This window comes from Melaminivora jejuensis, assembly GCF_017811175.1.
Lineage (GTDB): Bacteria > Pseudomonadota > Gammaproteobacteria > Burkholderiales > Burkholderiaceae_C > Melaminivora > Melaminivora jejuensis.
Genome location: NZ_JACWIJ010000002.1, coordinates 1644573 through 1757910, shown reverse-complemented (window position 1 = coordinate 1757910; position 113338 = coordinate 1644573). Strand labels below are relative to the sequence as shown.

The following is a 113338-nucleotide window of genomic DNA, read 5'->3' as shown; positions in this document are numbered from 1 at the left end:
ATGCTGGCCATGGGCCGGGCGCTGATGAGCCAGCCCAAGGTGCTGCTGCTCGACGAGCCATCGATGGGCCTGTCGCCCATCATGGTGGACAAGATCTTCGAGGTGGTGCGCGATGTCTATGCCCTGGGGTAACCATCGTGCTGGTCGAGCAGAACGCCAGCCGCGCGCTGGCCATTGCCGACCGGGGCTACGTCATGGAGTCGGGCCTGATCACCATGAGCGGCGGCGGCCAGGAACTGCTGAGCGATCCACGCGTGCGTGCCGCCTACCTGGGCGAGTGAGGCGGGGCAGGGGGCGTGGCGGGCCGGACATAAAGCTACCGTATTGATAGCTGCCAGCGCTTGCCTGGAAAGGGCAAAATGGCAATTCGACTTAATTTCTTGAAATTGCCATGCAATTCCTGCATACCCTGCCCATACCACTGCAGACCGTCGGATTGTTGCTGCTTAGCAACATCTTCATGACTTTTGCCTGGTACGGGCATCTGCGTAATCTGGCGGCTGCGCCCTGGTACATGGCGGCTGTGGCCAGTTGGGGCATTGCGCTGTTCGAATACCTGCTGCAGGTGCCGGCCAACCGCATCGGCCACACGCTGTGGAGCGTGGGGCAGTTGAAGATTGTCCAGGAGGTCATCACTTTGTCGGTTTTCGTGCCGTTTGCCGCGCTGTACCTGGGCGAGCCGCTCAAGTGGGATTACCTGTGGGCCGGCCTGTGCCTGGTCGGGGCGGTGTATTTCATCTTCCGCGGCGGCTGAAGAGCCGGGCGGCGCGCGGTTAAACTCGCGCCCACTCAGCCGCCACGCTCTGCACGACAAAGGCCTGCCAGCGCCTGTTCTATCCTGCAAGCCCGCACTTCCCGAACCACCCCTCCAGGAGCCCTCATGCTGTTTGGCAAGCTGTTGCCGCGCGAAGGCAATTTCTTCGACATGTTCAACCAACATGCCGAGCGCATCGTCGAAGCCGCCCGCGCCTTCTCGCAGCTGGTGGCCAACTACGGCGACGCGCACCTGCGCGACCGCTACAACCTGGATGTGGACAATGCCGAGCGTGCCGCCGACCGGGTCACGCACGAGGTCAACCGCACGCTGCACAAGACCTTCATCACGCCCATCGACCGCGAGCAGATCCACTCGCTGATCAACACCATGGACGATGTGGCCGACCTGCTGCAGGACGCCGCCGAGACCATGGCGCTGTACGACATCCACCACATGACCGAGGAGATCACGCGCCTGACGGATCTGAGCCTCAAGTGCTGCGAGCGCGTGCAAGATGCAGTGAAGATGCTGCCGCGCATCGCCGATCCGGCCGTGGCCGAGGCGGCACTCAAGACCTGCGAGGAGATCGACCGCCTGGAGGGCGACGCCGACCGGGTGCTGCGCAGCGCTATGAGCAAACTGTTTCGCGAGGAGGTCGATGTGCGCGAGCTGATCAAGCTCAAGGCCATCTATGAGCTGCTCGAGAGCGTGACCGACCGCTGCGAGGACGTGGCCAACCACATCGAGGGCATCATCCTCGAGAACTCCTGAGCCCGGGCGCGGCCACTGCCGGCTGACAGGCTCCATCCATCATGGAAACCATGCAAACCGCCCTGTGGGTCGTCGCGCTGCTGGTGGCGCTGGCCATCGTGTTCGACTTCATGAACGGGTTCCACGACGCCGCCAACTCGATTGCCACCGTGGTCTCCACGGGCGTGCTCAAGCCCACCCAGGCAGTGGTCTTCGCGGCGTTCTTCAACTTCGTCGCCATCTTCGTGTTCCACCTGAGCGTGGCGGCCACCATCGGCAAAGGCATCGTCGATCCGGGCGTGGTGGACACGCACGTCATCTTCGGCGCGCTGGTGGGAGCGATCACCTGGAACGTCATCACCTGGTACTACGGTATTCCCAGCAGCAGCTCGCACGCGCTGATCGGCGGCATCGTGGGCGCGGTGATCGCCAAGGCCGGCGCTGGCGCGCTGGTGGCCAGCGGCATCCTCAAGACCGTGGCCTTCATCTTCATCTCGCCGCTGCTGGGCTTCTTGCTCGGTTCGCTGATGATGGTGGCGGTGGCCTGGATCTTCCGGCGCGCGCGCCCCAACCGTATCGACAAGTGGTTTCGCCGGCTGCAACTGGTCTCCGCCGGTGCCTACAGCCTGGGCCACGGCGGCAACGACGCGCAAAAGACCATCGGCATCATCTGGCTGCTGCTCATCGCCACCGGCTACGCCTCGGCCAGCGACAGCGCGCCGCCCACCTGGGTCATCATCTCGTGCTACGCCGCCATCGGCCTGGGCACCATGTTCGGCGGCTGGCGCATCGTCAAGACCATGGGCCAGAAGATCACCAAGCTCAAGCCCGTGGGCGGCTTTTGTGCCGAGACGGGCGGCGCCATGACGCTGTTCATCGCCACCGCCCTGGGCATCCCCGTCTCCACCACGCACACCATCACCGGCGCCATCGTCGGCGTCGGCTCGACGCAGCGCGCCAGCGCCGTGCGCTGGGGTGTGGCCGGCAACATCGTCTGGGCGTGGATCCTGACCATCCCGGCCAGCGCCTTCGTGGCGGCCATCGCCTACTGGATCAGCCTGCAGCTTTATTGAATTGCTACGCTTTCAATAGCTATCAGCGCTTGCCCTACAAGGGTTTGAGGCTGATTTCACTGTGAAATCTTGCGCGCTTCCTCGATCTGGTACTCGAAATAGCGCTGGAAGCTGAAGGCCAGGCTGGCCATCAGCACGGCGGTGCCGATCATCAGCGACAGGGCGATGGCAAACACCGTGATCCAGCCGGTGCGCCCCGGCACGGCGTCCGGTGCGGCCTGCGGGTTGAAGCGCGCATTCCAGCGCTCGGGCGTCATCAATCCGTACAGGATGGCGCGCAGCGCGCAGCCGGCGATGGTGAAGCCCAGCAGCGGGATCAGCAGCCAGCTCAGATGGTCGTCCAGGCCCCACTGCTGCACGCGCTGGATGCCATAGACGCCCAGCGCCGTGGGCAGCGGCAGCAGCCAGCCCAGCGTGTCGCCCAGGCCGTGCAGGTAAAAGCGGTGCAGGCCCAGCGGGCCTCCCAGAAAGGCCAGCCAGGCGGCCAGGGTCTTGTTTTTCATGGGGCTGCATTATTGGCCGGGTCGCGCCCGGGCCAGGTGGGCAGGAGGTCGTGCGGTGCGTGTCCGGTCTCTTGCGTGATCCAGCCCAACGCCCAACGCATATAATCGCGGGCTTTGCTGCGTGTCGCTGGCCGGGTGGCCAGTCGCGTGTCTCAAGCGCGGCAAGAACTGCAGTCCATCAATTGTTGCGGGCTGCTTCCACCCGAAGGATTCAACATGGTCGTGATTCGACTCTCGCGCGGCGGCTCCAAGGGCCGTCCCTTCTTCAACATCGTCGTGGCCGACAAGCGCGTGCGCCGCGATGGCCGTTTCATCGAGCGCCTGGGTTTCTACAACCCTTCCGCCAAGGGCGGCGAGGAAGCGCTGCGTATCGCCCAGGATCGCCTGACCTACTGGAAGGGCGTGGGCGCCCAGGCTTCTCCCACCGTGGAGCGCCTGATCAAGCAGGCCGCTAAGCAGCAACCTGCTGCCGCTGCTGCGCCTGCCGCCGAAGCTGCCGCCTGATAGCGACAGCGGCGCCTTGCGCCTGACGCACTGGGGCGAGTCCCGCTGGCATTGGCTGGCGGGCTCGCCTTTTTTGCGTGGCCCTCGCCCTTTTCATTGTTTACCTCTTGCGTCCGCTGCCGACCATGCCCAACCTGCCTGCACTGCCCGCCGCCGAACTGCCTGCCGATGCCGTCGAGCTAGGCCGCATTGCCGACGCCTGGGGCGTCAAGGGCTGGTTCAAGGTCGTGCCGCACAGCAACGACCCGGAGGCCCTGCTGGGCGTGCGCACCTGGTACCTGCAGCCGGCGCAGCGCGGCGCCAAGAGCTTTTTCCAGGGCACGCTGGAGCTGGCCATCCGCCAGGCGCGCGTGCATTCGGATGCCATCGTCGCCTGGGCGCATGGCGTGGCGGATCGCGACGCTGCCGAGGCGCTGCGCGGCGCGCGCATCTTCGTGCCGCGCTCGGCCTTTCCGGCGGTGGGCGAGGATGAGTACTACTGGGTCGATCTGATCGGCCTGGAAGTGGTGAACCGCGAGGGCGTGGCGCTGGGCCGCGTGCGCGAGTTACTGCCCGCCGGGCCGCAGACCACGCTGGTGCTGGCGCACGAGCACGAGGGCAAGACGCTTGAGCGCCTGATCCCGTTCGTATCAGCCTTCGTCGATCAGGTGGATGTCGCCGGCGGGCGCATCACCGTGGACTGGCAGCCCGATTTCTGAAGCCCGGCCATGCGCTTTGATGTCATCACGCTGTTTCCAGACCTGTTCGTCCCGTTTCTGACTTGCGGCGTGACGCGGCGCGCCTATGAGAGCGGGCAGGTCGAGGTGCGCCTGTGGAGCCTGCGCGAGTACGCCGAGGGCAACTACCGCCGGGTGGACGACCGGCCTTTTGGCGGCGGCCCTGGCATGGTCATGCTGGCCGAACCCCTGGCGCGCTGCCTGGCGGCCATCCGTGCCGAGCGGGCCGAGGCTGCCGAGGCGCAGGCCCCGCTGGTGCTGTTCTCGCCCATCGGCCAGCGGCTCGATCACGCCGGCGTACAGCGCTGGAGCGACAGCCCGGCGGGCGCCATCTTGCTGTGCGGGCGCTACGAGGGCCTGGATCAGCGCTTCATCGACCGGCATGTCGAGGTGCAGATCAGTCTGGGCGACTTCGTGCTCTCGGGCGGCGAGATTGCCGCCATGGCACTGCTCGATGCCGTGGCGCGGCTGCAGCCCGGTGTGCTGCACGATGCGGGCAGCCACCAGCTCGACAGCTTCAACCCGCAACTCGATGGCCTGCTGGACTGCCCGCACTACACCCGGCCCGAGGTTTGGGCGGGCGCGGGCGTGCCGGCGCCGCTGCTGTCGGGCCACCACGCGCAGATCGAGCGCTGGCGACGCGAGCAGCGCCTGGCCACCACGCAGCAGCATCGGCCCGATCTGCTGCAGGCGGCGCGCGAGGGCGGTCGGCTCACGCGCCAGGACGAGGCCTTTCTGGCGCAGCAGGGCCAGCAGCAGCCGTGAGGGCCAGCCTGCCGCGCTGGTGACCCTTGCTATAATGGCGGGCTTTCGATCCTCTGGCCGGCCGCTGCGCGCAGAGCATGGCAAAAACCATGACAGGCCCAGCCCACAGGCGCCAATCGGGGCGCCGTATGCCAATCCTGGCGCGGACAAGATCGCATTGAAGAGCAACCATGAATCTGATCCAGACTCTTGAGCAGGAAGAAATTGCCCGCTTGAACAAGACCATCCCCGAATTTGCGCCCGGCGACACCGTGATCGTCAGCGTGAACGTGGTCGAAGGAGCCCGCAAGCGTGTCCAGGCCTACGAAGGCGTGGTCATCGCCAAGCGCAATCGTGGCCTCAACAGCGGCTTCACGGTGCGCAAGATCTCCAACGGCGAGGGCGTGGAGCGCACGTTCCAGACCTACAGCCCGTTGATCGCCGGCATCGAAGTCAAGCGCCGTGGCGATGTGCGCCGCGCCAAGCTGTACTACCTGCGTGGCCGCAGCGGCAAGTCGGCCCGCATCAAGGAAAAGCTGCCCTCGCGCGTCAAGCTCAGCCAGCCGGCCGCACCGGCAGCAGCCACCGCTGCATAAGCAGCCTGAACTGCGCCGACCAGAGGCCACCCGGGCGCGACAGCGCCGGGCGCCAAAAACCGCTACAGTGCCCCGGCGCCTGTGGCGGTTTTTTTTGGTCTGGCTTCTGGATGGAGCCGGCACCTCGAAGGCCCGGATCGTGAACACGCTTCTGGTGCCATGCCGCAGCGCTCCTGAACGCCAACTCCCGCCCTGCCATGCCGCCGCTGCCTCCCAGCCTGCCCATCTTCGATCCACGCACCGTGCCGGTGGTCGGCGTCGATGCCCATTTGCCGCGCGTGGCGACTGCTGCCCAGCAGCCCGATGCCCTGCGCCAGCGCTTTGCCGCGCCGCCGCCCTGGACGCCGGAGATCCGCCGCGAGCCGAAATTCGCCGATCGCGCCCCGGCGCAGGCCGCCGTGCTGGTGCCCATCGTGCTGCACGAGCGCCCCACGGTGCTGCTGACCGAGCGCACGGCCAACCTGTCCACGCACTCGGGCCAGGTGGCCTTCCCCGGTGGGCGCTCCGACCCCGAAGACCGCGACGCCGCCGCCACCGCGCTGCGCGAGGCGCAGGAAGAGGTCGGTCTGCCACCCGAGCGCGTCGAGGTGCTGGGCCAGCTGTCCACCTACATCACCGGTACGGCCTTCATCGTCACGCCGGTGGTGGCGCTGGTGCAGCCGGGGGCGGCGCTGACCCCCAATCCGGATGAGGTGGCCGATGTCTTCGAGGTGCCGCTGGACTATCTGCTCGACCCGGCGCACCACCAGCGCCACCTGCTGCAGTGGCAGGGCCAGCAGCGCGAATGGTTTGCCATGCCCTACCAGGATGGCGAGCACATGCGCTTCATCTGGGGCGCCACCGCCGGGATGCTGCGCAACCTGTACCGCTTCATGCTGGCCTGAGGGTGTGGCGGGCAGCACAGGCTGCGCCGCTATCATTGCCCGCCATGAGTTTCTTCGCCATCTTGTTCGCCCTGCTGATCGAGCAGGCCCGGCCACTGGCGCGCAGCAACCCCATGCACGCCGGCCTGCGGGCCTGGGCGCTGTCGGTCAACCGCAATTTCGACACCGGCAGCCCGGCGTTGGCCTGGCTGGCGTGGTGCCTGGGGGTGCTGGTGCCGCCGCTGGCCGTGCTGGCTGTGCACTGGCTGCTGCAGCACTTCATCGGCTGGCCGCTGGCGCTGGTGTGGAACGTGGCGGTGCTCTACATCACCCTGGGCTTTCGCCAGTTCAGCCATCACTTCACCGGCATCCGCGATGCGCTGGAGGTGGGCGATGCCGGCGCGGCGCGCGCCAGGCTGGCGCAGTGGAAGCAGGTGGATGCCAGCGAACTGCCGCGCAGCGAGGTGGTGCGCCACGTTATCGAGTATTCGGTCATCGCCGCGCACCGGCATGTCTTCGGCGTGCTGGCCTGGTATTCGGTCTGCGCGGCGCTGGGCCTGGGGCCGGCGGGGGCGGTGCTGTACCGGCTGGCCGAGTTCATGGCGCGCTACTGGGCGCCGCGCACCGCCACGGCGCATCCGGCCAGCAGCGCCCTGCAAGGCGTCGCCGCACAAGCCTGGATGGTCATCGACTGGCTGCCGGCACGCCTGACGGCGCTGTGCTTTGCCGTGGTCGGCAGCTTCGAGGAGGCCATCGACGGCTGGCGCTTCCATGCCCAGCGTTTTCCCAGCGACAACGACGGCGTGGTGCTGGCCGCCACCGCCGGCGCCATCAACGTGCGCCTGGGCGGCGAGGCGCTGCGCAGCACGCACGCCGAGGCCTATGTCACGCCCGGCTACGAGGCCGGCGCCCACCTGGGCGACAGCGGCAGCACGCCGGGGCGTGAGCCCGAGGTCGGCCACCTGCGCAGCGTGGTCGGCCTGGTCTGGCGCTCGGTGGTGGTGTGGATGCTGCTGCTGGCGCTGCTCACCCTGGCGCGTCTGCTAGGTTGAATTTTGCTCCTATTTATATAGCTGTCAGCGCTTGTGCAGCAAGGGTTTGAGCCGGATTTGATACAAATTTTGGGCAAAAATCAGTGCCCGATCAATATCGGCTGCGGCTCAGCTCCTCGAACAACTCGCCATAGATGCGGTGGCGCTGTGGGCTGATGGCGCTGGCGTCGCGCGCCTCGCTGACCTGGGCCATGACGGCGCAGCCCGGCTCGTGCAGGTGCGTGCAGTTGTAGAAGCGGCATTCGCCCGCGTGCGCGGCGATATCAGGCATGTGGCGCGCCAGGTCGGCAGCGGCCAGGTGGCGCAGGCCGAATTCCTGGAAGCCCGGCGAGTCGATCAGCGCGCTGCTGCGCCCTTCGTCCAGCCAGTACAGCTGGGTGCTGGTGGTGGTGTGCCGGCCCGAGTTCAGCGCCTGCGAGATCTCGCCCGTCTGCGCCCGGGCGTGCGGCACCAGCAGGTTGACCAGGGTGCTCTTGCCGGCGCCCGAGGGGCCGAGCACCAGCGTGGTCTTGCCGGCCAGCAGGGGCCGCAGCACGTCGCGATCCACTTCGCCCGATTGGGTCAGCGACAGCGGCAGCACGCGGTAGTGATGCGCCGTATCTTGCTCGCCACCCATGTGCCGGTAGGGCCACAGCCGCTCCCAGGCGCGCGCAAAGGGTTCGACCAGATCACTCTTGTTGAGGGCGATCAGCGCCGGGATGCCGGCTGCCTCGCAGGCGATCAGCGCGCGCGTGAGCTGGCTTTCCGAAAACACCGGCTCGGCAGCCACCAGCACCAGCACCTGATCCAGATTGGCGGCGAAGGACTTGGTGCGCACTTCGTCCTGGCGGTAAAACAGATTGCGCCGGGGCCGCACGCGCTCGATGGTGCCCTCGTCGCCCTGGCCCGGCGCGGCGGCACGCCACAGCACCCGGTCGCCGACGACGGCCTGCGACTTCTTGCCACGCGGGTGGCAGATGCGGCGCTGGCCGTCATCCGTCTCGACCACGCAGTGCCGGCCATGGCTGGCCACGACCAGACCTTCGCGCTCGCTCATGCAGCGCTGCCGGGTGGGTTGCCGGTGGGCGAGAGTAGGGCGTCGATGCGTGCGGCGCAGTCCATGTCAGTGGCCGAGATGCCGCCCACGTCGTGCGTGTTCAGGCGCACCGTGCAGCGGGCGTACTGCACCAGCAGGTCGGGGTGGTGATCCTGCACATGGGCGATGAAGGCCACGGCGTTCACGAAGGCCATGGTCTCGTGGTAGTTGGCGAAGGTGTAGGCCTTCTCGATGGCCACATCGGCACCGTCGCCCGACAGGCGCCAGCCCGGCAGCAGGCCGAGCTGGGCGACGATTTCAGTGGGGTTCAGGGCGCGGCGGCCCTCGCGCGACCAGTCTTTCCTGGGCAGCATGGAGGTGGTAGTCATGGTGTGGCGGCCTGGGGCAGGGCGGTGGATGGGGAGCAGGGCGGCGAGGCGGCAGGCAGGCGCGCCAGGCGCTCCGCCGCCGGCGGGTGGGAGTAGTAAAAGCGCGCGTACACCGGGTCGGGCGTGAGCGTCGAGGCATTGTCCTGGTACAGCCTGAGCAGCGCCGAGGCCAGTTGCCCGCCGTCGGCCTGGGCGCAGGCATAGGCGTCGGCCTGGAACTCGTGGCGGCGCGACAGCTGCGCCATCAGCGGTGTCAGAAAGGTGGTGAACACGGGCGCTGCCAGCAGGAACAGCAGCAGCGCCAGGGCGTCGTTGGGCGCCGTGCCGTCCAGCGTCAGATTGGGCTGCACGCCCAGGCCGGTATAGAACCAGCCGCGCGTGGACAGCCAGCCCAGCAAGGCAAAGCCCGCCAGGCTGAGCGCGAACACGCCGACCAGCCGGCGCGCAATGTGCCGGTGGTGGAAGTGCCCCAGCTCGTGCGCCAGCACGGCCTCGACCTCACCCGCCGAGAGCTGGCGCAGCAGCGTGTCGTAGAAGACCACGCGCTTGGCTGCGCCAAAGCCGGTGAAATAGGCGTTGGCGTGGGCGCTGCGCCGGCTGCCGTCCATGACGAACAAGCCCTTGGCCGCAAAGCCGCAGCGCTGCATCAGTGCCGTCACGCGCGCCTTGAGGTCTTCGTCGGCCAGCGGCTGGAACTTGTTGAATAGCGGCGCGATGAACAGCGGATACACCACCATCAGCAGCAGGTTGAAGGCCATCCAGGCGCCCCAGACCCACAGCCACCACAGCGGCCCGGTGGCGTGCATCAGCCACAGCACCAGCGCGGCCAGCGGCAGTCCGATAAGGGCGCCCAGCAGCGTGGAGCGCAGCAGATCGGCCAGCCACAGGCGCGGCGTCATCTGGTTGAAGCCAAAGCGCTGTTCCAGCCTGAAGGTCTGCTGCCACTGCCAGGGCAGGTCGAGCACGCCGCCGATCAGGGCAAAGGCCGCCAGCAGGGCCAATTGCTGCACCATGCCGCCGCCCAGCGCGGCCAGCAGCGCCTGGTTGAGGGCGTCCAGCCCGCCCAGCAGAGTCCAGCCGAGCAGCACGGCGGCGCCCCATGCAATGTGCAGCAGGCCAAAGCGCGTGCGCGCCAGAGTGTAGTCGGCGGCTTTCTGATGCGCGGCCAGCATGATGCGCTCGGCAAAGGCGGTGGGCACGGCACTGCGGTGCCGGGCGACGTGGCGCATCTGGCGCAGAGCCAGCCAGAATTTCAGCAGCAGGCCCAGCACCAGGGCGGCGGCAAAGGCACAGGTCAGCAGCAGGGAGGGCGAGAGCAGCGAGGGCGAGGCAGGCATGAGTGGGCAAGTTTAGGGCCGAGCCTGGCCCGGCAGCCCGCATGGGAGAAAATTCCCCGATGACTGAAGCTGCAACCCCTGCCCCCACCACCCTGGCCAGATCCGACCTGAACCTGGTCTGGCTGGACTGTGAAATGTCCGGCCTGGATCCGGAAAAAGAGCGCCTGCTGGAGATCGCCGTGGTCGTCACCGGCCCGCAGCTCACCCCGCGCATCGAAGGCCCGGTGCTGGTCATCCACCAAAGCGACGATGTCCTGAACGGCATGGACGCCTGGAACCGTGGCACGCATGGCAGGAGCGGCCTGATCGACAAGGTGCGTGCCTCCAGCCTCACCGAGGCCCAGGCCGAGACCGAACTGCTGGCCTTCCTGAAGCGCTACGTGCCCAAGGGCAAGGCGCTGATGTGCGGCAACAGCATCGGCCAGGATCGGCGCTTCCTGGTGCGCTACATGCCCCGGCTGGAGGCGTTTTTCCACTACCGCAACCTGGATGTGAGCACGCTCAAGGAGCTGGCCCGGCGCTGGAAGCCCGAGGCCTACGCCAGCTTCAAGAAGGCGCAGAAACACACGGCGCTGGCCGATGTGCATGAATCCATCGACGAGCTGGCGCACTACCGCACGCATTTTTTTGCCGAGCCGCCAGCGGCGGGATAATCCACGCCGGCCTGTACCCAGGCCGCCTCGGGCCGCCGGCGGCAGGCGCCATGTTGCTGCCATCCGCGCGGCTGTTCACCGCACGACACCAACGGAGACAGACAACGTGCCTTCTTCCATCTCGCTCAAGAAATCCACCCTCGTGGCAGTTGCCGCACTGGCCTGCGCTACCGGCGCACTGGCCCAGGAGCAGGTCGTCAAGATCGGCCACAGCGGCCCGCTGTCCGGCCCCAACACCTTTGCCGGGCGCGACAACGACAACGGCGTGCGCCTGGCCGTCGAGGAGCTGAACGCACGCAAGATCAACGTGGGCGGCAAGACGCTGAAGTTCGAAGTCGTCTCCGAGGACGACCAGTGCGACGCCAAGGCCGGCGTGGCCGTGGCGCAGAAGTTCGCCGACACCGGCGTGCGCTACGTCATGGGGCCGTACTGCTCGGGGGTGACCATTCCCGCCTCGCGCGAGTACGACAAGGCCGGCATCATGGTCTCCACCGTGGGCACCAACCCCAAGATCACCGAGGCCGGCTACAAGAATCTGTTTCGCATCGTCGCTAGCGACGTGCAGGCCGGCGCCAACATGGCCGCCTATGCCGCCAAGGATCTGAAGGCCAAGAAGGTTGCCGTGATCGACGACCGCACGGCCTTCGGCCAGGGCCTAGCCGACGAGTTCGCCAAGGAGGCGCAAAAGCTCGGTCTGACCGTGGTGGGGCGCGAGTTCACGACCGACAAGGCCACCGATTTCATGGCCATTCTCACCAACATCAAGGCCAAGCAGCCCGAGGCCATCTTCTACGGCGGCTACGCCCCGCAGGCCGCGCCCATGGCGCGCCAGATCAAGCAGCTGGGCATCCATGCCAAGCTGCTGGGCGGCGACACCCTGTGCAGCCCCGAGATGCCCAAGCTGGGCGGCGACGCGGTCGATGGCGTGGTCTATTGCGCCTATGCCGGGATGCTGATGGACAGCGACCCGGCGGCCAAGGCCTTCCAGGACAAGTTCAAGCAGCGCTACAACCAGGCGCCCGACGTCTATGGCCCGTTCTACTACGACCAGGTCATGAATATCGGTGAGGCCATGCAGAAGGCCGGCTCCACCGACCCCTCCAAGGTCGGCGCCTACCTGCACAAGAACACCTACAAGGGCGTGATGGGCGAGTACGCCTATGACGACAAGGGCAACCGCGTCAAGGCGCCGGTGGTGGTCATGACGTTCGAGGGCGGCAAGGCCAAGCCCCTGGCCAGCTACTGAGCCTTCCGGGCTGTCTTGACCCTGCCCGATCTGCGGGAAAACCCGGATCGTGGCATAATGCGCGGCTGCATTGCCTGTGGGCAGTGCAGTTTTTTTGCGCATCTCCCTTCATTCATCGGGCCTTGCACGCCGAACGCTCTTGCTTTCATGCAGCGCGGCGCATCCTGCAAACCAATCGCCCGCCCGGGCCGTCCGCTACGGCCCCGGTTTCGTTTGATGGTTGATGTTTCCTAACCATCGACGAGGCCCCCGCGGGTAGCGCCTGCGGCGCTCGTTGCCTGAGAAAACTCATGACTGACCAACTGCCTGTGCAGGGCCAAGCTGCGCCTGCCGATACGACTTTGCCTTTTGTTGCTGACCAGGCTGCTGCGAGCGCTGCAACCGATGTGGCCGCCATCGCCACCGCTGCGCCTGCCGCCGTGCAAACCCCCCAAAACCCTCCAGTCCAACCCGAACTGCCCGAGGGCTTCGTCCGCCTGGGCCTGGCGTCCGAGCTGGTGCAGGCCGTGCGCGACCTGGGCTACACCCAGCCGACCGCCGTGCAGGACAAGGCCATCCCCCTGGCCATGGGCGCTGGCGAGGAGGCTGGCCACTTCATCGACCTGATGGTCTCCAGCCAGACCGGCAGCGGCAAGACTGCCGCCTTCCTGCTGCCCGTGCTGCACACGCTGCTGCAGCAGCAGGCCGAGGCTGAGGCAGCCGCCCGCGCCGAGTACGAGCGCGCCGCTGCCGAGGCCTCCGCCCGCGGCGAAGCGACGCCCAAGCGCCCCAAGCGCAAGAACCCTACCCATCCGCGCAACTTCAAGGCGGCCACGCCCGGTGCGCTGATCCTGTGCCCGACGCGCGAGCTGGCGCAGCAGGTGGCGCACGACGCCATCGAGCTGGTGCGCCACTGCAAGGGCCTGCGCATCGCCAACGTGGTCGGCGGAATGCCCTACCAGGTGCAGATCGCCCGGCTGCAGAACGCCAATCTGGTCGTGGCCACGCCCGGGCGCCTGCTGGATCTGCAGCGCTCCATGCAGATCAAGCTCGACCAGGTGCAGTTCCTGGTGGTCGATGAGGCCGACCGGATGCTGGATCTGGGCTTTGCCGACGACTTGGCCGAGATCAACGACCTCACGGCTGCACGCAAGCAGACCATGATGTTCTCGGCCACGTTCGCCCCGCGCATCCAGCAACTGGCCATGCGCGTCATGCACGATGGCGGCGCCAGCGTCAAGAAGGTGCAGATCGACACGCCGCAGGAAAAGCACTCCAGCATCAAGCAGGTGCTGTACTGGGCCGACAACGCCGAGCACAAGCGCAAATTGCTCGATCACTGGCTGCGCGATGCCAGCATCGACCAGGCCATCGTCTTTGCCAGCACGCAGATCGAATGCGACGGCCTGGCCGGCGAGCTGCAGCAGGCGGGCTTTTCCGCCGTGGCGCTGCACGGTGCCCTGAGCCAGGGCCTGCGCAACCGCCGCCTGATGGCGCTGCGTAACGGCCAGGTGCAGATCCTGGTGGCCACCGATGTGGCGGCGCGCGGCATCGACGTGCCGACCATCACCCACGTCTTCAACTACGGCCTGCCCATGAAGGCCGAGGACTACACGCACCGCATCGGCCGCACCGGCCGCGCCGGTCGCCAGGGCCTGGCCATCACTTTTGCCGAGTTCCGCGACCGCCGGCGCATCTTCGACATCGAAGGCTACAGTCGCCAGCCGTTCAAGGCCGAGGTCGTGGCCGGCCTGGAGCCGACGCAGCGCTTCCCGCAAGGCGGCGGCGGGCGCGGCGGCGACTTCGGCGGCCATCGCGCTGGCCGCGAGGGGGGTGGCCGCGGCCGTGGCGGCGAGCGTTTTGGCCGGGGCAATGGCCACGGCGGCGGCGCGCGCTTCAACAATGATCGCCATGACCGCTTCGGTGGCCCTGGGCAGGAGCGCCAGGAGCGCTTCGAGCCGCGCCACGACTCACGTTTTGATCCGCGCTTCGACAGCGCCCGCAGCCCGATGCGTGCCGGCGAAGGCTTTGGCCCCGGACCGCGCCGCGACGATGCCGGCTATGGCCGCAAGAGCGGCTTTGGCGAGCCGCGCGAGCGCAGCGCCGGCCCGGGCCGGGGCGACTTCAACCGTCCGGGCAAGCCTGCCTTTGCCAAGCCACAAGGCGCTGGCCGCCCCTACGCAGCGCCGCGCGCAAGCGAGGGCCACCGCCGCAGCGAGCGCGCAGGCCGTTGAGCCAAGTGCGCCGCTGACCGCTGCCGCCGCTGAGCGGCAGCCCTGGCACAAAGCCGGCCTGCACTCTTGCAGGGCCGGCTTTTTTCATGCCCTGCGCAGGCTGGCGGCCCGGATAATGGCGCCCTTGCAGGGCTCCCCTGCACAGAGGTTGCACATGCCATCCACTTTGTCTTCACAGGCCGATTTCGAGTACATGTTCGAGCTGGCGCCGGTGTCACTGTGGCTGGAGGACTACAGCGGCGTGCAAGCGCTGTTTGCGCGCTGGCGTGCCGAAGGGGTGCAGGATCTGGCTGCCTATTTGCGCGCCCATCCCGAGCGTCTGGGCGACTATGGCGCGGCCATCCGGGTGCTCAAGGTCAACCAGCGCACGCTAGAGCTGTTTGCCGCCCCCGATCAGGCCATGCTGGTGGCCAACCTGGCACAGGTTTTTCGCGGCGACATGCACGAGCATGTCATCGCCGAGCTCGAGCAGTTGTGGGGCGGCGCGCGCGGCTTCACCAACCAGACGGTGAACTACGCCCTCGATGGCCGGCGCCTGGACGTGCTCATCCGGGGCCGCATCCTGCCCGGGCACGAGGAGCGCTGGGATCGCGTGCTGGTCTCGCTGGAGGACAACACCTGTGAGAGGGTGGCGCGCCGCTGCCTGGAGCGCAGCGAGCACTACGCGCGCAGCCTGTTCGAGCACTCGCCGGTATCGCTGTGGGTCGAGGATTTCAGCGAGGTCAAGCGCTTGCTCGACGAGGTGCGTGCACGCGGCATCCAGGACTTCAGAACGTTTTTGAAAGTCCACCCCGAGTTCACCGAGCAGTGCATGCGCGAGATCCGGGTGGTCGATGTCAACCAGCTCACGCTCGAGCTGTTCGGCGCGGTCAGCAAAGACGAGTTGCTGGGCGGCGTGCACCGCATGTTTCGCGGCGAGATGCGCGAGTCCTTTGCCGAGCAACTGCTCGATCTGTGGGAGGGGCGCTATTTTCAGCAGCGCGAGGTTGTCAACTACAACCTGGGCGGCGAGGCGCTGCACATCCACATGCAGTTTGCCGTGCTGCGCGAGCAGTGCGAGGACTGGAGCATGGTGCTGCTGTCGCTGGTGGACATCACGGCGCGCAAGAAGGCCGAGGCCTATCTGGAGTATCTGGGCAAGCACGACGTGCTCACAGGCCTGCGCAACCGGGCCTACTACGTCGAGGAGCTCAACCGGCTAGCGCGCAAGGGCCCGTGGCCGGTTGGAGTGCTGGTCATCGATCTCAATGGCCTGAAGCTGCTCAACGACGGGCAAGGCCACGTGGCGGGCGATGCCATGCTGCGCCGCGCTGGCGAAGTGCTGGCCAAGGCCGTCGATCAACCGGCCTGCGCAGCGCGTATCGGCGGCGACGAGTTCAGCATCTTGCTGCCCGGCAGCGACGAGCGCGCCATGCAGGCGGTGGTCGAGCGGCTGCACAAGCTCAAGGACTTGAACAACCAGTTCTATCCCGGCCAGGCGTTGAGCTTTGCCGTGGGCGCCGCCCTGGCCACCAGTGGCGAGCAACTGGAGGCGGCAACGCAGCAGGCCGACCAGGCCATGTATGCGGAAAAGACGCGCTACTACACCCAGGCCGGCTTCAACCGCCGGCTGGGCCACTGAGGCGCAGGCAGCGCGCCGCTCAGTCCTGGATGGTGCGCCCGATCTCGGGCCAGCGTCGGTGCAGGTAAATCCACGACACCAGGCCCACGCACATCATCAGCAGTGACGCCAGCGCCAGCAGCTGCGTTGAGTGCATGACCAGCGGCGCGATGACCCCAGCCACTAGGCCGTTGGCCGTGGAGCCGACGAAGGCCTGCAGGGACGAGGCCATGCCGCGCCGATGCGGGTGCAAATCGAGTACCAGCAGCGTCACCACCGGCACCATCAGCGCCCAGCCAAAGGAGAACACTGCGATCGGCAGCATGGCCCAGGCGGCGTGGGGCTGCAGCAGCAGGTTCAGGCCCATGTTCAGCAGCCCCATGGCCAGCATGATGACGAAACCGTGGCGGATCTGGCGCTTCGGCGCGATGCGCCCGGCCAAGCGCCCGCTGGCCCAGGCGCCGCCCATGATGCCGGCGATGTTGAGCAGGAAGAACCAGTAGAACTCGGTGGGTGCCAGGTGCAGATGCTCGCCCAGGAAGACCGGCGCCGTCAGCACGTACAGAAACATGCCGTTGAAGGGCACGCCGCTGGCCAGCGCCAGCAGCACGAAGCGCGCGCTGGTGCCCAGCTCCCAGTAGCCGCGCAGCAGATTGCCCATGTGCAGCGGCTGGCGCGTGGCCGGCGGCAGGGTCTCGGGCAGCAGGCGCCAGTTGGCCAGCCACAGGAAGGCGCCCACGCCGGTCAGGAACCAGAACACGCTGTGCCAGTTCAGGTGTGCCGACAGCCAGCCCCCGACCATGGGGGCAATGGCCGGCGCCACGCCGAAGAAGATCGTCACCTGGCTCATGACCTGCTGGGCCTGGGCCGGCGGGTAGATGTCGCGGATGACGGCGCGCGAGACCACGATGCCCGCGCCTGCCGACAGGCCCTGCAGCGCCCGGAAGGCAATCAGCTGCCCGGTGGTCTGCGCCAGCGCGCACCCGGCAGATGCTGCGGTGAACACCGCCAGCCCCCACAGCACTACGGGCCGGCGCCCGAAGCTATCCGACAGCGAGCCGTGGAACAGCGTCATGAAGGCGAAGCCGAACAGGTAGGCCGACAGCGTCTGCTGCATCTCGATGGGGCTGGCACCCAGCGAGCGTGCGATCGGCCCGAAGGCCGGCAGATAGGTATCGATGGAGAACGGCCCCACCATGCCCAGCAGCGCCAGTAGCACGGCAAGGGCCCAGCGCGGGCCGCGCCAGAGAGTGGGGGCTTCAGGGTGCATGGGGTCAGGAAAAAAGCCCGGTGCGCGGGGCGCCGCCGGGCTGGAGATTATGGGTCAAGGCCCGTTTCCGGACAGGCGGAGCGCTCTTGTTTTTGCTATTTTAAACATAGCTGTCAGCGCTTGACTGGCAAGGGTTTGAGGCCGAAAAGGCCAAAAAATCTCTGGCCTGCCATCAATGTCCATGCCCCTGTGCGTGCCCATGTCCAGCCGGCGCGCTGGCTCCCAGCGCCCGCGCGGTGGCCTGCACTTGCAGGCTGTGGCGCTGGCCGCCTGCGGCCTCGAAGGTCAGGGTCAGGGGCACGGTGTCGCCGGGCTTCACCTGCTGGTGCAAGTCCAGCAGCATGATGTGGTGGCCGCCCGGGCGCAGCGTCATGGGCTGGCCGGCGCTCAAGGGCAGGGCGGGCAGGGCGCGCATCTTCATCACGTCGCCCTCCAGCGCCATTTCATGTACTTCGGCGACGCCGGCGATCGGGCTTTGCACCTGCACCAGGCGCACGTCCTGGGTGCTGGTCAGCTGCATGAAGGCGCCCGTGGCCTTTTGCTGGGGCACGGTGGCGCGTACCCAGGCATCGTGGACGCTGACCTGGGCGCAGGCGGCGCCAGCCAGCAGGCTGCAGGCGGCAGCGAGGGTGGAGACGATGGATCGGACAGTCATGGGAAAACTCTCGTGAAAGACGGGAAAAAGAGGGGCGCCAACGGCGCAGGCGTGCCGGCGCAGGAGTAGGCGCACAGGCACAGGCAGGCGGCCCGGCGCGCGGGCTTAGGCCGTGGCCCGGGATGCGAGGGGGGCGGGCAGCAAGGGTGGAGCGCGTGGTGGAAAGGGCGCCCGGCTGAGGGGCGCCAGATGCCAGTCGGGCAACGCTTGCTGCACGGCAGGCGCTGGTGCCGGCAGCCGGGCCACGGGGGATGAGGCGCCGGACGCAGCAGCCAGCGCCGGCAGGCACAGGGGGCACTCCAGGGTGTGGCCGCTGGCGTCGGGCTGGGCGTCGGCGCCGGCGATGGCTGCGGCCACCCAGCGCACTTGGCCCGATGCCGTGCAAACGCGTTCCAGCAGCGCCCTGGAGTGCGTCAACGGCGCCAGGCCGGCCACCAGCAGCACCACGGCAAAGCACGCCAGCAGCCAGCGTGCCGTGCGGCGGCGTGTGGAGGAGCGCAGACTGGGCATGGTGGCGTGGATTATGGCGGCGCTGGGTGCGTGCGGCCACAATCGAGCTGGCCATCGACCCATCGATCACGCCACCAACCCCTCGCACAAGGAGCCATGACATGCCGCACGATGACCTGCAACACGACTTCGACGCCCTGCTGCCGGGGGCCAGCGATGGCTCGCGCCGCAGCGCCCTGCGCCTGATGCTGGGCGCTGGCTACGCGGCAGCCGCAGCGCCAGTGCTGGCGCAGAACGCCATCCGCACCTCCGCCGATGGCCTGGTGTCGGGCGAAGTCCATATCGATGCGCCCCAGGGCTTCAAGCTGCCGGCCTACCGGGCCGCTCCGGCCGGGCGCAAGGACTTGCCGGTGGTGCTGGTCATCCAGGAGGTCTTCGGCGTGCATGACTACATTGCCGACACCTGCCGCCGCCTGGCCCGGGCTGGCTATCTGGCCATCGCCCCCGAGCTGTTCGCACGCCAGGGGGACCCCATGGAATACGGCGAACTGGCGCGCCTGATGAGCGAGCTGGTCGCCAAGGTGCCCGATGAGCAGGTGCTGGCCGACCTGGATGCCTGCGTGCGCTGGGCCGGCGCCAATGGCGGCAATGCCGGCAAGGTGGCCATCACCGGCTTTTGCTGGGGCGGACGCATCACCTGGCTGTATGCCGCGCACGGCCCGGTCAAGGCCGGCGTGGCTTGGTATGGCCGGCTGGTGGGCAAGCACGATGCCATGACGCCGCGCAATCCCATCGACGTGGCCGCGCAGCTCAAGGCGCCGGTGCTGGGCCTGTATGGCGGAGACGACAGCGGCATCCCGCTGGACACGGTGGAGCAGATGAAGGCCGCGCTGGCCAAGGGCACGCCTGCTGCGCGCACCTCGCGGTTCGTGGTCTATCCGGATGCGCCCCACGCCTTTCACGCCGACTACCGTGCCAGCTTTCGCCAGCAGCCCGCCGAGGACGGCTGGCAGCAGATGCTGGACTGGTTCGAGCGCCACGGCGTGCGCTGAGCCAGGCCGGCACTGGTTTTTACGGCGCCGGAAACGACTGCGCCGGCGCGTCCCGCATGACCTTGTCCGGCGTCATGGGTGTGCTGCGCAGGCGCCGGCCCGTGGCGTGGTGGATGGCGTTGGCCACGGCAGCGGCCACGCCGACGATGCCGATCTCGCCCACGCCCTTGGCGCCGATGCGGCTTACGATGCGGTCGTCCTCGTGTACGAAGATCACGTCGATGTCCGGGATGTCGGCGTTGGCTGCGACGTGGTATTCGGCCAGGCTGTGGTTCATGAAGCGGCCCAGTGCGTGGTCGGTGTGCGTCTCCTCGTGCAGTGCCTGGCTGATGCCCCAGACCACGCCGCCCGAGATCTGGCTGCGCGCCGTGCGGGCGCTGATGATGCGCCCGGCGGCCACGGCACTGACCACCCGGGTGACGCGCACGGTGCCCAGCTCCTCGTCCACGCAGACCTCGCAGAACACCGCCGAGTGCGTGGTGCGGATGTAGTTCTTCTGCTTGAGCACATTGGGCAGCAGCAGGTACTGCATGTCGATCTCGCTTTTGCCGGCCTGCGCCAGCAGCCGCGCATAGGGCAGGGCGGCCTCGGGCCTCATGCGCAGCCGGATGGCGCCGCCGGCAAACTCCACCTCGCGAAAACGCGCATCGGCAAAGCCCGCGCCCTCGACCTGGCGCGCCAGCCGCCACAGCTCGCGCTGGATCTTCTCGCAGGCGCCGGCCACCGCCGAGCCCACGGTGGCCATGTGTGAGGAGCCGCCCTCGATGGGCGCCACGGGCAGGTTGGAATCGCCCAGCATGAAGCTGACCTGCTCCAGCGGCAGGCCGAGCATGTCGGCGGCCAGCAGGCTCATGGCAGTGAAGGTGCCGGTGCCGATGTCGCTGGCGGCGCTGCCCACTACCAGACGGCCATCGGCGTGCAGCACGGCGCGCGCGCGGGCAAACATCTGCATGGCGTCCCAGGTGCCGGTGGCCATGCCCCAGCCGACCCATTCACGGCCACGGCGCATGGAGCGCGGCGCTGGCGGGCGGCGGTGCCAGCCAAAGCGCTCGGCGGCCTGCTCGTAGCAGGCGCGCAGCTCCTTGGTGGAGTAGGGCAAGTCCCTGCTTGCATCGTGCTCGGTGTAGTTCTTCAGGCGCAGCGCCAGCGGATCCATGTGCAGGGCATAGGCCAGCTCGTCCATGGCGATCTCCAGCGCATAGACGCCGTGCGCCGCGCCGGGCGCACGCATGTCGATGGGCGTGTACTGATCCAGCGGCACCAGCCGATAGTCCAGGCGCACGTTGTCGCACTGATAGAGCTGGCCCGACCAGTTGACGACCACTTCCACGTAGTCCTCGAAGCGCGAGGTCTCGGCAATGGCCTCATGCACCACGGCGCGCAGGCTGCCGTCCAGCTCTGCCGCCAGCTTCACGCGCTGCCAGGTCTCGGGCCGGTGGCCGAAGGTGAACTGCTGCTGGCGCGTGAGCACCACGCGCGCCGAGCGCTTGAGGTGCAGCGCCGCCATGGTGGCCAGCACCAGGTTGTACTGCGGGCGCAGACCCGAGCCAAAGGCCCCGCCGACGAACGGATTGCGCACCGTGACCTTGTCCTTGGACAGGCCGAACACGCGCGAGACCAGCCAGCGGCAGTTCTGCGCGCCCTGGCTCTTGTCGTAGATGGTCAGGTGCCCGTCCTCGCCGTACACGACGGTGGAGGCGTGCATCTCCATCGGGTTGTGGTGCTCCACGCCGCTGTAGAAGGTCGCGTCCACCTTGACCGGTGCGGCGCGATAAGCGGCGTCGGCGTCGCCGCGCGGCTTGGGCGGCGGTGAATAGCCGGCCTTGAGGCGGCTGGGTTCGCGCGCCCGCGCCAGGTCGGCGACCAGATTGGTCTCGTGGGGTTGCTGCTCGTATTCGATGGCCACCAGCCGTGCTGCCGCGCGCGCGGCCTCGAAGGTTTCGGCCAGCACCAGCGCCACGGGCTGGCCGCTGTAGCGCACTTCGGCGTCCAGCAGGGGCTTGAAGGGGCTGCCGCCGGGGGCTGTCATGTCCTTGTAGAACAAGTCCATGGAGCGGATCCTGGGCCGGTTGTCATGCGTGAGCACGTCCAGCACACCCGGCACGGCCCGCGCGCGGGCGCTGTCGATGCGCACGATGCGCCCGCGCGCGATGGTGCTGTTGACTACCACGCCCCAGGCCAGGTCGGGCGCGGCGTATTCCGCCGAATACAGCGCCTGGCCGGTGACCTTCAGGCGCCCATCCACGCGCGGCACCGACTGGCCGATGCGCACCTCGCCGGTGCCAGGTTCGGCCACCGGCTGCTGGCTGTCCTGCGGGGCTGGGTTCATGCCGCGTGCTCCTGAAGAAAGATGGTGGCGGCCAGCTCCCCGGTGTTGGTCAGCTCGCCGGCCTGCGCCATCTCCAGCGCGTGCACGATGGCGCGGCGCGCCAGGGCAAGCTTGAAGGCATTGCTGCCCGGGCCGTTCGGGCTGCCCCAGGTCTGCGCGGGCGCCAGCAACGCATCGGCAGCGCGTGCAAAAGTCTCGGCGCCGGGCGGCTGGCCTTCCAGCAGGCTTTCCGCCTCCAGGTCGCGCCAGGGCCTGTGCGCTACGCCGCCCAGCGCCAGGCGTGCATGGCGCATCAGGCCGCCCTCGTCGAGCTCGAACGCCGCAGCCACCGAAACCAGCGCGAAGGCGTAGGAGGCGCGTTCGCGGATCTTCAGATAGGCGCTGTGCCGGGCGTAGCCGCGCGCGGGCAGCTCGATGTGCGTGATCAGTTCGTCGGGCTCCAGGGTGGTGTCGCGCTGCGGCTCGTCGCCCGGCAGGCGGTGGAAGTCGGCAAAGGCGATGGTGCGCGCGCCACGGCTGGACTGCACATGCACGCTGGCCTGCAGCGCCGCCAGCGCCACGCACATGTCGGACGGGTGGGTGGCGATGCACGCCTCGCTGGTGCCCAGGATGGCCAGCTGGCGCGCCAGACCGGTCTTGGCCGGGCAGCCGCTGCCGGGTTCGCGCTTGTTGCACGGCACGCCCACGTCATAGAAGTAGTAGCAGCGCGTGCGCTGCAGCAGGTTGCCGCCGTTGGTGGCCATGTTGCGCAGCTGCGGCGAGGCCCCGGCCAGGATGGCGGCGGACAGCAAGGGGTAGCGCTGGCGCACCAGCGGGTGCCTGGCGGTGTCGGCGTTGCGTGCCAGTGCGCCCAGCGCGAGGCCGCCAGCGGGCGTCTCCTCGATGGACGCCAGCGGCACTCGCGTGATGTCCACCAGCCGTGTGGGCTGCAGCACGTCTTCCTTCATCAGATCCAGCAAATTGGTGCCGCCGGCAATGAAGCGCGCGCCGGGGCCGATGGCGGCCAGCGCTGCGGCCATGTCGGCGGCGGCGGTGTAGTCGAAGGCTCTCATGCTGCCTCCAGGCGCTGCGCCGGGGTTGGTGCTGGAGCTGTTACCGCTGCTGCACTGCCGGCCAGCGCCACTTCGGCCACAGCCTTGACGATCTGTGGATAGGCGCCGCAGCGGCACAGGTTGCCGCTCATGCGCTCGCGGATGTCGCCGACGTGGCGCACGCCGCCCTCGTTCATCAGGCCCACGGCGGAGCACAGCTGGCCCGGCGTGCAGTAGCCGCACTGGAAGGCGTCGTGGTCGATGAAGGCCTGCTGCAGCGGGTGCAGCGCATCGCCCTCGGCGCCGATCAGCGCCGGCAAGCCCTCCACGGTGGTGATGTCGGCGCCGTCCAGCATCACCGCCAGCGCCAGGCAGGAGTTGATGCGCCGGCCATCGACCAGCACCGTGCAGGCGCCGCACTGGCCGTGGTCGCAGCCCTTTTTGGTGCCGCTCAGGTGCAGGCGCTCGCGCAGCAGATCCAGCAGCGTGACCCAGGCGGGCAGATCGAGTTCATGTCCGATGCCATTGATGTGCAGCTGCACGCGGTGGGTCGAGGCAATACGCGGCACAGGAGCCGGCTGCTGCGGTGCTTCGTGGGTGCTGGGGCGCATGGGTTTCCTTCGCTGTCGGAGCGGCCAGTATTGGGACTTGCCGGCTGCCGTGTGTAGGACGGCTGCGCCCGGGAGCGTTGGCAGGATAAAGGGCGGGCTGCGCCGGTAGCTGGCAGGTTGCTGCAGGAACATCTGTTTTTTGGGCAAAATCCGCCCTTTTCGCAATCAGGATAAGCGCAGGAAGCTATGGTTTTGCTAGCAATCGTCGTCGCCACACTGGCCGCCGGCATCGGCAGCGTGTGGCTGGCCGAGCTCTCCCTGCGCCTGGGCCTGGGCGGCAATGGCCGTGTCGGGCCACAGCATCTGCTGAGTCTGGCTGCCGGTGCGCTGCTGGCCACGGCCTTCATGCACCTGCTGCCCGAGGCCTTCGAGGATGGCGCCAGCGTGCAGCCGCTGTTTGCCACGCTGCTGGTGGGGCTGGTGTTCTTCTTCCTGCTGGAAAAGGCCGAGCTGTGGCACCACGGGCATGAGAACGCGGCGGGTGGGATACACCACGGCCATTCACATGGACACGCGCACGAACACGAGCATCAGCACCACGGCCACCGGCACGGCCACGGCGGCTGGACGCTGCTCACCGGCGACAGCGTGCATTGCTTTGGCGATGGCGTGCTGATCGCCTCGGCCTTCATGGCCGATCTGCACCTGGGGCTGGTGGCGGCGCTGTCGGTGCTGGCCCACGAGGTGCCACACCACGTAGGTGACCTGATCGTGCTGCGCCAGCGCGGCGCGGCGCGCAGCGTGGCGCTGCTCAAGGTGTCGCTGGCCGGTGCGGTGTCGGTGCTGGGTGGGCTGGTGGGCTATTTCCTGATCGGCCACTGGCAGGGTGCGCTGCCGTATTTCCTGGTCGTGGCCTCCAGCAGCTTCATCTATGTCGCCCTGGCCGATCTGATTCCGCAGTTGCAGCGGCGTCTGCCGGCGGCGCAGGCGGCGCTGCAGGTGGCCTGGCTGATCGTGGGCATCACCCTGGTGACCCTGGCCAGCTATCTGGCCCATCATCTGGAGCATTGAGGGCGGGTGCGCGGCCTCGGTGGCCCTTCCGAGAGGGGCCGAGTGCAGCCTCTTGGCGCCACGCACAGCCTCCTTGATCCACGCTGGCGCAGCGCCTCAGCCGCTCAGTGCCTCGCGCACCGCCGTCACCTGCCGGCGCGAGACCGGCAGCGGCTGCGCCAGCCCGTGCAGGCGCACGGCCCAGCTTTCGCCTTCGCTGCCCTCGGCGCTGCCCTCGCGTATCAGGGCGCGCAGGGCGCGGCGTGCCACCAGGGTACTGCGGTGGATGCGCAGGAAGTGCTCAGGGTGGCGCGCCTCCAGCTCGGTCAGGGCATCGTCCAGGATGTAGCTGCGCGAGAGTGTGCGCACGGTGACGTATTTCAGCTCGGCGCGCAGGTACAGCACCTCGGCCAGAGGCACGCGCTCGGTGCGGCCGCGCTCGTGGATGAGTAGCGCCTCGCCGTCGTGCAGCGGCAGGGGCGCGCTGGCCGGGGCGCCGCCGATGGCCAGGGCGCGCGCGCGCTGCGCCTTGGCCAGGGCCTGCTGCAGGCGCTCCAGGCGCACCGGCTTGGTCAGGTAGTCGGCAGCGTCCAGCTCGAAGGCGTCCAGCGCATGGTCGGTGTGCGCGGTGACGAAGACGATGGCCGGCGGCTCGGCCAAGCGCTGCAGCTCGTGCGCCAGTGCCAGGCCGTCCATGCCAGGCATACGGATGTCCAGCAGCAGCACATCCACCGGATGCGCTGCTGGGTCGGCGAGCAGCGCCAGCGCCTCGCCGGCGTGCCGCGCCTCGCTGACCTGATGGCCGGCCCGGCAATCGTCCAGCAGGCGGCGCAGGCGGCTGCGCGCCAGGGCTTCATCGTCCACGATCAGGATGTGCATGGGGCAAAGGGGGACAGGATGGCCGCCCCGGCAGTGCGGCGGCGCTATCGATCGGGCGATTGTGCCGCGCCGGCCTGCTCGCGCTGTGCCAGCTGCCAGAACACGCGCACGATCCAGGCCACGGCCAGGGCTGCAGCCAGCGCGATCAGCCAGCGGCCCAGGCGCTCCTGATCGTCGAGCAGATAGGCGTTGCACAGGCGCAGCGGCGAATCGACATAGAGCTGCCCGACCACCACCATCATGGGCAGGACGTTGCCCAGGAAGAAGCCCTGTACCACCCGCCCCGCCGGCTGCCACGACAGGCGCAGCGCCGCGCCGGCCAGCACCAGGGCAGCGCACTTGAGCAGCTCGATGGCCGGCACGCGCAGCGCCAGGTCGAGCACGCGCGGCACCATCAGCACGGCCAGCACCGTCGCCGTCCAGACCAGGCCGGCGATGCCCAGGGTGTTCCAGCGTGCCAGCCGGGCGCGTGTGTCAGGGGGCAGGGCGGCAGCCAGCAGCGCGCCGGCGAGCAGCCACAGCGGAAACTGCAGCACCATGTGGCGCCACATGCTGGCCTCCAGCAGCGCGCGCAGCGGCGCCAGGGCCAGCACCAGCAGCAGCGCGGCCCCGGCGGCAGCCTGCGGCAGCGGAGCGGCCAGATGGCGCAGCCGCTGCAGGGGTGCGCCCAGGCGCGCAGCGGCGGAGGTCATGGGCTGCCCTTGCGCGCCAGGTGGCGCGCGTAGTCCAGGGCCAGTTGCTGCTCGGCCAGGTCGAACACGCGGCGCATCCGGCCCGCAGCATCGAAGACCAGCAGCGCGGCGTTGTGCTCGTAGTCGCCGCGCCCGTCGGGGATGACGACCACACCCAGGTGTGCCAGCAGCGCCTGTTCCTCGCGCGCATCGGGCACGCGCACGAAGCGCCACAAGCCGTCCTCGGCGCGCAGTCCATGTGCGTAGCGCCGCAGCGCCGGCGCATCGTCGCGGGTGCCGTCGAAGCTGATGGACAGCAGGCGTACGCCCGAGTCCTGCCCGGCTGCCATATCGGCCTGCAGCGCTGCCTGCAACTGCTGAAAGCTGCTGCCCAGCGACAGGCAGATGGTCTCGCAATACGTGTAGAAGAAATCCACGATGGTGGCGCCGCCCCGGGACTGCTGCGGGGCGCCGGCTTGCTCCGGCACACCGGCCAGCAGCGCCGGCAGGGCTGTCTGCCGTCCGGCGCCGTCCTGCGCCTGTACGGCAGGCATGGGCACCGGGCGCAAGGCGACTTCCAGCCGGCGCGCGCCCTCGTCCGTCCAGACCTGGAAGTCGTGCGTCAGCCAGCCGGCAGCGGCCCAGCCGGCCAGCAGCATGACAAGGCTGAGGAGGGCAGTGCGCAACACTACTGTTTCAAAGCCTCCAGCTCAGCCTGGCCCTCGAAGGGTGTCTTGCGCTCGCTGCCGGCGCGCTCCTTGGCGAACAGCTCATCGCTCAGCGCCTCGGCCTGGTTGGCCCAGCTGCTGCGGATGTAGCTGGCCACGCCGGCCAGCTCGGCATCGCTCAGCTGGGCGAAGGCTGGCATGGAGCCCTGGTACTTGTTGCCGGCCACGGTGATCTCGCCGTTGATGCCGTGCAGCAGGATGTTGGCCAGCACGCGGGCGTCGCCGGTGACCCATTCCGAGCCATCGAGCGGCGGGAACACCCCCGGCAGACCCTTGCCCGTGGCCTGGTGGCAGGCCGCGCACTGGGCGGCAAAGATGGCCTTGCCATCGACGGCGGCGCCAGCGGCCGGGGCCGCCGGGCCGGCCAGGTCGGCCACGGTGCGCTGGTCGCCCAGGCGCGAGTGCGTCAGCGGCTCGGACAGGAAGATGTAGAGCACGCCGAAGACCACCAGCGCCAGGGTCACGCCCACGGCCAGCAGCGGGATGGGGCGGATGCTTTCCTCGGGATCGGCGTGCTCGCGCTGCTGCGCCTTCCAGTCAGGTGACGGTTGTTGCATGGCGGGCCTCCTCAGGATGCCGCCGCCGGTGCGGCGGCAGGGGCGGGTGCAGGAGCAGAAGCAGGAGCGGGGGCAGCGGCGCCGGCGGCATCCTTGGGCTCGGGCGGCAGCACCGGGTAGCTGCGGTTGAGCGACTGCAGGTACTTGACCAGATCCAGCGCCTCGGGCGTGGCTACGACCACCTTGCCCGCCGGCGTGTAGCCCGGCGGCAGTTTCAGCACCTCGTCGCCCGCCTCGGCCTTGTTCTTGATGTCGAACAGATAGGGGTAGGACGGCATGATGGAGCCGGGCACGTAGGCGCGCGGCTGGTACAGGTGGCCCAGGTGCCAGTCGCGGCTGGGCTGGCGCACGCCGATGTTCATCAGATCCGGCCCGGTGCGCATACTGCCCAGCAGGTGCGGACGGTCGTAGCTGTAGTCGGCGGGCACGGTGGCACGGCCCCAGCCGCGTTCGGCATCAGGCCCGAAGCTCTTGTCGCGCGGCTGTTGCGTATGGCAATAGACGCAGCCGTTGGCGATGTAGCTGGCGCGCCCGCGCAGCTCGGCGCTGGTGTAGGGCTTCAGACCCTCGGGCGGCTTGACATCGCGCACCTGGATGTAGGGCAGCACCACCAGGGCGGCGGTGGCCAGGCCGAGCGTCACCATGGCGCCGGCGGCGAGTTTGACTTCATTCTCCATGAGCCAGCTCCAGTTTCTGTGCGCGCTTGGCTGCAAACAGCGCCGCACCCGTGCGCTCGGGGCCGAAGCGCAGCGCCATGGCCAGGAAGTGGCCGACAAAGATGACCTGGCTGGCCACCATCAGCGCGCCGCCCAGGCTGCGCGACTTGAGCCACGGCATGGTCACGGCCACCGAGTCCATGAAGGGGCGGGCCGCATCCAGCATGTACACGCCCTGCAGCCAGCCGCCATACGACAGGCCGATGAAATAGATCAGGATGCCGATGGCCGCCAGCCAGAACTGCAGCGTGATCAGGCGCGGATACGGCCACTCCCAGTGCAGCACGCGCGGCATCATGAAATAGATGGCGCCAAACAGCACCATGGTCACGAAGCCATAGGCGCCCAGGTGGGCGTGGGCCACGGTGAAATGCGTGAAGTGCGTGATCTGGTTGATCGAGCGCAGCGCCTCGAACGAGCCCTGCACCGACGACAGCATGTACATCAGCCCGCCGAACATCATGAAGCGCAGCGTCGGCGAGTGGCGCGCCAGGTGCGTGCGGCCCCACATGGTGCCGGCCATATTGATGGAGAACGCCGCCACCGGCACGATCATCATCATGCTCTGCACGATGGACAGCGTGATCAGCCAGCCCGGCACCGGCCCGCCCACCAGGTGGTGGCCGCCGACCTGGGCATAAAAAAACGCCAGCGTCCAAAAGCCCAGGATGGACAGGTTGTACGAGCGCACCGGCCGGGCAATGATCTTGGGCAGGAAGTAGTAGATGGCGCCCACGCTCACCGGCGTGAACCACAGGCCCAGCACGTTGTGGCCGTACCACCAGTTCATGGTCGCCTGCTGCACGCCGTAATGCACGCCCGGCAGCTTGGCCACCAGGAACAAGAGCGTGATCCACAGCAGGGCTGCGACGTGGTACCAGACGGTGACGTACAGCGACTCGACCTTGCGGTTGACCAGCGTGTAGAGCACCGGGCCGATGATGCAGACCATGCCGGCGACGATGAACAGGCCGATCTGCCAGGGCATCTCCAGGTACTCCATGCCATCCGTCCAGCCCGCGCCGATGGCGCCGATGCCGCTGGCAATGGCGATGTTGATCAGCGCGCCGCCCAGCATGACCCACATGGCGCCCATCAGCGGCGTGCGCAGCAGGCGCGGCAGCAGCCAGATGATGACGCCCAGCGAGGCGTTGGTGATCCAGCCATAGAGCACGGCTGTGAGGTGGACGGTGCGAATGCGGCCAAACGTCATCCAGGCCTCGCTGACCAGCCAGTCGGGCATGTGCAGCTTCAGCGATGCCGTCAGGCCCGCCACCGAACCCAGCACCAGCCACATGCAGGCAAAGGCGATGAACATGAAGACCGGGAAGGCGCTGGAGCGGTCGGCCTCCTGGCGCTGCTCCAGCTCATGCGCGTCGGGCAGGTGCATGGGCGCGTCGCCCTTTTCGGCGGCGGCCGCCTGCAGCTCGGCGCGCTCGCCCGGCTGCAGCGCCGGGTCGTCCACCTTGCCAATCTCTCCGTTGGCGAAGATGACCGAGGCAGCCCTCGGGTTTTCCATCAGCAGGCCCTTGCGCATCGACCAGATGAACACGAACAGTCCAATGATCGACAGCAGGAAGGCGCCCAGCAGGCTCATGACGGCACTGTCCATGGCCGGTTTCCTCTCTGGTTCTCGAATGGCGCGTGCCGGGCGCCGAAACTTGATGCAACGCAAGGGAGCAAAAGCTCACCCGTGCTACGCATGGCCAGGTGATTGTAAAGTTCAAGTTACATGAATCTTTGTAGGGGCAGGGCTACAACCCTGCTTGCCGAGCAGTCAAGCTCAGGCGCGCAGCGGCAGGGTGATGCGCACGTGGTACAGGCCCTTGTGCGCGCTGGCGCGGAAGTCGCACTCGATGTCGTGCAGCAGGCGCAGGCGCTCGCGCACATTGGCCTGGGCGATGCCGTGGCCGGCAGGTGCCGGGGTGCCTGCAGCGCGCCGGGGCAGGGTGTTGGTGATGCCTATCCGTACCTGGCTGCCGCGCAGCGCGGTGCTGATGCGCAGCTTGGCCAGGCCCTGCTCGTCGGGCTCGACCCCGTGCCGGACGGCGTTTTCCACCAGCGGCTGCAGCAGCAGCGGTGGCACCAGGGCGTTGCCGGCGCGCGCATCGAGCTGCCACTGCACGCGCATCCGCTCGCCAAAGCGCACCTGCTCGATGGCCAGGTACTTGCGCGCCAGCTCCACCTCCTCGTCCAGCGTCACCGCCTCGCCCTGCTCGACCAGGGCCTGGCGGAACAGATCGCTCAGGTCTTCCAGCAGCGCCTCGGCGCGCGCCGGTTCGTCCCGCACCAGGGCGATGGCGCTGTTGAGGGTGTTGAACAGGAAGTGCGGTCGGATGCGCGCCTGCAGCTCGGTCAGGCGCGCCGTGGTGGCCGCCGGCAGCCGGGCGCGCGCGCGCAGCGCCAGCACGGCCACCAGCAGCGTGGCGATCAGCGCGCCGCTGGCGGTGCTGGCCAGCCAGGGTGCGGCGCCGTCCAGCACGGGCGCCAGCAGCGCGCACGCGCCCAGGCCGGCCAGCGCGCCCAGCAGGGCGCCGGCGGCGTACTGCAGCGGCTCGGCCAGCCGCGCCAGGACAGGCCGGGCAGCGCAGGCAGCCAGCAGCCAGGCCAGCGTGGCCGGCAGCGCGCCGCCGGTCAGCAGGGCCAGCTGCGCCAGCCAGCCCTCGAAGCTGTCGGTGCCGAACATGGCCGCCACGCCCAGCAGCAGCTGCACCAGCAATACCGCGCGCAGCACCACGCCGACCTGGCAGGCATCGAAGACCGGCGCCCGGCCCGCCGCCGGCGCGCCCCGGGCGGCGGCGGGCGGGCGGGTCGATAAAATTTGCCGCTTTTGCATTTGCGCTCCCGCATCTGTCCTGCCACCGTGGCGCCCGCTCTGGCGCAGCCGCATCTTCACCGGATTATTGCCCTCCATGTCCTCTGCCGCCGTTCCGCCTACCCAGCCTGCCCAGTCCTCCCAGCCCTCCCAGGATCAGCTCGCCACCAAGGCGCAGGCCTGGTCGGCGCTGTTTTCCGAGCCTATGAGCGATCTGGTCAAGCGCTACACCTCCAGCGTCTTCTTCGACAAGCGCCTGTGGCAGGCCGATATTGCCGGCAGCCTGGCGCACGCCGGGATGCTGGCCGCGCAGGGCATCATCAGCGCCGAGGATCATGCGGCCATCGAGCGCGGCATGGCGCAGGTCGCCCGCGAGATCGAGGCCGGCGAGTTCGACTGGCAGCTCGACCTGGAGGACGTACACCTGAACATCGAGGCGCGCCTGACGCAGCTCGTGGGCGACGCCGGCAAGCGCTTGCACACCGGCCGCAGCAGGAACGACCAGGTGGCCACCGACGTGCGCCTGTGGCTGCGCGGCGAGATCGACCTGATCGCCGGCCTGCTGGCGGATGTGCAGCGCGCGCTGGTCGAAGTCGCCGAGCACAACGTCGATGCCATCCTGCCCGGCTTCACTCACCTGCAGGTCGCCCAGCCGGTGAGCTTTGCCCACCACCTGCTGGCCTATGTGGAAATGTTCGCGCGCGATGCCGAACGCATGAACGACGTGCGCCGGCGCGTCAACGTGCTGCCGCTGGGCAGTGCGGCGCTGGCCGGCACCACCTATGCGCTGGATCGCGAGCGCGTGGCCAAGGCCCTGGGCATGGACGGCGTGTGCCAGAACTCGCTGGACGCCGTGAGCGACCGCGACTTCGCCATCGAGTTCGCCGCCGCCGCCAGCCTGGTCATGGTTCACATCAGCCGCCTGTCCGAGGAGCTGATCGTCTGGATGAGCCAGAACTTTGCCTTTATCCGCATCGCCGACCGCTTCACCACCGGCTCCAGCATCATGCCGCAGAAGAAAAATCCGGATGTGCCGGAGCTGGCGCGCGGCAAGACGGGCCGCGTGGTCGGCCACCTGATGGGCCTGATCACCCTGATGAAGGGCCAGCCGCTGGCCTATAACAAGGACAACCAGGAAGACAAGGAGCCGCTGTTCGACACCGTCGATACGCTCAAGGACACGCTGCGCATCTTTGCCGAGATGATCGGCGGCCAGCCCGATCCGGCCACAGGCGCCAAGAGCGGCGGCATCCAGGTCAACCGCGAGAACATGCGCGCCGCCGCCCTCAAGGGCTATGCCACGGCCACCGACCTGGCCGACTACCTGGTGAAAAAGGGCCTGCCGTTTCGCGACGCGCACGAGACCGTGGCGCACGCCGTCAAGGCCGCACTGGCGCAGGGCGTCGATCTGGCGCAGCTCAGCCTGGCGCAGCTGCAGGGCTTCCACCCGGCCATCGAAGGCGATATTTTCGAGGCCCTGAGCCTGGAAGGCTCGCTGAACGCGCGCAACACCCTGGGCGGCACGGCGCCGGCCCAGGTGCGTGCGCAACTGCAACGCCATCAGGCACGCCTGAAGGCTTGAAAGCTTTTATCGACTATCAAAAACAATAGCTGTCAGTGCTTGCCTGGTAAGGGTTTGCGGCTGATTTCACTGTTATTTTGATGCTTTTTGCCCGGTTTCCAACCCTGATCCTGCGAGCACTGCCATGACCCTGACCCGACGCCGACTGCTGGCCCACACCCTGGCGGCCAGCGCCCTGCCTGCCGCCCTTGCCGCCCAGGCCGAGGGCGCGGCCAGCGCCAAGACCTTGCGCATCCTGGTGGGTTTCCCGCCCGGCGGCGGCACCGACGCCATCGGGCGGCTGCTGGCCGAGAAGCTGCGCGAGCAGCTCGGCATGACCGTGGTCGTGGAAAACCGCCCCGGCGCCGGCGGCCAGATCGCCGCGCTGGCGCTCAAGAGCGCGCCCGCCGACGGCAGCGTGCTGTTTCTGACGCACGACCACACCATTTCCATCCTGCCGCAGGTGGTCAGGAACGCCGGTTTCGAGCCGGCGCGCGACTTCGTTGCCGCTGGCGGCTTTGCCACCTTCGTCAACGGCCTGGCGGTCTCGCCCGGCACGCCGGCCAAGACCTTCCCGGAGTTCGTCGATTGGGTCAAGCGCAAGCAGGGCGGCAAGAGCGCCATCGGCATCCCGGCGCCGGCCTCGACGCCCGAGTTCCTGGTCAAGCTGCTGGGCCAGCGCTACGGCCTGGATCTGGTGTCGGCGCCGTACCGGGGCAGCGCGCCCATGATCGGCGACATGCTGGGCAACCAGATTCCTGCCGGCATCGCCTCGGTACAGGATTTCATCGAGAACCACCGCGCCGGCAAGCTGCGGATGCTGGCCGTGCTGGGCGGCAAGCGCCAGGATGCGCTGCCCGACGTGCCCACTTTCGATGAGCTGGGCCTCAAGGGTTTCGAGGACACGCCCTACTACGGCTTCTATGCCCCGGCGGGCACGCCCGAGGCGCAATTGACGCGCTTTTCCCAGGCGCTGGCGCAGGTCGTGGCGCAGCCGGCAGTGCGCGAGCAATTGGTCAATATGGGCCTGACGGTGGGCTTCATGACACCGGCGCAATTGGCCGAGCGCGAGCGCGCCTACACGGCAGTGTGGACGCGCATCATCCGCGACTCGGGCTTCACGCCGCAATAAGACACTCCTGCACGCGCCGGGCGCCCGGCGCAGCACCTGCGACAAAGGAACGCTCATGTCCTCCACCACCACATGGCGAACCGCCCGCACGCTGGCTGCGCTGTGCCTGATGGCCAGTGCCCCGCTGGCGCAGGCGCTCAGCGTGACCAGCGTGTCGCCGCAGGGCGAGGTGGCGCAGGTGCGCCAGGTGGTCGTCAAGTTCGATGGCGCCGCCGTGCAGTTTGGCGATGCGCGCGCGCCGGCACCCTTCACCCTGGCCTGCAGCGATGCCGACGCCGCGCGCGGCGCGGGCCGCTGGAACAGCGAGCGCGAATGGGTCTATGAGCTGGCGCAGGATCTGCCGCCCGGCGTGCGCTGCACCCTGAGCGCCAATTCAGGCTTCAAATCAACCGCAAACCAGCTACTGGAAAGCGCTTCCAGCTATCAATTCAATAGTGGCGGGCCGTTCGTCCAGCAGGTCTATCCCGGCTCCTGGCAGGACATCGACGAGGAGCAGGCCTTTGTGCTGCGCCTGAACGGCCCGGCTGCGCCGGCCAGCGTGGCCGAGCATGTCTGGTGCGTGGCCGAGGACGTGGGCGAGCGCATCCCCGTGCGGCTGCTGGAGGGCAAGGCGCGCGAGGAGCTGCTGGCCGCCGCGCACGTGGCCAAGGCAGCGGCCAAGGCGCCGCAGCGCTACGCGGCCCTGTCCTGTGTGCGCCGGCTCACTGCCGGCAGCCGGATGCAGCTGGTCTTTGGCGCCGGCGTGGCCACGCCCAGCGGCATCGCCAACCGCGTGGAAAAACGCTTCGACTACCAGGTGCGCGCGCCCTTTGCGCTGGATTTTTCCTGCGAACGCGAGAACGCCCAGGCCGCCTGCCTGCCGATCCGGCCCCTGCGCCTGTCCTTCAACGCGCCAGTGCCGGCCAAGCTGGCGCGCGCCATCCGCCTCAAGGGCGCGGGCCAGACGCTGGAGCCGCGCCTGGATGGCGACGGCGATGAGGATGCCGCCACGAGCGCGGCCAGCGCCACCCCGGCGGATGCGCTGGTCAACGGCGTCAGCTTCGCCCCGCCCTTTGCCGTGCAGGGCAGCTATACGCTGACGCTGCCGGCAGGTTTTGTCGATGACGCAGGCCGCGCACCGGCCAACGCGCAGAGCTTTCCCATGATCGTGGCCACCGGCGCCATGCCGCCGCTGGCCAAGTTCGCCGCCGCGCCCTTCGGCATCATCGAGCGCTACGCCGAAGGCCAGGACGGCCCGGCCCTGTTGCCGGTGACGCTGCGCAAGGTGGAGGCGCAATTGGCGGTGCAGGGCCTGCAGCCCGGCGCCGGCAGCGCCCCGGCCAACCAGCCGGCCAGCCAGGTCAGCACCCTGCAGCCCCGGGGCGACGCCGAGATCATTGCCTGGCTGCGCCGCGTGCAGCGCTACGACGACTTCTGGGTCGAGCGCAAGCAGGCCCGGCGCGACGTGCAGGCCAAGCTGCCCGCAGTGCTGGAGGATGAGGACAAAGACAGGGTGCAGTCGCGCATGGTCTCGCTGCTGGTGGGCCGCGCCGGCGTGCAGACGCTGCAGGTGCCCCATGCCGGCAAGGACGACCCGCGCCCCTTCGAGGTCGTGGGCATCCCGCTGGCGCCGGGCTTTTCCGTGGTGGAGATCGCCTCGCCGCTGCTGGGCGCCTCGCTGCTGGACGCACGCCACGGCGCGCAGCGCAGCATGTACGTGCGCACCACGGCGCTGGTGACCAACCTGGGCGTGCATTTCAAGCTCGGGCGCGAGAACGCCGCCGCCTGGGTGACCACGCTGGACAAGGGCCAGCCCGTGGCCGGCGCGCGCGTGCGCGTGTCCTCGTGCGATGGCACGGAGCTGGCCAGCGCCAATACCGACGAGCAGGGCGTCGCCCGCTTTGCCGACCTGTCGCCCGAGCCGCCGGGCTGCAGCGGCGAGGGCGAGTGGCGCCGCGCCTACTTCGTCAGCGCCCGGGCCGGGGATGATCTGGCCTTTGCCTGGAGCGATTGGCAGCGCGGCATCGAACCCTGGCGCTTCAACCTGCCCATCGGCAGCGGCGCCCAGCCCGACGTGCTGGCGCACACCATCTTCGACCGCACGCTGCTGCGCGCCGGCGAGACGCTGTCCATGAAGCACCTGCTGCGCAGCCAGACCGGGGCGGGCTTCGGCCTGCCCAAGGACAGGCCGGGCGAGCTGGTCATCACCCACGTCGGCAGCGGCCAGGAGTTCACCCAGGCGCTGCACTGGCGCGCCACGGCCACCGGCGGCCTGAGCGCGCACGGCGAGTTCAAGATCCCGCCGGCTGCCAAGCTGGGGCTGTACCAGGTGCAGTTGCGCACCAGCGAGGCAGAGCAGGGCGCACGCACTTTCGACAGCGGCAGCTTCCGCGTCGAGGAGTTTCGCCTGCCGGTGCTGCAGGGGCGCATCGCCCCGGCGGACAGCAAGACCCTGGTGCGCGCGCGCAGCCTGCCCGTCGATGTGCAGGTCAGCTATGTGGCGGGCGGGCCGGCGGCGCGGCTGCCGGTGCGCGTGTCGGCGCTGGTGCGCGAGCGCAATCTGCAGTTCGCCGACTACGACGCCTTCAGCTTCCAGGCCCGGCGCAAGGACGGCAGCGGCAACGGCAATGGCGATGGGGGCGACGAGGAGGAGGCCGCCGCGCGCCAGGATGCGCGCGTGGTGGCCGACAAGCTGGCTTTGACGCTGGACAAGAGCGGCGCAGGCCGCGTCACCATCGAGCACCTGCCCGGCGCGCGCCAGGCGCAGGAGCTGGTGCTGGAGGCCAGCTACGCCGACCCCAGCGGCGAGGTGCAGACGCTGCGCAGCACGCAGACCCTGTGGCCGGCGGCGGTGGTGGCCGGCATCAAGGCCGAGGGCTGGGCCGCCAGCAGCAGCCGCGTGCGCTTTTCGGCGTTGGCGCTGTCGCCCGATGGCCAGCCGCAGGCCGGCGTGCCGCTGGCCGTGCAGGCCATTGCCCGCAGCACCACCACCAGCAGAAAGCGCCTGGTCGGGGGCTTTTACAGCTACGACAACCAGACGCACACGCGCGACCTGGGCACCGTGTGTACCGGCAAGAGCGACAGCCGTGGGTTGCTGCTGTGCGATGTCAGGCTCGACGAGCCGGGCGAGGTCGAACTGGTGGCCACGGCGCGCGATGCCGACGGCAACGAGGCCGAGGCTGCCACGTCCATCTGGGTCACGCGCCGGGGCGAGCTGTGGTTCGGCGGCGAGGATCACGACCGCATCGATGTGCTGCCCGAGAAAAAATCCTACGCCCCCGGCGAGACCGCCCGGCTGCAAGTGCGGATGCCGTTTCGCTTCGCCACCGCGCTGGTGGCCATCGAGCGCGAGGGCGTGCTCGACACCCGCGTGGTGCAGCTGAGCGGCCAGGATCCGACCATAGAGCTGAAGATCGAGGACGGCTGGGCGCCCAACGTCTATGTCAGCGTGCTGGCGCTGCGCGGGCGCCTGCGCGAAGTGCCCTGGTACAGCTTCTTCACCTGGGGCTTCAAGGCGCCGCGCGAGTGGTGGAACGCCTTCTGGCACGAGGGGCGCGAATACGTCGCGCCCACGGCCATGGTCGATCTGGCCAAGCCGGCCTACCGCCTGGGCGTGGCCGAACTGAAGGTCGGCGCCGCCGCCCACCAGCTGGCCGTGCGCGTGCAGGCCGACCAGGCCAGCTACCCGGTGCGCGGCAAGGCGCAGGTCACCATCACCGCGCAGCTGCCCGATGGCAAGCCGGCAGCCGGGGCCGAGGTGGCGCTGGCCGCCGTCGATCAGGCGCTGCTGGAACTCATGCCCAACAGCAGCTGGAACCTGCTGGAAGCCATGCTGGCGCGGCGCTCCTGGGGCGTGGAGACCTCGACCGCGCAGATGGAGATCATTGGCCGGCGCCACTACGGCAAGAAGGCCGTGCCGGCAGGCGGCGGCGGCGGGCGGGCGCAGACGCGCGAGTTGCTCGATACGCTGCTGCTGTGGCAGCCGGCCATCCGGCTCGATGCCCAGGGCCAGGCCCGGGTCACCGTGCCGCTCAACGACGCGCTCACCACTTTCAAGGTCGTGGCCGTGGCCGATGCCGGAGTGGGGCTGTTCGGCACCGGCAGCGCCAGCATCCGCGCCACGCAGGACTTGCAGATCGTCAGTGGCCTGCCGCCGCTGGTGCGCGGCGGCGACCGGTTGCGCGCCCAGTTCACGCTGCGCAACACCACGGCGCACGCCATGCAGGTCGAAGTCAGCCCGCGCGCCACGCTGCTGGAGCTCAAGCCCCAGCGCATCGACCTGCCCGCTGGCGAGTCGCGCGAGCTGGCCTGGGACGTGACCGCCCCGAGCAGCTGGGCAGCACGCGCGTGCAGGCCCTGCTGTGGGAGATCGAGGCGCGCGATACCCGATCCGGCGCACGCGACGCCCTTAAGGTCAGCCAACGCATCGTTCCCGCCGTGCCGACCACCGTGCAGCAGGCCACGCTGGTGCAGCTGGACGGCCAGCTGACGCGCGAGGTGGCGCCGCCCGCCGGCGCGCTGCCCGGCCACGGCGGCCTGCGCCTGGCCTTCAGCCCCCGGCTGGCTGCCGGCCTGCCCGGCGTGCGCGACTGGTGGGCGCGCTACCCCTACACCTGCCTGGAGCAGCAGGCCAGCCGCGCCATCGGCCTGCAGGATGAAAAACTCTGGCAGACCATCGTGGCGCAGCTGCCGACCTATCTGGACGAGGACGGCCTGGCGCAGTACTTCCCGCCGTCCGCCGGCAGCAGCCACCGGGGCAGCGACGCCCTGAGCAGCTACCTGCTGGCGGCCTCGCACGAGGCCGCCCGGAAGCACCCGCAGTTCGCCCTGCCGCCCGAGGCGCGCGAGCCGCTGGAGCGCGGCCTGAGCGCCTTCGTCGAGGGCCGCATCCAGCGCAACTTCTGGAGCCCGCGCAAGGATCTGGACGTGCGCAAGCTCGCCGCCATCGAGGCCTTGTCGCGCTACGGCAAGGCCCAGGTGGCCATGCTCTCGAGCATCACCATCGCGCCCGACCAGTGGCCGACGCACGCCGTGATCGACTGGCTCAACGTGCTGCAGCGCCTGGACGGCATCCCGCAGCGCCAGCAGCACCGGCAGCAGGCCCTGCAGATCCTGCGCGCGCGCCTGTCCTGGCAGGGCAGCCGCGCCGGCTTTGCCACCGAGGACGGCGATGCTTGGTGGTGGCTGATGCAGGGCGCCGAGGTCAACCTGGCACGCCTGCTGCTGGCCGTGCTGGATGAGCCCGCCTGGCAGGACGACTTGCCGCGTCTGGCCAGCGGCTTCATCGCACGCCAGCAGGGTGGGGCCTGGCTGACCACCACGGCCAACCTGTGGGGCGCGCTGGCGCTGGAGCAGTTCAGCGCCAGGTTCGAGTCCACGCCGGTGGCCGGCCACACGCGCGCCAGCCTGGGCGCCGCCAGCGCTGCAGTGGACTGGGCGCAGGTGCGCCGCCTGACCAGCGCCGATGCGCAGGGCGCCATGCACCAGGCCAGCGTGTTCGGCGCACCGGCCACGCCCGGCGCCCTGACGGGCAACCAGCTGCTGCTGCCCTGGCCGGCGGCGGCAGAAGCAGGCGACAAGGGGCAGACCCTGAACGTCACCCATCAGGGTGCGGGCCGGCCCTGGCTGACGCTGCAGTCGCTGACGGCGGTGCCGGTCAGCGCGCCCTTTGCCGCCGGCTTCAGCATCAGGAAAAGCATCGCCCCCGTCGAGCAGGCCGACAAAAGCCTGCCCGCCGGCCAGTACAGCCGGGGCGACATCCTGCGCGTGACGCTGGAGGTGACCAGCAGCGCCGACATGACCTGGGTGGCCATCACCGACCCCATCCCCGCCGGCGCCACCATCCTGGGCAGCGGCCTGGGGCGCGACTCGGAGATCGCCACCGAGGGCGAGAAACGCCAGGGCCGGGGCTGGCCGGCCTACGAGGAGCGCAGCTTCGAGGCCTTGCGCAGCTACTACGAGCACCTGCCCAAAGGCTCGGTGTCCATGCAATACACCGTGCGGCTGAACAACGCCGGCGATTTCAGCCTGCCGGCCAGCCGGGTCGAAGCCCTCTATGCTCCCGAGATGTATGGTGTGGCGCCCAATGCCGGCGTCCAGGTGCGCCAGCGCTGAGCGGCGCGCTGCCCGCCCGCCCACCGTCCACCATCCCGACCACCCCAACACCCGTGAATATCACCCGCAAGTCCCAGGAGAGGCGATGACCACCACCCGCACCACCCGCACCCCCACCATCCCCCGCAGCGGCTGCGCCGCTGGCTGCACGGTGCCGCCCTGGCTGGCGCCGTCGCCACGCTGGCCGCCTGCGGCGGCGGCAGCAAGGACGAGGAGCTGCCCCCGCCGCCGCCCGCGCCCCAGGGCCTGGGCGAACTGGTCGAGGCCCGGCAGCTGGTGCAGATCACCCCGCAGGCCATCAGCGCCGCGCTGGCGCAGGATCACAGCAAAGTGCCCGAGGTCACGCCGCGCTATCCGGTGCAGACCTACCGCCTGTCCTACCTGACCGAAGACGGCAACGGCGCCCTGGTGCGCGCCTCCGGCCTGGTGGCGGTGCCGCAGAAAGGGCCGGGCGCGGCCAGCCCGGTCATCAGCTACCAGCACGCCACCACCTTCCGCAACGACAACGCCCCCTCGCTCAAGCTCGAACCCGCCGAGCCGCCCATGGTGCTGGCCTCGCTGGGCTACATCGTGGTAGCCGCCGACTACGTAGGCTTTGGCGAGACCAACGACCGCCCGCACCCCTACCTGCAGGCCCGCCCCACGGCGCGCGCCGTGCTGGACATGCTGACCGCCGCGCAGACCTGGCGGCGCGGTGCGGGCGTGGCCGACACCGGCCAGCTGTACCTGGTCGGCTACTCCGAAGGCGGCTACGCCACCATGGCCGCGCAGCGCGAACTCGAGCGCAGCGGCAGCCCGCTGCTGGGCCAGTTGCAGGCCTCGCTGCCGGCAGCCGGCCCCTACGACCTGCAGGTCACGCTGGACGCGCAGCTGCAACGCGTCAAGGACGAGCGCCCGGAGATCGCCTGGCTGCTCAAGCCCGGCAACCTGAGCCACCTGGGCAGCTCGCTGCGCGCCGAGGTGCGCCGCCAGCTCATGCGCGCCATGATGCCGGGCGATGCCGACGTGGACTACGACGGTCGTTTCATCGACCTGTACCTGGCTGACAACCAGCAGGGCCTCAAGGAGTTCAGCAGCGTGGACTGGGGCTGGAAGCCCACGGCGCCGGTCTATCTGTTCCACGGCCGCGACGACCAGACCGTGCCCTTCGTGGCCGGCCTGGCGGGCTACAACAGCCTGGTGGCCGCCGGCGGCGCGCCGGTATCCCTGCAGGAATGCACCCAGAGCCGCCCCGCCGGGCACCTGGAGTGCGTGCCCGAGTACTTCACCTACGCCATCGGCACCATGCAGCGCACGGCGCGCGGGCTATGAGGGTTTTTTGGTAAAAATCCCCCTGAAACCCTTGCTGGACAAGCGCTGCCAGCTATTGAAAAGAGAGCTGAAAGAGGGGTGAGGCCAGCCTCGGCCCAGAGACCTGGGGCAAGAGGCTGGCCTGATTCGATGCCACGGAGCGCCAAGGCTGTGGCTTGCGACACAACCTGTCGCGCTGGATTTCTACATTCGCGCTACCGCTGAATGGCAGCGGATACCGAAGGAGAACTCCATGCGCACCACCACCCCGCTCGACGACATCCTGGAGCGCCAGCGCGCGGCCCTGCAGGCCTGGCGCGTCCAGACGGAGCAGACCGCCTCCCTGATCGCCGATGAAGTCTGGGACGACTTCGAGCGCGAACTCAACGCCCTGCTCGCAGATGGCCTGATCTGGGACTTTGCCGACACCACCAAGACAGGCCTGCTGATGGGCATGGCCATGGCCTTCGATGCCGCCAGCGAGCGCTGGATTGGGCCGCGCATCCAGGCGCTGCACCAGACCATGCAGGCCGCCGCCGGCGCTGCCTGGACGTTCGATGCCGCTGCCGCCGACCTGGATGGCCTGCGCAAGAGCCTGCGCCTGCGCCAGCGCCTGGCCCCCGGTTCGACGACTGGTTCAGCAAGGCCCGCCCCGGGGTGTTCAGCGTGCTGTCGCGTGCGCTGAAAAACGATGTCGATTACGTGATCGAGCACATGGAAAAGGATGCGCGCAGTGACGCCGAGCGCCTGCGCCGCATCGTGTGCGCCGACCGCGCCAGCGTCACGGCAGAGCTGGCGCAGGCCGCAGCCATGGTGCTGCAACGCATGGCGCACGAGCTGGAGAACGCCCTGTTGGCGCTGGAGCTGCACCGGGCAGGGCAGACAGCCCCGGCAGCGGTCGTTTGAGGGTCACAATTGGTTGCGTACCTTGCGCTACATATACGAGAGAGGAGCCTGCATGACAAAACCCCCACCCCCCCAGACGCTCCGGGCATCCCCGGCATTCCTGTCCCCGCTCGCCCAGGATGGCTGGCTGCAAGCGCTGTCCCAGCCGCCGGTGCTGCACTGGGCCACCCCCCTGGCGGGACGGCCCCAGGTGCGCCTGTTCCGGGTTGCGGAGATCAACGCCCAGAACCACCAGGACTACCGCCAGGCGCTGACCAACGTCTATGCCCAGTTCGCACCCGGGCAACCCATGCGCCTGCTGTACCTGCTGCAGGGCAGTGCCGATGGCGTGGCCTTGTACTTCGGGGCAGTGACCGAAGGCGCGCAGCAGGACTTGCACTACAGCGTGCAGGACTTGCGCAGCGCCCTCGAAGGCCAGCTGCCCGGGGTCAACTTCGCCAGCGTGGACAGCGCCGAGCACAGCAGCCTGCTCGACAACCTGCTGCGCGCCCCGCGCCAGGGGGTGATGCTGGGCACGCCCACTGCCGAGGCAGCGCAGGAGCAGCCCCAGCAGGAGTGCAACTTCCAGGGGCTCGATCGCCTGGTGCGCACGCTGCAGTCGTGCGACCAAAAAGGCAGCACGAACGCCAGCCACTGGAGCCTGTGCATCGTCAGCCAGCCCCTGGACAGCGTGCAGGTGCGCCAGTTGCTCGACGAGGCCTACGCCCTGTCCTCGCGTCTGGCCCTGCTGGCGCGCACCAGCGTGCAGGCCAGCAGCAACACCGGCGAGCAAAAAAGCGTATCCACCGGCAACACCGACACCCACAGCTACAGCGAAGGCTCGGGCACCAATGCGGGTGAAAGCCACACCCGGGGCAAGAATGAAAGCGCCTCCAAGGGCACGAGCAATGGCCGATCGTCGAGTTCCAACTCCTCCTCGTCCTCCAGCGGCACCACGCAAGGCAAGAGCTGGGGCACCAACACCGGCACCACCACCAGCACCGGCACCAGCACCAACGAAAACCGCAGCGTCTCGCGTGCCACCAGCGAGACCAGCAGCCTCAACCACAGCAGCGGCAGCACCCTGGGCATCACGCAGGAGGTCACCAACAAGCGCGCCGAGCACCTGCTCGAACACATCGACAAGCAGTTGCTGGCCCGGCTGCACAAGGGCCTGACAAAGGGCTTGTTCCAGAGCGCCATCTATCTGTCGGCAGACGATCAAGTCACCTACCAGCGCCTGAAAAACGCCGCACGCGCCACTTTCCAGGGGGCGAGAGCACGCACAGCCCGCTGCAGGTGTTCGATCTGCCCAAGGCGCAGCACGGCCAGCAACTGCGCCTGCCGCCGCACCGCGCCGATGTGGCGCAGCCAGCCGACTGGCTGTTTTACAGCCTGCTGCACGACCCGCGCCACGGCGGCCTGGGCAGCCTGGTGACCGCCGACGAGCTGGCCATCATCGCCGGGCTGCCGCACAGCGAGCTGCAAGGCATACGCCGGCGCAAGACCGTGGATTTCAAGGTGGACGTGCCGCGCCAGGACGCGGACAACGCGCTTGATCTGGGCTGTGTCATTGACCAGGGGCGGCACTATCCCAACAACCGCATTCATCTCTCGCGCGCCGACCTGAACAAGCACGTCTTCGTCACCGGCGTCACCGGGGCCGGCAAGACCACCACCTGCCTGAACCTGCTGATCGAGTCGGGCCTGCCGTTTCTGGTCATCGAGCCGGCCAAGACCGAGTACCGCGAGCTGGCCGCCCACCTGCCGGGCAGCATCGACTACTACCGCCCCAATGGCGACGACCACCAGAGCCTGCGCCTGAACCCCTTTGCCCTGGTGCGCCCCGAGCAGCGCATCAAGAGCCACGCCGGCTTCCTGAAGAACGTGCTGACCGCCGTCTTCCCGATGGAGGCCTCCATGCCGGCCATGGTCGAGGCCGCCATCCTGGGTGCCTACGAGGAAAAGGGCTGGGACATCGACGAAAACAGCTACCTGCCCGGCGGCGACCCGTTCGATCCCCTCAGCCGCGCCTGGCCGACGATGAGCGACATGATCCGCCAACTCGACGCGATCATCCCCAACTTCGGCCTGGGCAAGGAATTCGCGGAGAAGTACCGCGGCTCGCTGGTGTCACGCCTGCGCAGCCTGACCGATGGGACGCTGGGACGGGTGCTGGACGTGCCGCAATCCATCGATTTCTCCGCCCTGGTGCAGCGGCGCGCCGTGATCGAACTCGAAGAGCTGCAAAGCGGCGAGGAGAAGGCCATCATGATGGCCCTGCTGCTGGGTGCGCTGAACGAGACCATGCGCCAGCGCCACGGGCAAGACCGGAGCTTCCGCCAGCTCACGCTGATCGAGGAGGCGCACCGGCTGCTGTCGCGCCCCGAGCCGGGCGACAAGGCGGCGGCGCTGGCCGTGGAGTCCTTTGCCGACATGCTGGCCGAGGTACGCAAGTACGGCACCGGGCTGATCATTGCCGACCAGATACCGGCCAAGCTGATCCCCGATGTCATCAAGAACACGCACGCCAAGATCGTGCATCGCCTGTTTGCCGAGGATGACCGCCGGGCCATGGGCGAGTCCATGATGATGGACGACGACGAGCGCAACTTCCTGCCCAACCTGGCCACGGGCGAGGCCGTGGTGTTCTGCGGTGGCTGGCACGGGGCTGTTCACGCAGCCATCCGCAACGACCGCGCCCGCACGGACAGGCCATCCACCTTCGAGCTGGAGCCGATAGCCGTCGAGCAGCTCTGGCGCGAGCGCGCACGCTACTACCCGCAGTTGTGCCGCCTGGGCTGGCTGACCCAGGAGGGCGCCGAGCCGTCCGAGCGCAAGGTGTTTGCGGATTTCGTGCGCCAGACCCGCCAGGGGCACAGCCAGCTGCTGCGGCTGGCGGATGCCGGCAAGAACCCTGCCCATGCCCAGATGGCCTTGCGCTGGCTGCAGGCCTGGCAGCGCGACTGGCAGCCCCTGGCCGAGCAAGGGCAGGGCGCTTATGTGCAGTGGCGCGCAGCTCAAGCTGATGACTGGCCGCAGGACTTGCTGACTGCAGCGTGGCTGGCACTGATGCTCGATGCCAATCCCAAGATCAAACCCGAGACCACGAGCGTCAGTTGGTCTTTCGCATCAGAACAGTCCTTTCTCGCTCGTGCTTTCAGTGCTTTATTTCGGATCCTGCATCTCTGCGTTGATTCGGGAGAACTGACGCAAGTCGGAAGATTTGAAAGATCAATTATTGAGGATTTTGATAAATTATTTGATATGTTGAAAAAATTCAAAGCGATTTAATTTTTAATTCCACCGGAGTCTTTATTCATGATATTTCCCATCATCACCGCAGGGTTCAGCTTGCTGAGTGCCGCTGCAACCAGCATTGCCACTGCCGTAAGCTCCATTGGCCCGGCAGTAGCCGCTTTTGCCACCAACATCGTGCCAACCCTGGCGCGCGCGCTGGAAGTGGTCAAACCCATGCTGCCCATGCTGACCGAGTTTGCCAACGCGCTGTTGCGCGGCATGGATATCCTGAAGGCTGGCGAAACCATCGAAGACCTGGGCGCACGCGCCCTGCAAGCTGGAATGCAGGGGATGCCGCTGAACAAGTTCGACGACGTGGGGCAATACCTGCAAGCCCTGCGGGACATGCCGCTCGACCCGCGCATGAAGGAGCGCAGCCCGGTGGAGCTGGTGCTGGCCGGCCTGAGCATCGCCACTGTGGGGCTGGAGGAAAAATACCAGACCCGCCCCGGCTCCTTCGATGGCATCTGGCTGCTGCCGCTGCTCAAGCCGGACTACTTCACCCCCGAGCGAATGCAAAGCCTGATGGAGACACGCACCTTTGGCCGCGAAGTGCTGGACTATCTCGACGGCTCCCTGTCCGGCGGGCAGGCGCGCAATTTCGAGAAAAGCCTTGAAACACCCGACATGAGCGAAGCCCAGTTCGACAAGCTCTACGATACGCTCAAGTCAGCCAGTGACGCATGGGATGATCTGAAGCACAAGATATCCGATGCCGAAAGCAATCAAACAAACAGGGGGTAATCATGGGGTTTTGGAGCAATATCGGCGGCGCCATCAGCGGCGCCTTCAGTTCTGTCTGTAGCGGTATTTCTTCTGCCGTGGGCGCAATTGGCCGTGGCATTTCCTCGTTTGCCACCGGGGTGGGGCCGGTGATAGGAGGTGTGCTGTCCACCGTTTCACCAGTGCTGGGGACAGTGGGCAGATTTGCCAACAGCTTCCTGGGCGCCCTCGGCATTTTCAAGCCCGAGGAAAAGGTCGAGGATATTGGCGACCGCGCCTTGCAGGCTGCCGACAAAGGCATCACCCTGGAGAAATTCGACAGGTTCGATGAATACCTGGACAAGCTGCGGAACTTCGACATCAGCCCCAAGGCCACGGCCGAGCGCAGCATGGCCGAGAAGATGACTGCCGGCCTTGGCGTTGCCACCTATGGCCTGGAGGAGAAGTTCAAGGCCAAGCCCGGCAGCCTCGAAGCCATCTGGTTGCTGCCCATGAGCAACCCGCAATACTTCACGCCCGAGCGCATGGCCGCCTGGGTGTCCCAGGGAAGATTCAACGGCGATGTCTGGAAATACCTGGAGGGCGAGCTCTCCGGCGGAGCGGCGCGCAGCCTGGAAAAATCCCTGGAGGTCAACCCGGACGGCAGCCCGATGAACGATGAGCAATTGGACGAGCACTACGACGCCCTGAAAGCCGCCACAACCGGCTATGCCGCCCAGCTCGACGAAGCCAACCGCAACGCCGCACGCTGATCGACACCCATTGCCACCCTGCGCCCCGGACATGGCCCAGCGGCCAGTGTCCGGTTTTTCCATCCCCAACCCGTGAACCCTGTCGTGCATTTTTCGACCCTCTCCTGTATCCGCCCTGGAGGACGCGCCGCATGAGTGCCTCTCCTGCCTCCCGCCTCCCGGCCTTCGATGCGCCCGGTGCCTCGACCTCCCTGGTGCTGCTGCTGACCAACGGCGAGCTGTCCGCCTGGCGTCTTTCCCGCTCGGGCGCCGTGCGTCGCCAGCCGATCAGGGGAGAAGACAGACTGCCCATCCGCGACCGGCACGGCGTGCGCTCGGCCTGGGACGATCTGACCAGCCTGCTGCACTCCGGGGGCGAGGCCCTTGCCAGCGTTCACTGGCTGGCCGACGCCTGGGGACGCGGCTTGCTGGCCGAGCCTGGTGCTGCCAATGGCTGGAGCGCGGATGCCGCGCTCTGGCAAATCCTGTCCTGGGAATGGCTGACCGGGCGCTTCGGTTGGGAGGCTGCCGCGCCGGAGGCACTGGGCGCGCTGCTGGAGGGCAGCCTGCTGCCCTGGCTGGCCAGTGCCGACGATGCCGCCGAGCGCGCCCGCATGGAGCAAAGCCGGGCGCGCGAACACGCCAGCGAGAGCGAGCGCCTGGCCAGCGAGCGCGCCGCGCTGGAGCAGGAAAACGCGCAACTGCGCCAGCAGCACGCCGCCTTGCAGCAAGTCGATGCCGAGCGCCTGGTCACCTACCTGCCAGCCTTGTTCATCAACGTGTTCTCGGTGCTGGGCAGCCACGAGATCGCCTTGCTGTGCGGGCGCATCGAACCCCTGAACCTGCCCAACCCCTACCCGGAGCCGACCGATGAAGTCCTGCGCGTGCAGCAACGGCGCTTGCGCGCCCTGCCGCGCGCGCTGCAGCGGCAAATCGTGCAATTCGTCAGCGACCTGCCACACCGCCAGCGTCTGCAGGTGCGCCCGGAAATGCGCGAACTGGTCGCCGACCTGGAAGGAGTGTGAGCTGCCATGACCACCCGCCCCGCAGCCACCACCCGCACCAGCCCCAACATTAGCAGGCCGCTGGACAAGAACAGTCAGGAGCGACTGGACAAGCTCCTCAAGGACTGGAATCGGGAAAGCACAAGCGGTCTTTTCCCCTCCTACACATCCATCTCCACCCATGACCTGCGCCTGCTGCTGGAGCACTTCGAGCCGCTGCGCGCACTGATCCGCAGCATTGCCCAGCCCGAACTGCCGACCGCATCGACGCCACCGGTTCAGCCGGCCCGCACTGCTGTCCGCACCCACGCTGACAGCGCTGTGGACACTGACGCGCCGCCAGTCGCACAGCCCGATGAAGACGCGCTGCGCACGCTTGCCGAACAGCGCGATGACGCCTTGGAGCAACTGGCGCAGGTGCAGGCGCAAATGTCGGCGCTGGAGAGCCGCTGCGCAGCCATCGCTGCCGAGCTGCAGGCCTGCACTGCCCAAGGCCAGCAGCAACTCGCCGACAACCAGGCGCTGCGGCAGGAGGCGCACTGGCTGGCCGAGCAGCTCCAGCAGAGCCGCAAGGACATGGACAGGCAACGCAAGGCCGCCCAGCAGGCGCAGAAAAAGCTGGACGACTGCCAGGCCGAACTGCAGTTCGAGCGCGAACGTGCCTGTGCATTCCCCCACAGCCCGGAAGTGGACATGCTGCGCCAGGACGCCGAGCTGGCCCAGCGCCTGGACATCGCCCCATTGCCCGACGATGCCCAGCAGGCGCTGATCCGCACCGTGGCCGTGCTGTCGCAGCGCGACAACCTCAGGCGCCTGTGGACGGTGCTGCACGAGCGCTGCAATGCCGAGCGGCGCAGCGCCAGCGCCGCCGAGGCCACCCTGCTGGCCAGCGCGCTGGCCTGGCACAACCACAACTGGAAGACCCGCCCCTACAGCCTGCTCGAAGTGGCCCCTGGCAGCAGCTACGACTACGACCGCCACCAGCGCAGCCAGCACACGCCCGCTGGCGAACGCATCCAGGCCCAGCTCCTGCCCGGCATTGTCGAAGGCAGCGGCGCGGTCTTTTGCAAGCCGCTGGTGCGTACTGGCTGACCTACCTTTTTCGGGGTCAAATCCGCTTCAAACCATTGCAGGACAAGCGTAAGCAGCTATAAAAATGATTTGGTATAAGCAATTCTCAAATCTCTCGAATGCCTCGACTGACAGCAGTGCAACCAAGCCGGCTAAGACCGTTCGGGTCTCTCTCAAGACTCGGGCCGCTAATGCTGCAAAGAAAGGCGCATCGGAGAAATCCCCTGATTCTCAAGCCAGCATCGTCCAGGCCCTGCAAGGCTGCCGGCTGTGGCATGTGCTGCCCGCCGGCGAGACTGACCTGGCCAAGGCCAGCGGTCTGTTCGATGCCGAGACCGGTCTGTGCTACCCGCCGGCCAGTGCGCTGGAAAAATTCCTGGCCCAGCACCCCTTTGCCCATGTCCGCGCCCACGGCAAGAAAAACAATCTGGCCACGCTGCACAGCGCCACCCGGCTGCTGTGGAACCATGAGAGCAGCAACAACTATTTTTCTCTGGCAGACGGGCAAAAGATCGTCGCCGAAGGCCGCTGGGCCGGCCTGGAGCGCTGGGCCTTGCCGAGCAAGGACGAGCTGTACGCTTTCGCTACCGCCAACGGCAATCCGCACCGCCAAGGACAGGCCTATCGGTTGAGGGACATGAGTGGGGATGAGGACTACTTGTGGCTGACGGCAGCAGGCGTATGCGATGTGGATAACGGATGCTGGGGCGTCAGCAGTTCCCGCAATGGAAGCATCTTCGCCCGCCACGCCCTGTGGCAATCCGCCAGCCCGGCACAGATGCTGGCCGACTTGGCCCAGCGTGGCTGGCAATTGCAGCCACCCAGCGGAGAGGCCTTTGTCATCGCGGTGGATGACGCCTGGAAAGGCCTGAGCATCGAGGCACTGCAAGCCCGCTGGAAGGAGGAGCGCCTGCACCTGGTGGCCGACAACCAGGACGAATCTACCCGTGCAGCGTCGCCAGAACCAGCCTCGGCATCCAATGAGCTGGCCCTCCTGGACTACACCCCCTGCCGCCTGCCCCAACTGAGCGCCTCCCAGCTCACCGACCCGAAAAAAGGCCTGTGGGAGCTGTGGGGTGCGACCCGCGAGCAGCTCGACCGCCTCGGCTATGTCGCCCGCGACCCGGCGCTCGACCTGCGCCCGCAGGCCGTGGCCATCGACTTCGGCACCAGCAGCACCGTGGTGGCGGTCGATACGCCCGCCGGCATCCACGAGCTGCTGCGCATCGGCGTGCGCGACTTCTACGAAAAACCCGCGCCCCGGCATTTCCAGAACCCCACGGTGCTCGAATGCCTGGACTACCCGGCCTTTGCCGCTGCCTGGACAGCCCACCCCTACCGCCCGGCGCTGGACTGGGACTGGATGCGCGCCGCCCACGAGGCCCAGGCCAACTACCGCGACAACCCCGGCCAGCCCCAGGTGCTGGCCAGCATCCTGCCCCGGCTCAAGCAATGGGCGCTGCGCGCCAGCAAGGACAGGCGCGTCCACCTGACCGACCGCCAGGGCCATGAAATCGAGCTGCCCATGCACACCGCGCGCACCCTGGTGCGCGGCCAGGCGCTGCAGGCCGACCCCGACCACCCCTTCGACCCCATCGAGCTGTACGCCTGGTACCTGGGCATGGCCATCAACTGGCGCGGGCGCGGCCTGTACCTGCGCTACTACCTGAGCTTCCCGGTCAAATACCCGCGCGAGGTGCGCGAGCGCATCGTCGCCAGCTTCGCCCAGGGCCTGCAGCGCAGCCTGCCGCCGTCGCTGATCGCTCACCACCCCGAGGTGCTCAATCGCTTCGAGGTCACCGCCCTGGCCAGTGAGCCGGCCGCCTACGCCGCCGCCGCGCTGAACCACCTGCGCATCGAGCCGACCGAGGCCGGCGTGCCCTATGCCGTGTTCGACTTCGGCGGCGGCACCACCGACTTCGACTTCGGCCTGCTGCGCTGGGCCACGCCCGAGGAGGAAGACCAGGGCCATGACCAGGTGCTGGAGCAGCTTGCCACCAGCGGCGACGAGCACCTGGGCGGCGAGGGCCTGCTGGAGCATCTGGTCTATGCCACCTTCCAGCACAACCTGGAGGTGCTGCGCCAGCAGCGCATCCAGTTCACCTGCCCGCTGGATGCCGCGCCCTTTGCCGGCAGCGAATCGTTCCTGGCCCCGACCCAGGCGGCGCAGACCAACACCGTCATGCTGGCGGCGCGGCTGCGTCCCTTCATGGAGGGCGAGGACGGCAAGCTGGAGCCGCAGATCAAGCTGGAGCTGCTCGACGCCGAAGGCCAGCACAAGCACTGCGAGCTGCACCTGGACGCCCAGGCGCTCGATGCCCTGCTGGCCGCGCGCATCGGCGGCGGTGTGCGTGCCTTCCTGGCCGAGCTGGCGCGGCTACGCCCGCAACTGCCCGAGGCCGCGCCCATCCATGTCCTGCTGGCCGGCAACGCCAGCCTGTCGCGCCATGTGCGGGCGCTGTTCGACACCCAGGGCAGCCTGTGGACGCAACTGCTGCACGAGGCCTTTGGCGAGCAGCCGCCCGACATCGTGGTGCATCTGCCCCTGCCGCTGGACGAAGCCCAGCCCTATGCGCCCACGGCCAAGACTGGCGTGGCCCTGGGCCTGCTGCGCCTGGCGCCGGGCGAGAGCACGCTGCTGGTCAACCACGTGCAGCAGCGCCACGACGGGCAGGCGCCGTTTGCCTGGTTCGTCGGACGGCTGCGGCGCGGCAGCTTCGAGCCGGTGCTGGCGCCCGGCGCGACCTACGGGCAGTGGCAGGAGCTGGGGCCGCTGCAGCACGGCGTGTTCAACCTGTGGGCCACCACCAGCGTGCGCGCCCGCGCCGGCCTGAGCGAGCACAGCGGCGAGCTGCGCAAGACCCCCTGCACCTGCCCGCCGCCCAGCCCGGCGAGCGGCTGTATGCCCGCCCCAGCAGCCCCCATGTGCTGGAGCTGGCCTGCGCCAGCAGCCCCGGCGAGCTGGCGCAGGCCAGCGTGTCCGTCCTGGCACTGTCCTGAGCCAAAAAAGCCCAATGAAAACGGCGCAAACGCTTATCCAGCAAGCGCATCCAGCTATCAAAAATGAGGAAAACATGAACCACGGCAATCGCCCCGCCGCGCCCGCGCCGGCCACGTGCAGCAGCGCCGCCGGCTTCGACCTGCAAGAGCGCCATGCCGAGCTGCTGGCCGGCTTTGCCCAGGCCCTGCAAGGCTGCCGGCTGTGGCATGTGCTGCCCGCCGGCGAGACTGACCTGGCCAAGGCCAGCGGTCTGTTCGATGCCGAGACCGGTCTGTGCTACCCGCCGGCCAGTGCGCTGGAAAAATTCCTGGCCCAGCACCCCTTTGCCCATGTCCGCGCCCACGGCAAGAAAAACAATCTGGCCACGCTGCACAGCGCCACCCGGCTGCTGTGGAACCATGAGAGCAGCAACAACTATTTTTCTCTGGCAGACGGGCAAAAGATCGTCGCCGAAGGCCGCTGGGCCGGCCTGGAGCGCTGGGCCTTGCCGAGCAAGGACGAGCTGTACGCTTTCGCTACCGCCAACGGCAATCCGCACCGCCAAGGACAGGCCTATCGGTTGAGGGTCATGAGTGGGGATGAGAACTACTTGTGGCTGACGGCAGCAGGCGGATGCAATGTGGATAACGGATGCTGGGGCGTCAACAGTTCCCTAAACGGACCCATCTTCGCCCGCCACGCCCTGTGGCAATCCGCCAGCCCAGCGCAGATGCTGGCCGGCCTGGCCCAGCGTGGCTGGCAATTGCAGCCGCCCAGCGGCGAGGCTTTTGTCATCGCGGTGGATGACGCCTGGAAAGGCCTGAGCATCGAGGCACTGCAAGCCCGCTGGAAGGAGGAGCGCCTGCACCTGGTGGCCGACCACCCGAGCGCCACCCGCCTGCAGCCGGAAAAATTCTCGGTGCTGGCCGAACTGACCCACCTGGACTACACCCCCTGCCGCTTGCCGCTGCTGGATGCAGGCCGACTGAGCGACCATGAGCAAGGCCTGTGGGAGCTGTGGGGCCAGCCGCCGGAGCTGCTGCGCCGGCTCGACCTGGTGGCGCGCGACCCCGCGCGCGATCTGGCCGACAACGCCGTGGCCATCGACTTCGGCACCAGCAGCACCGTGGTGGCGCTGGACAGCCGCAGCGGCGCGCACCAGTTGCTGCGCATTGGCGTGCGCGACTACTTCGATGAGGTCAAGCCCCTGCACTTCGAGAACCCCACGGTGCTCGAATGCCTGGACTACCCGGCTTTTGCCGCCGCCTGGACGGCCCGTGCCTACCGCCCGGCGCTGGACTGGGACTGGATGCGCGCCGCCCACGAGGCCCAGGCCAGCTACCGGGGCACGCAGGGCGATGCGCGCATCCTCGGCTCGCTGCTGCCCCGGCTCAAGCAATGGGCGCTGCGCGCCAGCGGCGACCGGCGCGTGCGCCTGACCGACCGCCAGGGCCACGAGGTCGAATTGCCCCTGCACACCGAACGCACCCTGGTGCGCGGCCAGGCGTTGCAGGTCGGCGCGGATGACCCCTTCGACCCCATCGAGCTGTACGCCTGGTACCTGGGCATGGCCATCAACACGCGCACCCAGGGGCTGTACCTGAAGTACTACCTGAGCTTTCCGGCGCGCTATCCGCGCGAGGTCAAGCAGCGCATCCGCGCCAGCTTCTCGCGCGGCCTGCAGCGCAGCCTGCCGCAGACGCTGATAGCTAGCCACCCCGAGGTGCTCAACCGCTTCGAGGTGCGCGAGTGGGCCACCGAGCCGGCCGCCTACGCCGCCGCCGCCATCCACCGTCTGGAGCTGGAGCCGACCGACCAGGGCCTGCCCTATGCCGTGTTCGACTTCGGCGGCGGCACCACCGACTTCGACTTCGGCCTGCTGCGCCTGCCCACGCCGCAGGAGGAGCGCCGCTACGAGCAGGTGTTCGAGCAACTGGCCAGCAGCGGCGATGTCCACCTGGGCGGCGAGGGCCTGCTGGAGCATCTGGTCTATGCCACCTTCCAGCACAACCTGGGGGTGCTGCGCCAGCAGCGCATCCAGTTCACCTGCCCGCTGGATGCGGCGCGCTTTGCCGGCAGCGAATCGTTCCTGGCCTCGACCCAGGCGGCGCAGACCAACACCGTCATGCTGCCGGCGCGGCTGCGCCCTTTCATGGAGGGCGAGGCCGGCAAGCTGGCGGCGCGGCTGCGCCCTTTCATGGAGGGCGAGGACGCCAAGCTGGAGCCGCAGATCAAGCTGGAGCTGATCGACACCGAGGGCCAGCGCAAGAGCTGCGAGCTGCTGCTCGATGCCAAGGCGCTGGACAGCCTGCTGGCGCAGCGCATCGGTCACGGCGTGCGCCTGTTTCTGGGCGAGCTGGCGCGGCTGCTGCCACGGCTGCCGGCGGGTGCGCCGATCCAGGTGCTGCTGGCCGGCAACGGCTGCCGCTCGCGCCATGTGCGGGCGCTGTTCGACCCCCAGGGCAGCCACTGGCCGCAGTTGCTGGCCGAGGTCTTCGGCGCGCAGCCGCCCGAGCTGGTGGTGCATCCGCCGCTGCCGGTGGACGAGCGCAACCACCATGCGCCCACCGGCAAGACGGGCGTGGCACTGGGCCTGTTGCGCCTGGTGCCGGGGCAGAACTCGTTGCTGATCAACCATGTCGAGCAGACGCACGATGGCGAAGCCCCGTTTGCCTGGTTTGTCGGGCGGCTGCGCCGGGGGCGTTTCGTGCCGGCGCTGCAGCCGGGCGCGGCCTATGGGCGGTGGATGGAGGTCGGGGCGCTGCAGGACGGGGTGTTCAGCCTGCTGAGCAGCACTAGCCTGCAGGCCCGCGAGGGGCTGAAGGAGGGCGCGCCGGAGCTGGTCAAGCGCCGGCTGGAGTTCCCCGCTGCCGGTGTGGATGATTTGCTGTTTGCCCGCCCCACCGGCCCGCACACCCTGGAGCTGGCTACCGCCGAGGACGAGGCCGCCCTGGCCGAACATCCGGACATCGTGGCGCTGAAGCTGGATTGAGGAGAGGGGAAGGGTTGACACGCGCCCGGGGCCGGACAGCGTGCCACTGCCCATCCGTCAGCGGCAGGGCATCCGGGTCGGCCAGCGCCGCTTTTGTGATGGCGGCATCTTCCTGGGGCGTGGGGAGGATGGTGCCGTCCTTAAGTTTCGGCATAGCGTTTCACCTCGCGTAGATTGGCCTTTCGCAGACTGATGATGTGGCGCAGCCCGATATGGCTCCTGTCGCGCCCATGCGGCTGACCATAATTCGGATGCCATCGAGCCACTGCAGTCTGTCACAGGAAAAATCGTCCGTCATGTCCTCCGCATCGTCCACCGCCACCCCCACCGCCGCCTCCCTGCTGGAGCGCCACCAGGCCCTGGTGTCCCAGGGCCGCAACGCCTTCACCCTGCGGATGCACCGCGCCCTGAGCTGGCTGCAGCGCGCCCAGGTGCAACACGAGGGCGGCGACGATGACCTGGCCTTTGTTTGCCTGTGGATTGCCTTCAATGCCGCCTATGCCCAGGACGGCGGCGAGCCGGCGGGCAGCACGTCCGAGCAGCAGCGCTTTCGCGGCTTTCTGGCCGATGTCTGCCGGCTCGACGAGGGGCGGGCGCTGGCTGCTCTGGTCTGGCAGGTCTTTCCCGGGCCGGTGCGCGTGCTGCTGGACAACCAGTACCTGTTCCAGCCGTTCTGGGACGCGCTGAACAACCCGCGCAGCGATGGCAGCATCCCCGGGCATTGGCGCGACTCTTTCGACGAGGCGCGCCAGCGCGTGCATCGGGCGCTGGCGCAGCAGGACACGGAGCGGGTGCTGTATGAAATCTTCATCCGCCTGTACACGCTGCGCAACCAGCTCATGCACGGCGGTGCCACCTGGAACAGCTCGGTCAACCGCGCCCAGGTGCGCGATGGCCGGGCGCTGCTGGCGCGCATGTTGCCGGTGCTGCTGGACGTGATGATGCAGCACCCGCAGCAGTTCCACGGCAAGCCGTTCTACCCGGTGATGCCGGGCTGAAGGCGCTGCCCGGCCTGCTCCTGCCGCCCTTCAGGCGGCCTTCTGGATCACGCCCTTCATGGCGTCGGCCACTTCCTTGACCACGGTGCTCTGGATCTGCGTGAACATCGTCCACTGCTGCATCTGCTGCTGCAGCTTGAGCAGGTCGAGGGTCGAGGCGTTCTCCTTGAGGCCGGCGATCATGTCGCGCAGTTCCGATTCGCGGCGTGTGCCGACTACGCCCAGGGTGGAGGAAATGGTGTCGAAATTGATGCCGTTGCTCATGGTTGGCTCCTGTGGTGGTTTGGGTGGGTAGTCGCGGTGAGTGTCTCGCGGGCGGCCTGGCAAGCTTGCACCAGCCGGTTTGCCTGGGCGAACTCTTCGGGCGGCAGGCCCTGGGCGCAGTTGCGGCGCAGGCGTTGCTCCAGGGTGTCCAGCGTTTGCAGCGCCTGCGCGCGTGCCGCTTCGGCCTGGGGGCCGCGCAAGGCCTGCTCCAGCGGGCTCATGGCCTGCTCCTGGGGTGTGGAGGATGCGGCAGGGGTGCCGGGGATCAGCAGTTGCATGGTGGCAGTGTGGCTCAGCGCAGCAGCGTCAGGCGGCGCGGCCCGTCGAAGACCAGGGTATCGGGGTTGATTTGCTCGAGCCGCCAGCCGCTGCGCCGCCCGCCCGGCTGCAGCTTGGCGCCGTCGCCCAGCACCACATAGGGCGCCGGCCCGCCGACCACGCCGCGAATGCGAAACGGCAGCGGCGCGGCGCTGGCGTGCTGCAGCGCCACGGCCTCGGGCGCGCGCTCGCGCACCTGCAGCGTGAAGGGCAGGCCGGCCAGCAGCGCACCAGGGCTGGCCAGCAGGCGCTCCAGCGCCGGGCGCTGCTGAGGGGCCAGAGGCAGCTCGACGACAAGTTGCGCGCTGTCCGCATCCCAGTGCGCCTGCGCGCCGTCGAAGCCGGCCTGGCGCAGCCAGTCCTGAACGGCTGGGCCGTGGCTTTGCGCTACGCGCAGGCCGTCCACCAGCTCGACCCCGGCGGGCAGGTGCTGGCGCAACTGTGCCAGCACCTGCGCCTGCTCCTGCCGGGTGGTCAGCGCGCCGGACACGCGGATGCGCCCGGCGCCGAGCGGCTCGAAACCCAGGGCCGCGCCGCTGGCGTTGGCGGCGGCGCCCAGCTCGTCGAGCAGGTCGGCTGCCGTGCGCAGCCCCAGGGTCGGCAGCGGGCGCAGCCGGCCCAGGGCTTCGGCGACGCGGTCGAGCTGCTCGATGTCGGCCACCCAGCCGGACACGCGCGCACCGCCGTCGGGCAGGGGTTCAACTTGTAGGCGCAGCGCCGGATCGACCCCGGCCAGCGTTTGCCGGATGTCCTGCAGCAGTTGCTGCTGGCGTGCGCTGTCGATGGCCGGGGGCGCTGCAGTTGCCGCGGCGGGCTGTGGCGCGCTGGCCTGGGCCAGCCACAGGATCAGCAGCGCGCCCAGCAGCAGCGCCAGCAGCAGCAGGCCGACCAACAGCGCCACCCGGCCTGCGCCGGAGCGGGCCGACGTGGCCTGGGTGGCGGCGTTGGCGTTGGCGGCAGTGTCAGTGGCGGCCTTGATGGTGGCGTCGGTGGCGGTTTTGGCGGCTGCGCCGGGCCTGCCTGCGCTGGCTGTGTCTGACGCCACGGCAGGTGCCGCCGCAGCCGTGGCCGGGGGGAGGCGGCTGTCCTGCGGGGTCTGGCCTGGCTCGGCTGGCGCAGCCGCCTTGAGGGAGGCCGCTGGGGTTGCCTTGGGCCGGGCCGCTGCCGAGACCGGGGCTGGCGCCGCCTGCTGCCAGGGTGCATAGGCGGCGCTGACGGTCAGAAAAATGCCGCCGATGCTGGCGCTCTTGCCCAGCGGCAGCTCCGGCGCCGCTGCCGCGCTGCCGGCTTGCTCGCCGTCTGGCGGCTTGCTGTCTGGGCTGTCTGGTTCGGCTGCCGTGCCGTCCGGGCTGGCGCTCCAGCGGCCAGCAGCGGCGCGCAGCACGATGCTGGCCCCTGCCGGCAGGTCAAAGTCGCTCAGGATGACGTCGCAGTCCTCGCCCGCGCCCAGGCGCAGCGGGCCGTCGATGGGCACCCGGGCGCCGGCATGGCAGCCCGACAGGATGCGCAGCTCGGGCAGGTCGAGGGTGTCGTTGGCGGCTTGCTGCACGCGGGGCTGGGGCAGGGCGCTCATGGCGTGTCCCCGCCCTGGTGGGCAGCAGCGCCCGGACAGGTCTGGGGTTTCAAGCGAAATCGGCCTGAAACCATTGTGCAGCAAGCGCTGACAGCTATGTTATTCATAGTGTTTGCAGCATGTGTCCCGACCCGCTCACAGGTCGATGCGCGCCAGCGGCTGGATGTTGATCTCCTGCGTCAGCTCCTGGTAGCTGAGTACGGGCAGGTCGTACAGGTCTTGCTCGATCATCTTGCGCATGTAGCGCCGGATGTCCATGGAGGTCAGCAGCACGGGCCGCTGGGCGCTGGCCGACAGGTCGCCCACGGCCTTGCGGATGCTCTCGACCAGGCGCTTGCTGGTGGCCGGGTCGAGCGCCAGGTAGCTGCCTGCCGAGGTCTGGCGCACGGCGCCGCGCACCGTGTCCTCGATGCTGGGGGCCAGCAGATAGGCCGGCAGGACGTTCTGCCCGCTGGTGTACTTGTGGCTGATGTGGCGCTTGAGCGTGGAGCGCACGTATTCGGTCAGCAGCACCGAGTCCTTTTCCTTCTGGCCCCACTCGATGAGCGACTCCAGGATGGCGCGCAGGTTGCGCACCGAGATGTCCTCCGAGACCAGGCGCTGCAGGATTTCCGCAATCTTCTGGATGGGCAGCACGCGCGTGGATTCCTTGACCAGATCGGGAAAGCGTCCTTCCATGGCGCTGAGCAGGAACTTGGTTTCCTGGATGCCGATGAAGTCGGCGGAGTATTTTTTCAGCACGAAGGCCAGGTGGTAGGTCAGCACCTGGCTGGCGTCCATGAAGGGGATGCCGGCGCGCGTGAGCGTCTCGCGCAGCTCGGCCGACACCCACAGCGTCGGAATGTGTGGCAGGAATTTGGCGCCGCTCTCGTACTGGATCTGCAGCGCCCGCAGGTTGGCCTCGCTCTCGCGCACCAGCAGCCAGCCCGGGCGCAGCCGGCCTTGCGAGACCGGCACTTCGGACAGCAGCAGTTGATAGCTCTCGGCGGGCAGCGCATCGTTGAAGCGCAACTGGATGCCGGGAAAGGGCACGCCCAGGTCGTAGTACAGGGCGCGGCGGATCTTCAAAAGCTCGTCGTTGAGCACCTCGGCGTCGAAGGCCTGCTGCAGGCCGCTGGCCACGTCCATGAGCAGCGGCACGGTGGGGGCGAATTCGTCGGCCGCGTCGTCGGCCTTCCTTTTCGGCTTTTCGCCGGCGGGCTGCATGGCCGGCACTTCGGTCACCTGTCCGGTCTTGGCGTCCACCACCCGGCGCGTGCTGCGCAGCACGACAAAGCCCACGGTGCCGACCACGGTGGCCAGGATCAGGAAGACCGGCAGCGGCATCCCCGGGATCAGGCCCATGCCCAGCGCCACGGCGGCGGCGATGAGCAGCGCGCGCGGCTGCGCCAGCACCTGCTGGCCGATGTCCTTGCCGACGTTGGACGGCCCGTCGCCCGATTGCACGCGGGTGACGATCATGCCGGCGCAAATGGCGATGAACAGCGCCGGGATCTGTGCGATCAGGCCGTCGCCTATGGTCAACACGGAATAGGTCTTCATGGCGTCGCCGGCGCTCATGCCGCGCTGCATCACGCCGATCACGATGCCGCCCAGCAGGTTGACGGCGACGATGATCAGGCCGGCAATGGCATCGCCCTTGACGAATTTCATGGCGCCGTCCATGGCGCCGTAGAGCTGGCTTTCCTTCTCGACAATGCCGCGCCGGCGCTTGGCCTCGTCCATGTCGATGGTGCCGGCGCGCATGTCGCCGTCGATCGACATCTGCTTACCCGGCATGGCGTCCAGCGAAAAGCGCGCCGCCACTTCGGCCACGCGCTCGGCGCCCTTGGTGATGACCACGAACTGCACGATGGTCAGGATCAGGAACACCACCAGGCCGACCACCAGATTGCCGCCGACCACGAAGTTGCCGAAGGTGAAGATGATGTGCCCGGCGTCGCCCTGCAGCAGGATCAGGCGCGTGGTGGCGATCGAGATGCCCAGCCGGAACAGCGTGGTCACCAGCAGCACCGACGGAAACGACGAGAACGCCAGCGGCGAGGGCAGATACATGGCGACCATCAGCAAGATGGCCGATACCGTCATGTTGATGCCGATCAGCGTGTCCACCAGCCAGGTGGGCAGCGGCAGGATCATCATGAAGATCACGGCCACCAGGAAGAAGGCCAGCACCAGGTCGTTGCGGCTGGTGGCCACCTGCACGATGCGTTGCAGGCGGGGGACGAAGGCGGTTTGGGACATGGGGAGGGCGCTCAGGAGGCCGCAGGGACAGGGGGCGGCGCCGGCGCTGCAATGGCCGCACGCTGGGCGACGTAGGCGCGCATGGCGCTGGCGGCTTCGGCAGGGCGCTCCAGCGCTTGCAGCGCCTGCGCGCGCACCAGGTGGAACGGGGCATCCAGCGCACCCAGCAGGGCGCGGCGATCCAGCGTGTCCAGCGCCCGCGCTGCCTTGCCCGAGCGCAGCTGCGCCAGCGCCAGGCGCAGCAAGGTGGCAGCATCACCCGGCGCCAGCGTGTCGCGCGCGGCCAGCAGCACGGCGGCCTTGCCGGGCTGCTGGTGCTGCAGGTAGATGTAGCCCAGCAAGTCCATGAATTCGAGGCTGGCGTGCGCCAGTGCGGCGGGCGCGGCCTGATCGGCGGAGTGGGGCATGGGGGTGGTTGTCCTGAGCCGGTTCAGCCCTGGTAGAGGGCGCTGCGGTACATCTGCAAGAGTTCGCGCAGGGCGGATTCTTCCTTGAGCAGGCGCACGGCGCGGTTGAGTACGCGCGCCGTGTCGCTGCCGGATGCGCCATCGGCGTTCGTGACGTCGGCGTTCGTGGCATCGGCTGCGGCCTGTGCGGCCTGGCTCAACCCCTGCAAGGCATCGTCCAGCGCCTGGCGAAAGTGCGTCGGCACCAGCAGCTGGCGGTTGGCCAGCTGCGGGCGCAGGGCGGCGTCCAGCGTGTCGTCCAGCGTGGGCAGCGCCAGCAGGGCTTCGAGCTGCGGCTGGGTGCCGGCGTCGGGCGGGGGGGCCTGTTCGCGCGCGGGCAGCTCCAGCTGACTGTCCTGGCGTGCATGGGTGATGCGCTCTATGCCTCGTTCAAAGGCCAGATGGCTCAGCGGGATGTTGGTCATGGTGCGCCCTCGCTCCGGTGTCGGTGTGCAGCCTGTCAGGGGCTGGCCGGCGGCAGCTGTGCCAGCCATTGCTGCAGGTACTGTGCTGCCTGGTGCAGGCGCTGGCCGCTCAGCTCGTCGTGCGGAATGCGGATGCCCAGCACCAGCCAGTCGCCCGCCGCCGTGCTGCGCAGGCCGACCTGCACGGCCTGCGCCGGCTCGGCCACGTGTGCCGCCTGGCGCATGGCGCGCAGCAGCAGCTCGGCGGCGTCATGCGCCACCGGCTCGGCGTGGTGGACGACCACGCAGTCGTCTTGCTCGGCCACGCCCAGCAGGGCGCCGCTGTCCGCGAAGCGCAATTGCAGCGTGCCCTGCGGGCCGGGCTGCAGCTCGGGCAGTCCCATGGCGGCGCCCCATTCGGCCAGTGCCTGGCGCAAATCCATCATGTCAGGCCTCTTCCTCTCGATCGATGGCGATGTCCAGGGCATCCTGCACCGCCTGAAAAACTGTCTGGCGCTGATCGCCATCGACGAACACCTTGGGCGGCAGGTCGCGCATCAGCGCCTTCACGCCGGTCAGGAAATGGATCTGCGGCTGCACGCCGTGCGCGCCAAAATCCTGGCTCAGGCTGGTGAAACGGCTGCCGGAAACCCATTTTTCCGCGCTCAGGCCGACCATTTGCTGCATCAGCGACACCGGCGTGCCCTGCAGCGGGCCATGCTGCTGGCCGATGCGCTGGTGCAGCTCGCGGCAGCCGTCGAGCACGGTGCTGGCCACGCTCAGGTGGTACAGATCCTGCACCAGGCTTTGCAGCCGCGCCGGATCGCCCGAGGGGCGCGCTGCCGCCAGATCCTGCCCCAGCGCCTGGATCAGGCGCTGCAGGCCGGCGGAAAAATCCCCGTCGCCAAAGCGCTCCAGCGCCAGCTGCAGCGTGCTGGCCAGGGTGTTCTCGCCCAGCACCACGTCGCGGTAGGTGCTCTGGAAGGCCAGCACCTCGGCGCCGCTGGCCGCGTCCTGCGCGGCGACCGCTACGGTGTTGATGTCGGCGCGCGCCGCCTCGCCGTGCTCCAGCTCCAGCTCGTCCAGCGCGTCGCGCAGCTCTTGCAATTGCTCTTCGGGGTGGCGCTCGCGCTCGCCGAGCTGGATGACGTATTGCAGCGCCAGGATGCGCTGCGTGGGGTTGCTGTAGGCCTTCTTGATTTCCTGCAGATCCTCGTCCTGGCGCCCGCGCGTGCGTCGCCCGGCCTGGGGCGTGCCGCTGCTGGACTGGCCGCGCACGCCGGCGCCGGCTGCAGCGCCGGAGGGGTTGTTGCGCGCCAGGATGCGTTTGGCCAGGTTGACGAGCTGCTCGGGCTCCTCGTGCGCCTGGGCCGCATCCATGTAGGCGGTGATGGCCTCCAGGCTCATCATTTCCTGCTTCTGCGCAGCTTCCTTCTTGCGCTGCGAGGAGTGCTTGGATTCGGCCTTTTCCGAGTGGTGCAGGCTGATTTCCTCGGCGGCGTCGGTCAGGATGGAATCGGTCTCATCGACCTCGACCAACTGGCCGCCATAGTGGCCGACGCTGGCGCGCTCGCCCTGCTGGGCGCCGCCGTGGCGCAGGGCGGTATCCATGGAGGAGGCTGCAGGGTTGAAGGCGTCGATGCGGGACATGGGCAGTGCTGGGCAATCCACGGGAGTATGCCGCTTGGTAACAGCGCTTCGGACAAAGGTTCCAGTGCCGCTTCAGTGCTGGATGGGGTGTGCAAATGTGCGTGCCGGCATGGAACTGCCCCGGCAGGGGCGTTACATACCCGATACCGCGGCAACGACCGCAATCGTCGAAACCTCAGCAGCAAGGAGCGCCTTCATGACAGCCCAAGACACTTCCAGCGACATCGTGGCCCGTGCCCAGGCCCTGATCGAACAGGTACAGCGCCAGCTCGACCAGGCGGATGATTTCTACCGCAGCCAGGGGCTGGATCCGCATAAGGTTCATATCGTGGTGCAGGCGCAGAGCACGGCGGAGACCCATGCCAAGGCGCAGGCGGCTTTCGAGGAAGACATGCAGGCCATCGAGCAGGAGGTGGCCGAAGGCCGGGCGCGCCTGGCCTTCGACAGCGGCAGCGCCAGCAGCGCCGCCCGCCGCCCACGCATGATGATCTGATTACAGGCCGCATCCTCTTTCATATTGAATTTATCCGGAGAAAATCATGTCTGCCATCAATCCAACCGCTATTGCCGGAATGTCTTCCATCGATGTCCAGAGCATGGATCTGGAAACGCTGATGATGATGGTGCAAAGCAATCGGGCCCAGTTGCTGGAAGATCAATTGAAGTCGCAAATCTCCAGTGTGCAAGCCAAGAATGACAACATTTCCAAGCTCAATGAGCTGCTGGGTGCGCTCAACAGCGCTGCTGCGAAGTTCAAGAGTGATGCCAAGGCTGGAGATACCATCGCGATTCCGGCTGATATCAAGACTACCGCCGCCAGTGCGGGCATCACCCTGCCGAGCGGATTCAGCGGCGACAAGGTCACCAAGGGCAATCTCGACAGTTTTGTGCAGCAAACCAAATCGATGATCGACAGCCAAAGCAATTCCCAGCAAATGGACATGCTGCGCCTGCAAAGCCTGAGCAACAAGCGCAACGAGGCCTTCGAGACCATGACCAACTTCATCAAGAAGATGCAGGACAGCCGCAATTCGATCATCAGCAATATGCGTTGATTCTTGATCAAGGAGTTAGTCATGTCGTTGCAAGTTGGTGGGGCGCAAGGCGCGACGTTCGAAAGCCTTGCTGGCATGGATATTGAGACGGCCTTGCTGGCGGTGCAAAGCCAGCGGGCCAGCTTGCTGGAGGATTCGCTCAAGGAGCAAATCACCAGTGTCCAGAACAGGAACAATCAGATTTCCCGGCTGAATGAATTGCTGGGCCAGCTCAACAAGGCTGCGGCTGGTATGCCCTCGGATGCCAAGGCGGGAGATGCGGTCAAGCTGTCTCCTGCAGCGGAGGCGGAAATCCGCGCGGCGGCAGCCCAGGCGGGCATCGGATTGCCTGCCGAATTCCAGCCGCAATGGGATGTCAAGCTCAAGGACGGCAGTGTCATCAAGGTAGATGAAGCCGGAAAGAAAGAGGCCGAACTGTACAAGGAGCGCTATTGGGCCTTCCGCTCCAACGACTACAGCGGAGCCAAGGCGGTGACTTCCATCACCCAGACGTCGAGTGGACTCAACAAGGGGGAGCTCGACGGGTTCATACAGAAGTTGAAGGGCAATATCGACAGCCTGTCCAATAGCCAGCAAATGGACATGCTGCGCCTGCAAAGCATGTCGAACAAGCGAAACGAAGCCTTCGAGATCATGACCAATTTCATCAAGAAAATGCAGGACAGCCGCAATTCGATCATCGGAAATATGCGTTGAGGCTGCGTCACTGCATTTTTCATAAAAGGAAAAACCATGAACAACCCGATTGCACAGAAGACCGGCCCGGAAAACCTGGGTGACCAAATTGCCGACCTGCTGGCCAATGGCGGCACGCTGGGTTCGGTCTTCGATTACGAGGATGCCGACTATGAAGTGCTCTACGCCCTGGGCCACAGCCTGTATGCCCAGGCGCGCTACCACGATGCCATGCGGGTATTTGGCTATCTGGTCATGTGCAACCACATGGAAAAGCGCTTCATGAACGCCTTTGCCTCCAGCCTGCAGATGCTGGGCAGCCACAAGGATGCCATCAAGTACTACTCGCTGGCCTCGGTCATGGACATGAGCGACCCGCTGCCCACCTTTCACACCGCCGAGTGCATGTTGGCCATCGGTATGCAGCAAGAGGCACGCGAGGCGCTGGGCTATGTGCTGCAGCAAAGCGAGGCCGAGCAGTACGCCGAGCTGCGCCAGCGCGCCCAGGCCATGCTCGATCTGCTCGGCGGCGACGCTGCGGCCACGAGCCACTGACACATCAGGAGGACACGACCATGAACGACAGCATCGCCCGGGTTTCCTCGGGGCCGTCCCTGCCCATGCAGGGTTTCGAGAGCCTGAACGCCGACCTGGCAGCCCAGTTGCAGCAGCACATCCAGTCCGACCCGTCCAAGGTCATGCAGGAGATCACCCAGCTGGCCGGCACGCTGCAGGCCGGCCAGACGCGCAGCGGCGGCAACAACGTCAGCAATGCCAACGGCGCGCCGCAGATCGATGGCGTATCGCTGAGCTTTTCCGCCGAGGACATGGCCGCCGCCTTGCTGGTGCTGCAGGGCAAGACCCAGGAGGCGCAACTCAGGACGGCCAAGGAAGGCATAGAGACCAACTCGCAAAAGCAGAAGATCCAGAACGAAAAGGCCATGGCCAAGATCCAGGAATGGATCAAGAACTGCGAGGACGCGGCGGCCAAGCAAAAGGCCGGTGGCATCCTGGGCTGGTTCAAGAAGATCTTTGCCGTGGTCGCCTCTGTCTTTGCCGTGGTGGCGGCTGCCGTGGCCACCTACGCCACGGGTGGGGCAGCGGCGCCGCTGCTGGCCCTGGCCATGCTGTCGCTGGCTTCGTCCACGGTCAGCCTGGCCAGCGAGATCTCCAAGGCCTGCGGCGGGCCGGACTTCGATTTCGTGGCCGAGTGGATGGATCCGGCCACCCTGGTGGGCAAGGGCATGGGCAAGCTGGCCGAGGCCTTTGGCGCTGATGAGCAGCAGGCGGCCATCGTCTCGGCCACCTTTGCCGTCGTGACCACCATCGCCATCACGGCGGCCTCGGTGGTGCTGTCGGGCGGCACGTCGGCGGTGGGCGAGCTGGGCAAGATCGCCAAGCTGGCGCTGGACATCGGTCGGGCCGGCCAGGCCATCGTCGGCGTGGCCACCGGGCTGACCACGGCGGCGCAGGGCGGCGTCAACATCGCGGCTGCCGCCGATGTCCGCGATGCCTCGCTGGCCCAGGCCGACAAGAAGAAGATCGACGCCCTGATCGCCATGCTGCAGCAGCAGATGGAAGAAAACCGCGAGGAGATGAAGAAAGTCCTCGACGAGATGATGGAAGGCATGAACATCGTCAGCCAGATGATCAATTCAGCCGGCCAGAGCCGCGCGCAGATCAATGCCAACCTGACCGGGCGCGGCCAGATCATTTAAAACCCAGAGATGCACGAGAAGCAGGAGAACATCATGAGCACACCCATCGGCCCGGGCGGCAGCCCCTTCATTCCAGGCTCCTATGGCAGTGGCGACCAGGTGGGCGACGAGGCGCTGAGCACCGAAGGCAGCAATTCCCTGGCCCGGCTGCGGCCCAACCGCCCAGTATTGGCCAGCAGGAACGATGACACTGCCATCCAGCTCACCTTGATCCGTGGCAGCAATCCGTCGGATTCCCTGGACAAGCCCAACATGCCGCAGCGCCTGGACAAGGAAGCCATGGTGCTGGACAGCCTCAGCGACTCGCAGGTTTCGGCGGACATCTACACCTTCATGGCCCTGTTCCAGAAGATGGCGCAGGAGATGCGCAACACCGCGCGCGAACAGCGCACGGCGGAATTCCAGGGACAGATTACATCGCTGCTGAGCGCTGCCGACAAGATGAAGGAGGCTGCAGGCCAGCGCTATGTCGCCGCCATCGTGCAAGGTGTGACGCAGATCGCCAGCGGCCTGGTGCAGGCCGGCATGTCGACCGTCGCTGCGGCCAAGACCATCAAGGGGGCACAGCTGGAGATGCAGGGCAAGAACGCGCTGTCCACTATCAAGGCCTTCGAGGGCAATACCGATGTCCTGCCGTCCAAGATGGGCGCCAGCCTGACGCAAAGCGCCAACCAGATGATTCGCGACGGACAGGTGGCCGGCGCCCGGGGCGGGCTGTGGCAGGGCTACGCCCAGTCGGGCAGCGGCATCACCGGCGGCATCGGTGGCCTCGTCGCTGCCGGCTTCACCCACAAGGCCGATGTGCTGGATGCCGAAAAGACGCGCCTGGATGCCCAGAGCAAGATGCACGAGACGGCGGTGCAGCACGCCAACGACATGATGCAGCAGATGATGGACGTGATCCGCGACGTGCGCGACAAGCTGTCCAGCATCCAGCAGTCCCAGGTCGAGACCACGCGCGGCATCGCGCGCAACATCTGAGCGCTGGCCAGTACCAGGAGTTTTTCATGACCACCGAAACCGTGACTGTCCACGACACCGCCGCCACTGCCGCCGCCGACTCCCAGGCCCCGCAGGGCGCGGCTGCCGTGCAATCCATCCTCGACCTCAAGCAGGGCCTGGAAGCCCTGCCATCGAGCCACCGCCTGTCGCAGGCCGACACCGATGTCATCTACGCCCTGGCGCACCAGCTCGTGGTGCAGGGCCGCTACGAGACGGCCTACGGCTATTTCTCGCTGCTGACCCTGTACCAGCCGACCAATGTGTCCTACCTCAAGGGCCTGGCGCTGTGCTATCGGATGCTGGAGCGCTACGACGAGGCGCTGAATGTGTATTCCTTCCTGGCGACCATAGACCCCGATCAGGTCGATCACAGCATCGCCATCGTCGAATGCCTGCTGCTCAAGCGCGAGCTGGACGAGGCGCGCGCCACGGTCGATCTGATCTTGCAGTTCTGCCGGGAGAACGCCGTGCCGGGCAAGTCCGAGGCACGGGCGCAGGCGCTGCACGAGTTGCTGCAGCCGGCCACGCCGGAGAGTGCATCTGCTCACGCCTGACGACATCCAGCTGTTGACCCAGGTCGGCTTCATTGCCGCCAGCCGGGCCGATGTGCAGCGCGCCGAAGCCATCTTCGGCGCGCTGCAGCGCGTGCGCCCGGCGCGCGCCTTTGCCCATGTCGGCCTGGCCTGCGCCCGCCTGAACGCCGGGCGCGCTGCCGAGGCCGCTCAGGCGCTGGAGCGCGCCCTGCCTGATGTGGCCGACGGCGAGGATGCCGACACCGTGCGCGCCTTCCTGGGCCTGGCGCTGCAGCTCGATGGCCGGCACAGCGAAAGCCGGCGCGTGCTGCAGAATCTGCTGCGCGCTGCAGCCGCCGGGGCAGACAATGACGGCCTGCGCCTGGCGCGCCGCATGTTGGGCGAGCCGGCAGCCCCCTCCACCTGAACGCACCGAACACGAAGGAATCTGGCCATGGACGTCATTTCAGGCCCCGTTATGGCTCTGGCCCAGGCTGGGCAAGCGTCTCCAGCTATCGATAAAGTAGCGGCGCCAGTGGCCGACAGCCTGGCGGCGCAGCGCTTTGCCGCCATCATGGCGCAGCCTGTGGCCGCGCCCGTGGCGCCAGCGCCGGCTGCACTGGCGCCGGCCATCGCCCCTGCCTCTGCGGCTGCCGCCAGCTCCATCGGCGAGCGCATCCTGTCGGGCATGGGCGGCATCTCGGGCGATATGCAGGCCTCCTGGAAGGCCGTGGCCGAGGTGCTGCAGCGCGGCGAGCACCAGGTCAACCTGCAGGACATGCTGCGCCTGCAGATGAATCTGGTGCAGGTGACCATGCAATACGACCTGGTGGGCAAGGTGGTGAGCCGCTCCGGGCAGAACATCGACCATCTCGTGCGCTTGCAATGAACTCCTGCAAACCCGAACCCGGCAGCCCGGCGCTGCGTGTCTGGCGCTGGCTGGCGCTGTGCCTGCTGGCCGTGAGCGTGCTGACGGCCTGCGGCGGGCGCGTCGATCTGCTGGGCGCCGTGCCCGAGGACGAGGCCAACGAGGTGCTGGCGGCACTCCTGCGCGCCGACATCGAAGCGCACAAGAGCGCCGGCAAGGAAGGCTTGGTGGGGGTGCAGGTGCCGTCCCAGCAGGTGGCGCAGGCGCTGCAGGTGCTGCGCGACAACGGCCTGCCGCGCGAGCGCTTTGCCGGCATGGGCCAGGTCTTCAAGAAGGAAGGCCTGATCTCCTCGCCGCTGGAGGAGCGCGCGCGCTACATCTACGCCCTGTCGCAGGAGCTGTCGGGCACGCTGTCGCGCATCGACGGCGTGCTGGCGGCCCGGGTACACGTGGTGCTGCCCGAGCGCGGAGCCGCCGGCGAGCCGGGCGTGCTGTCCACGGCGGCGGTCTTCATCAAGCACCAGGACGGCTACAACCTGGACATCATCCAGCCGCAGATCCGCCGGCTGGTCACCAACAGCATTCCCGGCCTGAGCGCCGACCGGGTCTCGGTGGTCTTCGTTGCCGCCCAGCCGCGCGCCGATGCCGCGCGCGAGGGGCCAGCACTGGCCCAGGTCTGGGGGCTGGAGGTCGGCCCGGCCAGCGCCGGCGCCCTGAGCGCTGTGCTGTGGGGGCTGCTGGCCCTGCTGCTGTTGGCGCTGGGCGCTGTGGGCTGGCTGGTCTGGCGCTTTGTGCTGCCGGCGCGCGGGCGGCCGTCCGAGGCCGGCAAGCCAGGCGCCGCCAGCAATGCCAGCAACGCTCGCCCGGCGTGATGCCCTGATGCCGCACTGACTGCTGCCGCTCCCCTGCCGCTCACTGCCTCGCCGTCTTTCTTTTCATGTCCACCGTCCTGCCTGCGCTGCCCGCCTTCCTCGCCGCCCTGCCTGCCGACCAGGCCGGGTTGCTGGCGCGGCTGCACGCCTTCGCACTGCTGCCCAGCTGGCACTGGCACCCGGCGCGTGCGCCCTGGCAGGACGAGCAGCAGGCGCTGGGTGCGCTGGCGCAGCAGCCAGCACTGGCGCGGGCGCTGCACCGGCGCTGGTCGCAGCAACTGCTGGCCGGCTTCAGCGCCGAGCCTGCCGGGCTGGCCGACCTGTCGCATCCGGCACTGCCGCTGGCGCTGGCACCGCCCGAGCTGCTGCAGCGCTGCGCCCGCCTGGGCGGGGCGCTGCTGCTCGGCCCTGGCCTGCGCCGCGTGGTGCTGCGCGCGCCGGTGCTGGCGCTGCGCGCCGCCTTGGGCGCCGAGACCCTGCACTGGATCTGCCGCGAGGGCATGGCGCTGCATCCTGGCCTGGACGGCTTTCAGGTCTGGCTGCCTGAAGCGCCGCAGGGGCTGGATGCTGCCGAGGCCGCCGGCTGGCTGCACGCCGCCGACCGGCTGGGCGCCGGGCTGCTGGCGCAGGCCTGGCAGGACGCGCCAGCCGGCCTGCGCCAGCGCGCCGATGGCAAGCTGCCCCCCAGTGCCGACGACCCTGCCGTGCGTGCCGCCAGCGGCCTGCCGCCCGCAGGCGCGCGCGCGCTGTGCCTGCAACTGCTGACCCGACTGGAGCCGATATGGCTTTCCTCATTCCCCGCGACCCCCTGACCCCGGGCGCACGCTGCAGGCGCGCATCGCTCCGGGCACGCGCATCGTGCGCGCCGCCGACGTAGCCGCCTGGGCTGACGCCCAGGGCCTGCTGGCAGCAGCGCAGGCCCAGGCCGATGCCATCGTGGCCAGCGCCCAGGCCGAGCTGGAGCGCGAACGCCAGCGCGGCTACGCCGAGGGCCGCGCCGAGGCGCAGATGGAGCAGGCGGAAAAGATGATGGAGACCGTGGGCCGCACGGTGGACTACTTCGCCGCCGTGGAGAGCGACGTGGTGGCCCTGGTCATGGGCGCGCTGCGCAAGATCATCGAGGGCTACGACGACGACGAGCGCGTGCTGCTGGTGGTGCGCGGCGCGCTGGCCGTGGTGCGCAACCAAAAGCAGATGACGCTGCGCCTGCCGCCCGAGCGCGTGGACGGCGTGCGCGAGCGCGTCAACGAGCTGCTGGCCGCCTATCCCGGCGTGGGCTACCTGGACATGGTGGCCGACGCCCGCCTCAAGGGCGACGCCTGCATCCTGGAGAGCGAGATCGGCCTGGTCGAGGCCAGCATCGACGGCCAGATCGCCGCGCTCGAAGGGGCTTTCCGCAAGGTGCTGGGCAGCCGGATATGAACCCAGGCACCCGCCCGGCGCCGGCTAGCCGTCCCACGCGCCAGTTCGACTACATCACCGAGATGCTGGAGCTGGCGCTGACCGACGCGCCGGTGCTGCAGATCAAGGGCCGCGTGACCCAGGTCGTGGGCACCATCATCCGCGCCGTGGTGCCGACCGTGAAAGTCGGCGAGGTCTGCCTGCTGAGGAACCCCGGCGAGGACTTCGAGATGAAGGCCGAGGTGGTGGGCTTTGCCCGCGATGCGGCGCTGCTCACGCCCATTGGCGACATGTACGGCATTTCCTCGGCCACCGAAGTCATCCCCACGGGCCGCGCCCACCTGGTGCCGGTCGGCCCGGGCCTGTTGGGCCGGGTACTCGATGGCCTGGGCCGACCGCTCGACGAGGCCGAGCGCGGCCCGCTGGAGGCCAGCAAGTTCTACCCGGTCTTTGCCGAGGCGCCCGACCCGCTCAAGCGGCGCATCATCCGCGAGCCGCTGGAGCTGGGCGTGCGCGCCCTGGACAGCGTGCTGACCTGCGGCGAGGGCCAGCGCATGGGCATCTTCGCCGCCGCCGGCGGTGGCAAATCGACCCTGATGGCCATGCTGGTCAAGGGTGCGGCGGTGGATGTCACGGTGGTGGCGCTGATCGGCGAGCGCGGGCGCGAGGTGCGCGAGTTCCTGGAGCACGAGCTGGGCGAGGAGGGCCGCAGGAAAAGCGTCATCGTCTGCGCCACCAGCGACAAGTCCAGCATGGAGCGCGCCAAGGCGGCCTACGTCGCCACGGCGATTGCCGAATACTTTCGCGACCAGGGCAAGAAGGTGCTGTTCCTGATGGACTCGGTCACGCGCTTTGCCCGCGCGCAGCGCGAGATCGGCCTGGCCGCCGGCGAGCCGCCGACGCGCCGGGGCTATCCGCCCAGCGTCTTTGCCACGCTGCCCAAGCTCATGGAGCGCACCGGCATGAACGAGCGCGGCTCCATCACCGCGCTCTACACCGTGCTGGTCGAGGGCGACGACATGACTGAGCCGATCGCCGACGAGACGCGCTCCATCCTGGACGGCCACATCGTGCTGTCGCGCAAGCTGGGCGCGGCCAACCACTATCCGGCCATCGACGTGCTGGCCTCGGCCTCGCGCGTCATGAACGCCGTGGTCACGCCCGAGCACAAGCGCCTGGCCGGGCGGCTGCGCGAGCTGATGGCGAAATACGAGGAAGTCGAGCTGCTGGTCAAGATCGGCGAGTACAAGCGCGGCGGCGACGCCACCACCGACGAGGCCATCGACAAGATCGAGGCCATCCGCACCTTTTTGCGCCAGCGCACCGACGAGCGCTCCAGCCTGGAGCAGACGCTGGCGCAACTGTCGGCCCTGATCGGCAGCGGAGGGCGAAGGTGAGCGTCTTTCGCGAGCTGCTGGCCATCAAGACCTTCCGCGAGAACCAGGCCGAGTCCGCCCTGCGCCGCCAGCGCCAGGCGCTGGCCGAGGCCGAGGCGGCACGCGCCGCCGCCCAGGAGTTGCTCGAACGCCTGCTGCGCGAGGGTCATGAAATGGAATTGCAGCTCTACCGCGAACTGTGCGCGCGCCTGGTGCGGCTGCGCGAGATCGAGGACGTGCAGTTGACCGTGGCCGGCCTGCGCCAGCGCGAGGCGGCGCAGCATGAAGCCGTGGAGGCCGCCGAGCGCGCCCAGCGCGAGCACGAGGCGCAACTGGACGCGGCCCGTGCCACGCATCGTGAAGCGGCGCGGCAAAAATCCAAGTTCGTCGATCTGGCGCGCGACTACGCCGCCACCGAGTTGCGCGAGGCCGAGCGCCGCGAAGACCTGGAGATGGAGGAAGCCGCCAGCGTGGCGCGCGACCGCGAGGACTGGCAGGGCCATGACCAGGAGGAGGTGGCATGAACGCGGCGCACGGGCTTGTTCCTATCCTGGTTAAGACTACAAAATTCATAGCTGGCAGCGCTTGTCCAGCAAGGGTTTCAGCCTGTTTTCATATAAAAAATCAGCTTCTGGAGGTGCTGCCGTGGTGAGCAATCGCCCCATCCATCTGGATCTGGACATGCCGGGCACGGCTGGCTTTGACCAGCAGCAGGCCGGCCTGGGCCGCTCGCCGGGCGATACGCCCCAGGGCCGCGACGGTCTGGAGCAGCAGGCGCAGCAGCTGCGCGAGCTACTGGAGACGGGCCGGCGCGGCGCGGATGCGGCCTTGCCCGGCGCGGCAGCTGGCGCCAGCGCTACCCCCGGCGGGCCTTTTGCGCTGTTTGGCGCGCCGGCCGGGCCAGCCGGAGCGTCCCCCATGCCGCAGGCTCCCTCGCAGGCCGCTTGCGAACCCGAGCCTGCTGCCCGGCAGCTCAACGAGCAGCTCCAGCACATGGCGCGCCGCTTGCTGGTGGACGACGGCAGCGGGGGCCGGCGCGCCGTGCAGATCCATCTGGAGGGCGAGCAGTTCGCCGGCGTGGTGCTGGACATCAGCCACGAGCAGGGCGGTGTGCAGGCCAGCTTCACCTGCAGCCAGGAGGAGCCGCGCGAGCGGCTGGCGCGCAACGCCCAATGGCTGGCCGATGGCCTATGCCAGAGCCTGCGCCAGCCGGTGTGCGTCAGCGTGCAGACCGACGATCCGGAAGACCGCTGTCTGGTGCAGGCCAGCGCCTCGCCCTGATCCACCCACTTTCCCTGAACCTTTTTCATGCCGGACTCCGCCTCCCTGACCACTCCCCGCCCGCCGCTGCTGCGCCTGTCGCGCACCGAGGCCCAGGCACGCACGACCATTGCCCAGCGCGCCCACGCCCTGCCGCTGCGCCTGGCCAGTGGCGTCTGGCTGGCAAGCCTGACGCCGCTGGTCTTGCCTGCGCAGGCCGTGCGCGGCGCCGAGGCTGTCGATGCCGACGCTTCGGCATCTTCCACTGCTGGCTCGGCGCGGGCCGATGCACGGCTGGACTTCGAGTGGGCCGGCGCCGCCTTCGCCCTGTGCCTGCCTGTCAGCGCCGTGCAGCAGTGGCTGGCTGCCGAGTTGCAGGGCGCCAGCCTGCCCGAGCTGCCGGCGCCGCTGGTGCTGCCAGTGCTGGAGGCTGCCCTGGCGCAGGTATCGGCAGCCCTGCAGGCCCTGGGGCAAGGCGAGCCGCAGCTCGTGCGCTGCAGCCTTGGTTCCCTGGCAGGGGCGGCGCCAACCGAAGCTGCGGGCACTGCCGGCGACGCGCTACCGCGCCATGCCTTCGAACTGCTGCTGCGCGCCGAGGACGCAGCGCCGGCCATCGCCGCCCGCCTGCACGCCGACAGCCTGGGCCTGATGCTGCTGGCCGGCCTGCTGGCGCGCCGCCCGCCCCGGCCCGGCCCGGCGGCGGGCGATATGCCGCTGCTGCTGCGCGCCGAGCTGGGCGAGAGCCGCCTCACCCTGCAGGAGCTGCACAGCCTGGACTTGGGCGATGTGGTGCTGCTGCAGGCCAGCTTCATCGGCGCGCAGCGCAGCCTGTGGCTCAGTGCCGATGGCCGCGCCGGCGTGCATGTGCAACTGCCCGAGCCGGCGCAGCCCGCCACCCCGTTTCTGACCGTCGTGCATCCCTGGAGCGCCACCATGTCCGCCCCGAATCCTCCCGGCAACCCGTCCGGCAATCCCTCCCACCCCGGCAGCGCCGATCAGGCCGCCGCCCCTTGCAGGAGCTGCCCGTGCGCTTGTCCTTCGACGTGGGCGAACTCAGCCTGACGCTGGCGCAACTGCAGGCGCTGCAGCCCGGCCAGGTGCTGCAGCTGGGTCACCCGCTGTCTGCCGGCGTCCACATCCGCGCCAACGGCGTGCTGCTGGGCGAGGGCGACCTGGTGGAGATCGACGGCCAGCTGGGGTGGCCGTGCGCTCCCTGGTGGGCGGCGGCGCAGCGCAATCATGATGAGCTTCGACCCGATCACGTTGGCGGTATTGCTGGCGCTGATGGCCTTGATGCCGACGCTGGTCGTAGTCAGCACGGCGTTTCTGAAGATCGTGGTGGTCATGTCGCTCTTGCGCAATGCCCTGGGCGTGCAGCAGATGCCGCCCAACCTGGCGCTGTACGGCATGGCGCTGATCCTGGCGGCCTACGTCATGGCGCCGGTGGGCGTACACATGGTCGAGCGCATCACCGGCGAGGCCGGCAGCCTGCAGAATCTGAGCGCCTTCATCACCAGCGTGCGCGACGGTGCCGAGCCGCTGCGCGAGTTCATGCTCAGGAACAGCCAGCCCGAGCAGCGCGATTTTTTCGTGCGCACCGCGCAGCGCATGTGGGGGCCGGGCCTGGGCGAGGGCGTGAGCGCGCGCGACTTTGCCGTGCTGCTGCCGGCCTTCGTCGTGTCCGAGCTGACGGCGGCCTTCCAGATCGGCTTCTTGCTGTACCTGCCCTTTGTCGTGATCGACCTGATCGTCTCCAACATCCTGCTGGCCATGGGCATGATGATGGTCTCGCCGGTGACCATCTCGCTGCCGCTCAAGCTGTTCCTGTTCGTCATGGTCGATGGCTGGTCGCGGCTGATCCAGGGCCTGGTGCTGACCTACGTCTGAGCCATCGAAAGAACATCATGCAGACCGTCGATGTCGTTGCCTATTTCACCCAGGCGCTGTACCTGGTGCTGTGGCTGTCGCTGCCGCCCATCATCGTCGGCTCCATTGTGGGCACGCTGTTTTCGCTGTTCCAGGCGCTGACGCAGATCCAGGAGCAGACCCTGTCGTTCGGCGTCAAGCTGGTGTCGGTGGCGCTCACGCTGCTGCTGACGGCGCGCTGGGTGGGTGGCGAGATGTACAACTTCACGCTGCAGATCTTCGATGTCATGCCGCTGCTGGGCAAGTAGGCGCCACCGCACCGCGCTGCAACTGTCTGGAACCCCGTGGACGCCCCGGTTACCTACGAGCAGGCCCAGTCGTTCATTGCGACGCTGGCGCTGACGCAGCCCCGCATCCTGGCCATGTTCCTCGTCCTGCCCCTGTTCAACACCCAGCTCATTCCCGGCCTGGTGCGCTTTGCCATTGCGGCGACGCTGGGCCTGGTCATGGTGCCGGCGCTGCAGGCCCAGGTGAGCGCCGTGCAGTGGGATGCCGCCCGGCTGATCGCCGTGGTCACCAAGGAGGCCTTCATCGGCTTTGTCATCGGCTACCTGGCGGCGCTCCCGTTCTGGATCTTCGAGGCCGTGGGCTTTCTGGTGGACAACCAGCGCGGCGCCAGCATCGCCTCCACGCTCAACCCCATCACCGGCAATGACTCCTCGCCGCTGGGGCTGATGTTCAACCAGGCCTTCATCGTGTTCTTTTTGCTGACCGGCGGCTTTTCGCTGCTGCTGGGCGCGCTCTACGACAGCTTTGCGCTGTGGAGCATCACGCAGTGGACGCCTGCGCTGCAGCCCGAGTCCGTGCCGCTGCTGCTGGCCCAACTCGACCGGCTGGTGCGCCTGGCCGTGCTGTTTGCCGCGCCGGTGCTGGTGGCCATGTTCCTGGCCGAGATCGGGCTGGCGCTGGTCAGCCGCTTTGCCCCGCAGCTGCAGGTCTTCTTCATGGCCATGCCCATCAAGAGCGCCCTGGCCATGCTGGTGCTGATGCTGTATGCCGCATCGCTGTTCGACTACGGCGCCGACCAGGTGCAGGCCGTGGGGCGCATCGTGCCCTGGCTGCGTGAGCTGTGGGGGCCGTGGGGCGCGTCGGCAGCAGCGGGAGCAGGCGGCGGCGCCAGTGCCGGAGGTCTGCCGTGAGCGAAAAAACCGAACAGCCGACCTCCAAGCGCCTGCGCGACTCGCGCCAGAAGGGCGATGTGGCCTACAGCAAGGACTTCACGCAGACGCTGCTGATCCTGGCCATCTTCGGCTACCTGATCGCCTTCAGCGGGCGCATCGTCGATGCACTGGCGCAGATGATCGTGCTGCCCTCGACGCTGCTCGGCCTGGGCTTCAACGAGGCTGCCAACAAGCTGGTCGATGCGCTCTTGCGCGAGGCCGCCTGGGTGGTACTGCCCTTCATCGGCATCGTGCTGGCGGCGGGCCTGTTCGGCGACACCATGCAGGTCGGCATCCTGTTTGCCTTCGAGAAGCTCAAGCCCTCGGCCAAGAAGCTCAATGTGCTGAGCAACCTGAAGAACATCTTTTCCAAGAAGAACCTGGTCGAGTTCCTCAAGTCGCTGGTCAAGATCTCCTTCCTGTCGGTGCTGCTGTGGCTTTTGATCGGCGATGCGCTGCCGCTCATGACCAGCATTCCGCAGGCTGGCATGGCGGGCCTGGGGCAGGTGGTGGGCGAGCTGATGAAGACCATGCTGATCCATATCGGCCTGGCCTATGGCGTGATCGCCCTGGCAGACTTTGCCTGGCAGCGCTTCCAGTACCGCAAGGGCCTGATGATGAGCAAGGACGAGGTCAAGCAGGAGTACAAGGAAATGGAAGGCGACCCGCACATCAAGCACCAGCGCAAACAGCTGCACCAGGAGATGCTGCAACAGGGCGCCGTGGCCAGTGCGCGCAAGGCCACGGTGGTCGTGACCAACCCGACGCACCTGGCCGTGGCGCTGCACTACGACGCTGAGGAGACGCCGCTGCCCGTGGTGCTGGCCATGGGCGAGGGCGCACTGGCCGAACGCATGATGGCCGCAGCGCGCGAGGCCGGCGTGCCAGTCATGCAGAACATCGCCCTGGCCCGCGCCCTGACCGAACAGGCACAGGTCGGCCAGTACATTCCTGCCGAACTCGTCGAGCCGACAGCGCACCTGCTGCGGCTGCTGCAACAGATGGAAGGCCCAGAACCATGATCGCCAATACCGCCCCCGCCGACCCGGCCACGACCCGGCTGCTGCACGGCTACGCCGCCCAGTACGGCGCCCAGCCCGAGGCCGGCGCCGACCCGAACCGCGCCCAGATCGCCCTGACCATCGACGGCCAGTACCAGATCCGCCTGCGCGCCCTGCCGCGTGGCGGCATTGCCCTGCACGCGCGCCTGCGCGCCTTGCCTGAAGCCGGCGCCCAGCGCGACGAACTGCTGCAGGGCGTGGCCCGCCTGGCCTGCGGCACTATGCGCGAACACGCTGCAGCCTGCGTGATCGACGAGCGCGAGCGCGCCCTGTGGCTGCAGCAGGCGGCGCGCGCCAACTCCACCCAGGACATCGACGACGCTGTGGGCAGCTTCGTCAACTGCCTGGCGTTCTGGGTCAAGGCAGTGAACAAGGTCTGATTCTTCATGCTCCCTTCTGCCTCTCTCTCCCGTCCTGTCCTGCGCTTTCTGCTGGCCCGCGCTGGCCGGGTGGCGGGCGCCCTGACGCTTGGCCTGGCGCTGGCGGCGCCTGCGCCGGCAGCTGCTGGCCCCGTGCCCTGGGTCGATGCACCCTACAGCTACTACGCCGACAACGCGCCCATGGCCCAGGTGCTGCGCGACTTTGCCGGCAGCTTCAGCCTGTCGCTGGAGCTGTCGCCGCTGGTCGAGGGCCAGGTCAGCGGGCGTTTCAACGCCAGCACGCCGACCGAGTTCCTGGATCGCCTGGCCAGCGTCTATGGCCTGACCTGGTTCACCCATGCCGGTACATTGTTCGTCGCGCGCACCACCGAGATGAGCACGCGCAGCATCACCGCTGGCGGCAGCAGCATCGCCACCGTGCGCCAGGCACTCAGCAGCCTGGGTGTGCTGGATACGCGTTTTGGCTGGGGTGAGCTGCCCGAGCAGGGCGTGGCCCTGGTGTCCGGCCCGCCGGCCTATGTCAGCCTGATCGAGCGCACCATGGCGGCGCTGCCGCTGACTGCCGGCGGACAGCAGGTGGCGGTGTTCCGGCTCAAGCACGCCTCGGTCGATGACCGCATCATTCAGTACCGCGACCGGCAGATCACCACGCCGGGCCTGGCGCAGGTGTTGCGCAACCTGATCCAGGGCGGTGGCGGCACGGGGGTCAGCAATGCGCTGCTGACCTCGGTGGCCCAGCCGCAGGTGGTCTGGGGCCTGGGCGCCGCGCCGAACATGGCCGGCATCGTTTTCGATCCGGCCAATCCGGCTCATGCGCTCAATCCGGGCGCATCGGCTGCCCGGGCGGCTGCCGGCAATGCGGCTGGCGCGGGCGCTGCCGATGGCGCCAGCGGCGGCCAGCGCCGGCTGGCGCCCTCCATCCAGGCCGACTCGCGCCTGAACGCGCTCATCGTGCAGGACACGGCTGAGCGCATCCCGCTGTACAAGGCCTTGATCGAGCAGCTGGACGTGCCCACGCCGCTGATCGAGATCGAGGCCATGATCATCGACATCAATTCGACCAAGCTCGACGAGCTGGGTATTTCCTGGAGCGGGCGCAAGGGCGGCACGGCAGGCGGCTTCGGCAACCTGACCGCCAAGGACGATGGCAACGACATGTTTCTCGGGGCGCTGCAGCGCGCGGCGACCATCGACCCGACGACGCTGGTGGTCAACACCGGCAACTTCCTGGTCAGCCGCATCCGCGCGCTGGAAGGCACGGGGGACGCTTCCATCCAGTCGCGCCCGTCGATCCTGACCATCGACAACATCGGGGCGCTGCTCGATCTGTCCGAGACTTTCTATATCAGGAGCGTGGGCGAGCGTGTCGCCACGGTCACGCCGATCACCGCCGGCACCACGCTGCGCGTGACCCCGCACTATGTGCAGCGCCCCGAAGGGCCGGTCATCCAGCTGGACGTGGACATCGAGGATGGCCAGATCCAGGAAACCACGGTGGACACCATCCCCACGGTGCGCCGCAGCACGGTGAGCACCCAGGCCATCGTGGGCGAGGGGCAGACGCTGCTGATCGGCGGCTACAAGAGCACCCAGCAGCTCAACCGCAACGACCGCGTGCCGGTGGTGGGTGAAGTGCCGCTGCTGGGAATGTTGTTTTCGCATCGCACCAGCAACCAGCAAACGCGCGAGCGCCTGTTCATGATCCAGCCGCGTGTGGTGTCGCTGCTGCCGCAGACGGCGGCTGCCGTGGACGCCCTGCGCACGGCGACGCCGCTGCCCATGCCAGGGCCGGGCGAAAGTCTGCGCTGAACTGCCAGGGCGCTCGCCCGGCGCTCAGAAATCCAGCTCGACGCCGCGCGCCTGCAGCTTGGCGCGCAGTGAGCTGCGCGCGCGTGACAGGCGGCTGCGCACCGTGCCGACCGGGACGGTGAGCAAGGCGGCGGCTTCCTCGTAGCTCAGCTCATCGACGCCGACCAGCAGCAGCACCTCGCGCATGGCCGCAGGCAGCTCGTCCAGGGCTGACTGCAGATGGCGCATGTGCTGGCTTTGCTCATGCGCTTGCGCGGGCGAGGGGGCATCGATGGCCACGTCGCTCAGCTCGTCGTCGCTGGTGAATTCGTAGCGCCGGTGCGGCGCGCGCGAGAGGTGGTTGCGCACCAGGTTCATGGCGATGCCGTACAGCCAGGTGGACAGCTCGGAATCGCCCTTGAAGCTGCGATATGAGCGCACGGCCTCCAGGAAGGCCTGCTGCGCCAGGTCTTCGGCGTCGCTGCAATTGCCGATGTTCCTGATGATGAAGCGGTGCAGCCGCGTGCCGTGGGCCTGTACCAGGGAGCGAAACAGGGCGTCGCGCTGCGTCAGATCGCCCTCGCTCAGGAGTTGCTGTCCGGGCAGCGGCTCGGGCACGACTGGGTCGGCAGGGGAGGAAGGAGGGGCGTACACAATGGCAGACAGCAAAACCGGGGCAATGGATTCAGGGGTGCAGGCTGGCACAGGGCGGCACCCGACAGGGCAGGCGCGCCAGCCCGGCCATTGTTATGGCCAACGGCGTTTGTACACAATCCTTGTTTACGCGCGTTCTGTGCAGTGGCCGCCTGCGACGCTCGTCAGCGGGTGAATGAGCGCAGCTCCTGCATTAGCCATTCGCGGGCCGTGGCGGGCGTGACCGGTGCCTGGCGCTCGGCAGCGGCGCCCTGGAAGCGCTGCTCCATGCGCGCATCCACCAGGGCGCGCTGCTCGGTACCGAGGCTGGCCGGATCGATGGCCAGTTGTTCGCAGGCCTGCATGAAAGTGGTCGAGCTGTGCGCGGCCGACACCGACAGCTGGGTCAGGAAATCCACGCCCTGCAGTGCCGTGCGGCTGGTCTGTGCCATGTCCAGCGCCTGCTGCACGGTGCGCGCCGACAGGGCCGGCCCGGAGCCGGCTCCAGCCCCAGCTCGCGCGCCACCGCCGACTGGATGCCGCGCGAGAACGACTGGCCCAGAGCCGCGACGAAGGCCGAGGTGGTGTCGGCCTCCGATTGAGGCTCGACCCAGGCCACGGAGCGCTGGCTGGGCGTGATGCCGGTTGCCTTGACCTGCCATTGGGCGCCATCCTGGCTGACATGCAGCCACGGGCCTTGCTGGGCTGCCTCCTGGAAGGATTCCAGCGCAGGCTGGGGCGGGCCTGCTGCGGTGGTGGGCGGAAGGTTGTTCACTGTCATCGCCAGAAGGATTGATGCCGTGCCAGAGAGAAAAATGCCGGATGGAGGCGGGAAGTGGTCAAGAGTCGGCCAGCGCCTGGGCAGCGGCTGTCGGACACGGCTGGAAATGCCCGAAGGTGCCGGCGCGGCTTTGCCTCTGCTGTTTGGTAACGGCCAGTCCGGCCTGGGTTCCAGAGCAATTGCAAAGCAGTGTCAGTTCCACGACCTGCTGGACGCCCGGGTCAGATGCGTTGCGCCCAGTTCATCATGGCAGCACTCTGCCCCAAAGGAGCGGGGGGGCATCCTGCAGGCGCTTTTGCCAGCGCTCGGCGTGCTGCAGCACCAGCTCGATGGCCTGCAGCAGCGCGCTGGCACTGGCCTCCTGCCAGGATACGGGCAGATGGACGACGGCGCAGCCCTGGCTGTCCAGGCCGGCCCAGCCGCCACCGAAGCCCGCCCCCAGGTGATTGCCTTGCATCAGGGTGCGCAGGGCCTGGCCGTCCGGATGTTGGCTGCTGCGCAGCACGCATGACACCAGCCAGCGCCCCTGCGCCGGGGCGGGCTGCAGCTCGACGATCTGCTCGCCGTCGAACATCAGGCGGCAACAACCCCTGGCATCGGGACGCAGCCCGGGGATGCCGATGGCCTGGCCCAGGGCGGCGATCAAGTCGGCGGCAGCAGCATCGGACATGGTGGACGGGACAGGGTGCAAAACGGAAAGAGTCAGAGCGGCGCCGATGATACGCCGCAGCCTGCAGCCCTGCCGGCCTGGGCGCCGGCAGCCTGGATGGGCGGGCATTGACATCCTCCCCGGCCTGAAGGCCGGAGATTCCTACGGCGCTCCAACCAGCACGTGGCTGGATAGAGTCGCTTCGGCGGGTTCCTGCTTCACCGAGGCTGCACGCCTTGCCTTGACAGGCTTGGCGCGGCTGACATCCTCTCCACAGGCTAACCGGGCGTGTCCCGCCCTTAAAACATTGATCGCGCCGACCGCATCGGCGTTGTCCTCGAAACCGCATTCCACACACGCGAACCGAGCTTGTGTCTGGCGGTTGTTTGCCGACACATGGCTGCAGCGCGGACAGGTTCGGCTCGTGTTCTGCGGCGGCACGGCGATGAGGTATCTGCCGCGCTATGCCAGCTTGTAGTCCAGTTGGCGACGGAACTCGAACCAGCCTTGATCGAGGATGGCTTTGTTCAGGCCAGACTTGGCTCGCACGTTGTTGCCCGGCTGTTCGGCGCTGCCCTTGGCGCTCTTGCTCATGTTGCGCACCTCCAAGTCCTCGATGACGACCATCGCGTGGTTTTGGCTGATGGCTGTCGTGGCTTTGTGCAGGTAGTCGCGCCGGGCGTTGCTGATGCGGCAATGGATGGGTTGGACGCGGGCCTTGGCCTTTTTCCAGTTGCTGCTGAATTTGGTCTTGCGGCTCATGACCCGCTGGTAGCGGCGCAAGCGGGCTTCGTGCTCCCTAAAGCTCGCCAGCGGCTCCAGATAGGAGCCGTCGCTGAAGGTGGCGAAGCGCGCAATGCCCATATCGATGCCGATGGCACTGCTGGCCTGTGGGATGGGCGGCTCGACTTCGCGCTCGGTCTGGATGCTGACGAACCATTTGCCGCTGGACAGGCTGACGGTGGCATTGCACAGGCTGCCCAGCACCGGGCGCGCTAGCCTCAGCCGTATCCAGCCCAGCTTGGGCAGGAAGATGCGCCCGTTGGCCTGGTCGAGCTTGATCTGCTTGGCGTCGGGGTAGCGAAAGCTGTCCCGCTGGCCCTTCTTCTTGAAGCGCGGGAATGCCGCCCGCTTGGCGAAGAAGTTGCTGTATGCCCGCTCCAAGTCCTTGAGCGTCTGCTGCAGCGGGTGAACCGGCGCATTGGCCAGCCAAGCCGTATCCATGCTGCCCCGCCACTCGGTGAGCAGCTTGCACAGGGCTGCATAGCCGAGCTTCTTCTGGCCACGCGCGTAGCGTTCTTTTTGCAACGCCAGCGCCTTGTTGAACACGAAGCGGCACAAGCCAGCGAAGCGGCGCATTTGCCGCTCTGGCTGGCCGTCTGGGCGCAGTTCGTATTTGAAGGCTTGCAAGCGTTGCATGGCTGGGGAAATGTACCGTTGCTTGAGGACGGCTATGCCGTCCGCGCTAGCCTGCCCCGGCCTGAAGGCCGAGGCTTGTCGCGCACCGGGTCAGGCTTCCTGCAGTGCCGGCTGCCGCATGGCGGCAGGCTCGTGCAAATGCCCGGCGATGGCCTGGGCCGCAGCAGTCAAGGCCTGCACCCGGGCCTCGTCGCCCAGGCCGATGCCTTCGGCACGCACGATGCGGACATCGGTGATGCCAAAAAAGCCGAAGACCGTCTGCAGGAAGCTTTCCTGATGCTCCATGGCGCGCCCGGCCTCGCTGGTTGAGTACAGGCCGCCGCGCGTCGAGGCCACGAACACCGTCTTGCCCTTGGCCAGGCCTTCGGGCCAGTAGCGGTGTAGCGGAAGGTGCGTCCGGGCTGGGCCAGGCGGTCGATCCAGCTCTTGAGCTGGGTGGGGATAGTGAAGTTGTACATGGGTGCGCCGATGACCAGCACGTCGGCGGCCAGGAACTGCTGCAGCAGCCGCTCAGTCACGGCGTTCTCGCGCTGCTGCGCTGCGCTCAGGCCTTCGGTCTGGCCAAAGCGCAGGGCCAGGGCGTCTGCCGTGTAGTGCGCCGGCGTGTCCTGCGCCAGATCCAGGTACTGCACCTGGGTATCGGGGTGCTGGGCCTGCCAGGCGCGCACGATGTCTGCGGTGAGCTGGCGCGAGGTGGATTGATCGCCGGTGATGGCCGAGTCGATGTGCAGCAATTGCATGGGTATTCCTTTGATGTTGTGAATGTCTGTGTGGCTGGGTGCTGCGGGTAAACCCGCGATCTTGCACAAGGATAGATTATGAATTTGACTTCAATACTTGATAAGACTGGATTTGTGCAATAGATTGTTCTGCAATTGCAACAATGAACGCCACAGCCATGCAGGACTTGAACGACATGCTCTACTTTGCCGAGGTAGCCGAGCGCGGCGGCTTTGCCGCTGCCGGACGCGCGCTGGGCATCCCGAAGTCGCGCCTGTCGCGCCGCGTGGCCGAGCTGGAGGCGCGCCTGGGTGTGCGCCTGCTGCAGCGCACCACGCGCAGCCTGTCGCTGACCGAGGTCGGGCAGGCCTATCTGCGCCACTGCGTCGCCTTGCGCGATGCCGCCCAGGCGGCGCAGGAGACGGTCGATCAAGTCCACAGCGAACCCTGCGGCACGGTGCGCGTGAGCTGCCCGGTGACGCTGGCGCAATCGGTGCTGGCCGAGCTGTTGCCGGCCTATCTGGAGCGCCACCCAGCCGTGCGGCTGGAGATGCAGGTCAGCAACCGTGTGGTCAACGTGGTCGAGGAGGGCGTAGATGTGGCGCTGCGCGTGCGCAGCTCGGTGGACGACAGCGGCAGCATGGTTGTCAAGCGGCTGGGCGAAGGCGTGCAGCTGCTGGTGGCCAGTCCGGCACAGTTGCAGCGCCAGGGTACGCCGGCCACGCTGGCCGACCTGGCGCGCATGGACACCCTGGCCATGTCCAGCGCCGAGGGCGGGGCCAGCCTGGTGCTGCACGGCCCGGGCGGGCGCCAGGAGAGCGTGCGCTTTGCCCCGCGCCTGGTGGCCGACGACTTGCTGGTGCTGCAGCACGCGGCGCTGGCCGGCGTCGGCCTGTGCTGGCTGCCGGACTATCTGTGCCTGTCCGACATCGAGGCCGGGCGTCTGGTGCGGCTACTGCCCGAGTGGGCACCGGCGCGCGGCATCGTCCATGCGGTGTTCGCCTCGCGCCGTGGTCTGGCGCCGGCGGTGCGCAGCTTTTTGGACTTTCTGGGCGAGGAACTGCCGCCCCGGGTGCGGCTGTGAATTCGTGGTCGGCGTTGTTATGCCAAATTTCAGATAAATAAAAAGAAAACTATTCGTTTGGGTTTTGATGTCCCCTTCGGACAATGCCTGCCATCCCGCCCCCAGGGCATGACAAGGATTGCTCCGATGACCAAGAAAACATCCACCCGCCAAAGCCGCCGCCTGCACTTCAAAGTGCTGATCGCCGCAGTGGCCCTCGGTGCTAGCGGCCTGGCCGCCGCCCAGGCCAACGCGCTGCTCAACGTCAGCTACGACGTGGCGCGCGAGTTCTACAAGGACTACAACGCAGCTTTCATCGCCCACTACAAGAAGACCAAGGGCGTGGACATCAAGGTCGATCAGTCGCACGCCGGCTCCAGCGCCCAGGCGCGTGCGGTGAACGACGGCCTGGGCGCCGACGTGGTCACCTTCAATACCACCACCGACGTGCAGTTCCTGGCCGACAACGGCGTGGTCGCCAAGGACTGGGCCAGCAAGTTCCCGCACGAGGCCTCGCCCACCACCTCGACCATGCTGTTCCTGGTGCGGCACGGCAACCCGAAGAACATCCGGGACTGGAGCGACCTGATCCGCCCGGACGTCAAGGTCATCGTCGTCAACCCCAAGACCGGCGGCAATGGCCGCTACGCCTATCTGGCCGCCTGGGGCAGCGTGCGCGAGCAGGGCGGCAGCGACGCGCAGGCAGCCGAGTTCGTCGGCAAGATGTACAAGAACGTCCCGGTGCTGGCCAAGGGCGGGCGCGATGCCACGGCCACCTTCCTGCAGCGCGGCATCGGCGACGTGCTGATCACGTTCGAGTCCGAAGTCGTCTCGGTCGAGCGTGAATTCGGCAAGGGCAAGGTCGATGCCGTCTATCCCTCGGTCAGCATCACCGCCAAGAACCCGGTGGCGGTGGTCGAGCGCACCGTGGCCAAGAAGGGCACGACCGAGCTGGCCAAGGCATATCTGGACTACCTGTACTCGGACGAGGCGCAGGAGATCGCCGCCCGCCACGCCATCCGCCCGCGCTCCGAAGCCGTGCTGAAAAAGCACGCCGACCAATTCAAGCCCATCCAGCAATTCGCCGTGGCCAAGTACTTCGGCAGCCTGGCCGAGGCGCAGAAGACGCACTTCAACGACGGCGGCCAGTTCGACAAGCTCTACCAGCCGGGCCGTTGACACCATGACCACTGCCGTGCTGACGAGCACCCTGGCAGCGCGGCCTGGGCCGTGCGGCGCTGCCGACGCGCCTGCCGCACCCGCTGCCCTCATACCCCGGCGACGCGGTCGCCGGGTGCTGCCCGGCTTCGGGCTGACGCTGGGCTATACGCTGTTTTACCTGAGCGTGGTGGTGCTAGTGCCGCTGCTGGCGCTGCTGCTCAAGTCCTTCACGCTGAGCTGGCCGCAATTTTGGGAGGCCGTGTCCGCCCCGCGCGTGCTGGCGGCCTACCGGCTGACCTTTGGCGCCTCGCTCCTGGCGGCCTGCACCAATGCGGTCTTTGGGCTACTGGTGGCCTGGGTGCTGGTGCGCTACCAGTTTCCGGGCAAGCGGCTGCTGGACGCCCTGGTCGATCTGCCCTTTGCCCTGCCCACCGCCGTGGCCGGCATTTCGCTCACGGCGCTGCTGGCCGGCAATGGCTGGGTCGGGCAGTATCTGGAGCCGCTGGGCGTGCAGCTGGCCTTCCAGCCGGGCGGCGTGGTCATCGCGCTGATCTTCATCGGCCTGCCGTTTGTCGTGCGCACGGTGCAGCCGGTGCTGCAGGACACGGAAAAAGAGCTGGAAGAAGCCGCCTCCAGCCTGGGCGCCTCGCGCTGGCAGATCTTTCGCCACGTCATCCTGCCGGCCATCACGCCGGCGCTCCTGACCGGCTTTGCCATGGCCTTTGCTCGGGCCATTGGCGAGTACGGCTCGGTCATCTTCATCGCCGGCAACGTGCCCATGGTCTCGGAAATCGTTCCCCTCATCATCATCGGCAAGCTGGAGCAGTACGACATCGCCGGCGCTACCGCCGTGGCCGTGGTCATGCTGGTGATCTCGTTTGCCATGCTGCTGCTCATCAACGCCCTGCAGGCCTGGCAGCGCAAGCGCGCCGGGATGGCGGCATGAGCGGCGCAGCCACCTCTACCATCCGCCGGGCCGGTGCCGGCACCACCGAGCCGCGCTGGCTGCAGTGGCTGTTGATCGGCGTGGTGCTGGTCTTTTTGCTGCTGTTTCTGCTGCTGCCGCTGGCCGCCGTCTTTGCCGAAGGCCTGCGCCAAGGCCTGGATGCCTACCTGGCGGCGCTGGCCGAGCCCGATGCCTGGGCGGCGATCCGCCTGACGCTGCTCACGGCGGCGCTGGCCGTGCCGCTGAATCTGGTCTTTGGCGTGGCGGCGGCCTGGTGCATCGCCAAGTACGAGTTCCGTGGCAAGGCCTTTCTGACCACGCTGATCGATCTGCCGTTTTCCATCTCGCCGGTGGTGGCCGGGCTGATGTATGTGCTGGTCTTCGGCGCCAATGGCTGGCTCGGCCCGTGGCTGGCGGCGCACGACATCAAGATCATCTTTGCCGTGCCAGGCATCGTGCTGGCGACCATCTTCGTCACCTTTCCCTTCATCGCGCGCGAGCTGATCCCGCTCATGCAGGCACAGGGCAACGACGAGGAGCAGGCGGCGGTGGTGCTGGGCGCCAGCGGCTGGCAGACCTTCTGGCACGTCACCCTGCCCAACATCAAGTGGGGCTTGCTGTACGGCGTGATCCTGTGCAATGCGCGCGCCATGGGCGAGTTCGGCGCGGTGTCGGTGGTCTCGGGCCACATCCGGGGGCAGACCAACACCATCCCGCTGCACGTGGAGATTCTCTACAACGAGTACCAGTCGGTGGCGGCCTTTGCCTCGGCCTCGCTGCTGGCGCTGCTGGCCCTGGTCACGCTGGCCATCAAGACGGCTGCCGAATACCAGAGTGCGCGCGAGCAGCGGGCCAATACCAATTTGCCGCCGGAACAGCCTCAAACCCTTGCCAGTCAAGCGGTAATAGCTACAAAATCATGAGCATCGAAATCCGCAACATCCACAAGCAGTTCGGCACTTTCCGCGCCTTGAACGATGTCAGCCTGGACATCGCATCGGGCGAACTCATCGCCCTGCTGGGGCCGTCGGGCTGCGGCAAGACCACGCTCTTGCGCATCATCGCCGGGCTGGAGGCGCCCGACAGCGGCAGCATCCACTTCAGCGGCCAGGACACGACGGACGTGCATGTGCGCGAGCGCGGCGTGGGCTTCGTGTTCCAGCACTACGCGCTGTTTCGGCACATGACGGTGTTCGACAACGTGGCCTTCGGCCTGCGCATGAAGCCCCGGCGCGAGCGCCCTTCCGAGGCCACCATCCGCGCCAAGGTCATGGAGTTGCTGTCGCTGGTGCAGCTGGACTGGATTGCCGAGCGCTACCCGGCGCAGCTCTCGGGCGGGCAGCGCCAGCGCATCGCCCTGGCGCGCGCGCTGGCCGTCGAGCCCAAGGTGCTGCTGCTCGACGAGCCCTTTGGCGCGCTGGACGCCAAGGTCAGGAAAGAGCTGCGCCGCTGGCTGCGCCGCCTGCACGACGAGCTGCATGTGACCAGCATCTTTGTCACCCACGACCAGGAGGAGGCGCTGGAGGTGGCCGACCGTGTGGTCGTCATCAACCAGGGCCGCATCGAGCAGCAGGGCACGCCGCAGGAGGTCTGGAATCAGCCGGCCAGCCCCTTCGTGTACAGCTTTCTGGGCGATGTCAATCTGTTCCAGGGCCGCGCCAGCGGCGGGCACATCGAGCTGGCCGGTGGCCTGCAGCTGGACAACCCTGGCGCGCAGCCCGCCGAGGGCACGGCCGCCTTTGCCTACGTGCGCCCGCACGAGCTGGATGTGCGCCGCCGCCCGGTGGGCAGCGCGGACGGCGCGCTGAGCGCAGGCGGCATCGCTGCGCAGCTGACGCGCGCCATCGTCGTCGGCCCCATCGCGCGGCTGGAACTTATCCCCGAGGGCAGCACCCCAAGCGCCGACAATACGCGGGAAGGTAGGCAGGAAGGCACGCTGATCGAGGCGCAGATCCCGGCGCAGCAGTTCCACGACATGGGCCTGCGCGAGGGTGAGACGCTGGTGCTGACGCCGCGCCGCGCCCAGGTCTTCTTCGACCAGGGCGCCGGCATCTGAGAGCGTGTTTACGATCCACGCGCGGGTGCGCGAGCGTGGCCTCGGGCGGTCTGCGGCGTTGCAAATCCTCGCGATAGCACGGGCTATCGCTGCGGTTTGCGCCTGGCAACCCATCCCGATCCGCACCCGCGCCCCTGCGCGCGGAGATCGTAAACACGCTCTGAGGGCGCTTCCAGCCGCCGGCCTGCGTGGCCCATCACCATCCGAGGGAAAGAAGAACTTCCATGCTGCTCAACTGGACGGCCACCGCGCCGCGCCGCATCCTGGCCCTGATCGCCGCCGCCTGTGTGGCCATGCTGGCCTTTGGCATGTACCTGCAATACGCCGTCGGACTGGAGCCCTGCCCGATGTGCATCGTGCAGCGCTACGCTCTTGTTTTGCTAGCTGTCAGCACAGGCCTGGCAAGCCTCAGAGGCCAAAAAGGCTGGTGGATGAGTTTCGCCGCACTGGCCTTGCTGGCCGCTGGCTTCGGCGCCTTCGTCGCCGCCCGGCAAAGCTGGCTGCAGTGGTTCCCGCCCGAGGTGGCGACCTGCGGGCGCGACTTCTACGGAATGATCGAGAACTACCCCATCAGCCGGGCGATCCCCATGATCTTCCGCGGCTCGGGCGACTGCACGGCGGTGGACTGGAGCTTCCTGGGCGGCTCGATCGCCAACTGGTCATTCGTCTGGTTCGTCTTTTTCAGCCTGGTGCTGCTGATGCTGCTGGTACGCGGCGCGCGCCGCCGCACCCTGCGCTGAGCCGGGCTGCGGCGCGCCGTACACCCTCACAGGCCGCTGGGCCAGGTTTCCGGCACTTCCCCTTCGCCCTCGTGCCCCCAGCGCTCGCGCACCGGCTGGCCGACATTCCACTCGCCGAGTGCGCCCATCTCGGTGGCGCGGGCGTCGCCCAGGTGCGAGTTGTGCGCCCACACCGCCAGGCGTGGGGCCATGCCGTGCGTGGCGCGCAGGTGCTGCTCCAGCGCCGCCAGGGTTTGCACCATGTGCGTGTCGCGCAGATTCCACGACGACACCCGGCCCCGGAACATGGTGCGGTAGTACTCCTCGGCATTGCGCACCAGGCGGGCATTCTGCTGGGCGTAGAAGGCCTCGTCGCGCTCGGCCCCCAGGGCCTGCGCGGTGCGCCGGTTCATCTCCATGAGCTGGGCGATGGCGTCGTCCTCGCAGCTGCGCACGGCGCCGACGGCGGCGGCGTAGCCGTAAGCGTGGCTGTCCTCGCCGCCGCGCTGGTCGAAGCAGGCATAGCGCGAGCGCGCCAGGGCGGCGGCCTGGGGATCGACCTGTTCCAAGTGCTGCAGCACGGCGTGCATAGAGCGGTACATGCTGTACAGATCCATGCCGAAAAAGCCCACCTGGCGTGCCGCCGGCACGCTGCGGTTGTGCTCGCGCAGCCACTCGACGAAGTTGCGCATGACGGTGTTGCGCCACATCCAGGCCGGGAAGCGTTCGAAGCCCGACAGCGCAGCCTCGGCGTCCGGGTCGTCGCCGCGAGCGCGCACGTAGCGATCCACGCGCAGGGCATCAGGCCAGTCGGCCTCGGCCACTACGGCAGTGCAGCCGTGCCCGGTGATCAGGCGGCGCGTCAGGCGTGCGCGCTCCAGGTAGAACTCGTGCGTGCCGTGGCTGGCTTCGCCAATCAGTACCAGACGCGCCGAGTCGATGAAGTCCGCCAAGCCAGGGGCCGTGTCGGCACGTTGAAAGGGATGCAGATGCGGCGCCAGGTCGCGCAGCAGTTGTGCGTCCTCGGAGGGGCTGGGGGTGCGCGGGGCGGCTTGTTCAGCGGTGGTTATGTCTGGGCTCCCTCGGTTTGCTGCAGGGCGCGCTCCATCAGCGCCTGCACCTGCTCGTCCTCCACTTGTTCGAAGTCGAGGTACCAGCGGCCCACGGCCTCGAACGGCTCCGGCTGGAGCGGGCAGACCACTTCGTCCGCATGGGCGCGCAGGGCCTCGCAGGCGTCTGGTGCGCCCACGGGTACAGCGAGTACCAGGCGCGCCGGGCTCTGGGCGCGGATGGCCTGGGCCGCGGCGCGCATGCTGGCGCCGGTGGCCAGGCCATCGTCCACCACGATCACCGTGCGCCCGGCAAGGGAGGGCAGGGGGCGCTCGCCCCGGTAGCGGCGCTCGCGGCGCGACAGCTCCTGCAGCTCGCGCTCCACCACGGCGTCCAGCTCGTGCGCAGGCACGCGCTGCAGGCTGTCATTCATGGTGCGCACACCGCCGCTGGCGACGGCGCCCAGGGCGTATTCGGGGTGCTGGGGATGGCCGATCTTGCGCACCACGAAAACGTCCATGGGCAAGGCCAGGGTGCGTGCCACCTCGTAGGCGACGGGTACGCCACCGCGCGGCAGGGCCAGCACCAGCGCGCCCGGTGCGTGGCGGTAATGCTCCAGCGCACGGGCCAGCGCCTGGCCGGCCTCAGTGCGGTCTGCGAAGGTGAAAGCGCTCATGGCCATCTCCTTGGCGCTATCCTAGGGTGGGGCCAGGCGCTGCTCCGTCCGCACGCGTGAATAGGGGCCGTAGGACGGGCGCTTAAGGGGTGGCGCTCTCGACGTCCGGCGCCACCTCGGGCTGCCGCGAGGACGCCCATGTCTGGTCCTGCAGGAAGAACTTGGCCACCATTTCCTTGGTGATCTGCACTGCGCGCTTGAGGCTCAGGTCGATGTGGTCGCTGAGTGCGGCGAGTGCCGGCTCCAGCTTGCGGGCCTGCAGCAGGTCCAGCAGCTGCGCGTGGGCGTTGAAGGCGCGAGCGTTCCAGTCGGACTGCTCCAGGTCGATATGCCGGGCCACGTGGATGCGGCGGGTGACCTGCTCGAGGAACTGGCTCAGCTCGCGGTTGTGCGACAGGGCCGTGAGGCGGCGGTGGAACTCCTCGTCGGCCAGCAGCAGGTCAGCGATGGACATGCCCGAGGCCTCGGCCATCACGCCCTCCCAATAGCTGCGCAGGCTGTCAATCTCGGCGTCGGTGGCGTTGTGCACGGCCAAAAAGACGGCCCGGCGCTCCAGCGCGATGCGTACCTGGTAGAGGTTGTACAGCTCCTCCACGCTGATGGCCTTGCGAAAGAAACCCTTGTTCATCACGAAGTCCAGGAAGCCCTCGGCCACCAGGCGGTTCAGCGCCTCGCGCAGCGGCGGGCGGCTGATGTCGAACTCGCGGCCCAGCGCCTGCTCGTTGATGCGCGCGCCGGGGCGGAAGTCGTAGTTCATGGCGCGCTCGCGCAGCTCGAGGTACAGGCGCTCCACGCTGCTGGCGTCGCGTGTCTGGGGCACATGCGTGCCTTCTTTGCTGGTTTTCTTCTTGACGGCCATGGTTGCACTCGGAGCAATAGCCCGTCGCAGGGACTGCGCCGGAGCCAGAAAAAGGGCGTGGATGGAAACCCATTCTAGGCCGCGCGATGTCGGTACCAGAGAGGGGCTTACCCAGGAGAAGTCATTTTTATTGACTTATGTCTTCATAAGTGTCTACACTTTGTTTAAAGACCGGTTCCGGCAGTGGGTTGCGGCCCCGCAGGCACACCGGCCGGTCTGGACAACTAATGACAGGCAAGGAGATATTCGGGATGAGCGATCTGAGCGTCGGCAGCAGCCTGCGGGCCGTGGGCCTGGAAGACAAGTACACCGCCACGCAGGGTACGGTCTATCTGACCGGCGTGCAGGCCCTGGTGCGCCTGCCCATGATGCAAAAGCGCCGCGACCGCGCGGCAGGCCTCAACACCGCCGGCTATATCACCGGCTACCGGGGCTCGCCCCTGGGCACCTTCGATGATCAGCTGGTCAAGGCGCGCAAACACCTGCAGGCGCATGACGTGGTGTTCGTGCCCGGCGTGAACGAGGATCTGGCCGCCACGGCCGTCTGGGGCAGCCAGATGGCCGAGATTGGCGGGGAGGGGCGCTTCGACGGCGTGTTCTCCATCTGGTACGGCAAGGGGCCGGGCGTGGACCGCTCGGGCGACGCCTTCCGCCACGGCAACCTGGCGGGCAGCTCCAGGAACGGCGGCGTGCTGGTGCTGATGGGCGACGACCACACCTGCGAATCGTCCACCACCTGCCACCAGAGCGAGTTCGCGCTGATGGACGCGCAGATGCCCATCCTCTCGCCCGCCGGTGTGTCGGAGTTGATCGAGTACGGCCTGTACGGCTGGGCGCTGTCGCGCTACTCTGGCTGCTGGGTGGGCATGAAGTGCATCAAGGACACGGCCGATGCATCGGGCTCGGTGGAGGTGGACGAGGCCGGCCCGGCCTTCACGCTGCCCGAGCTGCCGGACGCGCCGGCGGACGGTCTGAACATCCGCCTGCCCGACACGCCGCACGCGCAGGAATTTCGCCTGGTCAACCACAAGCTGGCGGCAGTGCAGGCCTTCGCGCAGGCCAACCGCATCGACCGCGTGGCGTTCGGGCGGCGCGGGGGCGCGCGCATCGGCATCGTCACCTCGGGCAAGAGCTGGCTCGACGTGCGCCAGGCGCTGGCAGATCTCGGCATCGACGAGGCGCGCGCGCAGGCGCTGGGCCTGGCGGTCTACAAGGTCGGCCTGGTCTGGCCGCTGGAGGCCGAGGGCATTGCCGAGTTCGCCCTGGGCCTGGACAAGGTCATCGTCATCGAGGAAAAGCGCTCGCTGCTGGAAGCGCAGCTCAAGGACATCCTGTATGGCCAGGAGGGTGCGCCGCAGGTTATCGGCAAGAAGGACGAGCGCGGCGCCAAGCTGCTGCGCGTGGAGATGGCGCTGGACGCCGCCATGATCGCCCAGGTGCTGGGCCACCGCCTGGCCGAGATCGACCCGGCGCTGCTGGACGTGACCCACGCCCTGGCGCGGCGCAAGCCCGTGCTGGGCGCGGTGGACGTCATGGCGCGCAGCTTCTACTTCTGCGCGGGCTGCCCGCACAACACCTCCACGCGCATCCCCGAGGGCAGCCGCGGCTACGCCGGCATCGGCTGCTCGTGGATGGCGCAGAGCATGGACCGCGGCACGCTGGGCTACACCCAGATGGGTGCCGAGGGCATGGCCTGGGTGGGCGAGGCGCCGTTTTCCAAGCGCGCGCACATGTTCCAGAACATGGGCGACGGCACCTACTTCCACTCCGGCATGTTGGCCATTCGCGCGGCCGTGGCGGCCAAGACCAACATCACCTTCAAGGTGCTCTACAACGACGCCGTGGCCATGACCGGCGGCCAGCGCCACGACGGCCCGCTGGACCCCGTGCGCATCACCCAGCAGGTGCATGCGGAAGGCGTGGCGCGCATCGCCGTGGTGACGGACGAGCCCGGCAAATACGACGGGGTGACCGGCTGGGCGCCGGGCGTCACCATCCACCACCGCGACGCGCTGGACGAGGTGCAGCGCCAGCTGCGCGAGGTGGCCGGTACCAGCGTGCTGGTCTACGACCAGACCTGCGCCGCCGAGAAGCGCCGCCGGCGCAAGCGCGGCGAGTTCCCCGATCCGGACATGCGCCTAGTCATCAACGAGGCCGTGTGCGAGGGCTGCGGCGATTGCGGCGCCAAGTCCAACTGCGTGGCCGTGGTGCCGGTGGAGACGGAATTCGGCCGCAAGCGCGCCATCGACCAGTCGGCCTGCAACAAGGATTTCTCCTGCCTCAAGGGCTTTTGCCCCAGCTTCGTCACCGTGCGCGGCGGCCAGCTGAAGAAGGGCGTGGCCGCGGGCAAAGAGGTGCTGGACGCGCCGCTGCCCGATCCCCAGCTGCCCGACCTGGCGCAGGGCGTCTACAGCCTCATCATCACTGGCGTGGGCGGCACCGGCGTGGTCACCATCGGCGCGCTGCTGGGCATGGCCGCGCACATGGAGGGCAAGGGCGTGGGCGTGCTGGACATGGCGGGCCTGGCGCAAAAGGGCGGCTCGGTGTGGACGCACATGCGCTTCGGCGCCACGCCGCAGGCGATTGCCGCCGTGCGCGTGGCCCCCGGCGGGGCCGATGCGCTGATCGGCTGCGACCTGGTGGTGGCCGCGGCCAGCAACACCCTGACCATGACGCGCAAGGGCGCCACCCGCGCCATCGTGAACACGCAAGAGGTCATGCCGGGCGCCTTCACGCAGAACCCGGATCTGCAGTTCCCCGGCAACCCGCTGGTCAAGACCATCGTGCGCGCCCTGGGCGAGGGCAACGTGGAGCAAGTGGACGCGGGCCGCCTGGCGCTGGCCCTGTGCGGCGACGCCATCGCCACCAACCTGTTCATGCTGGGCGCCGCCTACCAGCGCGGCCTGGTGCCGGTGAGCGCCCAGGCCATCGAGCGCGCCATCGAGCTCAACGGCGCGGCCGTGAAGATGAACATCGCCGCCTTCCGCTGGGGCCGCCGTCATGCGGTCGACCCGCAGGCCGTGGCGGCCAGCGCCGGCGCGGACATCGGCACAGGACAGCGCAAGCAGGCGGCCAGCCTGGATGAGTCGGTGCAGCTGCGCGTCGACTTCCTCACCGGCTATCAGAACGCCGCTTACGCTGCGCGCTTCAAGGCGCTGGTGGATGCCGTGCGCACGCACGAGTCGCGCGTCTGGCCCGGCGAGGAGCAGCTGGCGAGCGCCGTGTCGCAGAGCTTTTTCAAGCTCATGGCCTACAAGGACGAGTACGAGGTGGCGCGCCTGTACGCCGCGCCGGCCTTCCGCGAACAGATCGCCGCGCAGTTCGAGGGCGCGCCGCGCCTGTCCTTCAACCTGGCGCCGCCGCTGCTGGGCGACAAGAAGCGCGAGTTCGGCGCCTGGATGCTGCCGGCCTTCGGCGTGCTGGCACGGCTGAAGTTCTTGCGCGGTACGGCGCTCGACCCGTTCGGCCACACCGAGGAGCGCCGCCACGAGCGCGCCATGGTGGACGCCTTCGAGGCCCTGGTGCAGCGCCTGCTGCAGGAGGCGCGGCCCGACCAGTACGCGCTGGCCGTGCAGATCGCCCAGGCGCCGCAGAAGGTGCGCGGCTACGGCCACGTGAAGGAGGCCGCGCGCCAGGCCTACGAGGCCGAGCTGGCCCAGCTGCTGCAGCGCCTGCGCAGCAACGCCTGAGCATCAAACTTCATAGCTGCTGGCGCTTGATTTGCAAGGTTTTCGCATGATTTTTGTGCTGAAAACATTGTAGATAAAGCGCTGGAAGCTCCTGTTTTCATAGCATCAACCGGAACCCCCATGCCCACACCGCCCGCCGCCAGCGCGCGCCCGGCCCTGCCTCGCGGCAGCCTGGTGGCGCTGCTCACGCCCTTCACCGAAGACCTGCGCATCGACCTGCCGACGCTGCGCCGGCTGATCGACTGGCATATCGGCACCGGTACGGCGGGCATCGTCATCGCCGGCACCACGGGCGAATGTTCCGCCCTGTCGGACACCGAGCACCGCGAGCTGCTGGCCGCCGCCGTGCAGCACGCGGCCGGCCGCACCCACGTCATGGCCGGCGTGGGCGCCAATTCGACGGCCGAGGCGGTGGCGCTGGCGCGCTTTGCCCAGGAGTGCGGCGCGGATTCGCTGCTCAGCGTCGTGCCCTACTACAACAAGCCCACACAGCAGGGGCTGGTGGCGCACTTCACCGCGCAGGCCGACGCCGCCGCGCTGCCGCTGGTGCTCTACAACGTGCCCGGCCGCACGGTCATCGACCTGCAGGTGGACACCGTGGCCGCGCTGGCACGGCATCCGCGCATCGTGGGCCTCAAGGATGCGACGGGCGACATGGCCCGCGCGGCCGACGTCGCCCAGGCCGTGCCGCCGGGCTTCGCGCAGTACAGCGGCGACGACTTCACCAGCCTGCCCTACCTGGCGCTAGGCGGCCAGGGCGTGATCTCGGTGCTGGCCAACATCCTGCCGGCCGAGGTGGCCGCACTGTGCGCCCACATGGATGCCGGCCGGCTGCACGAGGCGCGTGCGCTGTTCGCGCGCCTGCTGCCGCTCACGCGCGCGCTGTTCATGGAAAGCAGCCCCGGCCCGGCCAAGCTGGCGGCGCAGCTGCGCGGCCTGTGCGGCGGCGGGCTGCGTCTGCCGATGTGCGAGGTGTCGCCCGCCACGGCGGCGGCGGTGCGCGCCGCGCTGCAGGCCTGGCCGGCTGCCTGATCGCGCTACCAAAAAAATAGCTGTCAGCGATTGATGGGAAAGCGCTGTAGGCGTTTCCCTTCAAGCCGCCGACCTGCCAAACGCTGCGGTTCGGCCCAGGTGCCGACCGGCAGCGCCACGCCCTCCTGCAGCAAGCGTTCGCGCTGGCGGTAGCGGCGCTCACCCGGCTGGCGGGTCTGGCTCGCTCCGCCCAGGGCGCGCCAGGGTTTCGCAGCGCTCGGCGATGGCATGGCGCGCAGCGATCTGACTTCGCTAGGGGCGATGGCGCTGGTCGCCAGGTCGAACACCAGCGGGTCGTGCCCGGCGCGCGGCGCGGCAAAGGCAGTGGGGTTGGTACCGAACAGCGCCCGGGTGCCGCCGCTGGTCACCACGCAGGCCATGCTGTTGACCAGAGCCAGCGCCACCAAGCCGTCGCGCGCCAGGGGCTCCACGTCGGGCCACAGGGCGGCGAAGTGGCGCGAATTGCGGACGGCCAGCAGTGCGATGCCGTTGGCGCGTGCCTTGGCCATCAGCGCCGGGTAGGCCGCCTGCCAGGCTGGCTGGGCGAAGCCGTTGCCCGCATCCATGGCCGGGTAGTCGGGACACTATGGCTGTGCGAGCCGAGGGGCCTAAGAGCGTGTTTACGATCTCCGCGCGCAGGGGCGCGGGTGCGGATCGGGATGGGCTGCCAGGCGCAAACCGCAGCGATAGCCCGTGCTATCGCGAGGATTTGCAACGCCGCAGACCGCCCGAGGCTGCGCTCGCGCACCCGCGCGGGGATCGTAAACACGCTCTAAGACGAACAACAGCGGTACCAGGAACCCGCGTGACTTTTCTATGCATCCGGGAAAACCAGAACTTCATCACGTTGTCTGTTTTTGGGAAACTGTCTACACTTGTATAGTCAGATTGGTGAATGCTAATAGATACACCTTCTGGCCGCAGCTTATTTAGCGCGTCAAGCTTTTCAACCCCAATCCAAGGAGACAAACATGGCCGGTGTTGGTAGTGAGAAACTTTTCGAAAACGACAAGGTGATCGTGTGGAACTTCGAGTTGAAGCCAGGTGAGCAGACTCCGATCCATACGCATGAGCATTCATACGTGTGGTATTCCATCCAGGGGACGGATCTGCAGGTGTTCGATGAGCATGGAAACGACCTGGGGACTCTGGAGGTCCCTACCGGGGCGGTCTATTCACTGAAGGTGGAGGACGGGTTTATCGAGGTGATGTCTGAGATTTGCAAGGGCGTCAAGATCCCTGCCAAGCACAGCGCCAAGAATGCCGGCACCACGCATTACCGTGAGATCCTCGTCGAATACAAAACTTGAGCTTCAGCGCTTGAGTTCTCCCTGAATGCGAGCTCCGGCACGGTGTGGCATCAGGCAGCCAGCCGGAATCGATGGCCCCGTCCAACGTCCATGGCATTGTTTTTAGCCGGGCCATAGGCCCTGTGTGCGGCGGGGCCGCGTCAGCCGCCCGGTGTTGTCTCGCGCAGCAGCCAGGCGCGGAACGCCTGCAGCGCCGCTGTGGGCGGGCGCGACTTGAGACGGAATAGCCAGTACTGCCGGACGCGGAGCGCGAGAGCCTGGACGCGCGCGTGGGTTTCGGCCGAGGCGACCTGGTGGAATACTCGCCGCGGACTGAGCCGCATGCAGACCGGGAGGGCATGACGGTGGCCGAGCTGTGCGAAGCCACCATGGTGCTGAGCGACAACACCGCGGCCAACCTGCTGCTGCGCCGGCAGGGCGGCCTGCGGGCCTGACGGCGTGGCTTCGGGCGCTGGGCGACACCCACACGCGCCTAGACCGCACAGAACCCGCGCTGAACGACGTGCCGCCCGGCGAAGTGCGCGACACGACCACGCCGCTGACCATGCTGTGCACCGTGCAAATGCTGGTAATGGGCGAGGCGCTGGCGCCGCCATCGCGCGCGCAACTGCAGGCTTGGCTGCTGGGCAACCTTACGGGCGACAGGCGCTTGCGCGCCGGCATGCCGCCCGGCTGGCGGGTCGGGGAAAAGACCGGCACCGCCGAGGGCACGGCCAACGACGTGGGCGTGGTGCGGCCAGCGCCGGGGCAGGGCGCGCCGGCCGTGGTGGCCTGCTACCTGACCGAGTGCCCGGCCGCGCCCGCGCAGCGCGACGTGGCCATCGCGCAGGTAGGGCGGCTCGCCACAGCTTGGCTCAGAGCTTCTTGACCAGCACCTGGCTCTTCCTGTCCCAGTTGTACTTGCGCTTGCGCGCCTCGGGCAGCCAGTCGGGATCGACCGGGGCGAAGCCGCGCTTCAGGAACCAGTGCATGGTGCGCGTGGTGAGCACGAAGATGCTCTCCAGGCCCTGCATCCGGGCGCGCTGCTCGATGCGCTTGAGCAGCTTTTCGCCATCACCCGTGCCCTGGCTCTGCGAGGATACGGTGACGGCGGCCATCTCGGCGGTGCGCGCCTCGGGGTAGGGGTGCAGCGCGGCGCAGCCGAAGATCACGCCATCGTGCTCGATCACGGTGTAGCTGGCGATGTCGCGCTCGATCTCGGTGCGGTCGCGCTTGACCAGGGTGCCGTCGCGCTCGAAGGGCTCGATCAACTGGATGATGCCGCCCACGTCGTCGATGGTCGCCTCGCGCAGCTCTTCGAGCTTTTCGTCGATGACCATGGTGCCGATGCCGTCGTGGACGTAGATCTCCAGCAGCAGCGCGCCATCGACGGCAAAGGGCAGGATGTGGCTGCGCTCCACGCCGTGCTCGCAGGCGCGCACGCAGTGCTGCAGATAAAAGCCCGGGTCGGTGGGCTTTTGCGGCGGCGGCAGCTGGGCCAGCAGGCGCCGCGCGGCGGCCAGCGGCAGCTCGGTATCGATGGGGTTGTCCTCGCCCGGCGGCTCGAAGGGCTGGGTGCGCACGCCAGGCACCTCGGTCAGGAAGATCAGCTTGTCGGCGCCGACCTCGCTGGCCACGCGCGTGGCCACTTCCTCCATGGACAGGTTGAAGGCCTCGCCCGTGGGCGAGAAGCCAAAGGGCGAGATCAATACCAGCGTCTGCATGTCCAGCGTGCGCCGGATGCCCTCCACGTCCACCTTGCGCACCAGTCCGGTCTGCAGGAAGTTCACGCCATCGACGATGCCCACGGGCCGTGCCGTGAGGAAGTTGCCCGAGATCACGCGCACGCGCGCGCCGGCCATGGGGGTGTTGGGCAGGCCCTGGCTGAAGGCGGCCTCGATCTCGTAGCGCAATTGCCCGGCGGCCTCCTGCGCGCAGTCCAGCGCCACCGGGTCGGTGATGCGCATGCCGTGCGAGTAGCGCGCCTCGTGCCCCTTGGCGCGCAGCTGCTCGTTCACCTGCGGGCGAAAGCCATGCACCAGCACGATCTTCACGCCCATGGCCTGGATCATGGCCAGATCCTGCACGATGCTGTGCAGCTTGCCGGCGGCAATGGCCTCGCCCGTCAGGCCCACCACGAAGGTCTGGTTGCGGAATTTGTGGATGTAGGGCGCCACCGAGCGGAACCAGGGCACGAAGGTGAAGTTGAAGACCGTGGACATAGCGCGCAAGGCTGGGCAGAGGCCGGCATCGGGGACAAAAAAAGCCTGCGGACCCTGGGCTGCGCATGGGCAGGCGGCGGGCGGTGCAAGCGAAAAGCGTGCAGTGTAGTGGCTGCGCCAGCTGGCTGCAGGGTCGCCGCCAGGTCACGGCGGTGGCTGCCCGTCCACTACGATGCCTCTCCTGGAGACATGTACCTGGGCACAGAAATTGACAACTTCCACAACCTTGCCGAATCCCGGCGCCGAGCGCCTGCGCGTGCTGCTGGCCGGCGTCTTTTCCCTGATCCTGACCATCGGCCTGGCGCGCTTTGCCTACACGCCGCTGCTGCCGGTCATGCGCGAGCAGGCCGGCCTGTCCTACCTGGCCGGCGGCTGGCTGGCGGCGGCCAACTACGGCGGCTACATCGCCGGCGCGCTGATCGCCGCCGTCACCGGCGACATGGCGCGCAAGTTCGTCTATTACCGCTGGGGCCTGGTGGCCGGCGTGCTCAGCACCGCCGCCATGGGGCTGACCGAGGACGTGTGGCTCTGGGCGCTGCTGCGCTTCATCGGCGGCATGTCCAGCAGCGCCGGCATGTTGCTGGCCTCGGGGCTGGTGCTGAACTGGCTGATGCGCCAGCGCCAGCGTCCGGTGCTGGGCCTGCATTTCACCGGCCTGGGCCTGGGCATTGCCGTGTCGGGCCTGTCCGCCGGGGCGGTGGCGCAACTGGCCTGGTCGCAGCAGTGGCTGGCGCTGGGGGCGCTGGGGCTGGTGTTCTTCCTGCCGGCCTGGGCCTGGATGCCCCGGCCCGGCGACGTGGCGGTGGCAAGTGGCAGTTCTGCCGCGCCGCTGGCCGCTGGCCAACCGCGCGCGCCCTCGCGCCAGTGGCTGACGCTGATGATGGCGACCTATTTCTGCGCTGGCTTCGGCTACGTGGTCAGCGCCACCTTCATCGTCGATATCGTCGAGAAAATGCCGCTCATGGCCGGGCGCGGGCCGCTGGTGTGGATCGTCATCGGCCTGGCCGCCGTGCCGTCGAGCCTGCTGTGGGATCGCATCGCCGGCGCGCTTGGGCAGGTGCCGGCGCTGCTGCTGGCCTATGCGCTGCAGATCGTCTCCATCGTGCTGCCGGCGGTCAGCGGCGCGCCGCTGTGGAACCTGGCCAGCGCCGTGCTCTATGGCGGCACCTTTGCCGGCATCGTCAGCCTGACGCTGGCGCTCATGGGCCGGCGCTACCCGGACAACCCCTCCAAGGCCATGGCGCGGCTGACGCTGAGCTATGGCGCGGCGCAGGTCATCGCCCCGGCCATGACCGGCGCGGTGGCCACCCGCACCGGCAGCTACGCCGGTGCGCTGTGGGCGACCGCCGCCGTGATGCTGGTGGGCATGGGCCTGCTGCTGGCGCTGCGCGCGCTGGAGCGGCGCGAGGGCTGATGTGCCGGGCTGATGCCGCAGACTCTGCCGGCCCGGGCTGTCGCTGCCGGCGCCGCTGGCCGGGTGCCGCTGGGCCACAATGCCCGCCATCATGCTGATGTACCCGCATATCGACCCTGTGGCCCTGCAAGTGGGGCCGCTGGCCATCCACTGGTATGGCCTGACCTACCTGGCCGCCTTTGCCCTGTTCATGCTGCTGGGCACGCTGCGCCTGCGCCATCCGCCCTATGCGTCGCTGGCCTGGACGCGCAAGGATGTGGAGGACATCCTGTTTTTGGGCGTGCTGGGCGTGGTGCTGGGCGGGCGGCTGGGCTACTGCCTGTTCTACAAGCCTGGCTATTACGCCGAGCACCCGCTGGAGATCTTCGCCATCTGGCAGGGTGGTATGAGCTTTCACGGCGGCCTGCTGGGCGTGATCGGCGCCATGCTGTGGTTTGCCCACTCGCGTGGCCGGCCCTGGCTGGAGGTGGCGGATTTCGTCGCGCCCTGCGTGCCCACGGGCCTGGCGGCGGGGCGCATCGGCAACTTCATCAACGGCGAGCTGTGGGGCCGCCTGGCCTCGCCCGATCTGCCCTGGGGCATGGTGTTTCCGCAAAGCGGCTCCATGCTGGCGCGCCACCCCTCGCAGATCTACCAGTTCCTGCTCGAAGGCCTGCTGCTGTTCGCGCTGCTGTGGCTGTATGCGCGCCGCCCGAGAAAGCGCGGCGAGGTGGCCGGCGCCTTCCTGGCCGGCTACGGCGTGCTGCGCTTTGTCGCCGAATATTTCCGCGAACCCGACAGCTTCCTGGGCCTGCTGGGCCTGGGCCTGTCCATGGGCCAGTGGCTGTGCGTGCCCATGGTTCTGGCCGGCAGCGCCCTGTGGCTGTATGCGCAACGCCAGGCAAGATAAGCATCAAATTGGCCTCAAACCATTGCCAGACAAGCGCTGGGAGCTATCATTTTTGGTAAACATCAACCAATGCATGGCACCCGAGGCCTGCACTTTCTTTACTCCATCCATTCATTCCACTCCCATCGCCAGCCGGCTTCTTCCATGAACTCACCTGCCTCCTGGATCGCACGCAAGGTCGGCCGCAAGGCCGCCGCTCCCCAGCCCGACGCCACCCAACCCGACGCCACCCAACCCGACGCCACCCAACCCGACGCCACTCAGCCCCCGGTTCAGCCCCCGGTGCAGCCTGGCTCCCAGGCCGGCACCGGCGCCGAACCCGCAGCCAAGCCCAAGGCCCGGCGCGATGCGGCAGTTGTCAGCCGCAGCACCCACGAGCGCCTCAAGGCCACGCTGCGCCGCGAGGACGAGGCGTTGACGCCGCGCGCCCTGCGCCGCCTGCTGACCGATCTGCAGGAAGTCGCCGCCCCGCGCGTGAGCGAGATCGAGGCCGGGCGCCGCGCCCAGGCCGTGGCCGAGTGGTATGCCGATGCCACACCCGAGGAGCGGCGCGACCTGTGGCTGCTGCTGTGCGAGCACTTCGCCGCCGACGCCGCCCAGGTCACGAGCGCGCAGCAGCGCTACGCCGACGCCGCCGGCACCGACGAGGCGCCCCAGGCCGAGGCCCACCTGCGCCGCGCGCTGGTCGCGCCGCGCACCCGGCTGCTGCAGCGCTTTGCCGTGTTCCCCGAAGGCCTGCGCTTCCTGGTCGATCTGCGCGCCGAGCTGCTGCCGCGCCTGAAAGCCGAGCGCCGCCTGCTGCCGCTGGACGCGGAGCTGGAGCAGCTGTTTTCCACCTGGTTCGACGTGGCCTTTCTGGAGCTGCGCCGCCTGTCCTGGGACTCGCCCGCGTCGCTGCTGGAAAAGCTCATCAAATACGAGGCTGTCCACGACATCAAGAGCTGGGCCGACCTGAAGAACCGCGTCGGCGAGCACCGGCGCTGCTATGGCTTCTTCCACCCGCGCCTGCAGGGTGAGCCGCTGATCTTCGTCGAGGTGGCGCTGGTCGATGCCATCTCCGACAGCATCACGCCGCTGCTGGACGAGACCGCTGCGCCGGCCGATCTCAAGCGCGCCACGACGGCCATCTTCTATTCCATCAGCAACACCCAGACCGGCCTGCGCGGCGTGAGCTTCGGCGACTCGCTGATCAAGCATGTGGTGGAGACGCTGACCGAGGAGTTTCCGCGCCTGCGCACTTTTGCCACGCTCTCGCCGATCCCGGGCTTTCGCGCCTGGCTGACCAAGAACGGCGCCACTGTCCTGGCCGAGCTCGGCGACAAGGAGCGCGCCGAGCTGGCGCGCGCGCTGCAACTGCCGGCGAAGAGCGCGCCCGAGCTGGCCCAGGTGCTGGCTGCCGCAGCCGAGCAGGGCCTGGAGCTGCCGGCCAAGTCGCCGCTGCGGCGCTTGCTCAAGCGCAGCGCCGCGCGCTACCTGGGGCAGGAGTTGAAGGATGGCCGCCCGGTCGATCCGGTAGCGCGCTTCCACCTGGGCAATGGCGCGCGCGTGGAGCGCCTGAACTGGGCCGGCGATCCTTCGGCCAAGGGCATCAAGCAGTCCTTTGGCCTGATGGTCAACTATCTGTACGACCTCAAGCGCCTGGACAAGCACCGCGAGCAGCTGGCCAAGGGCAGGATTGCGGTCTCCAGCGAGATCGAGAGCCTGCTGTCCGCCTGAGCCTGGGCGCATTCTGGTTTGATGGGGAAGGGGCAGATGACTGCTGCAATCGAATTCGCCCGGCTGACCGAGGCCGAAGCCGGGCCGGGCGTGGTGCGCGTGGTGCTGCGCCACGATGGCCGGCTCAACGCCATGTCGCGCGCCATGTGGCGCCAGTTGCGCGAGGTGTTCCTCGCCATCCAGCGCGACGCCGGCATCCGCTGCGTGCTGCTGGAGGGCGCCGGCACGGCCTTTTGCGCCGGCGGCGACATTTCGGAATACCCGGCCTTTCGCTTCGACGCGGCGCAGTTGCGCGCCTTTCATGAGGACGAGGTCTGGGGTGGCCTGTCGGCCATGCTGGCGTGCGACGTGCCCATCGTCGCCGCCATCGCCGGCGCCTGCATGGGCGCGGGCGTGGAGATCGCCAGCTGCTGCGACATCCGCATCGCCGCGCAGAATGCGCGCTTTGGCGCGCCGATTGCGCGCCTGGGCTTTCCCATGGCGCCGCGCGAGGCGGCGCTGGTGGCCGGCGCCGTGGGCGAGGTGCTGGCGCGCCAGATGCTGCTGGAGGCCGCCACCTTCGGCGCGCCCGAGCTGGCGCAGCAGGGCTTTCTGAGTCGGGTGGTGGCGCCCGAGACATTGGCCCAAGAGGCCCTGGCCAGCGTGCGCCGCATCGCTGCCCTGGCGCCTCAGGCGGCGCGCATGAACAAGCAGACGCTGCGGGCGTTTTCAGCATCAAAAATGGCCCAAAGCCTTGCTGGACAAGCGCTGTCAGCTATCGAAAACGAAGTGGCTGCAGCCCCGGCCGACCCCTATGCCTATGCCGACAGCGCCGAGCACCGCGAAGGCATAGGCGCCTTCCTGGCCAAGCGCGCGCCGGTTTTCTGAAACCCTTGCCATCCATCGCCATGACCACTTCTGACGCCCAGATCGCCCAGCCGCTGCAGTGTGTATCGCACAACCTGTTCAGCGCCCTGCGCGCCGCCTTTCCGTCCGACCTGGACAGCACCGCCATCGAGGCGGCGACGCCCGAGGGCGGCTGGCGGCACTACTCCTGGCGCGACCTGGATCACGCCAGCGCGCGCATGGCCAATTTGCTGGCCTCGCTGGATTTGCCTGCGGGCAGCCGCATCGCCGTGCAGGTGGAAAAATCCGTCGAGGCGCTGATGCTGTACCTGGCCACGCTGCGCGCCGGGTACGTCTATCTGCCGCTCAACACCGCCTACCAGAGCAGCGAGATCGAATACTTCGTCGGCAATGCCGAGCCGGCGGTGGTGGTGTGTACGCCGGGCAATTTCGGCTGGGTCTCGCGCATTGCCTTCGCCGCCGGCACGCAGCACGTCTTCACCCTGGACGACGAGCGCGGCGGCAGCCTGCTCGAGCGCGCCGCGTATTTCGGCGACGCGCACCAGCCGGTGCCTTGCGGCGCCGACGATCTGGCCGCCATCCTCTACACCAGCGGCACCACCGGGCGCAGCAAGGGCGCCATGCTGACGCACGGCAACTTGCTGTCCAACGCGCTGATGCTCAAGGACTACTGGGGCTGGCGCACGCCCGGGCAGGGCGGCGACGTGCTGATCCACGCCCTGCCCATCTTCCACGTGCATGGCCTGTTCGTGGCCAGCCACGGCGCGCTGATCAACGGCAGCAAGATGATCTGGTTTGCCAGGTTCGAGCCACGCGCCGTGATCGAGGCCCTGCCGCGCGCCACCGTCTTCATGGGCGTGCCGACGCTGTACGTGCGCATGTTGGCCGATGCACGGCTGACGCCGGCTGCTGCGGCGCACATGCGGCTGTTCATCTCCGGCTCGGCGCCGCTCTTGATCGAGACCTTCCACCAGTGGCAGGAGCGCACCGGCCACACCATCCTGGAGCGCTACGGCATGAGCGAGACCATCATGCTGACCTCCAACCCCTGCGGCCCGGATGCGCGCTACCAGGGCCAAAGCGAGCGCCGGGGCGGCACGGTGGGCTTTCCGCTGCCCGGCGTGGGCCTGCGCGTGGTGGGAGAAGGGGATGAGGGGAAAGAAGGGAAAGAGGAGGGCGGCGCGCTGCTGCCCCCGGGCGAGACCGGCCACATCCAAGTGCGCGGCCCCAACGTCTTCAAGGGCTACTGGCGGATGCCGGAAAAGACGGCCGAGGAATTCACGTCGGACGGCTGGTTCAGGACGGGCGACGTGGGTCTGCAGGATCGGGACGGCTACGTGACCATCGTCGGGCGCAGCAAGGACTTGATCATCAGCGGCGGCTACAACGTCTATCCCGCCGAGATCGAGGCCGCCATCAACGAGCTGCCCGGCGTGGCCGAGAGCGCCGTGGTCGGCGTGCCGCACCCGGATTTTGGCGAGGTCGGCGTGGCCGTGGTGGTGGCGCGCGCCGGCGTGCAGCCCGATCCGCAGGCCATCCTGGCGGCGCTCAAGGCGCAATTGGCCAACTACAAAATCCCCAAGCACTGCGCCCTGGCCGCCGAGCTGCCGCGCAACACCATGGGCAAGGTGCAAAAGAACCTGCTGCGCCAGCAGCACCAGGGCCTGTTCCAGGACTGAATGGGCCGTGGCCCACGGGGTCGGGCAAGCCTGGCAGCTATTGATTCAATAGCTGCCAGCGCAAGCTCAGCAAGGGTTTACAGGGGTTTTTACCGATATTTCCGGTTCAGCGCAGCACCAGCACCGGGGTGTGCGAGTGCGTCAGCACATGCTGTGTCTCGCTGCCCAGCAACATGCGCTTGAGGCCCTTGCGGCCATGCGAGGCCATGACGATCAGGTCGCACTCGTGCTTCTTGGCGGCAGCGATGATGGCCTCGGCGATCAGGTCGGACTTGACCACGGCGGCCTTGGCGCTCACACCATCGGCCTTGGCGCGCGCCTTGATGCTGTTGACCAGCTCCTGCGCGGCTTCGCCCCAGTGCGCCTCGATGCGCTTGACCTCGGCGGGATCGACCGTGGCGCCGCCCTCGAAGTAGCTGCGCGGGTAGCGCGGCACCACTTTGAGCGCCACGACCGAAGCGCCGGACAGGCGCGCCAGCTCCAGCCCGCTTTGCACGGCTTTCTCGGACAGCTCGGAGCCGTCGGTAGCGATCAGGATGCGTTGGTACATGGCAAAACTCCTCTGGGTCTGTGTAGGTTCTTGGATGGGATCTGGATGATTATGGAAGGCAACGTAGGATGGCTTGCTTTGTCCATCTTGATGCAAGTCAATGAGCTTGTCTGATTCCCCGGTTACTCTTTGTCTCATGTCAAATCCCGCATCCGAGCCGTCTGCCGCTGTCGGAGCATCTTCTGTGGCTGCCTCCAGCGCTCCCGGTGCGCCCGCCTCGCCCGCCCCAGCCGCTGCTGCGGCCTTGCTCGATGATCCCCAGGAATGGACGGCTTTCGGGCGCCCGCACGGCGCGTCCGCACCTGCCGGGCCTGCCGCTGCGCCGGCGCAGGACACGGCCTGGGAGTCGCACGTGGTGCTGGGCGGGATGCACTGCGCGGCCTGCGCGCTGACCATCGAGGAAGCCCTGCGCCGCGTGCCCGGCGTGCAGGAGGCCGATGTCAGTGCCGCGACCTGCCGTGCGCGCGTGGTCTGGGATCCGCGCCAGGTGCTGCCCTCGGGCTGGATGGCGGCGGTGCAGCGTGCCGGCTACCAGGCGCTGCCGGCCATGGACGCCTTCGCCCGCGAGCACCGTCGGCGCGAGCACCGCCAGGCGTTGTGGCGCTGGCTGGTGGCGGGCTTTTGCATGATGCAGGTCATGATGTACGCATGGCCGGCCTACCGCGCCATGCCGGGCGATCTGACGCTGGAGATGGAGCAGTTGCTGCGCTGGGCCTCCTGGGTCATCAGCCTGCCGGTGGTGCTGTTCGCCTGCGGGCCGTTCTTCTCCAGCGCCCTGCGCGACATCCGCCAGCGCCGCGTCAGCATGGATCTGCCGGTGGCCACCGGCATGTTGATCACTTTCGTGGTCAGCATGTTGGGGACGTTCGACCCGAGCGGGCCGTTCGGGCGCGAGGTCTATTACGACTCGCTGACCATGTTCGTGTTCTTCCTGCTCACGGGCCGCTGGCTGGAGCTGCGCCTGCGCGACCGCACCGCCGGGGCGCTGGAGGCCGTGATGAACCGCCTGCCCGACAGCGTCGAGCGTCTGGACGGGGAGGGCGGCTTCACCCGCGTGGCCACGCGCCGCCTGCGGGTGGGCGATGTGGTGCGCGTGCTGCCGGGCGAGGCCTTTCCAGCCGATGGCTGCATCGTGGCCGGCAGCACCCAGGCCGACGAAGCCTTGCTGACGGGCGAATCGACACCGGTGCCCAAGCCGCTGGGGCCAGCGTCACCGCCGGCAGCTACAACCTGCGCGCAGCCGTGCAGGTGCGCGTGCAGACCCTGGGCGAGGGCACGCGCTTTGGCCAGATCGTGGCGCTGATGGAGAGTGCCTCGCTGCAAAAGCCGCGCCTGGCGCAGTTGGCCGACCGCATCGCCCGGCCCTTTCTGATCGGCGTGCTGCTGGCTGCTGCCGGGGCGGCGGCCTGGTGGTGGCCGACCGACCCCAGCCAGGCGCTGATGGTGGCCGTGGCCGTGCTGGTCGTGACCTGCCCCTGTGCGCTGTCGCTGGCCACGCCGGTGGCCATGCTCACGGCTGCCGGCACCCTGGCGCGCAGCGGCGTGCTGGTGCGCAACCTGCAATCGCTGGAGGCGCTGGCCGCCGTCGATACGGTGGTCTTCGACAAGACCGGCACGCTGACCTCCGATGGCCTGGCGCTGCAGGCAGTGCGGCTGCCCCCGGCGGCGCCGCTGCCGCGCGACGTGGTCCTGGCGCTGGCGGCGCTGCTGGCACGGCACTCGCTGCATCCGGTGTCGCGGGCCATTGCCGCGGCCGCCGAAGGGGCGGATCGCTTCGCTGCTGGCTGGACTTTGGATGAGGTGCAGGAAATCGCTGGCGCCGGGCTGGTCGCCACGGTGCAGCCGGGCAGTGGCACGCTGCGCCTGGGTTCGGCCCGCCATGCGCGGGTGGCCGAAGACGGCGCAGCCGGCCAGCAGGCCGTGCTGTCACTTGAGCAAGATGGTCGGGTATCGGAGCTGGCGCGCTTCAGCCTGGCCGAGCAACTGCGACCGGAGGCCATTGCCGTGGTGCAAAAGCTACAGCAAATCGGGGTCGATGTGCAGTTGCTGTCGGGCGACCGCGCCGGCGCAGTCCAGCGCATCGCGCAGAGCGCCGGCATCGCCGTGGCGCAGGGCGACTGCACGCCCCAGGACAAGTTGGCGCGCCTGCGCCAGCTGCAGCAGGCTGGCCATCGGGTGGCCATGGTCGGCGATGGCCTGAACGACGGGCCAGTGCTGGCCGGCGCCCATGTTTCCTTTGCCTTCGGTCGTGCCGTGCCGCTGGCCCAGTCAAAGTCCGACCTGGTGGTTATGGGCGACAATCTCGGGTTGGTTGCACGGGCATTGCTGCTGTCGCGCCGCACCTTGCGCATCGTGCGCCAGAACCTGTGGTGGGCTGCCGGCTACAACGCCCTGGGTGTGCCACTGGCGATCGCCGGGCTGATGCCGGCCTGGCTGGCCGGCCTGGGCATGGCGCTCAGTTCGCTGCTGGTGGTGGCTAATGCCGCACGCCTGACCCGTGATCCGGGTGGCGACGACGCAACAATTTCCCGACCTGCGCCGCACGCGGCGCCCATCCCGCTGGAGCTGGCATGACATGGACATTCTTTATTTGCTGATCCCTTTGTCCGTGGTGCTGGTGCTGTTCGTGCTGGCCGGCCTGTGGTGGGCTGTTGACCGCGGGCAGTTCGAGAACGTCGATCAAGAGGGGGAGCGCATTTTGCGCGACAGTTGACTACGGTCAATTCCCACAACGCAAGACTGGTTGAAACTTTTTGCCGCAATTACAAGAGGTGCCCGATGGAATCTGCACAGACAAAAACAGCGCACTACGACGATACCGTCGTGCGCCAATTCACGATCATGTCGGTCGTGTGGGGGTGGTAGGCATGTTGGTCGGGGTGTTCATCGCCGCCCAGCTGACCTGGCCTGAACTGAACTTCGGCATTCCGTGGCTGAGCTACGGGCGCCTGCGTCCGCTGCACACCAATGCAGTGATCTTTGCCTTTGGCGGCTGCGGCCTGTTCGCCACCAGCTACTGGGTGGTGCAGCGCACCTGCCAGACGCGGCTGTTCCTGCCGAAGCTGGCGGCCTTCACCTTCTGGGGCTGGCAGCTGGTCATCGTGGCCGCCGCCATCAGCCTGCCACTGGGCTACACCTCGGGCAAGGAATACGCCGAGCTGGAGTGGCCCATCGACATCCTGATCGCTGCCGTGTGGGTCAGCTATGCCATCGTGTTCTTTGGCACCATCGGCATCCGCAAGGTCAAGCATATCTACGTGGGCAACTGGTTCTTCGGCGCCTTCATCATCGCCGTGGCCCTGCTGCACATCGTCAACAGCGCGGCCATCCCCGCCGGCTTCATGAAGAGCTACTCGGCCTATGCCGGGGTGCAGGACGCCATGGTGCAGTGGTGGTATGGCCATAACGCCGTGGGCTTTTACCTGACCACGGGCTTCCTCGGGATGATGTACTACTTCATCCCCAAGCAGGCCGGTCGTCCGGTGTACAGCTACCGCCTGTCCATCGTCCACTTCTGGGCGCTGATCTTCACCTACATGTGGGCCGGCCCGCACCACCTGCACTACACCGCGCTGCCCGACTGGACGCAGTCCGTGGGCATGGTGTTTTCGCTGATCCTGCTGGCGCCCAGCTGGGGCGGGATGATCAACGGCATCATGACCCTGTCGGGTGCCTGGCACAAGCTGCGTGATGACCCCATCCTGCGCTTCCTGATCGTGTCGCTGTCGTTCTACGGCATGTCCACCTTCGAAGGCCCGATGATGTCCATCAAGACCGTCAACGCCCTGTCGCACTACACCGACTGGACGGTGGGCCACGTGCATGCCGGGGCTCTCGGCTGGGTGGGCCTGATCACCATGGGTTCGCTGTACTACCTGGTGCCGCGCCTGTTCGGCAAGGAAAAGATGCACTCCATCAAGGCCATCGAGCTGCACTTCTGGTTGGCCACCATCGGCATCGTGCTGTACATCGCCGCGATGTGGATCGCCGGCGTCATGCAAGGCCTGATGTGGCGCGCAGTGAACGCCGACGGCACGCTGACCTACACCTTCGTCGAGAGCGTCAAGGCTACCTATCCGTTCTACGCCATCCGCTTCGCCGGCGGCGTGCTGTACCTGACGGGCATGTGCATCATGGCCTGGAACGTCTGGGTCACCGCCATCTCCGGCCGCTCCGTCAAGCTGCCCATCCCTGCGGTCAATCCCGCACACGCCTGAGCACCAGGAGCTGTTGAAACATGTCCAATACCAATAAAAGCGCTGGCTTCACGCATGAGAAGGTCGAAACCAGCAACTTCTTGATGATCGTGCTGATCCTCATCGTGGTCGCCATTGGTGGCCTAGTGGAGATCGTGCCGCTGTTCTTCCAGAAGTCCACCACCGAAGCCGTGCAGGGCCTCAAGCCCTACACCGCGCTGCAGCTCGCCGGGCGCGACATCTATGTGCGTGAGGGCTGCTACAACTGCCACTCGCAGATGATTCGCCCCTTCCGCGCCGAGACGCTGCGCTATGGCCACTACTCGGTGGCCGGCGAGTTCGTCTATGACCACCCCTTCCAGTGGGGCTCCAAGCGCACCGGCCCCGACCTGCACCGCGTGGGCGGCAAGTACAGCGACGAGTGGCATCGCATCCACCTGAACAACCCGCGCGACGTGGTGCCCGAGTCCAACATGCCGGCCTACCCCTGGCTGGAAAAGAACCAGGTCGATGCCCAGGCCATGCCACGCCACATGAAGGCACTGCGCACCGTGGGCGTGCCCTACAGTGACGAGGAGATCGCCAAGGCGGGCGAGGACGTCAAGGGCAAGACCGAGATGGAAGCCGTCATCGCCTATCTGCAGGTGCTGGGCCGCGCCCTGCGCTGAGCATGGCGCAACACAAGAAAAGGAAGGCAGTCATGGACATCACCACCATGCGCATCGTGGCCACGCTGGCATCGCTGGCGTGCTTCCTGGGCATCTGGTTCTGGGCCTGGCGGCGCAGCAACCAGAGCCGCTTCGAGGAGGCGGCGCAGCTGCCCTTCGCCGAGGACTGAGGGACTCGGCTGTACACAACAAGAGAGATAACCCATGAGCGATTTCACCAGTGATTTCTGGTCTTTCTATGTCGCGGGCATCACCATTGCCGGCATCGTCGGCTGCGCCCTGCTGCTGTGGCTCACCTCGCGCAAGAAGATCGAGTCCGCTGCCGACAACACCACCGGCCACGTCTGGGATGAAGACCTGACGGAGATGAACAACCCCATGCCCCGCTGGTGGATGTGGCTGTTCGTGCTGACCATCGTCTTTGCCATCGGCTATCTGATTGCCTACCCGGGCCTGGGCACTTACAAGGGTCAGCTCGGCTGGACGCAGCTGGGCGAGTACCAGGCCGAAGTCAGCCGCGCCCAGGAGGCCGAGGCTCCGGTCTATGCGCGCTTTGCCAGCATGAAGACCGAAGAGCTGGCGGGCGATCCTGCAGCCATGGCCATTGGCGATCGTCTGTTCATGAACAACTGCGCCCAGTGCCACGGCTCGGACGCACGCGGCAGCAAGGGCTTTCCCAATCTGACCGATGGCGACTGGCTGCATGGCGGCACGGCGGAAAACATCCACCAGACCATCCAGGAAGGCCGCGTGGGCATCATGCCGCCCATGGCTGCCGCCGTGGGCTCGTCCGAGGACGTGCGCAATCTGGCCCACTACGTGCTTAGCCTGTCGGGCAGCCCGCATGATTCGCTCAAGGCCTCGCTGGGCAAAAGCAAGTTCACTGCCTGCGCCGCCTGCCACGGCATGGATGGCAAGGGCAATGCCGCCCTGGGTGC

At 68.1% G+C, this 113338-nt stretch carries 103 protein-coding genes and 8 pseudogenes (2 of these 111 only partly in view); 74 read left to right on the top strand and 37 right to left on the bottom strand.

All coding sequences use genetic code 11. The features are described from left to right. The 4 genes and pseudogenes from IDM45_RS08415 to IDM45_RS08400 all read left to right on the top strand — a co-directional run. Positions 1 to 281 (top strand): annotated as a pseudogene (locus IDM45_RS08415) (ABC transporter ATP-binding protein); it begins 456 nt to the left of the window's first position. 110 nt (positions 282 to 391) lie between these two features. Further along, a complete protein-coding gene (locus tag IDM45_RS08410; RefSeq protein WP_209422436.1) occupies positions 392 to 754 on the top strand; it encodes a DMT family protein in 363 nt (120 codons plus the stop codon). Positions 755 to 880: 126 nt separating this feature from the next. After that, positions 881 to 1528, top strand: coding sequence for a DUF47 domain-containing protein (locus tag IDM45_RS08405; RefSeq protein ID WP_209422435.1), 648 nt, complete (start codon positions 881 to 883; stop codon positions 1526 to 1528). Between the two features lie 41 nt (positions 1529 to 1569). Beyond that, on the top strand, positions 1570 to 2580 hold the full coding sequence (locus IDM45_RS08400; protein ID WP_209422434.1) for an inorganic phosphate transporter: 1011 nt from the start codon (positions 1570 to 1572) through the stop codon (positions 2578 to 2580). A 56-nt stretch (positions 2581 to 2636) separates the two neighbouring features. Here IDM45_RS08400 and IDM45_RS08395 read toward each other — a convergent pair whose 3' ends face one another. Then, positions 2637 to 3083, bottom strand: a complete 447-nt coding sequence (locus IDM45_RS08395; protein WP_209422433.1) for a TM2 domain-containing protein — start codon at positions 3081 to 3083, stop codon at positions 2637 to 2639. 216 nt (positions 3084 to 3299) lie between these two features. On the opposite strand from IDM45_RS08395, the gene rpsP reads away from it, so the two are divergent. The 6 genes from rpsP (at position 3300) to IDM45_RS08365 (ending at position 7558) form a co-directional block, all read left to right on the top strand. Next, positions 3300 to 3587 carry a 30S ribosomal protein S16 gene (rpsP, locus tag IDM45_RS08390; protein WP_209422432.1) on the top strand — a complete coding sequence of 96 codons (288 nt, stop codon included), beginning with the start codon at positions 3300 to 3302 and terminating at the stop codon, positions 3585 to 3587. Between the two features lie 125 nt (positions 3588 to 3712). Further along, entirely contained in the window at positions 3713 to 4285 is a 573-nt protein-coding gene (rimM, locus tag IDM45_RS08385) for a ribosome maturation factor RimM (protein WP_209422431.1), read from the top strand. A 9-nt stretch (positions 4286 to 4294) separates the two neighbouring features. Continuing rightward, entirely contained in the window at positions 4295 to 5068 is a 774-nt protein-coding gene (gene trmD / locus IDM45_RS08380) for a tRNA (guanosine(37)-N1)-methyltransferase TrmD (protein WP_209422430.1), read from the top strand. 170 nt (positions 5069 to 5238) lie between these two features. Then, a complete protein-coding gene (gene rplS / locus IDM45_RS08375) occupies positions 5239 to 5643 on the top strand; it encodes a 50S ribosomal protein L19 (protein ID WP_209422429.1) in 405 nt (134 codons plus the stop codon). Positions 5644 to 5840: 197 nt separating this feature from the next. Next, the gene (locus IDM45_RS08370) at positions 5841 to 6527 is read left to right on the top strand and encodes a CoA pyrophosphatase (protein WP_209422428.1); all 687 of its coding nucleotides are present in this window, start codon (positions 5841 to 5843) and stop codon (positions 6525 to 6527) included. A 44-nt stretch (positions 6528 to 6571) separates the two neighbouring features. Next, a complete protein-coding gene (locus IDM45_RS08365; RefSeq protein ID WP_209422427.1) occupies positions 6572 to 7558 on the top strand; it encodes a CobD/CbiB family protein in 987 nt (328 codons plus the stop codon). A gap of 91 nt (positions 7559 to 7649) precedes the next feature. Here the strand turns inward: IDM45_RS08365 and rsgA are convergent, their stop codons facing one another. From rsgA to IDM45_RS08350, 3 genes are read right to left on the bottom strand one after another with little or no spacing between them, the layout of a single operon-like run. Next, a complete protein-coding gene (gene rsgA, locus IDM45_RS08360; protein ID WP_209422426.1) occupies positions 7650 to 8594 on the bottom strand; it encodes a ribosome small subunit-dependent GTPase A in 945 nt (314 codons plus the stop codon). Further along, positions 8591 to 8962, bottom strand: a complete 372-nt coding sequence (locus tag IDM45_RS08355) for a 4a-hydroxytetrahydrobiopterin dehydratase (RefSeq protein WP_209422425.1) — start codon at positions 8960 to 8962, stop codon at positions 8591 to 8593. Before IDM45_RS08355 ends, rsgA begins: the two co-directional genes overlap by 4 nt. After that, positions 8959 to 10299, bottom strand: a complete 1341-nt coding sequence (locus IDM45_RS08350) for a M48 family metallopeptidase (protein WP_209422424.1) — start codon at positions 10297 to 10299, stop codon at positions 8959 to 8961. Before IDM45_RS08350 ends, IDM45_RS08355 begins: the two co-directional genes overlap by 4 nt. 59 nt (positions 10300 to 10358) lie before the next feature. On the opposite strand from IDM45_RS08350, the gene orn reads away from it, so the two are divergent. The 4 genes from orn to IDM45_RS08330 all read left to right on the top strand — a co-directional run bounded on the left by orn (position 10359) and on the right by IDM45_RS08330 (position 16032). Then, a complete protein-coding gene (gene orn, locus IDM45_RS08345) occupies positions 10359 to 10952 on the top strand; it encodes an oligoribonuclease (protein WP_209422423.1) in 594 nt (197 codons plus the stop codon). A 106-nt stretch (positions 10953 to 11058) separates the two neighbouring features. Then, positions 11059 to 12198 carry a branched-chain amino acid ABC transporter substrate-binding protein gene (locus tag IDM45_RS08340; protein ID WP_232654138.1) on the top strand — a complete coding sequence of 380 codons (1140 nt, stop codon included), beginning with the start codon at positions 11059 to 11061 and terminating at the stop codon, positions 12196 to 12198. 290 nt (positions 12199 to 12488) lie between these two features. Next, complete coding sequence (locus IDM45_RS08335) at positions 12489 to 14411, top strand: DEAD/DEAH box helicase (protein ID WP_209422422.1); 1923 nt, start codon at positions 12489 to 12491, stop codon at positions 14409 to 14411. Between the two features lie 154 nt (positions 14412 to 14565). Continuing rightward, entirely contained in the window at positions 14566 to 16032 is a 1467-nt protein-coding gene (locus tag IDM45_RS08330; protein WP_209422421.1) for a sensor domain-containing diguanylate cyclase, read from the top strand. Positions 16033 to 16051: 19 nt separating this feature from the next. Here IDM45_RS08330 and IDM45_RS08325 read toward each other — a convergent pair whose 3' ends face one another. From IDM45_RS08325 to IDM45_RS08315, 3 genes are all read right to left on the bottom strand, one after another. Next, positions 16052 to 17281 (bottom strand): multidrug effflux MFS transporter, encoded by a 1230-nt coding sequence (locus IDM45_RS08325; RefSeq protein ID WP_209422420.1) that lies wholly within the window; start codon positions 17279 to 17281, stop codon positions 16052 to 16054. 172 nt (positions 17282 to 17453) lie between these two features. Next, complete coding sequence (locus IDM45_RS08320; protein WP_209422419.1) at positions 17454 to 17936, bottom strand: copper chaperone PCu(A)C; 483 nt, start codon at positions 17934 to 17936, stop codon at positions 17454 to 17456. A gap of 105 nt (positions 17937 to 18041) precedes the next feature. Beyond that, complete coding sequence (locus tag IDM45_RS08315; RefSeq protein WP_209422418.1) at positions 18042 to 18446, bottom strand: DUF2946 family protein; 405 nt, start codon at positions 18444 to 18446, stop codon at positions 18042 to 18044. 101 nt (positions 18447 to 18547) lie between these two features. Here IDM45_RS08315 and IDM45_RS08310 point away from each other — a divergent pair, with 101 nt between their 5' ends. Beyond that, positions 18548 to 19438 carry a dienelactone hydrolase family protein gene (locus IDM45_RS08310; RefSeq protein WP_209422417.1) on the top strand — a complete coding sequence of 297 codons (891 nt, stop codon included), beginning with the start codon at positions 18548 to 18550 and terminating at the stop codon, positions 19436 to 19438. Between the two features lie 19 nt (positions 19439 to 19457). Here the strand turns inward: IDM45_RS08310 and IDM45_RS08305 are convergent, their stop codons facing one another. Genes IDM45_RS08305 through IDM45_RS08295 form a run of 3 tightly spaced genes read right to left on the bottom strand, consistent with a single transcriptional unit; the run spans position 19458 to position 23409 of the window. After that, positions 19458 to 21767: a xanthine dehydrogenase family protein molybdopterin-binding subunit gene (locus IDM45_RS08305; protein WP_209422416.1), complete on the bottom strand. Its 2310-nt coding sequence runs from the start codon at positions 21765 to 21767 to the stop codon at positions 19458 to 19460. Beyond that, a complete protein-coding gene (locus tag IDM45_RS08300) occupies positions 21764 to 22819 on the bottom strand; it encodes an FAD binding domain-containing protein (protein ID WP_209422415.1) in 1056 nt (351 codons plus the stop codon). The genes IDM45_RS08305 and IDM45_RS08300 overlap by 4 nt, the downstream gene beginning before the upstream one ends. Continuing rightward, positions 22816 to 23409, bottom strand: coding sequence for a (2Fe-2S)-binding protein (locus tag IDM45_RS08295; RefSeq protein ID WP_209422414.1), 594 nt, complete (start codon positions 23407 to 23409; stop codon positions 22816 to 22818). The genes IDM45_RS08300 and IDM45_RS08295 overlap by 4 nt, the downstream gene beginning before the upstream one ends. 186 nt (positions 23410 to 23595) lie before the next feature. On the opposite strand from IDM45_RS08295, the gene IDM45_RS08290 reads away from it, so the two are divergent. Continuing rightward, positions 23596 to 24420: a ZIP family metal transporter gene (locus IDM45_RS08290; protein ID WP_209422413.1), complete on the top strand. Its 825-nt coding sequence runs from the start codon at positions 23596 to 23598 to the stop codon at positions 24418 to 24420. Positions 24421 to 24516: 96 nt separating this feature from the next. Here the strand turns inward: IDM45_RS08290 and IDM45_RS08285 are convergent, their stop codons facing one another. The 7 genes from IDM45_RS08285 to IDM45_RS08255 form a co-directional block, all read right to left on the bottom strand. After that, positions 24517 to 25278, bottom strand: a complete 762-nt coding sequence (locus IDM45_RS08285) for a LytR/AlgR family response regulator transcription factor (RefSeq protein WP_209422412.1) — start codon at positions 25276 to 25278, stop codon at positions 24517 to 24519. Positions 25279 to 25322: 44 nt separating this feature from the next. Continuing rightward, positions 25323 to 25970, bottom strand: a complete 648-nt coding sequence (locus IDM45_RS08280; protein WP_232654141.1) for a hypothetical protein — start codon at positions 25968 to 25970, stop codon at positions 25323 to 25325. After that, complete coding sequence (locus tag IDM45_RS08275) at positions 25967 to 26638, bottom strand: SCO family protein (protein ID WP_209422411.1); 672 nt, start codon at positions 26636 to 26638, stop codon at positions 25967 to 25969. The genes IDM45_RS08280 and IDM45_RS08275 overlap by 4 nt, the downstream gene beginning before the upstream one ends. Further along, on the bottom strand, positions 26638 to 27234 hold the full coding sequence (locus IDM45_RS08270; protein ID WP_209422410.1) for a c-type cytochrome: 597 nt from the start codon (positions 27232 to 27234) through the stop codon (positions 26638 to 26640). Before IDM45_RS08270 ends, IDM45_RS08275 begins: the two co-directional genes overlap by 1 nt. Before the next feature lie 11 nt (positions 27235 to 27245). Then, positions 27246 to 27911 (bottom strand): cbb3-type cytochrome c oxidase subunit II, encoded by a 666-nt coding sequence (locus IDM45_RS08265; protein WP_209422409.1) that lies wholly within the window; start codon positions 27909 to 27911, stop codon positions 27246 to 27248. Further along, the gene (locus tag IDM45_RS08260) at positions 27901 to 29562 is read right to left on the bottom strand and encodes a cbb3-type cytochrome c oxidase subunit I (protein ID WP_209422408.1); all 1662 of its coding nucleotides are present in this window, start codon (positions 29560 to 29562) and stop codon (positions 27901 to 27903) included. Before IDM45_RS08260 ends, IDM45_RS08265 begins: the two co-directional genes overlap by 11 nt. A gap of 171 nt (positions 29563 to 29733) precedes the next feature. Continuing rightward, positions 29734 to 30786 (bottom strand): sensor histidine kinase, encoded by a 1053-nt coding sequence (locus IDM45_RS08255; protein WP_209422407.1) that lies wholly within the window; start codon positions 30784 to 30786, stop codon positions 29734 to 29736. 76 nt (positions 30787 to 30862) lie between these two features. Here IDM45_RS08255 and argH point away from each other — a divergent pair, with 76 nt between their 5' ends. The 14 genes and pseudogenes from argH (at position 30863) to IDM45_RS08185 (ending at position 55525) form a co-directional block, all read left to right on the top strand. Beyond that, positions 30863 to 32347 (top strand): argininosuccinate lyase, encoded by a 1485-nt coding sequence (argH, locus tag IDM45_RS08250; RefSeq protein ID WP_209422406.1) that lies wholly within the window; start codon positions 30863 to 30865, stop codon positions 32345 to 32347. Positions 32348 to 32471: 124 nt separating this feature from the next. Next, a complete protein-coding gene (locus IDM45_RS08245) occupies positions 32472 to 33458 on the top strand; it encodes a Bug family tripartite tricarboxylate transporter substrate binding protein (protein WP_209422405.1) in 987 nt (328 codons plus the stop codon). A gap of 55 nt (positions 33459 to 33513) precedes the next feature. Beyond that, positions 33514 to 39551 (top strand): annotated as a pseudogene (locus tag IDM45_RS08240) (alpha-2-macroglobulin family protein). 276 nt (positions 39552 to 39827) lie between these two features. Beyond that, the gene (locus IDM45_RS08235; RefSeq protein ID WP_325168958.1) at positions 39828 to 40862 is read left to right on the top strand and encodes an alpha/beta hydrolase family protein; all 1035 of its coding nucleotides are present in this window, start codon (positions 39828 to 39830) and stop codon (positions 40860 to 40862) included. A 232-nt stretch (positions 40863 to 41094) separates the two neighbouring features. After that, on the top strand, positions 41095 to 41526 hold the full coding sequence (locus IDM45_RS08230; protein ID WP_209422404.1) for a hypothetical protein: 432 nt from the start codon (positions 41095 to 41097) through the stop codon (positions 41524 to 41526). Further along, positions 41499 to 41747, top strand: coding sequence for a hypothetical protein (locus IDM45_RS08225; RefSeq protein ID WP_209422403.1), 249 nt, complete (start codon positions 41499 to 41501; stop codon positions 41745 to 41747). The genes IDM45_RS08230 and IDM45_RS08225 overlap by 28 nt, the downstream gene beginning before the upstream one ends. 1278 nt (positions 41748 to 43025) lie before the next feature. Further along, positions 43026 to 45020 (top strand): ATP-binding protein, encoded by a 1995-nt coding sequence (locus IDM45_RS08220; protein WP_209422402.1) that lies wholly within the window; start codon positions 43026 to 43028, stop codon positions 45018 to 45020. 27 nt (positions 45021 to 45047) lie between these two features. Next, positions 45048 to 45770 (top strand): hypothetical protein, encoded by a 723-nt coding sequence (locus IDM45_RS08215; protein WP_209422401.1) that lies wholly within the window; start codon positions 45048 to 45050, stop codon positions 45768 to 45770. Positions 45771 to 45910: 140 nt separating this feature from the next. Then, on the top strand, positions 45911 to 46501 hold the full coding sequence (locus tag IDM45_RS08210; protein ID WP_209422400.1) for a hypothetical protein: 591 nt from the start codon (positions 45911 to 45913) through the stop codon (positions 46499 to 46501). Positions 46502 to 46632: 131 nt separating this feature from the next. After that, a complete protein-coding gene (locus tag IDM45_RS08205; RefSeq protein WP_209422399.1) occupies positions 46633 to 47505 on the top strand; it encodes a hypothetical protein in 873 nt (290 codons plus the stop codon). A 6-nt stretch (positions 47506 to 47511) separates the two neighbouring features. After that, the gene (locus IDM45_RS08200; RefSeq protein WP_209422398.1) at positions 47512 to 48576 is read left to right on the top strand and encodes a hypothetical protein; all 1065 of its coding nucleotides are present in this window, start codon (positions 47512 to 47514) and stop codon (positions 48574 to 48576) included. A gap of 256 nt (positions 48577 to 48832) precedes the next feature. Further along, positions 48833 to 51622 carry a hypothetical protein gene (locus tag IDM45_RS08195; RefSeq protein WP_209422397.1) on the top strand — a complete coding sequence of 930 codons (2790 nt, stop codon included), beginning with the start codon at positions 48833 to 48835 and terminating at the stop codon, positions 51620 to 51622. Between the two features lie 7 nt (positions 51623 to 51629). After that, on the top strand, positions 51630 to 54527 hold the full coding sequence (locus IDM45_RS08190; RefSeq protein ID WP_209422396.1) for an Hsp70 family protein: 2898 nt from the start codon (positions 51630 to 51632) through the stop codon (positions 54525 to 54527). A gap of 296 nt (positions 54528 to 54823) precedes the next feature. After that, a complete protein-coding gene (locus IDM45_RS08185; protein ID WP_209422395.1) occupies positions 54824 to 55525 on the top strand; it encodes a HEPN domain-containing protein in 702 nt (233 codons plus the stop codon). A 30-nt stretch (positions 55526 to 55555) separates the two neighbouring features. On the opposite strand, the gene IDM45_RS08180 is transcribed toward IDM45_RS08185, so the two are convergent. The 8 genes from IDM45_RS08180 to IDM45_RS08145 all read right to left on the bottom strand — a co-directional run bounded on the left by IDM45_RS08180 (position 55556) and on the right by IDM45_RS08145 (position 62424). Continuing rightward, positions 55556 to 55789 carry an EscF/YscF/HrpA family type III secretion system needle major subunit gene (locus IDM45_RS08180; protein ID WP_209422394.1) on the bottom strand — a complete coding sequence of 78 codons (234 nt, stop codon included), beginning with the start codon at positions 55787 to 55789 and terminating at the stop codon, positions 55556 to 55558. Beyond that, complete coding sequence (locus tag IDM45_RS08175; protein ID WP_209422393.1) at positions 55786 to 56067, bottom strand: EscE/YscE/SsaE family type III secretion system needle protein co-chaperone; 282 nt, start codon at positions 56065 to 56067, stop codon at positions 55786 to 55788. Before IDM45_RS08175 ends, IDM45_RS08180 begins: the two co-directional genes overlap by 4 nt. Before the next feature lie 14 nt (positions 56068 to 56081). Continuing rightward, positions 56082 to 57680, bottom strand: coding sequence for a type III secretion system inner membrane ring subunit SctD (gene sctD / locus IDM45_RS08170; RefSeq protein ID WP_209422392.1), 1599 nt, complete (start codon positions 57678 to 57680; stop codon positions 56082 to 56084). A gap of 135 nt (positions 57681 to 57815) precedes the next feature. Further along, positions 57816 to 59924 carry a type III secretion system export apparatus subunit SctV gene (gene sctV / locus IDM45_RS08165; RefSeq protein ID WP_209422391.1) on the bottom strand — a complete coding sequence of 703 codons (2109 nt, stop codon included), beginning with the start codon at positions 59922 to 59924 and terminating at the stop codon, positions 57816 to 57818. 11 nt (positions 59925 to 59935) lie between these two features. Then, complete coding sequence (gene sctY / locus IDM45_RS08160; protein ID WP_209422390.1) at positions 59936 to 60331, bottom strand: type III secretion apparatus assembly chaperone SctY; 396 nt, start codon at positions 60329 to 60331, stop codon at positions 59936 to 59938. Between the two features lie 23 nt (positions 60332 to 60354). Further along, complete coding sequence (sctX, locus tag IDM45_RS08155) at positions 60355 to 60795, bottom strand: type III secretion apparatus assembly protein SctX (RefSeq protein ID WP_209422389.1); 441 nt, start codon at positions 60793 to 60795, stop codon at positions 60355 to 60357. A gap of 35 nt (positions 60796 to 60830) precedes the next feature. Beyond that, on the bottom strand, positions 60831 to 61220 hold the full coding sequence (locus IDM45_RS08150) for a CesT family type III secretion system chaperone (protein WP_209422388.1): 390 nt from the start codon (positions 61218 to 61220) through the stop codon (positions 60831 to 60833). 1 nt (position 61221) lies between these two features. Then, positions 61222 to 62424 carry a TyeA family type III secretion system gatekeeper subunit gene (locus tag IDM45_RS08145; protein ID WP_209422387.1) on the bottom strand — a complete coding sequence of 401 codons (1203 nt, stop codon included), beginning with the start codon at positions 62422 to 62424 and terminating at the stop codon, positions 61222 to 61224. A gap of 196 nt (positions 62425 to 62620) precedes the next feature. On the opposite strand from IDM45_RS08145, the gene btc22 reads away from it, so the two are divergent. The 23 genes and pseudogenes from btc22 (at position 62621) to sctC (ending at position 79499) form a co-directional block, all read left to right on the top strand. After that, the gene (gene btc22 / locus IDM45_RS08140) at positions 62621 to 62917 is read left to right on the top strand and encodes a Btc22 family type III secretion system chaperone (RefSeq protein ID WP_209422386.1); all 297 of its coding nucleotides are present in this window, start codon (positions 62621 to 62623) and stop codon (positions 62915 to 62917) included. A gap of 46 nt (positions 62918 to 62963) precedes the next feature. Beyond that, on the top strand, positions 62964 to 63479 hold the full coding sequence (locus tag IDM45_RS08135; protein ID WP_209422385.1) for a hypothetical protein: 516 nt from the start codon (positions 62964 to 62966) through the stop codon (positions 63477 to 63479). Positions 63480 to 63500: 21 nt separating this feature from the next. After that, positions 63501 to 64175 (top strand): hypothetical protein, encoded by a 675-nt coding sequence (locus tag IDM45_RS08130; RefSeq protein ID WP_209422384.1) that lies wholly within the window; start codon positions 63501 to 63503, stop codon positions 64173 to 64175. Between the two features lie 36 nt (positions 64176 to 64211). Next, on the top strand, positions 64212 to 64709 hold the full coding sequence (locus tag IDM45_RS08125; RefSeq protein WP_209422383.1) for a SycD/LcrH family type III secretion system chaperone: 498 nt from the start codon (positions 64212 to 64214) through the stop codon (positions 64707 to 64709). A 20-nt stretch (positions 64710 to 64729) separates the two neighbouring features. Beyond that, entirely contained in the window at positions 64730 to 65872 is a 1143-nt protein-coding gene (sctE, locus tag IDM45_RS08120; RefSeq protein ID WP_209422382.1) for a type III secretion system translocon subunit SctE, read from the top strand. Between the two features lie 33 nt (positions 65873 to 65905). Further along, positions 65906 to 66853, top strand: coding sequence for a type III secretion system translocon subunit SctB (gene sctB, locus IDM45_RS08115; RefSeq protein ID WP_209422381.1), 948 nt, complete (start codon positions 65906 to 65908; stop codon positions 66851 to 66853). A 26-nt stretch (positions 66854 to 66879) separates the two neighbouring features. Then, positions 66880 to 67428 carry a tetratricopeptide repeat protein gene (locus IDM45_RS08110; RefSeq protein WP_209422380.1) on the top strand — a complete coding sequence of 183 codons (549 nt, stop codon included), beginning with the start codon at positions 66880 to 66882 and terminating at the stop codon, positions 67426 to 67428. A 13-nt stretch (positions 67429 to 67441) separates the two neighbouring features. Continuing rightward, complete coding sequence (locus IDM45_RS08105) at positions 67442 to 67813, top strand: hypothetical protein (RefSeq protein WP_209422379.1); 372 nt, start codon at positions 67442 to 67444, stop codon at positions 67811 to 67813. Between the two features lie 27 nt (positions 67814 to 67840). Then, positions 67841 to 68275: a type III secretion system inner rod subunit SctI gene (sctI, locus tag IDM45_RS08100; protein WP_209422378.1), complete on the top strand. Its 435-nt coding sequence runs from the start codon at positions 67841 to 67843 to the stop codon at positions 68273 to 68275. Then, on the top strand, positions 68272 to 69126 hold the full coding sequence (gene sctJ / locus IDM45_RS08095; protein ID WP_209422377.1) for a type III secretion system inner membrane ring lipoprotein SctJ: 855 nt from the start codon (positions 68272 to 68274) through the stop codon (positions 69124 to 69126). The genes sctI and sctJ overlap by 4 nt, the downstream gene beginning before the upstream one ends. Before the next feature lie 65 nt (positions 69127 to 69191). Next, a complete protein-coding gene (locus tag IDM45_RS08090; protein ID WP_209422376.1) occupies positions 69192 to 69938 on the top strand; it encodes a SctK family type III secretion system sorting platform protein in 747 nt (248 codons plus the stop codon). 46 nt (positions 69939 to 69984) lie between these two features. After that, positions 69985 to 70548: an HrpE/YscL family type III secretion apparatus protein gene (locus tag IDM45_RS08085; RefSeq protein ID WP_325168957.1), complete on the top strand. Its 564-nt coding sequence runs from the start codon at positions 69985 to 69987 to the stop codon at positions 70546 to 70548. Beyond that, entirely contained in the window at positions 70545 to 71924 is a 1380-nt protein-coding gene (sctN, locus tag IDM45_RS08080; protein ID WP_209422375.1) for a type III secretion system ATPase SctN, read from the top strand. Before IDM45_RS08085 ends, sctN begins: the two co-directional genes overlap by 4 nt. Next, positions 71921 to 72427, top strand: a complete 507-nt coding sequence (sctO, locus tag IDM45_RS08075) for a type III secretion system stalk subunit SctO (protein ID WP_209422374.1) — start codon at positions 71921 to 71923, stop codon at positions 72425 to 72427. The genes sctN and sctO overlap by 4 nt, the downstream gene beginning before the upstream one ends. Positions 72428 to 72548: 121 nt before the next feature. Further along, positions 72549 to 73184 carry a hypothetical protein gene (locus IDM45_RS08070; protein WP_209422373.1) on the top strand — a complete coding sequence of 212 codons (636 nt, stop codon included), beginning with the start codon at positions 72549 to 72551 and terminating at the stop codon, positions 73182 to 73184. A 27-nt stretch (positions 73185 to 73211) separates the two neighbouring features. After that, positions 73212 to 74225: a hypothetical protein gene (locus IDM45_RS08065; RefSeq protein WP_233457483.1), complete on the top strand. Its 1014-nt coding sequence runs from the start codon at positions 73212 to 73214 to the stop codon at positions 74223 to 74225. After that, positions 74189 to 74302 (top strand): annotated as a pseudogene (locus tag IDM45_RS18250) (FliM/FliN family flagellar motor switch protein); the annotation flags it as partial. The gene IDM45_RS08065 and the pseudogene IDM45_RS18250, both read left to right, overlap by 37 nt. A gap of 100 nt (positions 74303 to 74402) precedes the next feature. Then, entirely contained in the window at positions 74403 to 75050 is a 648-nt protein-coding gene (sctR, locus tag IDM45_RS08060) for a type III secretion system export apparatus subunit SctR (RefSeq protein ID WP_209422372.1), read from the top strand. Between the two features lie 17 nt (positions 75051 to 75067). After that, positions 75068 to 75337 carry a type III secretion system export apparatus subunit SctS gene (sctS, locus tag IDM45_RS08055; RefSeq protein ID WP_209424056.1) on the top strand — a complete coding sequence of 90 codons (270 nt, stop codon included), beginning with the start codon at positions 75068 to 75070 and terminating at the stop codon, positions 75335 to 75337. A gap of 36 nt (positions 75338 to 75373) precedes the next feature. Then, positions 75374 to 76228 carry a type III secretion system export apparatus subunit SctT gene (gene sctT / locus IDM45_RS08050; protein WP_209422371.1) on the top strand — a complete coding sequence of 285 codons (855 nt, stop codon included), beginning with the start codon at positions 75374 to 75376 and terminating at the stop codon, positions 76226 to 76228. Then, a complete protein-coding gene (sctU, locus tag IDM45_RS08045; RefSeq protein ID WP_209422370.1) occupies positions 76225 to 77271 on the top strand; it encodes a type III secretion system export apparatus subunit SctU in 1047 nt (348 codons plus the stop codon). The genes sctT and sctU overlap by 4 nt, the downstream gene beginning before the upstream one ends. Continuing rightward, the gene (locus tag IDM45_RS08040; RefSeq protein ID WP_209422369.1) at positions 77268 to 77690 is read left to right on the top strand and encodes a CesT family type III secretion system chaperone; all 423 of its coding nucleotides are present in this window, start codon (positions 77268 to 77270) and stop codon (positions 77688 to 77690) included. Before sctU ends, IDM45_RS08040 begins: the two co-directional genes overlap by 4 nt. Positions 77691 to 77696: 6 nt before the next feature. Continuing rightward, positions 77697 to 79499 (top strand): type III secretion system outer membrane ring subunit SctC, encoded by a 1803-nt coding sequence (gene sctC / locus IDM45_RS08035; protein WP_209422368.1) that lies wholly within the window; start codon positions 77697 to 77699, stop codon positions 79497 to 79499. 24 nt (positions 79500 to 79523) lie between these two features. Here the strand turns inward: sctC and IDM45_RS08030 are convergent, their stop codons facing one another. The 6 genes and pseudogenes from IDM45_RS08030 to IDM45_RS08005 form a co-directional block, all read right to left on the bottom strand. Then, a complete protein-coding gene (locus tag IDM45_RS08030) occupies positions 79524 to 80147 on the bottom strand; it encodes an RNA polymerase sigma factor (RefSeq protein WP_232654165.1) in 624 nt (207 codons plus the stop codon). A gap of 149 nt (positions 80148 to 80296) precedes the next feature. After that, complete coding sequence (locus IDM45_RS08025; protein ID WP_209422367.1) at positions 80297 to 80563, bottom strand: hypothetical protein; 267 nt, start codon at positions 80561 to 80563, stop codon at positions 80297 to 80299. After that, positions 80518 to 80886 carry a hypothetical protein gene (locus IDM45_RS08020; RefSeq protein ID WP_209422366.1) on the bottom strand — a complete coding sequence of 123 codons (369 nt, stop codon included), beginning with the start codon at positions 80884 to 80886 and terminating at the stop codon, positions 80518 to 80520. Before IDM45_RS08020 ends, IDM45_RS08025 begins: the two co-directional genes overlap by 46 nt. Positions 80887 to 81136: 250 nt before the next feature. Next, a complete protein-coding gene (locus IDM45_RS08015; protein WP_209422365.1) occupies positions 81137 to 81562 on the bottom strand; it encodes a type III secretion system chaperone in 426 nt (141 codons plus the stop codon). A 141-nt stretch (positions 81563 to 81703) separates the two neighbouring features. Beyond that, a pseudogene (locus tag IDM45_RS08010) lies at positions 81704 to 82960 on the bottom strand (RNA-guided endonuclease InsQ/TnpB family protein). Positions 82961 to 83050: 90 nt separating this feature from the next. Beyond that, positions 83051 to 83700, bottom strand: a pseudogene (locus tag IDM45_RS08005) (FMN-dependent NADH-azoreductase). Between the two features lie 158 nt (positions 83701 to 83858). Here IDM45_RS08005 and IDM45_RS08000 point away from each other — a divergent pair. From IDM45_RS08000 to IDM45_RS07975, 6 genes are all read left to right on the top strand, one after another. After that, positions 83859 to 84764 (top strand): LysR family transcriptional regulator, encoded by a 906-nt coding sequence (locus IDM45_RS08000; protein WP_209424054.1) that lies wholly within the window; start codon positions 83859 to 83861, stop codon positions 84762 to 84764. A gap of 126 nt (positions 84765 to 84890) precedes the next feature. Further along, complete coding sequence (locus tag IDM45_RS07995) at positions 84891 to 85922, top strand: sulfate ABC transporter substrate-binding protein (protein WP_209422364.1); 1032 nt, start codon at positions 84891 to 84893, stop codon at positions 85920 to 85922. 4 nt (positions 85923 to 85926) lie between these two features. After that, positions 85927 to 86850 (top strand): sulfate ABC transporter permease subunit CysT, encoded by a 924-nt coding sequence (cysT, locus tag IDM45_RS07990; RefSeq protein WP_209422363.1) that lies wholly within the window; start codon positions 85927 to 85929, stop codon positions 86848 to 86850. Then, positions 86847 to 87773, top strand: coding sequence for a sulfate ABC transporter permease subunit CysW (gene cysW, locus IDM45_RS07985; protein ID WP_209422362.1), 927 nt, complete (start codon positions 86847 to 86849; stop codon positions 87771 to 87773). The genes cysT and cysW overlap by 4 nt, the downstream gene beginning before the upstream one ends. After that, positions 87770 to 88906 (top strand): sulfate/molybdate ABC transporter ATP-binding protein, encoded by a 1137-nt coding sequence (locus IDM45_RS07980; protein WP_209422361.1) that lies wholly within the window; start codon positions 87770 to 87772, stop codon positions 88904 to 88906. The genes cysW and IDM45_RS07980 overlap by 4 nt, the downstream gene beginning before the upstream one ends. 224 nt (positions 88907 to 89130) lie before the next feature. Continuing rightward, positions 89131 to 89646: a disulfide bond formation protein B gene (locus tag IDM45_RS07975; RefSeq protein WP_209422360.1), complete on the top strand. Its 516-nt coding sequence runs from the start codon at positions 89131 to 89133 to the stop codon at positions 89644 to 89646. Between the two features lie 26 nt (positions 89647 to 89672). Here IDM45_RS07975 and IDM45_RS07970 read toward each other — a convergent pair whose 3' ends face one another. The 3 genes from IDM45_RS07970 to IDM45_RS07960 all read right to left on the bottom strand — a co-directional run bounded on the left by IDM45_RS07970 (position 89673) and on the right by IDM45_RS07960 (position 92210). Then, complete coding sequence (locus tag IDM45_RS07970) at positions 89673 to 90578, bottom strand: erythromycin esterase family protein (RefSeq protein WP_232654170.1); 906 nt, start codon at positions 90576 to 90578, stop codon at positions 89673 to 89675. Positions 90579 to 90691: 113 nt separating this feature from the next. Continuing rightward, positions 90692 to 91351, bottom strand: coding sequence for a phosphoribosyltransferase (locus IDM45_RS07965; RefSeq protein WP_209422359.1), 660 nt, complete (start codon positions 91349 to 91351; stop codon positions 90692 to 90694). An 82-nt stretch (positions 91352 to 91433) separates the two neighbouring features. Continuing rightward, positions 91434 to 92210, bottom strand: coding sequence for a GntR family transcriptional regulator (locus IDM45_RS07960; protein ID WP_209422358.1), 777 nt, complete (start codon positions 92208 to 92210; stop codon positions 91434 to 91436). Positions 92211 to 92461: 251 nt separating this feature from the next. Between IDM45_RS07960 and IDM45_RS07955 the strand changes: the two genes are divergently transcribed. Next, positions 92462 to 95899 carry an indolepyruvate ferredoxin oxidoreductase family protein gene (locus tag IDM45_RS07955; protein WP_209422357.1) on the top strand — a complete coding sequence of 1146 codons (3438 nt, stop codon included), beginning with the start codon at positions 92462 to 92464 and terminating at the stop codon, positions 95897 to 95899. Positions 95900 to 96019: 120 nt separating this feature from the next. Beyond that, positions 96020 to 96931 carry a 4-hydroxy-tetrahydrodipicolinate synthase gene (gene dapA / locus IDM45_RS07950; protein WP_209422356.1) on the top strand — a complete coding sequence of 304 codons (912 nt, stop codon included), beginning with the start codon at positions 96020 to 96022 and terminating at the stop codon, positions 96929 to 96931. A gap of 23 nt (positions 96932 to 96954) precedes the next feature. Here dapA and IDM45_RS07945 read toward each other — a convergent pair whose 3' ends face one another. Further along, the gene (locus tag IDM45_RS07945; RefSeq protein WP_209422355.1) at positions 96955 to 97497 is read right to left on the bottom strand and encodes an Ldh family oxidoreductase; all 543 of its coding nucleotides are present in this window, start codon (positions 97495 to 97497) and stop codon (positions 96955 to 96957) included. A gap of 405 nt (positions 97498 to 97902) precedes the next feature. On the opposite strand from IDM45_RS07945, the gene IDM45_RS07940 reads away from it, so the two are divergent. Together IDM45_RS07940 and bla are read left to right on the top strand one after the other, a co-directional pair. Beyond that, positions 97903 to 98241, top strand: a complete 339-nt coding sequence (locus IDM45_RS07940) for a cupin domain-containing protein (protein ID WP_103738332.1) — start codon at positions 97903 to 97905, stop codon at positions 98239 to 98241. Between the two features lie 239 nt (positions 98242 to 98480). Beyond that, a pseudogene (gene bla, locus IDM45_RS07935) lies at positions 98481 to 99109 on the top strand (class A beta-lactamase); the annotation flags it as partial. Here the strand turns inward: bla and argA are convergent. Then, positions 99096 to 100442 carry an amino-acid N-acetyltransferase gene (gene argA / locus IDM45_RS07930; protein ID WP_209422354.1) on the bottom strand — a complete coding sequence of 449 codons (1347 nt, stop codon included), beginning with the start codon at positions 100440 to 100442 and terminating at the stop codon, positions 99096 to 99098. The pseudogene bla and the gene argA sit on opposite strands and share 14 nt — an antisense overlap. 226 nt (positions 100443 to 100668) lie before the next feature. Here argA and IDM45_RS07925 point away from each other — a divergent pair, with 226 nt between their 5' ends. From IDM45_RS07925 to IDM45_RS07905, 5 genes are all read left to right on the top strand, one after another. Further along, complete coding sequence (locus IDM45_RS07925; protein WP_232654172.1) at positions 100669 to 101856, top strand: YbfB/YjiJ family MFS transporter; 1188 nt, start codon at positions 100669 to 100671, stop codon at positions 101854 to 101856. A 91-nt stretch (positions 101857 to 101947) separates the two neighbouring features. Next, on the top strand, positions 101948 to 102745 hold the full coding sequence (gene lgt / locus IDM45_RS07920) for a prolipoprotein diacylglyceryl transferase (RefSeq protein WP_209424052.1): 798 nt from the start codon (positions 101948 to 101950) through the stop codon (positions 102743 to 102745). Positions 102746 to 102889: 144 nt separating this feature from the next. Then, on the top strand, positions 102890 to 104461 hold the full coding sequence (locus IDM45_RS07915) for a malonyl-CoA decarboxylase (RefSeq protein ID WP_209422352.1): 1572 nt from the start codon (positions 102890 to 102892) through the stop codon (positions 104459 to 104461). A 36-nt stretch (positions 104462 to 104497) separates the two neighbouring features. Beyond that, the gene (locus tag IDM45_RS07910; RefSeq protein WP_209422351.1) at positions 104498 to 105328 is read left to right on the top strand and encodes an enoyl-CoA hydratase/isomerase family protein; all 831 of its coding nucleotides are present in this window, start codon (positions 104498 to 104500) and stop codon (positions 105326 to 105328) included. A 20-nt stretch (positions 105329 to 105348) separates the two neighbouring features. Continuing rightward, on the top strand, positions 105349 to 106986 hold the full coding sequence (locus IDM45_RS07905) for a malonate--CoA ligase (RefSeq protein ID WP_209422350.1): 1638 nt from the start codon (positions 105349 to 105351) through the stop codon (positions 106984 to 106986). A 106-nt stretch (positions 106987 to 107092) separates the two neighbouring features. Here the strand turns inward: IDM45_RS07905 and IDM45_RS07900 are convergent, their stop codons facing one another. Beyond that, the gene (locus tag IDM45_RS07900; RefSeq protein ID WP_209422349.1) at positions 107093 to 107536 is read right to left on the bottom strand and encodes a universal stress protein; all 444 of its coding nucleotides are present in this window, start codon (positions 107534 to 107536) and stop codon (positions 107093 to 107095) included. Between the two features lie 136 nt (positions 107537 to 107672). Here IDM45_RS07900 and IDM45_RS07895 point away from each other — a divergent pair. From IDM45_RS07895 to ccoP, 6 genes and pseudogenes are all read left to right on the top strand, one after another. Then, positions 107673 to 110110 (top strand): annotated as a pseudogene (locus IDM45_RS07895) (heavy metal translocating P-type ATPase). Between the two features lies 1 nt (position 110111). Then, positions 110112 to 110249 carry a cbb3-type cytochrome oxidase assembly protein CcoS gene (ccoS, locus tag IDM45_RS07890; protein ID WP_209422348.1) on the top strand — a complete coding sequence of 46 codons (138 nt, stop codon included), beginning with the start codon at positions 110112 to 110114 and terminating at the stop codon, positions 110247 to 110249. A 65-nt stretch (positions 110250 to 110314) separates the two neighbouring features. Beyond that, positions 110315 to 111753: pseudogene (gene ccoN, locus IDM45_RS07885) on the top strand (cytochrome-c oxidase, cbb3-type subunit I). A gap of 20 nt (positions 111754 to 111773) precedes the next feature. Further along, positions 111774 to 112400 carry a cytochrome-c oxidase, cbb3-type subunit II gene (gene ccoO / locus IDM45_RS07880; RefSeq protein WP_209422347.1) on the top strand — a complete coding sequence of 209 codons (627 nt, stop codon included), beginning with the start codon at positions 111774 to 111776 and terminating at the stop codon, positions 112398 to 112400. A gap of 32 nt (positions 112401 to 112432) precedes the next feature. Further along, on the top strand, positions 112433 to 112570 hold the full coding sequence (locus IDM45_RS07875; RefSeq protein ID WP_209422346.1) for a cbb3-type cytochrome oxidase subunit 3: 138 nt from the start codon (positions 112433 to 112435) through the stop codon (positions 112568 to 112570). Positions 112571 to 112604: 34 nt separating this feature from the next. Continuing rightward, positions 112605 to 113338 carry the 5' portion of a cytochrome-c oxidase, cbb3-type subunit III gene (ccoP, locus tag IDM45_RS07870; protein ID WP_209422345.1) on the top strand. 181 nt of this gene lie beyond the right edge of the window, so the window shows 734 of its 915 coding nt (coding positions 1-734); its start codon is at positions 112605 to 112607; its stop codon lies beyond the right edge, outside the window.

Coding starts and splice junctions, on each gene's coding strand:
- sctE (WP_209422382.1), top strand. CDS start 64,730: ATGAACGACAGCATCGCCCGGGTTTCCTCGGGGCCGTCCCTGCCCATG.
- IDM45_RS08370 (WP_209422428.1), top strand. CDS start 5,841: ATGCCGCCGCTGCCTCCCAGCCTGCCCATCTTCGATCCACGCACCGTG.
- IDM45_RS08090 (WP_209422376.1), top strand. CDS start 69,192: ATGTCCACCGTCCTGCCTGCGCTGCCCGCCTTCCTCGCCGCCCTGCCT.
- IDM45_RS08310 (WP_209422417.1), top strand. CDS start 18,548: ATGCCGCACGATGACCTGCAACACGACTTCGACGCCCTGCTGCCGGGG.
- IDM45_RS08410 (WP_209422436.1), top strand. CDS start 392: ATGCAATTCCTGCATACCCTGCCCATACCACTGCAGACCGTCGGATTG.
- IDM45_RS08175 (WP_209422393.1), bottom strand. CDS start 56,067: ATGCAACTGCTGATCCCCGGCACCCCTGCCGCATCCTCCACACCCCAG.
- IDM45_RS08280 (WP_232654141.1), bottom strand. CDS start 25,970: ATGACCTCCGCCGCTGCGCGCCTGGGCGCACCCCTGCAGCGGCTGCGC.
- IDM45_RS08365 (WP_209422427.1), top strand. CDS start 6,572: ATGAGTTTCTTCGCCATCTTGTTCGCCCTGCTGATCGAGCAGGCCCGG.
- IDM45_RS08190 (WP_209422396.1), top strand. CDS start 51,630: ATGAACCACGGCAATCGCCCCGCCGCGCCCGCGCCGGCCACGTGCAGC.
- IDM45_RS08185 (WP_209422395.1), top strand. CDS start 54,824: ATGTCCTCCGCATCGTCCACCGCCACCCCCACCGCCGCCTCCCTGCTG.
- cysT (WP_209422363.1), top strand. CDS start 85,927: ATGACCACTGCCGTGCTGACGAGCACCCTGGCAGCGCGGCCTGGGCCG.
- IDM45_RS07915 (WP_209422352.1), top strand. CDS start 102,890: ATGAACTCACCTGCCTCCTGGATCGCACGCAAGGTCGGCCGCAAGGCC.
- orn (WP_209422423.1), top strand. CDS start 10,359: ATGACTGAAGCTGCAACCCCTGCCCCCACCACCCTGGCCAGATCCGAC.
- IDM45_RS08110 (WP_209422380.1), top strand. CDS start 66,880: ATGACCACCGAAACCGTGACTGTCCACGACACCGCCGCCACTGCCGCC.
- IDM45_RS07965 (WP_209422359.1), bottom strand. CDS start 91,351: ATGAGCGCTTTCACCTTCGCAGACCGCACTGAGGCCGGCCAGGCGCTG.
- IDM45_RS08270 (WP_209422410.1), bottom strand. CDS start 27,234: ATGCAACAACCGTCACCTGACTGGAAGGCGCAGCAGCGCGAGCACGCC.
- sctN (WP_209422375.1), top strand. CDS start 70,545: ATGAACCCAGGCACCCGCCCGGCGCCGGCTAGCCGTCCCACGCGCCAG.
- trmD (WP_209422430.1), top strand. CDS start 4,295: ATGCGCTTTGATGTCATCACGCTGTTTCCAGACCTGTTCGTCCCGTTT.
- sctB (WP_209422381.1), top strand. CDS start 65,906: ATGAGCACACCCATCGGCCCGGGCGGCAGCCCCTTCATTCCAGGCTCC.
- sctY (WP_209422390.1), bottom strand. CDS start 60,331: ATGCCCCACTCCGCCGATCAGGCCGCGCCCGCCGCACTGGCGCACGCC.
- IDM45_RS08230 (WP_209422404.1), top strand. CDS start 41,095: ATGCGCACCACCACCCCGCTCGACGACATCCTGGAGCGCCAGCGCGCG.
- IDM45_RS08290 (WP_209422413.1), top strand. CDS start 23,596: ATGGTTTTGCTAGCAATCGTCGTCGCCACACTGGCCGCCGGCATCGGC.
- IDM45_RS08000 (WP_209424054.1), top strand. CDS start 83,859: ATGCAGGACTTGAACGACATGCTCTACTTTGCCGAGGTAGCCGAGCGC.
- ccoO (WP_209422347.1), top strand. CDS start 111,774: ATGTCCAATACCAATAAAAGCGCTGGCTTCACGCATGAGAAGGTCGAA.
- IDM45_RS08335 (WP_209422422.1), top strand. CDS start 12,489: ATGACTGACCAACTGCCTGTGCAGGGCCAAGCTGCGCCTGCCGATACG.
- IDM45_RS08400 (WP_209422434.1), top strand. CDS start 1,570: ATGGAAACCATGCAAACCGCCCTGTGGGTCGTCGCGCTGCTGGTGGCG.
- IDM45_RS08245 (WP_209422405.1), top strand. CDS start 32,472: ATGACCCTGACCCGACGCCGACTGCTGGCCCACACCCTGGCGGCCAGC.
- IDM45_RS08145 (WP_209422387.1), bottom strand. CDS start 62,424: ATGTCCCGCATCGACGCCTTCAACCCTGCAGCCTCCTCCATGGATACC.
- IDM45_RS08295 (WP_209422414.1), bottom strand. CDS start 23,409: ATGCGCCCCAGCACCCACGAAGCACCGCAGCAGCCGGCTCCTGTGCCG.
- IDM45_RS07905 (WP_209422350.1), top strand. CDS start 105,349: ATGACCACTTCTGACGCCCAGATCGCCCAGCCGCTGCAGTGTGTATCG.
- IDM45_RS08180 (WP_209422394.1), bottom strand. CDS start 55,789: ATGAGCAACGGCATCAATTTCGACACCATTTCCTCCACCCTGGGCGTA.
- sctC (WP_209422368.1), top strand. CDS start 77,697: ATGCTCCCTTCTGCCTCTCTCTCCCGTCCTGTCCTGCGCTTTCTGCTG.
- IDM45_RS07975 (WP_209422360.1), top strand. CDS start 89,131: ATGCTGCTCAACTGGACGGCCACCGCGCCGCGCCGCATCCTGGCCCTG.
- IDM45_RS08135 (WP_209422385.1), top strand. CDS start 62,964: ATGTCTGCCATCAATCCAACCGCTATTGCCGGAATGTCTTCCATCGAT.
- argA (WP_209422354.1), bottom strand. CDS start 100,442: ATGTCCACGGTCTTCAACTTCACCTTCGTGCCCTGGTTCCGCTCGGTG.
- IDM45_RS08255 (WP_209422407.1), bottom strand. CDS start 30,786: ATGCAAAAGCGGCAAATTTTATCGACCCGCCCGCCCGCCGCCGCCCGG.
- IDM45_RS08405 (WP_209422435.1), top strand. CDS start 881: ATGCTGTTTGGCAAGCTGTTGCCGCGCGAAGGCAATTTCTTCGACATG.
- argH (WP_209422406.1), top strand. CDS start 30,863: ATGTCCTCTGCCGCCGTTCCGCCTACCCAGCCTGCCCAGTCCTCCCAG.
- cysW (WP_209422362.1), top strand. CDS start 86,847: ATGAGCGGCGCAGCCACCTCTACCATCCGCCGGGCCGGTGCCGGCACC.
- IDM45_RS08125 (WP_209422383.1), top strand. CDS start 64,212: ATGAACAACCCGATTGCACAGAAGACCGGCCCGGAAAACCTGGGTGAC.
- IDM45_RS08285 (WP_209422412.1), bottom strand. CDS start 25,278: ATGCACATCCTGATCGTGGACGATGAAGCCCTGGCGCGCAGCCGCCTG.
- IDM45_RS08200 (WP_209422398.1), top strand. CDS start 47,512: ATGACCACCCGCCCCGCAGCCACCACCCGCACCAGCCCCAACATTAGC.
- IDM45_RS08305 (WP_209422416.1), bottom strand. CDS start 21,767: ATGAACCCAGCCCCGCAGGACAGCCAGCAGCCGGTGGCCGAACCTGGC.
- IDM45_RS08205 (WP_209422399.1), top strand. CDS start 46,633: ATGAGTGCCTCTCCTGCCTCCCGCCTCCCGGCCTTCGATGCGCCCGGT.
- sctV (WP_209422391.1), bottom strand. CDS start 59,924: ATGTCCCAAACCGCCTTCGTCCCCCGCCTGCAACGCATCGTGCAGGTG.
- sctD (WP_209422392.1), bottom strand. CDS start 57,680: ATGAGCGCCCTGCCCCAGCCCCGCGTGCAGCAAGCCGCCAACGACACC.
- sctS (WP_209424056.1), top strand. CDS start 75,068: ATGCAGACCGTCGATGTCGTTGCCTATTTCACCCAGGCGCTGTACCTG.
- ccoS (WP_209422348.1), top strand. CDS start 110,112: ATGGACATTCTTTATTTGCTGATCCCTTTGTCCGTGGTGCTGGTGCTG.
- sctJ (WP_209422377.1), top strand. CDS start 68,272: ATGAACTCCTGCAAACCCGAACCCGGCAGCCCGGCGCTGCGTGTCTGG.
- rplS (WP_209422429.1), top strand. CDS start 5,239: ATGAATCTGATCCAGACTCTTGAGCAGGAAGAAATTGCCCGCTTGAAC.
- IDM45_RS07955 (WP_209422357.1), top strand. CDS start 92,462: ATGAGCGATCTGAGCGTCGGCAGCAGCCTGCGGGCCGTGGGCCTGGAA.
- rpsP (WP_209422432.1), top strand. CDS start 3,300: ATGGTCGTGATTCGACTCTCGCGCGGCGGCTCCAAGGGCCGTCCCTTC.
- IDM45_RS08355 (WP_209422425.1), bottom strand. CDS start 8,962: ATGACTACCACCTCCATGCTGCCCAGGAAAGACTGGTCGCGCGAGGGC.
- IDM45_RS08215 (WP_209422401.1), top strand. CDS start 45,048: ATGATATTTCCCATCATCACCGCAGGGTTCAGCTTGCTGAGTGCCGCT.
- IDM45_RS07980 (WP_209422361.1), top strand. CDS start 87,770: ATGAGCATCGAAATCCGCAACATCCACAAGCAGTTCGGCACTTTCCGC.
- IDM45_RS08150 (WP_209422388.1), bottom strand. CDS start 61,220: ATGATGGATTTGCGCCAGGCACTGGCCGAATGGGGCGCCGCCATGGGA.
- IDM45_RS08040 (WP_209422369.1), top strand. CDS start 77,268: ATGATCGCCAATACCGCCCCCGCCGACCCGGCCACGACCCGGCTGCTG.
- IDM45_RS08350 (WP_209422424.1), bottom strand. CDS start 10,299: ATGCCTGCCTCGCCCTCGCTGCTCTCGCCCTCCCTGCTGCTGACCTGT.
- IDM45_RS08015 (WP_209422365.1), bottom strand. CDS start 81,562: ATGTCCGATGCTGCTGCCGCCGACTTGATCGCCGCCCTGGGCCAGGCC.
- lgt (WP_209424052.1), top strand. CDS start 101,948: ATGCTGATGTACCCGCATATCGACCCTGTGGCCCTGCAAGTGGGGCCG.
- rimM (WP_209422431.1), top strand. CDS start 3,713: ATGCCCAACCTGCCTGCACTGCCCGCCGCCGAACTGCCTGCCGATGCC.
- IDM45_RS08315 (WP_209422418.1), bottom strand. CDS start 18,446: ATGCCCAGTCTGCGCTCCTCCACACGCCGCCGCACGGCACGCTGGCTG.
- IDM45_RS08025 (WP_209422367.1), bottom strand. CDS start 80,563: ATGGCACAGACCAGCCGCACGGCACTGCAGGGCGTGGATTTCCTGACC.
- IDM45_RS08320 (WP_209422419.1), bottom strand. CDS start 17,936: ATGACTGTCCGATCCATCGTCTCCACCCTCGCTGCCGCCTGCAGCCTG.
- IDM45_RS08395 (WP_209422433.1), bottom strand. CDS start 3,083: ATGAAAAACAAGACCCTGGCCGCCTGGCTGGCCTTTCTGGGAGGCCCG.
- IDM45_RS08130 (WP_209422384.1), top strand. CDS start 63,501: ATGTCGTTGCAAGTTGGTGGGGCGCAAGGCGCGACGTTCGAAAGCCTT.
- IDM45_RS08325 (WP_209422420.1), bottom strand. CDS start 17,281: ATGCACCCTGAAGCCCCCACTCTCTGGCGCGGCCCGCGCTGGGCCCTT.
- IDM45_RS08260 (WP_209422408.1), bottom strand. CDS start 29,562: ATGGACAGTGCCGTCATGAGCCTGCTGGGCGCCTTCCTGCTGTCGATC.
- IDM45_RS07910 (WP_209422351.1), top strand. CDS start 104,498: ATGACTGCTGCAATCGAATTCGCCCGGCTGACCGAGGCCGAAGCCGGG.
- sctR (WP_209422372.1), top strand. CDS start 74,403: ATGATGAGCTTCGACCCGATCACGTTGGCGGTATTGCTGGCGCTGATG.
- IDM45_RS07945 (WP_209422355.1), bottom strand. CDS start 97,497: ATGGATGCGGGCAACGGCTTCGCCCAGCCAGCCTGGCAGGCGGCCTAC.
- IDM45_RS07900 (WP_209422349.1), bottom strand. CDS start 107,536: ATGTACCAACGCATCCTGATCGCTACCGACGGCTCCGAGCTGTCCGAG.
- IDM45_RS08330 (WP_209422421.1), top strand. CDS start 14,566: ATGCCATCCACTTTGTCTTCACAGGCCGATTTCGAGTACATGTTCGAG.
- rsgA (WP_209422426.1), bottom strand. CDS start 8,594: ATGAGCGAGCGCGAAGGTCTGGTCGTGGCCAGCCATGGCCGGCACTGC.
- IDM45_RS08300 (WP_209422415.1), bottom strand. CDS start 22,819: ATGAGAGCCTTCGACTACACCGCCGCCGCCGACATGGCCGCAGCGCTG.
- sctX (WP_209422389.1), bottom strand. CDS start 60,795: ATGACCAACATCCCGCTGAGCCATCTGGCCTTTGAACGAGGCATAGAG.
- IDM45_RS07995 (WP_209422364.1), top strand. CDS start 84,891: ATGACCAAGAAAACATCCACCCGCCAAAGCCGCCGCCTGCACTTCAAA.
- IDM45_RS07940 (WP_103738332.1), top strand. CDS start 97,903: ATGGCCGGTGTTGGTAGTGAGAAACTTTTCGAAAACGACAAGGTGATC.
- btc22 (WP_209422386.1), top strand. CDS start 62,621: ATGACAGCCCAAGACACTTCCAGCGACATCGTGGCCCGTGCCCAGGCC.
- dapA (WP_209422356.1), top strand. CDS start 96,020: ATGCCCACACCGCCCGCCGCCAGCGCGCGCCCGGCCCTGCCTCGCGGC.
- sctI (WP_209422378.1), top strand. CDS start 67,841: ATGGACGTCATTTCAGGCCCCGTTATGGCTCTGGCCCAGGCTGGGCAA.
- IDM45_RS08065 (WP_233457483.1), top strand. CDS start 73,212: ATGCCGGACTCCGCCTCCCTGACCACTCCCCGCCCGCCGCTGCTGCGC.
- IDM45_RS07960 (WP_209422358.1), bottom strand. CDS start 92,210: ATGGCCGTCAAGAAGAAAACCAGCAAAGAAGGCACGCATGTGCCCCAG.
- IDM45_RS08265 (WP_209422409.1), bottom strand. CDS start 27,911: ATGGAGAATGAAGTCAAACTCGCCGCCGGCGCCATGGTGACGCTCGGC.
- IDM45_RS07875 (WP_209422346.1), top strand. CDS start 112,433: ATGGACATCACCACCATGCGCATCGTGGCCACGCTGGCATCGCTGGCG.